Here is a 115343-nt window from a genome sequence, read left to right on the forward strand (position 1 = left end):
CAAATCATTCAGCTATATTCCCACCTGGTATTTTCAGAGCGAAGTGCCGGTAAAATACAGCGCCTATTATCTTGCCATACCCGAATATTTCCAGTTTTCTGTACAGTCAACCCTCCGGCAAAAGCTGGAAGAGCAGAAGAAGAGCTTAGGTGATCCCGGTAAATGGTACATATTGCGTAATATACCCGGCATCAAAGAAGAGCCATACAGCGCCGGCACAAAGGGTTATGTGCAGCGGGTGCAGTTTAAATTGTCGAGGATAAGTTCTCCAACCTATAACGAAGACTTTCAAACCACCTGGCCCAGGAGAACAGAGCAATTGCTGGAGGATGAGGATTCTGGCCAGGCCATCAAAAAGCCCCTGCGGGGTCCGTCTGACCTGGATGCAAAGCTTCCGCTCATTACAACGAATACGGAAAGGATCAGAACGGTTTACAATTATGTGCAAAGCAATATGCAGTGGGATGAAACCTATGGCATTTACTCATACTACGGTATAAAAGATGCCTGGGATAAAAAGAATGGTTCGGTCACCGATATCAATTTCATCCTGATACGTCTTTTGCGGGATGCCGGTATAGAGGCAAAACCTTTGCTGGTGAGTACCAGGGACAATGGCACCATCAATACGTTCTATCCTTTTTTAAGCCAGTTCAATTGTGTGATGGCCTATGTGAAGGAGGGCGAAACCGTTTACGTGATGAATGCGGCAGATAAGTATAACCCCTTTCACCGGGTGCCCTACGATGTTCTATACCGGTTTGGCCTCGTGGTGGATAAAAAGAACGGCGGCCTGGTAAAATTGGAAAGTGAAGACCGGTTTGAGAACAGCATATTCTTTTCCTGTGCGGTGGGCGAAGATGGAAAACTTGCAGGCCAGGCCACCCTCAACAGTTCGGGGTATGCACGAAATATACGCATGCACAGGCATGCGAATGCAAAACTGAAAGAAACCTTTGAAGACAACAGCGGCATAAACATTACGGTAGATTCCCTGGCGGTGAATAATGAAAAGGATGAGTCGCTGCCGCTTGAGCAAAAGATCGAATTCAGCGGCAGCATGCAATCCAGCGGGGATTATTACTTTTGCCGTATAACCTTTTTACGAACCTGGGCAAGAACCCGTTCCTGGATGAGAAGCGGGTGACGGATATTGACTTCAGCTATCCCCGGAAATATATTGTCAACGGTTCCTGGTTCCTCCCGATAATTTTACAGTGAACGAACTGCCCAGGAACACCAAATGATCCTGCCGGATACCAGCATCGTACTTACCCGGATGATGCAGCTTGAGGGAAGTATCCTTTCATTCCGGTTCACCATTGATTTCAAAGCATCGGGCTATTCTGCTGAAAGTTATCCTTATATAAAAGAGTTCTTCCGGCAGCTTTACATGATCATGGATGAACGGATCGTTTTGAAGAAAAAATAAAACCCTTGTATGAAAAGAGTATACTGTTTTTTTATTTTGAACATTTCAGTGATGGCTGCCGCCGCACAGATGAATATCTATTCTGCCCTTACCATACCCGATTCATTGAAGAAGGATGCAGACCTGGTGGTACGGGAAGAATACATCAAAGTAAATGTTAAGGATAAGAATACAGCCTGGTTTGATGTGCACCAGGTGATAACGGTTATGAACGAGCAGGCAAAAAGATTTCTTTTCTTCAGCCAGTTCTCCGATAAATTTCATGTGCTGGATGAAGCAGAGATAAAAGTATATGATGTGGCCGGCAACAAAAGAAATACCTATTCAAAAAAGGAAATGACCTCATTGAACTACGGGGATGGCCTGGTTCCGGAAGGAAAAATTACTTATTTTGATATTACAGCTCCCTCGTATCCTATAACCGTGGAATACACGTACAGCATTAAGTACAAGGGAATATTCAGTCTGCCGGGTTACGACTATCATTCGCCCTGGCAATCGGTACAGCATTCCGTGTTTGAAGTGGAATCACCTGCTGACCTGGGTGTCCGTTATAAACTGGTAAATACCGATCTTAAGCCGCAGCTTATCCGCTCCGGCAATAAAGACATGCTGCGCTGGGAGGTAAAGAACCTTGGCGCCTACAAACTGGAAAAACACAGTGGATCTTCCTATTCGTATGAACCAATGGTTTTGATAGGCCCCAATAAATTCCAACTGGATGATTACGAGGGAGACATGACCAGCTGGAAGAACTTTGGTGCCTGGATCAATAACCTGTACGCCAAAACCACCGGGCTGCCCGATGATAAGAAACAATTTTACCAGGGGCTGGTAAAGAACGCCTCCACCGACCGGGAAAAAGCGCAGATCCTTTATTCGTACATGCAAAATAACATGCGCTATGTGAGCATCCAGTTGGGGATCGGTGGATTACGTCCTTTCCCGGCCAGTTTCGTGGATGATAAAAAATACGGCGATTGCAAGGCATTGAGCAATTACCTTAAATCGGCATTGGATGCCGTGGGCATAAAATCAAATATCGTGATCATACAGGGCGGGCTTACTCCCCGAACGGTGATCGAGGATTTTCCTGCCAACTACTTTAATCATGCGATACTCTGTATCCCGCAACCAAAGGATTCCATCTGGCTGGAATGTACCAGCACCACGCTTCCCTTTGCAGAACTCGGGCCATTCACTGAAAACCGCAAAGCGATGATGGTAACCGATAATGGGGGCGTATTGGTGAATACGCCGGCAAGTAATTATAAGAATAATACAGAAGCGGTAAACACGGTAATTGAAGTGAACGCAGATGGCGGTGCCCAGGTAAATGTAACAGCCCGCTTTACAGGAGACGGCCGTGATGAACTGCTGATGCGCTTTCACGACATGAAGGATGATGAGAAGCGGAAATATTTTATCACCGAAAAAACCTGGAAGCAACCCGATGCATTGAAGATAGCCACGGCAGACAGGTCCACCAATCCCTATTGGGTGAAGGCAGCCATGGAATACGAAAAGGTATTTTCCTTCAATGCAGGATCCAAGCTTTTTTTTGAACCAAGACTGTATCCCATCTTTGACGAAGACATTCCCGAAAACAACAACCGCATGCGGGATTATCATTTCACCTGCCCCTACCAGGTCTTTGATACCACGGTGTATAAATTCCCGGCGGGGTATACACCGGAGAACCTGCCCAAAAGTAAATCGGTGACCAGGCCATTCGCCCAGTACACATGTGCCTACACCTGGGATGCCGATACACGTACACTCACTTCCGTAGCGATGCTGCAGTTAAAAGAACGTGTGATAAAAGCAGCCGATTATAAGGCATTGTATGATTTCAATAAACAGGTGATGGCAGATGTGAATGAGAAGATCGTTATGAAGCGGGAGTAGCTTCTTTCACGGAAGCACTGTGCATTTTTAATAAGAATTCATGCAGGTCTTTCATGGACCGGATGGATTCAACAACCAGGATCCCGTTCTTCCCGACCTGTTTTAATTTTCCCTTGTTGGTGCCGGTTTGTAAGAATTGCAGTATACCATTGAACAGTTCACTCTGGAAATACGGGGAGTCCGGGTTACCTACAAAGAAACACCGGAGTGTTTCATTCTTCAGCAGCATTTTCTCAAAACCAAGGTCAACGGCTAACCGGCGGCAACGCACGGTTGTAAAAAGGTCTTCCACCTGTTCGGGTACCGGGCCAAAACGGTCCGTCATCTCTCTATGGAATGCAACCAGGTCATCTTGCGTTTCGCAGTTATCAAGCCTGGAATACAAACTCAGTCTCTCGGTGATGCTTTCAACATAACTATCGGGTATCAGTATCTCCAGGTCGGTATCAATGCTGCAATCGGTCACAAAATCATCCTGCTGCCGGATCTCTGCCTTGAACAGTTCTTTGAATTCGGAGCGCTTCAACTCACGGATGGCTTCATCCAGGATCTTCTGGTACATTTCAAAACCGATCTCGGCAATGAAACCGCTTTGCTCACCGCCCAGCATATTCCCGGCGCCACGTATATCCAGGTCCCTCATGGCGATCTGGAACCCGCTGCCCAGCTCACTGTATTGCTCCAGCGTGCTTAACCGTTTGCGGCTGTCAACCGGCAGGGTACTCATCGGCGGAGCGAATAAATAACAGAATGCTTTTTTATTGCTGCGGCCAACCCTTCCTCTTAACTGGTGCAGATCACTCAGGCCGAACTGGTGTGCATTGTTCACGATGATGGTGTTCACATTCGGGATATCCACACCACTCTCCACAATATTAGTACAGACAAGCACATCGTATTTCTTATCCATGAAATCGAGGATGGTATCTTCCAGCTGGTCGCCTTCCATCTGCCCGTGTGCATACGCAATGCTCAGGTCAGGACAAAGGCCCTGTATAAGTTCTTTCATTTCGGCCAGTCCCTTCACCCGGTTGTGAATGAAGAAGACCTGCCCGCCTCTTTCGGTCTCGTAATAAATGATGTCCCGGATGGCATCTTCATTGAACTGCATCACCTCGGTTTGTATCGGCTGCCGGTTGGGTGGCGGCGTGTTGATGATGCTCAGGTCCCTCGCACCCATCAGGCTGAATTGTAATGTTCTTGGAATGGGCGTTGCGGTTAAGGTCAATGAGTCAACGGTTGTTCTCAGTTGTTTCAGTTTTTCTTTTGCTGCCACCCCGAATTTCTGTTCTTCATCAATGATCATTAACCCGAGGTCTTTGAACTTCACTTCTTTGTTGAGCAGGGCATGGGTTCCGATGATGATATCGATCTTTCCTTCGGCAACTTTCTGCAGTGTTTCTTTTTTTTGCCTGGATGATTTGAAGCGGTTAATGAAATCAACGGTCACCGGGAAATCTTTCAGGCGGTCGCCAAATGTTTTATAATGCTGGTAGGCGAGAATGGTAGTTGGCACCAGCACAGCGGCCTGCTTTCCATCGCAGCAGGTTTTAAAGGCAGCACGTATGGCAATTTCTGTCTTGCCAAATCCTACATCACCGCAAACCAGCCTGTCCATCGGCGATGGTTTTTCCATATCCCGCTTTACATCTTCGGTTGCCCTGGCCTGGTCGGGAGTGTCTTCATAGATAAAGCTGGCTTCCAGTTCTGTTTGTAAATAATTATCGGGGCTGTGGGCAAAGCCTTCCTGGGCTTTTCGTTTGGCGTATAGTTTTATCAGGTCGGTGGCAATGTCCTTTACCTGCTTCTTGGTCTTATCTTTCAGTTTGTTCCATACATCACTGCCCAGTTTGTTCATTTTGGGAACCGTGCCTTCCTTGCCGCTGTACTTGCTGATCTTGTGCAGCGAAGAAATATTTACGTACAGCAGGTCGCCGTCCTTGTATTGAATGCGGACAGCCTCCTGCAATTTTCCACTGGCTTCGATCTTTTGCAGGCCGCTGTATACACCCACGCCATGGTCAATATGTGTAACATAATCTCCCGGCTGAAGCTCCCGCAGCATTTTTAAGGTGAGCGCCTTATTCTTGCTGAAGGCCTGTTTGACCCGGTACTTATGGTAGCGTTGGAATATCTGGTGGTCGGTATAGCAAACCAGCTTCAGGTCATCGTCAATAAATCCTTCATGAATGGAAACCGGGACAGGAATGATATTCACCTCTGCCTTCAGGTCCACAAAAATGGTATGAAGCCGTTCCAGTTGCCTGGGATTTTCGGCAAAGAGGTAAATGCTGTATTTCTTTGCTTCGTATTCTTTCAGGTTCTTTATCAGCAGGTCGAACTGGCGGTTGAAGGAGGGTTGTTCTTTGGTGGAAAAATCTATTTGTGGTTTATGGTTTGTGGTTTGTGGTTCGTTTGTGAAGTAAGATTTGTTTCCAAATTCAACAATATGCCTCTGTTTGATCTGTTCTTCGATAACGGCAGCTGTTACAAAATCATCTTCACTCACTTCTTTTTTCACTGTGATATCCTCTGTTTCATCAGACTCTTTATCGACTACAAACCCCTCCCGCCCGAGGCGGGACCAAACCCTAAACTCATCTTCCTGCTGTTCTATCTTGTCTTTAATGAATTCCCAGTCTTCTGTCCACACCACGGTATTCTCGGGTAAAAATTCCCATAAGGAAACTTTCTCCCCGGTTTCAAACTGCGTTTCCACATTCGGAATAATATTCACCTGCAATAATTTCCGTTCGCTCAATTGTGTTTCGGGGTCAAAGATGCGGATGCTGTCCACTTCATTGCCGAATAATTCAACCCGGTAAGGTTTTTCATTGCCGAAGGAATAAATATCCAGGATGCCGCCGCGAACGGCAAACTGGCCGGGTTCATATACAAAGTCGGTCCGTTTGAAACCATAGCCGATAAATTTCTCATAAATGCCATTGGTATCCAGCGTATCTCCCTGCTTGATGGAAATGATATTTGACGAAAGTGTTTTTGGCAACACCACTTTTTCAAACAAGGCCTCGGGGTACGTTACAATGGCCCCAACCCTGTTTTCGCCATGCGGATTTGAAAAACGGGTAAGGCATTCGGTCCGCAGCATCACATGGCTGGGGTTCAGTAACCGGTAGTTCTTTTTGTTCTTGAAAGACGAAGGAAAATAGAACAGGTTCAATGCCCCTGAGATGTTCTCCAGCGTATTGTGAAAATAGGCGGCTTCCTCCGCATCCCGTAGAATGATGACATGGTTTAACCGGGAGGCTGCCGGGTGGTTAAAAACAGTGGAAACGATGAATGGGGTTATACTGCCATGCAGCCCGGAGAGGTGAATTTGCCCGGGCCGGGACGCAGTGATCCGGTCCACTATCGTAAAACAGCGGCTGTCATTCACGTACTCCTTCAGCAGCATTTCCAGGTTCATCAGGGCGGCAAAGATAAGCCGAATAGCCATTCTGCATAAATTATGCGTATGCCTGCAATACGGGGGGCAGCAAAACCGTTATTCCCGTTGTCTTATCATGGTTTTTGTGCATATTTTTATACATCACCTGTTTTAAGGGAAATCCAATTGTGAACCGGTTAATGAAAAAAGGCTGCTTATATTTTTTACCCGCATTTTTTTTGATTGTCCAGTTAGAGGTAACGGCACAAAATAATGACCTGCCTGTGCGTTTCCGGGCGGGCAATTTTATTACGGGCAATAACATACAGCGGCATAGCTTTCAGAAGAATGATCTGCAACCTTCTTTATTCAATAACGACTATTATGTGCTGGTTCAGTTCTCGAAACTGCCTTCCCCAGAAACAAAGCGGTCTTTGAAAGATGCCGGGCTGGAGTTATTGAACTATGTACCCGGTAATGCATATTTCGCTGTCATTAAGAAAGGGTTTGATTTTTCTGCTGCAGACAGGTATGCCATTGTTTCCATCAACAGCATCCCGGTTTTTTATAAGATCGATAAGGATGTTCTTTCTTACCCGGGAAAGCAGGATAAGGTTCTTGCGGTGAGTTATTATGCACCTGCCGGCAGGGCTGTGGTGATGCAGGAACTGCAGAAGGCCGGAGCCGGAATTGTTACCACAAAGTTTGCAAACACCGATGTTATATTCATCCGTCCATCCGGGGCAGATATCAATGCAATTGCTGCATTACCATTTGTAAGTTATATAAACCTGCAATCGCTTACCGATAAGCCGTTGAATTATAAAAGTGCGCCCATGCATGGAGTAAGCAGCCTGCTTTCTTCTTCCGGAAGGAACTTGAATGGTAAAGGCATTGCTGTTGGAATAGGAGATAACTCGGAGGTTGCCACCGCACATCTTGACTTTACCGGAAGGGTCATCAGCCGGGTACCTTTCCCGATCAGTTTTCATGGCATACATGTTACAGGCACCGTAGCCGGTGCCGGGCTGCTCAATCCCAAATACAACGGAATGGCGCCGAAGGCAACCATTGTAAGCCAGTACCTGAGTGATATCATCACCAATACACCCACCTATGTTGCGGACTACAACATGATCGCCACCAATAATTCGTACACAGCAGCTGACGACAGTTGTGCGGGAACCGGGGTGTATGATGTACTGAGTAATTATACCGACGACCAGGTGAAGACCTACGACAAAGTGTTGCATGTTGTTTCTGCCGGCAATGACGGGACGTACACCTGTTCACCATACCCAGTTTCATTTGCAACAATAAAATCAGGATACCAGTGTGCAAAGAATGTTTTAACGGTTGGCGCCATGGATTCCATTTACGCAATTGCCGGTTTCAGCAGCCGGGGCCCTGTGCAGGACGGAAGATTAAAGCCCGAGATCGTTGCCGATGGCGTTAATGTGTATTCAACCAGGCAATTCAACACGTACGGGACTAACAGCGGCACCAGCATGTCGGGCCCTGTGGTTGCCGGCGCTGTCACCATATTAAATGAACAATACCGTAAATTGAATGCCGGGACAGTTCCCAAAGCTTCTTTGGTAAAAGCATTGCTGTGCAATACAGCAGAAGACCTGGGTAACCCTGGCCCGGATTATACGTTTGGCTTTGGTATGCTCAATGCCCGTAAGGCTGTTGAAGCAATGGAAGGAACACAATACTTCATAAGCAGTACAACGCCTTCCACTAATACCATTGCAGTGCCTGCAGGAGTAAGGCGATTGAAAGTAATGCTGTACTGGGCTGACCCGGCTGCTGCGGCAAACGCTGCAAGCACGTTGATCAATGATCTTGACCTTACCGTTACTGCCCCCGGGCCGGTAACACATCTTCCCCTGATACTGGATGCAACGGCAGCGAATGTAAATGCGAATGCAGCCCCGGGTGCCGACCATGTGAATAATATTGAACAGGTGGTGATCGATAACCCGGCTGCCGGGAATTATGACCTGAATGTAAACGCTTTTGCTGTTCCGCAGGGCCCGCAGGAATATGTACTTACCTATTCGATGGAGATGAATGGCATTACAGTGGATCATCCGTTTGGCGGAGAAACACTGGTGCCGGGCGATACCGAAACCATCCGCTGGACCGCTTATGGGGATGAGTCAAATACGTTCACACTGGAATATTTTGACGGCACAACCTGGAACCTGATCAATGGTAATGTGCCTGCTACCGCAAGATCTTATTACTGGACGGTTCCGTCAACGGTAAGCAATAATTACCGCATCCGGATAAGCAGGAATTCATCTGCCTATACCGATCAAAGCGATTACGATTTTGTAGTGATCGGTCAGCCAACGGTGAATTTACCACCCACGGTTCCCTGCGAAGGCTTTGTCCAGTTAGACTGGGCTGCCGTTTCCGGCGCCACATCCTATGATATCTGGCAGCAGAAAGGTGATTCAATGGCCATCATCGGGAATACGACCGGCCTCACCTATTTAGTGCAGGGACTGAACAGCTCTACCGCATATTGGTTTGGCGTGAGTGCAAAGAACGGAACAGTGAATGGCAGGCGGTCCATTTCCAGGACTTCAACCCCTTCATCGGGTACGTGTACCTTATCCGGCTTCGACAACAACTTTAAAGCCGTTTCCATCAGTGCGCCTGTCAGCGGCAGGCAGTTGACTTCCTCTGCATTAACAGCCACAGAGCAGGTACGGTTTACCATTAAAAACCTGGATAATGCTGCGTCTTCCGGAAATTATGACCTGTATTACCAGGTAAACAGTAACGCCCCGGTGATGGAAAGCAGTTCAACGGTGGTGAATTCGCTGGCTACCCGGCTATATACATTTGCCACTACGGCCGATCTTTCTGCAACCGGTATCTATACCATTAAAGCCTGGGTAAAGAGAACCGGCGATACACAGCCGCTGGATGATACGGTTTCGGTTACGATAAAAAATCTTGTAAACCCGTTGATCACGCTCCCACAGACAGATGGATTTGAAACGGCGATCGTAAAAGAATATGTGGTCAATACGACCGGGCTCGACAGTATTGACAAAGTTGATTTTAAAACCAACTCGGTAAGAGGCAGGGCAAGGACATTTGTGAACACCGGGTTTGCGCATAACGGGAGCAGGGCGATCACCCTGGACCAGTTCCCTTACAATGCAGCAACAACAACCGACAGTATGCTGATGACCTACAACCTGAACAATTATATTTCAGGCAACCAGCTGCGTATTGATTTTTATTACAAGAACCACGGGCAGGAGAATAATGCCAATAATAAAGTGTGGATACGTGGCAGCGATACAAAAGCATGGGTGCAGGCCTATGACCTTGTTGCCAACCAGGCCGGGCTCGGACAATGGAAACATGCCGTAATAAATGTGAATGATGTGCTGGATACGGTATTGCCGGCACAGCCCATCAGCACCAGCTTTCAGATCAAATTCGGTCAGCAGGGGAATACCTCCGCCAACAACCCCAACCCGATCATTGACCAGGACGATGGTTATACTTTTGATGATGTAACGCTAAAAGAAGCGGCCAATGATATCGGCATACTGAACATCATATCTCCGTCCATAACAGGCTGCGGTACCTATGGCCCCCAGCCTGTTTCACTGCAGGTAAAGAATTACAGCGCTGCAACATTCACCAACGTACCGGTTTATTACCGGGTAAATGGCGGTGCACCCGTAATGGAAACGATCGCATCCCTGGCACCAGGTACCTATACACATACATTTGCTGTTCCGGAAAATCTTACGGTTAACACCGATTACAGTTTTGATTTCTGGGTAAATGAGCCAACCGATAACTACACTAATAATGACAGTGTGTTGAATCATGCTTTCCGTACCAGCCTGGTTATAAATACCTTTCCTTACCTGGAAGGATTTGAAAGCAATGATGGAAGCTGGTACAGCAAGGGCTCAAACAACAGCTGGCAATGGGGTACACCGGCAAAGGCCACGATCAGTAAAGCAGCCAACGGAACCAATGCCTGGGTGACATCGCTTACCGGTAACTACCAGAACAATGAACTTTCTTATTTGTACTCGCCCTGCTTCAACCTGGGCGGAATGACACAGCCAGTTTTATCCTTCAGTCACATATTTGAGATCGAAGACGGAACCCCGGCAGATTATAACTGGATCGAGTATTCAGATAATGGCGGCGTTACCTGGAACCGGCTGGGATCAAACGGGGTAGGTACCAACTGGTTCAATGATCCAACCGGCAAAAAACAATGGCGCACTTCACTTACCACCTGGCATGTGGCCAGCACCGATATTCCAACCACCGCAGGCAATGTCCGTTTCCGCTTTGTCATGTCGAGCGATATGGGCATTAACCGCGAAGGCGTGGGTATTGATGATATCCATGTGTTTGATAAAGCGCTTATTTATGATGTTCCGGCAACCGTAACAGGCTTAACACAAACGGTGAACGGGTCGAACTGGGTACATTTTACTTCGGGCGGGAAAAGGGTGGCATCCGTCAATGCCAATGGATTTGACCTGGGAAGTACCACCGTGGATGTATACCCCTACACCGGTGCAGTACGTACACAGAATAATCAATACTACCTGAACAGGAATATTGTGATACGCCCGACCAATGTACCGGGTGGGTATGTGTCTGTCCGTTTTTATTTTACCGACGCAGAAGCCAAGGGCTTGCTGGCTGCAACCGGCTGTGGCCCTTGCACCAAGCCCAACGATCCGTATGAACTGGGGGTAACCAAGTACAGCGGAACAGCCATCCAGGAGAACGGAACACTGGCTGATAATTTCGGTGGTTCCTATATGTATATATTGCCGGCAAATACGGAGATCATTCCATATGATAATGGCTATTATGCAGAATATCCTGTAAACAGTTTCAGTGAGTTCTGGCTCAACAACGGTGGGGTGAACCACAATGAACCACTTCCCGTCAGCCTGGTTTCTTTTGAAGCGCTTAAACAAAACAACAAGGTGCTGCTTCAATGGACCACCTCAAATGAAGTGAACAGCGGCCGCTTTATTGTTGAACGAAGCGGGGATGGCATCCATTACATCCCTGTTGGAGAGGTACCTGCAAAGAATACCGCAGGCAATAATTATTATGGTCTGACCGACCCGGCGCCAATGTCCGGTTTGAATTATTACCGGCTGAAAATGGTTGACCGGGATGGAGCCTTTCAATATTCGCCCGTGCGGAAGATAAATTTCAATAATGACGGGGATGATATTACGCTGTATCCAAACCCGGTTGTCAATGCAACGCTGTTCATTGCTTCATCCGGTAATTGCAATAAAGCGCTTTTATACGATGTGTCGGGTAAGCTCATTAAAACCTTTATCCTGCAGGGAAGAAATAATACGTTGAACCTGGCAGGAATTGCCAAAGGTGTTTACCAACTCAGGATTTTTACAGAAAACGCTGTGAGAACAGAGAAGATACTTATTCAATAAACGGTTGAGTCTGTACCGGGCTTTCTATGTGTCCGGTGTGGTTCAACCGGTTTTCCCTTTCACGAAAGTATTTTTATTCCATTTCTTTGTACCTTCCCGCAAACATAATTAATGGCATTACAACCGTGGCGAACCGGCCATGTTATCCGGGTAGAGAATGAAACAAAAGACACAAAAAGGTACTGGATACAGGTACCCGAATTAACCTCCTTCGATTTTGCACCCGGACAGTTTGTTACCCTCGATCTTCCCATTCATGAAAAGCCCAACCGCCGCCTGCGCAGCTATTCCATTGCTTCCTGGCCCGACGGCAGCAATATCTTTGAGCTGGTCATTGTACTCGACAGGAGGGGAACCGGGACAAATTATATTTTCGAGCATGTGGAAACAGGTTCTGTGGTTACTTTCCGGGGTCCGCAGGGCGTCTTTACGTTAAAAGAGCCACTGGATAAAGAGATATTCTTTATTTGCACCGGTACCGGCATTGCACCATTCCGCAGCATGATACATCACATACAGAACAAGGCAATACCCCACAAAGGCATTAACCTCGTATTTGGGTGCCGCACAAAAGATAACCTGCTGTATCATGATGAAATGACGGAACTGCAGGATGCCGTAGCCGGGTTCAGGTATGTGCCTGTTCTGTCAAGAGAGCAATGGGAGGGTAAGACCGGTTATGTTCATGCCGTGTACGAAGAGCTTTGTGCCCAAAGGCAACCGGCCAGTTTCTTTTTATGCGGGTGGAAGGGCATGATCGATGAAGCAAAGAAACGGATCCTGGATATGGGGTATGATAAAAAGGATATTCATGTGGAGATATATGGCTGATCTTTCAGTCATAATAAAAAATGATCAAAATCATCCGGTACAATGATAAATGCCATGCAGGGAGCTAAGTTTAGCGAAACCATTTTTTCATTAACTTGTACCACCAAAAACACTTCATTCAACAACTGAATTCTATGGGTGCATCTTCCATGATCGTTCTGATAATTGCAGCGCTGGCATTTTCTACAATTGCTGTTCTGATCGCCAAGTTTGTCACAAAATATACCAAGAACCCACAGAAAGGGGAACCTTACGAATGCGGCATACCCACTACCGGTAAAACCTGGATTCAATTGAATGTCGGGTACTATTTATTTGCCCTGGTGTTTTTGATCTTTGATGTGGAACTGATATTTATTTTCCCCTGGGCGGTAGTTGCAAAATCAGTGGGGTGGGTTGCCCTGGTTGAGATCGTTATCTTCATTTTTATATTATTTATGGGATTCTTATATGCACAGAAAAAAGGTGCACTAAAATGGATGTAATGCAAAACATAACGCCCAAAGATTTTCCAGGACAGGTGCATGAAACACCCGGTGGTGGTATTGTATTGAGTAAACTGGATGACGTGATCAACTGGGCCAGGTCCAATTCACTATGGCCGCTCACATTTGCCACCAGTTGTTGTGGTATTGAATATATGGCCGTAGCCGGCGCCAAATACGACTTTTCAAGATTTGGATTCGAAGTGGCACGTGCCTCGCCCAGGCAGGCCGATGTTATCATCATTGCAGGTACCATCGTTAATAAAATGGGTCCGGTATTAAAACGTTTGTACGACCAGATGGGTGATCCTAAATATGTAATTGCCATGGGGGCATGTGCCATCAGCGGCGGTCCCTTCTTCTATAATACCTATTCAGTGGTAAAAGGCGCCGACCATATCATACCGGTAGATGTGTATGTAGCTGGTTGCCCGCCAAGGCCCGAAGCATTGCTGCATGCCTTGATAAGTTTACAGGAGAAGATAAAGGCCGGTAAGACAAGAGAACAAATAAAGTCAGGTATATAATACAGTATGAACAACGGGGAATTGAAAACCAAAATAACCGAACTGCTTTCCGCAGCCACCTTTGATGAGAGTGGAGAATGGCTCAATGTAAATATAGAGCCTGCTGATTGGTTATCCTTTGCAGGTAAACTCCGCAATGATGATTCCTTATTCTTCGACTACCTTTTTTGCCTTACCTGTATAGACTGGAAGACCCATCTTTCCATGGTATACCACCTCAGTTCTACAAAATACCGCCACAATATAGTTATCAAATCCAAACTCGATGCAAATACACCCGCGATTGAAACCGTAAGCCATATCTGGAGAACGGCTGAATTTCATGAAAGGGAAGTGTATGAAATGTTTGGCGTTGATTTTTTAAATCACCCCGACCTGCGGTTATTGATATTGCCCGATGGATGGGAAGGTAAGAACCCGATGCGCAAGGATTTTGAAGATCCGGTGAATATGATAAAATTATAAAGAAATAATAATGAACAAGGAACAAGGAATTTCGAATAACGACCGGAATTACCAACTTCAAAATTCAATATTCCTTGTTCCTTGTTCAATATTCATATGTTTGAAGAAATAGGCACAACCACCGAAGGTGACCTGGTCATCAATGTAGGGCCCCAGCATCCTGCAACACATGGTGTATTGCACCTGGTGATCACCCTGAATGGGGAGACCATTAAAAAGGTTGAGCCGCATCTTGGTTATATACATCGTTCCATCGAAAAAATGTGCGAGAGTTTAACCTACCGGCAATTCATTTATGTGACCAGCCGCATGGATTATCTCTCTGCCCATATAAATAATCATGCCTGCGCCTTATGTGTGGAAAAGGGAATGCAGATCGAAGTTCCGGAAAGGGCACAGGTGATACGGGTGATCATGGATGAACTTACCCGGATCGCTTCGCATGAATTGTGGTGGGGCGCCATGGCCATGGACATCGGTGCATTCACACCTTTCTTTCATGCCTTCCGGGAGCGGGAAAAGATCAATGAGATCATGGAGGAAACCTGCGGCGCAAGGCTTACTATGAATTATTATGTGCCGGGTGGTTTGATGGCGGACCTGCACCCTGACTTTCAGAGGAAAGTAAAGGAATTCATTGCCCTGTTCAAAAGGAAAGTGAATGAGTATGATGAATTGGTGACCGGCAATATCATTTTTATAAACAGGATGAAAGGAATAGGCATCCTGTCAAAAGAAAATGCGGTATCATTTGGTTGCACCGGCCCTGCAGCAAGGGGCAGCGGGGTAAGCTGCGATATCCGGAAATTATATCCTTATGCAGTGTATGGTAAAGTACAGTTTGATGAAATACTGGAAACCGGGTGTGATTCACTGGCCAGGTATATGATACGGATAAGGGAAATGAAACAATCCATCCGGATTATAGAACAGTTAATTGACAATATCCCGGAAGGCGATTTCCAGGCAAAAACAAAAGCCGTGTTGAAATTACCCAAAGGAGAATTTTATACCAGGGTGGAAACAGCAAGAGGGGAGCTGGGTGTATATATTGTTAGTGAGGGAGCAACAACACCTTACCGGATCAAATTCCGTTCACCGGGATTTTCAAACCTTTCGGCCCTGGATCATATGGCGAGGGGAAGTAAGTTGGGAGATCTCGTTGCCATGATGGGAACGCTGGACCTGGTGATACCGGATATAGACAGATAAAATGAAAATAATGAACAAGGAACAAGGAATGTAGAACAAAGAAGGAATGCGGTTAACTTCAGCATTCATTATTCCGTTCCTTGTTCGAAATCTAGAGATGCGGAGCTTAACTGACATAACAAACATTATTCACGACTGGCTATACCATACATTCAGTGCAACCTGGGCATTGATATTTGAAATGGTTATTGCCGGTGTAGCTGTGATTGGATTGTTTGCTGTACTTGGACTTGTTTTGGTGATCATGGAAAGAAGGGTAGCTGCCTGGATACAGATACGCTTAGGGCCAAACCGTGTGGGACCAAAAGGAATGCTGCAATCACTGGCAGATACGTTAAAGTTATTGGTGAAAGAAGGCATGACACCCGCCGGAGCAGATAAATTCCTGTTCAACCTGGCTCCATTTATTGCCATGATGGTGGCGATGCTTTTAATGGCACCCATCGCTTTTGCAAAAGACTTTCAATTGTGGGACCTGAATATCGGTGTACTTTATATATCGGCGGTTTCATCCATCATGGTCATAAGTATTTTAATGGCCGGCTGGGCAAGCAATAATAAATACTCACTGATGGGGGCTATGCGTAGTGGGGCCCAAATAGTGAGTTATGAATTATCTGCAGGCTTATCCATACTTACCATTGTGGTGCTTACCGGAAGTTTGAATATTACAGACATCATCAACGCACAGGCTGATGGCTGGTGGATCTTTAAGGGGCATATTCCTGTACTTATTTCATTTGTTATTTTTATAATCGCAGTAACAGCAGAAACAAACCGGGCTCCGTTTGACCTGGCTGAAGCGGAATCTGAATTAACAGCCGGGTTCCATACAGAATATTCGGGAATGAAATTCGCCCTGTTCTTCCTGGCAGAATATATCAATGTATTCATTGTATGCGCTATTGGTGCAACGTTATTCCTGGGTGGATGGATGCCCTTTCATATCGGCCATTGGGAAGCATTCAACCATGTAATGGATTATGTTCCATCAAGCGTTTGGTTTTTTGGTAAAACCTTTTTCTTAATATTTGTGATCATGTGGTTCAGGTGGACATTCCCACGCCTGCGTATTGACCAGTTGCTGAACCTGGAGTGGAAATACTTATTACCGATCAGCATGTTTAATTTATTATTGGTAACGGCGATAGCCATTTTGGGGTGGCATTTTTGACACCTGTCCACTGAAGGGAAAAAGGAGAAGATTGAAACGAATACCGGCAATAAAAAAATAGAAATGAAAATTTGTTCACATAAACTAATCAAATCCCCCTTTAGGGGTTAGGGCATGTTTATAGTAAAATACATAAAAGATGTTTTTGGTGCATTAAGATCATTGGCTGTAGGCATGCGGCGTACAGGGTATTATTTTACGCATCACAAAGAGATCATCACCGAGCAGTATCCTGATAACAAAGATACCCTGGTGCTGGCTGACCGGTTTAAGGGTGAAGTGGTGATGCCGCATGATGAGAATAATGAACATCGTTGTACAGGCTGCACGGCATGCGAACTTGCCTGCCCGAACGGAACGATCAAAGTGGTGACCAAATTCGACATTACACCCGAAGGGAAAAAGAAAAAAGCGATCGATAAACTGGTATATCATTTAGAGCTCTGTACCATGTGCAACCTGTGCATCATCGCCTGCCCGTCCGATGCGATCGTGATGGCGCAGACCTTTGAGCACAGTGTTTTTGACAGGGCGGAGTTAACTAAAATGTTAAATAACCCCGGATCCAAAATAATGGAAGGGGTGGAATAGAAGTTTGTGGTTTGAGGTTTGAAGTTTGATGTTGGCAGAGAAGGATCTGCCGGTGAGACGGATATATAAAAGATGAATTAATAAAAAGAATGAGCGGAGCGACAATTATATTTTATTTACTGGCTGCACTTACTCTGGTGAGCGGGTTGCTGGCTGTTACCACCCGGATGATATTCCGTGCCGCCATCTATTTATTATTTTCCCTGATCGGCATTGCCGGTATCTATTTCTGGCTGCAGTACGAATTCATTGCTGCGGTGCAGATTGTGGTGTATGTGGGTGGTATCGTGGTGCTCATCATCTTCTCCATTTTTCTTACCCAGCAGGCAGGGGATGAATTGCCCAGACAGAAAATGGGCAGGCAATTATTTTCCGCCCTGGCCGCTTTTTGCGGACTGGCATTGGTCATGCTGCAATTGTATCAGCACAGTTTTGTTAAAACAAATAGCCCCGCCATTGAGCCAAGTGTAGCCAATATAGGTAACCAGATGCTTGGGGTGGATGATAACGGCTATGCACTGCCGTTTGAAGTAGTGAGTATTTTATTACTGGCCGCAATGATCGGCTGTATTGTGATCGCATTAAAAAGTAAACCAGATAAAATAATGAACAAGGAACAAGGAATTTCGAATAATGAAGTTCATTTCTTATTCATCAGCGCAGCACTGTTCTTTATTGGTGTGTATGGCTTCTTTACCCGAAGGAACCTGGTGACCATGCTGATGAGTGTGGAGCTGATACTGAACAGCGTGAACCTGAATTTTATTGCTTTCAATAAATATTTATGGCCCGACAGGCTGGACGGGGTTTTCTTTACCATTTTCATCATTGCCATTGCAGCAGCCGAAGCGGCCGTTGCCATTGCGATCATTATAAATCTTTACCGCAGTCACCAGTCCATCGACGTGGAGAATGCAGAAGAGTTAAAATTTTAAATGATAAATGTTGAATGATAAATGAAGGGCCAATTCAACATGTAGCATTCAACACTCAACATAATGCTTAACGCAACCTACATAGCGCTGATCCCCTTACTGCCACTGGCTGGGTTCATCATGCTGGGAATATTCGGCAGGAAATATTTTAAGAATACATCGGGCGTTATCGGAACTGCCTTATTGCTGGCATCAACCCTGCTGGCATTGTATACGGCCTATGGTTATTTCTTTGAGTATGGCAGGGTGGAGGGTGTTTACCAGAAACTGGTGCCGTTGAAGTATACCTGGCTGGAATTTTCCAGGGGCGTTTCCATTGACATGGGCATCATCCTCGATCCCATTTCTGCCATGATGCTGGTTGTGGTAACTTTTGTTTCCCTGATGGTGCATATTTACAGCCTCGCTTACATGAAGGGCGAAGAAAGGTTCCCGACCTATTATGCTTTCCTTGGACTGTTTACATTTTCCATGCTTGGACTGGTTGTTTCCTCTAATATTTTCCAGATATATATATTCTGGGAACTGGTGGGTGTCTCTTCTTTCTTACTGATCGGGTACTATTACGACAAGCCAAGTGCGGTAGCTGCCTGTAAAAAGGCATTCATTGTAACAAGGTTTGCTGATGTTGGATTCCTGATAGGCATATTGATATTATCATTCTATTCCGGTACGCTCGACTTTAATACATTGATCGCAACACTTACTTCGCCTGAATCCACTGAATATAAGAATGCGGTTACTGCTTCATTCCTCGGCGTATCTGCCTTAACATGGGGATTGGTCCTGGTGTTTGTAGGCGGTGCAGGAAAGAGTGCGATGTTCCCGCTGCATATCTGGTTACCCGATGCCATGGAAGGTCCCACACCGGTCTCCGCGTTGATACATGCTGCAACCATGGTGGTGGCGGGCGTGTTCCTGGTGGCAAGGTTGTTTCCGGTGTTTGCCATTTCTTCTCCTGCTGCCCTGGGTTTGGTTGGTTACGTGGGTGCCATTTCTGCATTGATCGCTGCGGTGATCGCATGTACACAAACAGATATCAAACGGGTGCTGGCTTATTCCACCATGTCGCAGATCGGGTATATGATGTTTGCCCTGGGTGTTTCCGGATATGGTGGTGAGGAAGGGTTGGGATATACCGCATCCATGTTCCACCTGTTCACCCATGCTATGTTCAAAGCATTGTTGTTCCTGGGAGCAGGTGCCGTGATCCATTTTATACACAGCAACGAAATGAAGGACATGGGCGGATTGAGAAAATATTTACCCATCACCCACATCACTTTCCTGATCGCCTGCCTGGCCATTGCCGGTGTGCCGCCATTTGCAGGGTTCTTCAGCAAGGAAGAGATCCTATTGGCCGCTTACCAGCACAGCCCAACTATTTACTGGATCGCATTGATCACATCGGGATTGACAGCTTTCTATATGTTCCGTCTCTATTTCAGTATTTTCTGGAACAAGGAGCACCACCCACACAGTGGACATCATGGGGAAGGCGGATTTGCCATGATGATGCCCCTGTTGTTATTGGCAGTTGGAGCCGCTGCAGCAGGCTTTATCCCATTCGGGCATTTTGTTAGCTCAGATGGTAAAGCGCTGGAAACCGGATTCCACCTGCAGTTCTCCATTGCCCCGGTGGCGCTGGCACTGGCGGGTATCTTTATCGCTATGTGGATGTACAGAAGGCAGAATGATAAACCGGAAAAGATCGCTGCATCACTCAACGGTTTGTACAAAGCAGCGTACCATAAATTCTATATTGATGAGATCTATATGTTCATCACCCGGAAGATCATTTTCAACCTCATCGGCAGACCGGCGGCATGGTTTGATAAGCATGTGGTGGATGGCCTGGTGAACCTCACCGGTGATGGAACAGAAATGATCTCGGAAGGAATAAAAAGAATTCAATCGGGTAAAGTACAGCAATACGCGGTTTACTTCCTGGCAGGTGTGATAGGGCTGGCCTTGCTTTTTATTTATGTGTGGAAATGATTTGGAAATTATGAATAAAGAATGATGAATTATCAATGTGTGAATTCATAACTCTGAAATCTAAATTAATGAGATGAATCTATTGTTATTGATATTAGTACCATTACTGACTGCAATCGTTGTATTGCTGATGCGGAATGCTGAGCAGGTAAGGTGGGTATCACTGGCGGGTGCAACCATCCAGTTTGTGTTGGCTTTTGCTTTGTTATTTGCTTTCAGGAATGAAAAGCTTGCAGGCAATACGGCACAAATGTTATTTGAGCAGCAATATAACTGGTTCCCTTCCTGGCATATCAGTTTCCATTTAGGGGTTGATGGGATCTCTGTGGCAATGATCCTGCTGACAGCTTTTGTGGTGATCGCGGGGGTACTGGTCTCCTGGAATGTTGAGAAGATGACCAGGGAATTCTATTTCCTGCTCATCCTGTTAAGCCTGGGCGCTTATGGTTTCTTCATATCACTTGATCTTTTCATCTTGTTCTTTTTCCTGGAAATAGCGGTGATACCAAAATACCTGCTGATCGGGATCTGGGGAGCGGCAAAAAAGAATACAGCGCCAATAAACTGGCGCTGATGCTGATGGGAGGCTCTGCCTTGGTACTGGTTGGCCTGCTGGGGGTTTACTTCAACTCAACCGAACGGACCTTTGACCTTATGACCCTTTCCCAAACGGTGATTTCTCCGGAAGTACAGCGGATCTGTTTTCCTTTGTTATTCGTTGGCTTTGGGGTATTCACGGCTTTATTTCCTTTTCATACCTGGGTACCCGACGGGCACTCTTCTGCTCCCACAGCGGGCTCCATGTTCCTGGCCGGTATATCCATGAAGCTGGGCGGCTATGGTTGCTTACGGGTAGCCACGTATTTGCTGCCGCAGGGAGCACAGGAATATGCAACGGTTGTCATCGTGCTTTCCGTCATCGCCATTTTATACGGTGCATTCGCCACCATGATGCAGAAGGACCTGAAATACATCAATGCGTATTCATCGGTAAGTCATTGCGGGTTTGTTTTGCTTGGTATAGGCATGCTTACCAAAACTTCCATGACCGGCGCAGTCATGCAAATGGTTTCTCACGGTTTGATGACAGCCCTTTTCTTCGCCGTCATCGGCATGATCTATGAACGTACACATACCAGGCAGGTGAGTGAGATGGGAGGTTTGCTGAAAACAATGCCGTTCATCAGCACCGTGTTGTTTCTCGTTGGCCTCTGTTCACTTGGCTTGCCGGGACTGAGTGGTTTCGTTGCCGAGATGACCGTATTCATGGGTTCATGGGAGAACCCCGATGCGTTCAGCCGGGTGGCAACAATACTTGCCTGTCTCTCCATTGTAGTAACAGCCGTGTATATTTTACGTGCAGTGGCCAAAACCGCCATGGGACCGGTAAAAGAAGAATATAAAAACCTGGCCGACGCCAACTGGAATGAAAAACTGGCGGCGCTGATATTGATAGCCGGCATCCTGGCCATTGGCCTGGCGCCTTACTGGCTGAACGACCTGGTAACGCCGGCAACGGAGATCATAAAAGCAAAATTAATGATGCTGCCACCAATCGAATAAGTATGAATGAAATGCTGACGATAATGAAAAGTGAACTGCTGGTTACTGCCATCATCTTCCTGCTCCTGTTCATCAAACTGGGCAAAGGGATGAAGAATGAATCCATGCTGCTGCTGATACAGGTATTGTTGCTGCTGAACTTTATGGCAGGTTTCTTTTTCAACAAGGCAGGCACATTATTCGACGGCATGTACCAGTCAACAGAAATGATCGTTCTGCAGAAGAATATCCTGAACCTGGGAGTGTATCTCATTTCGTTGTTATTCAGCGGTTGGTTCAAAAGATCGGAACACATGCCTGAATTCTTCATGCTGATGCTTTCAGCCTTGCTGGGTATGTTCTTTCTCATCTCCAGCGGCAACCTGCTCATGTTCTTTTTGTCGCTTGAACTGGCCACCATACCGGTTGCTGCCATGGCCAACTTTGACCTGGATAAAAAAAGGTCATCCGAAGCAGCGATGAAGATGATCTTAACATCCGCTTTCTCTTCCGGCATTTTATTGTTTGGTATCTCGCTGATCTATGGTGCGACGGGTACCATACGTTTTCCGGAATTGACGCAGTACCTGGACGGAAGTCCGCTTCAGATACTTGCCTTCGTATTTTTATTTGCCGCTTTTGCCTTTAAACTGTCCGTTGTGCCGTTCCATTTATGGACGGCAGATGTTTACGAAGGTTCGCCCATGGCTGCGACCTCGTTCTTATCGGTCATTTCAAAGGGTGCCGTTGCCTTTATATTCATAGCAACACTGTATAAGGTATTTCAACCCATGAACGGGGTCTGGTATAATATGGTGATGATACTTTCCATCGCCACCATGATCATTGGCAACCTGTTTGCATTGCGGCAGCAGAACATCAAACGCTTCCTTGCTTTTTCATCGATTGCCCAGGTTGGCTTTATCCTGGTAGGTATCAGCGGTAATTCCAAAGATGGGCTGGCTTCTGTTGTCTATTTTATACTGATATACATTTTCTCCAACCTGGCTGCATTCGGTGTGGCAGCAGCCATCTCATCACAAACGGATAAGGAGAATATTGATGATTATAAAGGGCTTTACCAAACCAACCCATTCCTGAGCTGGATACTGGCATTGGCATTATTCTCACTGGCAGGTATCCCGCCAACGGCAGGATTCTTTGGCAAGTTATTTTTGCTAACTGCAGGTGCATCCAACGGCAGTTATTTTTTCATTACCATTGCGGCGCTGAATATGATCATCTCGTTGTATTATTATCTAAGGGTGGTACGTGCAGTATTCATGGAGAAGAATGAGCAGCCGGTGGAAAAAATACAGGTCGGTCTTTCAGCAAAACTCGGGCTGATGATCTGTGCAGCCGGTATTGTGCTGGCTGGTTTACTGAGCTGGATCTATGATTACATTCAATCATTAAGTTAGCTATGGCAATAAATAAAAACCACGAATTTGAAGAACTGGATGGCGTTAAATGCGGCATTGCAGAGAAGAATGTTTCCCCGGAAAGGGTGGAGTTCCTGAAAAAGATCCTGGAGTATAATCACTTCACGGTTGTGGTTGTTCCTTCGCCTCCCCCTAAAGCTGCCCCGGCGCCGGTTGCAAAACCAGCGGAAGGCGAAGCTGTCCCCCCGCCGGTTACCGAACCCATACCCGAGGCGCCCAAAACATTTACGGTAGGTGTTACAGACTATACTTTCAATACCATCAATGCGATCTTTGGAAGACTGCTTAAAACCCCCGATGGACACGTGGTTACACTGGCATACTGGCAACAGCATGAACCCGTGAGCCTGGATGAGATACCCTACTACGAAGACGTCAATTCCTTTAAAAAATAAGCTGATTGCTGATGAATCGCTGCCTGGTTATATGGATGATGATTCAGAGCAGTATTGCGGCCATCGCACAAATTCCCAACGTAAGTTTAGGCAGTATTTGGCATTTTGAGAATTTCCCTTCCAGGTATGTGGCGGCACGCAATGTGGATGTGTGGCTCCCGGATGGATATTCAGCAACGAAAAAATATGCCGTGTTATATATGCACGACGGTAAGTCGTTGTTTGATTCATCCATTGTGTGGAATCACCAGGAATGGGGTGTTGATGAAGTGCTGGGGAAATTAATGGCCGAAAATAAGATAAAAGACTGCATTGTTGTGGGTGCCTGGAACACGGAACTTACCCGGCATAATGAATACCTTCCGCAAAAGCCGTATGAATCGTTAAGAAGGGACCAGCAGCAGGTATTGCTCAAGGCCAAACGGGTCGGTGGAAATGATGTATTCAGCGTTGATGAGATCCGGTCGGATGATTATTTACGCTTCCTGGTGCAGGAACTGAAACCTTATATCGACAGCGCCTTTTCAACCCTGCCCGATCAACAGCATACATTTATTTCAGGCTCCAGCATGGGCGGGCTGATCTCCATTTATGCCATCTGTGAATACCCCGGTGTATTTGGAGGGGCAGCCTGTCTTTCCACACACTGGACGGGTATTTTCCGGAAAGAGAATAACCCGTTTCCCGGGGCAATGATCAACTATCTTGGAAAAAACCTCCCATCCCCTGAAAACCATAAGATCTATTTTGACCATGGCACTGAAACCATCGACAGTTTGTACAGGTCCTACCAACTGAGGGTTGACAGAAAAATGAAGAGCAGGGGATTTAATAAGATGAACTGGGTCACGAAAGAATACCCCGGGGCCGATCATTCCGAAAGATCCTGGAACAAAAGGCTTGAGATCCCCATGAATTTTTTATTGAAGAAATAATTCCGGAACCCGTTTTTAAAGAACAACTATTTCCTGCCTTCCAGTATTTTAATATAGTTCCCTCTTTCATAGGCTGTGGGGTCTGAAATGTTCTGCTGGCTCATGATCCCGCGGAAGGCATCCACGCTGTCAAAGCCCATCATATACATCCAGTCATTCAGTTCCTTGTTCATGGTTTTAAGATACGGAATGCCATTCTTGTAAAGCGAAGAAGCCGTCATCACCACATCTGCACCGGCCAGCAGGTATTTTATCACTTCCACTGCGCTTTGCACACCCGTGGTGGCAGCCAGGGACAATTTCACCTTACCATATAAAAGGGCGATCCATAATAACGGTAACCGGATCTCGTTGGATTCGCTGTAATGCAGGTCGGTCTTTATCACCAGTTCATTGATGTCAAAATCCGGCTGGTAAAAGCGGTTGAACAGGACCAGCGCATCTGCCCCGGCATTTTTCATGCGCATGGCCATATTTCCTGTGGCACTGAAATACGGGTTCAGTTTTACCGCTACCGGTATCTGCACCGTCTGTTTTATTGTTTCAATGATGTTGAGGTAACGATGTTCCACTTCGGATGAAGACATGGAAATATCTCCCGGAATGAAAAAGATATTTATTTCGATGCCATCTGCACCAGCCTGCTGCATCTGTTTGGAATAATCGATCCATCCTTCATTGGTAATGCCATTGAGACTGGCAATGACCGGCATTTTCACCCTTTCTTTGGCTTTGCGGATATTCTCCAGGTATTCATTGATGCCTACTTTATAATCATCCAGTCCCGGAAAATAATCCATCGCCTCCGCAAAGGCATACGATGTTCCGGACAGAACACTATTGAACAACGCCTCTTCTTTCCGTATCTGTTCTTCGAACAGGGAGAAAAGCACCACAGCGCCGGCGCCATTATCTTCCATCTTAACGATATTATCGGTCTGCTCACTTAATGTGCAGGCAGAAACAACAAGGGGGGAGTTCAGGTCCAGGCCCATGTAGGTGGTTTGCATTTTCATAACATTGTTTTGAGTTCACGGTTCATAGTTCATAGATCATGGTAAGGTTCTATGAACCATTAACTATGAACTATTTATGCTACCGGAACAAAATCACTTGCTTTTTTGGTAGCCAGTTCTTCGTATGTTTTCCATTTCAGGTTCACCTGTTCCTGAGCATGTCTCATCAACTCTTCTGCCGCTTCAGGATTTGTCATGGTAAGTACTTTATACCTAAGCTCATTGTAGGCATAATCTTTTAATGCCATGTTCGGCCTGGGTGAATCCAGTACAAAGGGATTTTGGTTCTTCTTACGCAAGACCGGGTTGTAACGCAGCAAGGGCCAGTGACCGCTGGCAACGGCTTTGTGCTGCTGGTCCAGTCCATTCTTCAGGTCATATCCATGTGCAATGCAATGGCTGTATGCCAGGATGATGGAAGGGCCATCATAGGCTTCGGCTTCCCGCATGGCCAATAATGCCTGCTGCGGGTTGGCGCCAAAGGCAACCCTTGCCACATACACATTGCCATAGGAGATGGCCTGCATGGCCAGGTCTTTTTTACCACCTGCTTTACCGCCTGCCGCAAATTTTGCCGTTGCAGCAGTTGGGGTTGACTTAGACGATTGCCCACCGGTATTGGAATACACTTCTGTATCCAATACCAGTATGTTGATATTCCTTCCGCTTGCCAGTACATGATCCAGGCCACCATAGCCAATATCATATGCCCATCCATCACCACCCACTAACCAAACGCTTCGCCGAACGAGTTGATCAGCCATTGATAATAAATGAGCGGCTTTGGATGATTTGATCTCTTTCAGTTTTACTTTCAGTCCGTCCACCCGCTGGTGCTGCATCACCAGTTCGGATTCCAGTGTTTGCGGCGCATCCAGTATTTCTTTTACATAGGCTTCACCAAACTCATCTTTCATCTCCAGCAATAATTGCCTTGCAACAGCGAGTTGTTTATCGGCGGTGATGCGCATGCCCAGGCCAAACTCTGCATTGTCTTCAAACAGGGAGTTGCTCCATGCCGGCCCACGGCCATCTTTATTTTTTGCCCATGGGGTGGTAGGCAGGTTACCGCCATAGATGGAGGAGCAACCTGTTGCATTGGCTACCAACAGCCTGTCGCCAAATAATTGTGATAATAGTTTTAAATAGGGTGTTTCACCACAACCGGCACATGCACCAGAGAATTCAAACAGGGGTTCCAGGAACTGTGCACCATGAACGGTAGAGAAATCGATCTTTGACCGGTCATTCCATGGAATGTTCTCAAAGAAGCCGATATTTTTTTGCTCCTGTTGAAGGATCGGTTCTTTTTCATCCATATTGATCGCCTTGCGGCTGCGGTTGGCCGGGTCGGTAGCGGGGCAGACCTCCACGCATAAATTACAACCGGTGCAATCTTCCACATAGACCTGTAAGGAATATTTTGTTTCCGGGAAACCCCTTGCATTGATAGGGGCTGATTTAAAACCTTCCGGCGCTTTCCCCAGGAATTTTTCATTATAGAATTTGGCCCGTATCACACTGTGCGGGCACACGTACGCACAATTGCCGCACTGGATACATACATCCGGTTCCCACACGGGCACCAGGTCTGAGATATTTCTTTTCTCCCATTGGGTGGTGCCGCTCGGATACGTTCCATCCACCGTCATTTTACTTACAGGAATATCATCCCCATGTCCAGACATCATCATGGAGGTAACTTCTTTCACAAAAGCAGGCGCTTTATCTGAAACGGTGAGCCGGTCCACAGAAGCAGCGGAGGATTTTTTCGGATAACTCACTTCATACAGGTGCGCCAGTGTTGCATCCACGGCTACAAAGTTCTGCTCAATTACTTTCGGGCCTTTTTTGAAATAGGTCTTTTCAATGGCCTTTTTGATTTGTTTGATGGCATCGTCTTTCGGTAACACACCGGATAATGCAAAATAGCAGGTCTGCATGATGGTGTTGATACGCCCGCTCATACCGGTTTCCCTGGCAACGGTGGTTGCATCGATCACATACAGTTTTATTTTCTTGCCGATGATCTGTTTCTGTACCTGCCCGGATAATTTATCCCATACTTCTTCCTTGCTGTACGGGCTGTTCAATAAGAAGGTGGCGCCTTCGCTGGCGAATTCCAGCATCTCCACTTTTTCTGTAAAGTTGAACTGGTGGCAGGCTATGAAGTCGGCTTTTGAGATCAGGTAAGGAGCCCTGATAGGGTTAGGTCCAAAGCGCAAATGTGAAACGGTCCGGGCGCCGGATTTTTTTGAATCGTATACAAAATAACCCTGGGCATACAGGTCCGTATTCTCCCCGATGATCTTAATGGTGTTTTTGTTAGCACCTACGGTTCCATCGGCACCAAGGCCAAAGAACAGGCCCTGCCTCCATTCGCTTTCGTCTAATTTGAATTCAGGATCATATTCCAGACTGGTGAAAGTGATATCATCATTGATGCCGACCGTAAATCCATTTTTAGGTTGTTTCTTTTTCAGTTCATCATATACGGCTTTTACCATCGCCGGTGTAAATTCCTTTGAGGACAGGCCGTAACGGCCGCCTACGATATTGGGTAATTTTTTCAGTTTGCCTTGTTGCAATGCTTCTACCAGGGTAGACAGCACATCCTGGTACATCGGTTCACCTGCTGCGCCGGATTCTTTGGTACGGTCGAGTACGGCGATGGACCTGGCTGTGGCAGGCAATGCTTTTATAAAATGCGATAAGGAGAAAGGCCTGTACAAGCGAACAGCTATTACACCTGTCTTTCTTCCTTCTTTATTCAGGGCATTTACTGTTTCTTCCACCGTTTCAGCACCGGAGCCCATGATGATGATCACTTCTTCTGCATCTGCTGCGCCGGTATATTCGAACAGTTCATATTTTCTCCCGGTGAGCTTTGCAAATTCATGCATCACTTCTTCCACAATTCCGGAAGTATTGTTGTAAAATGTATTTACGGTTTCTCTTCCCTGGAAATATACATCCGGGTTCTGGGCCGTACCACGGATGAAGGGATTATCCGGATTCAGGCCTCTTTTACGGTGTGCGATCACCAGTTCATCCGGCATCATGGCCTTTATCTGTTCATCACTTAATAATTCAAGTTTATTTACTTCGTGTGAGGTACGGAAGCCGTCGAAGAAATGAACAAACGGGATCCTTGATCTCAGGGAAGCTACCTGTGCGATCAATGCAAAGTCATGTGCTTCCTGTACGCTGGCAGATCCCAGCATGGCAAAGCCGGTTGTTCTTGCTGCCATCACATCCTGGTGGTCGCCAAAAATGGAAAGGCCCTGAGCGGCCAATGAACGTGCCGCCACGTGAAATACGGCAGGGGTTAATTCGCCGGCGATCTTATACATATTGGGCAGCATCAGCATTAAACCCTGCGATGCGGTAAAGGTAGTAGTAAGTGAACCTGTCTGTAAAGCGCCATGCACGGTTCCGGCGGCACCGCCTTCACTCTGCATTTCAATTACGTCGGGTATATTGCCCCAGATGTTCTTTATTCCTTTGGAGGCCCACTCATCGGCCAGTTCGGCCATGGTGGAGGAAGGAGTGATGGGGTAAATGGCACACACTTCATTGATGCGGTACGCCACATACGCAGCGGCTTCGTTTCCATCGATGGTTGCAACGGGTTTATTTTTATTTGACATTGTTGACAGCATTAACAGGTTCAGGAATCATTTCTATGGCGTGGCAGGGGCATTGCTCGTAACATACTGCACAGCCGGTGCAGGCATCGTAATTGAATTTGTAACGATTGCCCTTGCCTAATCTAATGATCGCATCTTCGGGGCAGGCGCCAAAGCAACCATCGCATTCAAAACAATTGCCGCAACTTAAGCAGCGCTGTGCTTCAAACCGGGCTTCTTTTCAGATAAGCCATGGATCACTTCATTAAAGCTTTTACGGCTACTGCCGGTGCCAGTTTATCCTGCTCTTTTTGCGGCGCATCGGTCTTGTACCACATGTGCAGTTTTTTATAACTGGCGGTCTGGTGTTTATCGGGTTTCTGATAGGGCTTCAGCATCAAATAGCCATTGATATACCTGGCCGCTTTTTTACCATGGCCAATGGCGATCGTTGCACTCCGGTTTTCCCCGGGCAGCATATCGCCGCCGGCAAAGATCCCTTCACTGCCGGTCATGCGCTGTGCATCTATTACCACGGTGCCATCATCATTGATCTTAATGTTGGAAACGGAACGGAGAAAACCGGAATCGGTTTCCTGTTTGCTGGCGTTGATCAGCACGTCGGCTTCCACGATCTCAAATTCACCGGTGCCGACAGCTTTGCCTTTCTCCACTTTCATTATTTCGAGGATGACCTTTTTGTTCTCTACCCGGCTGATACTGCGGAGGAGTTTTACCTCCACGCCTTCAGCCAATGCATCTTCGGTCTCATAGTCGTAGGCAGGCATCATTTTTTGATCGCCGTAGAAATAAACGGATGCCTCCGAGTCAAAGCGTTTTACCATTCTTGAAATATACAGGGCCAGTTTACCGCCCCCGTAAACAACTACTTTCTTTTTTGTGTAAGGAGAAGCATCTGTTTTGGACCGTTGGAAGAAAGAAAATGCGTCGGTGATATGCACGGAGTTATCGTACTGAAATTCTTCCTGGTGGATGAGTTGTGCACCAACGGAAACATATACCGCATCAAAATGACCGGCTTGTTTTTCGGCCAGTACGTCCTGTACCTTATGGTTAAGCTTTATGGTTATTTCCAGTTTTTTGATGCGTTCGATCTCGGCATCCAGGATGTCTTTTGGCAGGCGGTAATCCGGAACACCGGTTCTTAACAAGCCTCCTGCTTCGCTGCCAGCCTCATAGACCTCTACCGTATGACCCATCCGGGCAAGATGATAAGCCGCTGAAAGTCCGGATGGCCCGGCGCCGATCACCAGCACCCGTTTGTGGGTTGTGTAAGCCACGAATTGTATGGGCCAGTTTTGTTTGATGGCTTCATCGCCGATGAATCTTTCCACCGCATGGATGTTGATGGTGGTATCAATATGGTTCCGGTTGCAGCCTGTTTCACAGGGTTTTACACAGACCCGGCCCATGATGGCCGGGAAGGGGTTGTCTTCCAGGATGGTCTGGAAGGCTTCAAAATAATTACCGGCCTGTGCATAAGCCAGCCATCCCTGGATGTTCTCTCCCGCCGGGCAGGCGCTGTTACAGGGGGGCATAAAATCCATGTAGACCGGGCGCCGGGTCCGCAGGTGTCCGGTACCTTCTGCATGCGTGAGCAGGTCAACGGGTTTGGTGATGTCATTTGAAGCCATGATACTGATTTTTAAATTGGAAAATGAACAGGCTTACTAAGGCCTGCTCAGTTCCGGAAAAATAGAATCAATACCGAAAAGAGGGGGTGACGTAATTCAAGTGAACAAATGATTCTTATCAGTTGGGCGGATGAGGGAATAGCAGGCGGTATGGGTAAAATGAACGACCCGCCGCTGAAAGCGGGGGGCCGATAACTAGAATGGGGTCATCTATGATATTGCTTTTAAAATGATGTCCTTCACATCTTTCAGGGCCACCCTTTCCTGTGTCATGGTATCCCGGTAGCGGATGGTGACGGTATTGTCTTCTTTTGTCTGGTGGTCAATGGTCACACAGAACGGCGTACCAATGGCATCCATGCGGCGGTAGCGCTTGCCGATGGTATCTTTCTCTTCGTAGAAACAATGAAAGGCTGTTTTGCATTCGTTCATCAGTTCATATGCGATCTCGGGTAAACCGTCCTTCTTGGTCAGGGGAAGAATGGCCAGCTTGGTAGGAGCGATCTTTGCCGGGATCTTCAATACCACCCGGCTGTCTTCCGTACCGTCTTCCTTGTTCCACTTCTCTTCTGTGTAGGCCAGGCTGATGATGGTCAGGAACAACCGGTCTAACCCCACCGAGGTTTCCACGACAAAGGGAACATAATTTCCGTAAGGTTTGCCGGTGGCGGGGTCAACATCGTTATCGAAATACTGTATTTTCTTCTTGCTGAATCTCTCATGGTTCTTCAGGTCAAAGTCGGTACGGCTGTGAATGCCCTCCAGTTCTTTCCAGCCAAAAGGGAATTCAAATTCAATGTCCAGTGCCGCATCGGCATAATGCGCCAGTTTCACATGATCATGAAAACGTAATTTGCCGGCAGGGATGCCCAGGCTCTCATGCCATTTCCTTCGTTCTTCTTTCCAGAAATCATACCATTCCTTTTGGGTGCCGGGGCGGACGAAGAACTGCATTTCCATCTGTTCAAATTCCCGCATGCGGAAAATGAACTGGCGGGCCACGATCTCATTGCGGAATGCCTTGCCGGTTTGTGCGATGCCGAAAGGGATCTTCATGCGGCCGGTCTTCTGCACATTCAGGAAGTTCACAAAGATGCCCTGGGCTGTTTCGGGGCGCAGGTAAACAATATTATCATCCGGGTTATCGGATGCCACGGCGCCGAATTCTGTTTTGAACATCAGGTTGAACTGGCGGACCTCGGTCCAGTTACAGGTTTTACTGACGGCACATTTAATAGTATTGTCTTCGATCAGTTTTTTTAATCCGGCATAATCGTCTTTGGCAAGCAAGGCATCCATAGAAGCCAGAACTTCATCTGCCCGTTTATCGTTGCCCGCTGTTCGTTGTTCGTCTGCGAATGTTTCGATCAAATGATCCACCCGGTATCTTTTCTTGCTGTCTTTATTGTCGATCATCGGGTCGCTGAAATTGTCCACGTGGCCGCTTGCTTTCCAGGTGGTGGGGTGCATAAAAATGGCGGCATCAATGCCCACGATGTTGTCATGCAGCTGGGTCATGCTTTTCCACCAGTAGTCCCGGATGTTCTTTTTAAGCTGGGCGCCGTTCTGGCCATAGTCATATACGGCTGCCAGGCCATCATAGATTTCGGATGACTGGAAAATATAACCGTATTCCTTGCAATGGGAGATCAGCTCCTGGAACCTGCCTGCCGGCAAGGCAGGATTGTTTGCTTCGTTTGCCATAGGGCGCAAAGATAAGCACCGCAGGCAATACTTTGAAGGGGTATAATTGTTCTATTTCAGCTTTTCATTTTGCTGATGTCTTTCCTTATCCCTCAAATTCTTCTTCTCAAAATTCTTTTGCAGGGCTTCGGTAAGGTCCACCCCGGTCTGGTTGGCCAGGCAGATCAATACCCAAAGCACATCGGCCATTTCATCGCTGAGTTCTTTTCCTTTATCGCTTTCTTTAAAAGATTGTTCACCGTATTTTCTTACCATCAGCCTGGAAAGCTCGCCTACTTCTTCCATAAGGATTCCGAGGTTTGTCAATTCACTGAAATATTTTACGCCCACTGTTTTTATCCAGTTGTCTACATCCTGTTGCGCCTGCTGTATAGTCATGAATTCAACATTTAAAATTCAACATTCAAAATAAATCATTCCCTGTTCCTGGTATCTATTATAATTGTCACCGGTCCATCATTCAGCAGAGAAACTTTCATATCAGCCCCGAATTCACCGGTATATATTTTTTTGCCCAGGTCATTTTCCAGTTGGGCGATCATCTTTTCATACATCGGTATGGCAATATCCGGTTTGCTTGCTTTGATGTATGAAGGCCGGTTGCCCTTTTTGGTGGAAGCCTGCAACGTGAACTGGCTTACCAGTAAAATATCGCCCCCCATATCTTTCACCGCGATATTGGGCACTTTATTCTCATCATCAAAAATGCGGAGGTTTACAATTTTGTTGCTGAGCCATTCAATGTCTTCCTTGCTGTCGGCATCTTCAATGCCAACCAGGACCAGGAGGCCTGTTTTGATTGCGGACCGTATGTTACCATCAATGGTCACACTGGCCTGTGTTACGCGTTGGATCACTGCTTTCATATACTAAAGATAATAAGGCGATGCTGATCTACTTCACCCTGGATGCCAGCAAAAGAAACAGGGCGCCCAGTGGCAAAGGCAGCCAGAAGTAATCATACAGTTCACTTACATGGCTGCTGTTCTTACCAACTGTATACATGGTGAGTGCGGCCACGATGCACAATAATGCAAGGAGGGTGTAGAGCTTTTTCCTGTTCATGATCGGGGTTTTGCATAAAGCTACTCTTTAACCCCAGCTTTTTCAACCGGCTGCAGAAAAAAACCCAAAAGGCAGTAAAATCAACCCATTGAAGTTTTACTGAAATTTCCAAGATTTTTTATGAAAAATTTTTCCGGAAACCGGGGAAAAATGAGCAAAAGCCCTGCCCGGTTGAGTCTTCAAAATTATCCACGATTTTTTCCACAACTGTTAATATTTAACGGTTTGTTTCTTCCCTGCTAACAGATACTTTCGTTTGCTTAACAATTACTTAACCCCCTCAAGCACGAAGATAGTATGTCAAAGAAAATCCAATCTTTAAAAGGACTGCAGTTTACCCGCCAGTTTACCAAAGACGGTGTTAGTCCTTTTGATATGTTCGAATACGATTACCGCACCTCTGTGATCAAAAATCCTACAGGCGAAATTGTTTTCCAGATGGACAACGTTGAAGTTCCGAAACAATGGAGCCAGATCGCCACGGATATCCTGGCACAGAAATATTTCCGCAAAGCAGGTGTTCCGAAAGAAGACGGAACAACCGGAAGAGAGACAACCGTTAAACAGGTTGCTCATCGCCTGGCTCATTGCTGGAGGGTGTGGGGCGAGCGCTACGATTATTTTGCCACGCCAAACGATGCACAGGTATTTTATGATGAACTGGTATATTCCATTTTGAACCAGGCCTGCGTTCCCAACAGTCCGCAGTGGTTCAACACCGGCCTGCATGAAGTATATGGCATCACCGGCAAACCACAGGGACATTATTATGTGGATGCCAAAGACGGGCTGCTGAAAAGATCAGAGAATGCATACGAACGTCCGCAACCACACGCATGCTTTATATTAAGCGTCAATGACGACCTGGTGAATGAAGGCGGCATCATGGACCTGTGGGTACGGGAAGCAAGGATATTCAAATACGGAAGCGGCGTGGGTACCAACTTCAGCAGCATACGTGGCGAAGGAGAGAAATTAAGCGGTGGTGGTACATCAAGTGGCTTAATGAGTTTCTTAAAGATAGGTGACCGGGCTGCCGGTGCCATCAAAAGCGGCGGTACAACCAGGAGGGCAGCTAAAATGGTTTGTCTCGACCTGGATCACCCCGAAATCCAAAACTTCATCAACTGGAAAGTGGAAGAAGAAGATAAAGTGGGTGCATTGATCGCTGCCGGGTATCCCAGCGATTATGAAGGAGAGGCATACCGCACCGTAAGCGGGCAGAACAGCAATAACTCCATCCGCATACCCAATGATTTTTTTGATGTACTGGATAATGACGGCGAATGGGAACTGAAAGCAAGAAGCGACGGCAGGGTGATGCGGAAAGTGAGGGCAAAGGACCTGTGGAACCAGATCAACTATGCTGCCTGGCGTTGTGCTGACCCGGGTACACAATACGATACCACCATCAACGAATGGCATACCTGCCCGGAAGGTGGTCCCATCAGGGCTTCCAATCCCTGCAGCGAATACATGTTCCTGGATAACACGGCCTGTAACTTAGCCAGTGTGAACCTCCGCCGTTTCTTTGACGAGGATACCAACAGCTTTAATGTAGAAGGATTTGAACATACCTGCCGCCTGTGGACCGTGGTGCTGGAGATATCTGTACTGATGGCGCAGTTCCCTTCCAAAGAAGTGGCACAACTTTCTTATGATTACAGGACATTAGGTCTGGGTTTTGCCAATCTTGGTTCCATGCTGATGGTAAGCGGCATTGCTTACGACAGCGAAGAGGCAAGAGGAATTGCCGGGGCCATCACCGCCATCATGACCGGGGTGTCTTATAAAACATCGGCGGAAATGGCCGGGTTCCTGGGTGCATTTGACAAATACGAAGAGAACAAAGAGCACATGCTGAGGGTAATGCGTAACCATCGTGCCGCAGCATACGATGCTACCGGTGCGTATGAAGGTCTTCGCATAAAACCACAGGGCATCAATGCAAAATATTGCCCGGATTATTTACTGAAGGCTGCCACCAAAGCATGGGATGATGCCGTTCAGCTGGGAGAAAAATACGGCTACCGCAATGCACAAACAACGGTGATTGCTCCCACCGGGACCATCGGCCTGGTAATGGACTGCGATACTACCGGCGTAGAACCGGATTTCGCTTTGGTGAAATTTAAAAAATTAAGCGGTGGTGGTTATTTCAAGATCATCAACCAGAGTGTGCCACAGGCATTGCGTAACCTGAAATACAGTGAAAAAGAAATAGAAGAGATCGTAGCGTATGCAAAAGGCCATGCTTCACTGGATAAAGCGCCTTTCATCAATACCAAAACATTGCTGGAAAAAGGCTTTACTGCCGAAGACATCGATAAACTGAATGCCGCATTAGGCGCTGCCTTTGAGATCGGGTTTGTTTTCAACGTATATACCCTGGGTGAGACCTGCCTGGAGCGGCTGGGCTTTACACCGGAGCAATATGGTGATTATAACTGGAGCCTGCTGGAAGCATTGGGATTCAGCGACGACGAAATTGAAGCGGCCAACATATATATATGTGGTACCATGACGGTGGAAGGTGCTCCTTATTTGAAAGAAGAACACCTTTCTGTTTTTGATTGTGCCAACAAATGCGGAAAGATCGGCGAACGTTACATACATGCACACGGGCACATCCGTATGATGGGTGCAGCGCAGCCATTCCTGAGCGGCGCCATCTCAAAAACCATCAACCTGCCGAATGAAGCAACCCAGGAGGAAATTGCTGATTCTTACCGCCTCAGCTGGGAGCTTGGTTTAAAAGCCTGTGCGTTATACAGGGATGGTTCTAAATTATCGCAGCCGTTAAGCAACAAGAGCGATAAGAAAAAGAAACTGGACGAACCCATCAGCGAAGAAAGCGCTGCTGCACTGGCTGCCGACATCAGCACCATGGTGGATATGGGCAAACTGACCATTGATGACCTGCTGGATGAAATGAACAAGCGTGTTCAGAGCAGCGCCGATACCACCTTGAAGCGCCAGCTGGCGATGATCGTGGAGAGAAGGGCGTTACCAGCCAAGCGTCGCGGCTTTACACAAAAAGCAAAAATAAACGGGCAGGCCCTGTTCCTGCGTACCGGCGAATACAACGACGGCACCCTTGGGGAGATATTCATTGACATGGCGAAGGAAGGCGCCACCATGCGCAGTATGCTTAACTGTTTTGCCATTGCCATCTCCATCGGCCTGCAATACGGAGTTCCCCTGGAAGAGTATGTAGAGAAATTCGTGTTCACCCGTTTCGAGCCAAGCGGCATGGTGGATCACCCGAATATCAAGAGCGCAACCTCCATCATCGATTTCATCTTCCGCTCACTGGCCTATGAATACTTAGGCAGGAACGACCTGGTTCATGTACTGGATACGCCTGAAGTGCTGAACCAGGGCAACGAACCCTGGGATGAGAATACACCCACCATTGGTGAGCGTAAACCCGAACTGAGTGAAGTGAGGGTGGTCAGCAGCACCGGTTCAGCATCCCCGGTAAAGGCGCAGCACCGCACGGCCCATAAAAAGGCAGAGAAAGGACTGGATGCGGTGAATGCAGCCGCCAAGAGCATGCAGAGCGATGCACCGGCCTGCAATACCTGCGGACATATCACCGTACGCAGCGGCACCTGCTACAAATGCCTGAATTGCGGAAACAGCATGGGCTGCAGTTAAGATGGTTTGATTAAGCACGAACATAAAACGGGCGCCACTCATTTGAGTGGCGCTTTTTTTAAATGACTATAAAACATCGTTGTTCCGGTAGTTATCGGAACTCACTTAAGCTTTATACCATTGCTGAACTTCTATTGAAGCCGCTTCCAGGCAACTTCTGCAATAACAGACTGTCCTCCCTGCGTGGTATGAGTTACCACGTATTTGATCTCATTGCCGGTATACCTGTACAGGCGTTTTTGTACGGTGCCTTCCCAGTTAGGAAAAGAAGCATGCGCTATATTGAATGTAATTGTTTTGCTGGCTTCGTCAACTGAATACGTGCCAAAATGCGAATTACTTCCCTGCACCAGGGCCTGGTATTCTTCAGCCGTGCCCTTGTTCTTATCCCCGGATGCAACTTTGGGCCTTACCGCTTTCAGGATCTGGATGGCATAATTTCCCCTGGCATCAAATACCAGCATCCCCGCAGGATCCTCCCCATACGGATGCTGCCTGCTGCTGTCGGGATAAATATTATCAACGGATACCAATGTCCATGTTCCGGTTAATTGCTCTTTTAGATCTTTATTTTGTTGAGCGTATAATACCGAAACATTTACCAGGATAAGAAATGCGGTCATTATTTTTTTCATGTCATTCATTTGTTTTAAGAGTGGATATTAATAGTTTATTTTTATAAGCTCCCCGTTGGCAGTTCCTTCAATACTCCTTTTGTAGCCCCCTGCTAAATCGTTAGCAGGTATATCTGAGATCCTGGCGGGGCTCACCACATTAACCCGGATGCCTCTTGGCATTTCCAGTGATGCAGCCAATACAAAACTATTGATGCCCCCATTGGCAATGGCCTTGCCTGCTGCATTTTTGGCTGGCTTGTCACCCATTTTCCCGGAAGTGAGCGTAAAAGAACCATTGTCGTTTAAATAATGTTGCCCAATGCATACAAGGTTGGCCTGTCCTAAGAGTTTATTTTTTATTCCCAGGTTCAGCTTTTCCTCCGTCATGGAGAACAGTTCTCCGGCATAACTGTCCCCGGCTGTACAAATACAGGCATCAACGTTGGCTGTTGTTTTAAACATATTTTCTATTGAGGCGGCTGAAGAAATATCCACCCGGATATCTCCGCTGTTTCTGCCGGCTGTTATGATCTCATGTTTTTCCGCAAGCAGGGGGGTGATGATCTTACCAATAGCCCCGCTTGCGCCAATTACAAGTACTTTCATTTTTTAAGTTTAGTAGTGTAAAATTATACAAGACAACAGGATCCATACTTGTACAATTTTGCACTTATTCTGTATCTTGCCCTTAATGATAAAAGAAAATTTGTACAAGCCCTTTGAAATTGAGTACAAAGAACTGGGCAGGTATCCGAAGACTAACCGGAGCAAAAGCTTCTTTGAACTGATTTATATTGTTGACGGAACCGGCGTACAGTACATTAACCGGAACAGTTTTAATTACCGCAAGGGCAATCTCTTTTTGATCACACCGGAGGATACACATTCTTTTGAAATAGCAACAATGTCCCGGTTCTTTTTTCTCCGCTTCAATGAGTACTATGTAAGATCAAATATTTCAAGAGACAAAGATGCGGTGCAGCGGTTGGAGTACATCCTCAAAAATGCCAGTCACCGCCCGGGATGCATATTAAAGAACAAAGCAGATAAACCGCTCATTGCATCATTGGTTGACAGTATCATACGGGAAAATACCAACCAGCAGATCTATTACAGCAAGATCATAGAGCAGATCGTGAATACTGTAATTATGGTGGTGGCAAGAAATATAGCGCTGAAGCTTCCCAAAAACCTGAAGGAGAATACCGGTGAACCCGTACTGGAGATCCTGCATTATATACAGGAGAATATCTTTGAACCTAAAATGCTCCAGGTGGAGAAGATGAGCAAAAGCCTGGGTATTTCCATTGCCTACCTGGGCCGGTATTTTAAAAAACAAACCGGTGATACACTTCAGAATTACATTCTGAATTTCAAAATGCGTTTAGTGGAGACAAGGTTGCTGCATAGTGATATGCGGATTAATGAAATTGCCTTTGAGCTTAACTTTGCAGACGAAAGTCATTTGAACAGGATGTTCAAAAAATATAAAGGATTAAGTCCTTCCGCGTTCAGAAAAAAATCCGCTGATGATGAAAAGGCCATCGCTTAACAGGAAGGGAAATCAGTTTATAAACAATACGCTTCTATTTTCTCTTCACAAAATCCCTCAAATAACTGCAACTGCTGAAGGCCTCCTGATAAAAAGCGGTGTTACCGTATTCTTTTACAAAGGGTGGGAAATATTTGTTATTTGTGAAGGCAGGCCAGTAATCTTTAAAGGCTGCATCATATTTATCCCAGTTGCCGGTATACTCATTGTACTGCGGCTGGTGAACCTGCTTTTGACTGCATTTGGCCATCATGAATAAGCAACGGGCCTTGAAATTTCTGTCATTGGCAGCCTTCATGGCTTTCTCAAAATAGTCATGTGCCTTATAGCAACCGTAATATTCCTTCTGGAAGCCGGTGGTATTTTGCGGGATATAATATCCGTCAACGCCCGAGCGTCCATATTGCACCAGTTCCCAGGTATGGCCATAGTAGGTCATGTTATACATGCCCAGCGCCATTTTATAATAGTGTTTTGCCGCATTGGCTTTGTCTGTTTCTGCTGCTTTTTGCAACCGCAGCATTTCCTGTGCAAAGGCCAGTTTGGTTGTTTTGTAATTCTTTTCACCCCGCAATTGTTCCTCCCGGTCGTACAACAGGTCCACAAAGGGATTCTTGGCGACCAGGTTTTTGTCCTGCGATTTTTTGAACCACTCCATGGCTTTGCTGTAATTGTATTCCCTTAAATAACACGTGCCGGCAAAATCAACCACTTCCTTTTTGGTCACGGAATTATGAATGAAAAGATAGTGGTCGAACCTGGTGGGTTGCTTATTGTCGAGCATGGCATACAGTTTCTCCACGTCTTTACTGATCAGTTTGTTGCGCAGGAACTCAACCCCCTCAATTCTCCGGTAATCATTTTGTTTTCCCTTCATGATCCAGTCTGCAGCGCCGATACACAGGGCTTCTTTCACCAGGTCGCCCTGCTCATGATAACGTTTTGCCAGTATCTCGCTCATCAGGTTCCGGTAAATGGTCTTCCATTGCTGTATTTCCGAATAGTTGATCTCCACCGGCTTTTCCGATCTCATTCTTTCTTCCAGCCATTGCAGGGATGGCAACAGCAGTTCTTCAAAAGCCGCATCGATCTTTTCCTTTTCATTGAGGGTGATGAGCAGGTTGGTGAGCGCCCACTGGTCTTTTAGTTTTGGGGTGAGCGGCATGGTGGCAGCCACGGCGGCATATTCCCTGGCATTGGAATAGTCTTTCATCATGTATGCAGCGTAAGCAGCCGCTGTTTCAAGCAATCCGGCATTTTTTAATTTATTATTTTGGGCGGCATTGTGCAGGAATGTTGCCAGGGCCTTTACTTCCTTCCCGGCATCGGTTACAATGCTGTCTGCATCACCATCGGTCCAGTTAAAATAAAATGCCTTGCCGCCGCTTTGTTTCTGCAGTACCGGTGAAAAATATTTTTCCTCCAGCTTGTTTATCTCCCGTACCACCAGCACTTCCAGTTCTTCACTGGCCGGGTTGAGCCGGAAGATCTCTTCCATCGTACTTAATTCATTGTTTACACTGCCCAGGGCAAACAGTGCCAGCATGGATGCCCGTTCTTCATTATTCTTACATAGGTCTACATACTCTTTTCTCTCTGTCTTTGAATCCACGCTCCATTTAAATCCCAGGTAATTGGAAACTCTTTTTACCGGGGTGGAAGCGAATACCTTACTGAAAAGATAAGCCGCCTCTTTTTGCCGGCCACTGCGGAACAGGGCCCCGGCCTTCAGTGACAGGCAAAGGGGCTTCAATATACTGTTGGTATTGGTTTGGGCCGCATACTCATCGTACCAGTTGATCACATCGGTGTACCGCCCGCTGTAATGCGCCAGCCGTAAAAACTGGTAAGCATATTTCTGTTTGAAGATATCTTTTTTGGCTGCCCCATACAATTGCTGCCCGTTCTTTATGAGCTTCGCCATTTTTAAACTATCCCTTTCCGGCACGATCCAGTCATCGGCCCCGCCGATCACATACGGCTCTGCCTGCCTGGCATACAGGATATATCCCAACGCTTCCAGGTCTTTGCTGTTGAGGAAATATTCCGTCATGCTGTTTTGCTTGACGGAATCCGGTATTTTCAGCGGCTGACCTTTTTCAATATGGTAATAGAGGTTATGGAGGTCTTTTACAGAGAATTTATTCACTAATTTTTTTGCATCCGCAGCGCTGACGGGCGCTGTACAGTAACCGGCCCATTCCTGGGCAAGTATATCCGGAGTATTCACGGGTTCGCTGGCATCGTATAAAAAATTATAACCGGTATAATAGAAAGGACGGTATGCTTTGGCGTCGGGCAGGTTCTGGTGAAAGAAGGAAGTGTAATAATCATACGGGTCTGCATCGGGGCCGCAGCCGATGATGTTTTGGGGAAAAGAAATGAGGAAGGCGCTAACGCAGGCTGTTATAAATACTTTCCAGTTCATTCGTTGTGTATTTATTTAAAATTACAGAATCAAGGTGGTAGAGCGATACCCGTAGTTGGGTATTTTTCAATCTGCTGCCTGCTTCGTTTGCTGCAGCCAGGATCTCTTTCAGGTCGCTTTGTTCATCGCGGATCAAATCGCCCTTTCTCAGTTCATATCCATTCAGCAGGGTATCTTTCAGGATCTCATAGCGGTTGCCGGATCTTTTTGTAAAAGCATCCGTGAAGCAGTTGCCGGGCAGGTTTTGAATAAGTCCGGCGTAGCTGTTGTTACGGTATAGGACCTTCCAGTCGAATAAGGGAAGGGCCAGGTCCAGCGGCAGGGGATAATTGGAAAGGTTGCTGCTGTATTTTTTCAGTTCCCGGGTCTCCAGGATGGAATTTTTGGTTGCCGGGTTCTTTAAGTTGCCCATGTTGTAGCACATGAGCAGTCCCCTGTCAACAGGCGGCACACCGGTTTTGACCAGGAATTTGATTTGATGCAGGCGGATGGTGCAGGATAGTTTGTAGCCTGCCTGTCCGTTAGGCAGGTCTGTCACTTTTTGTTTGAGGTCATTCAACAGCCGGAAATATTTTTCTTTGGTAGCTTGCGTCCAGTCGCAGTCAATTTGTATTTCTTTTATGGACTTAAAGCGGTTGCCGCTGATGATATCCTGTATCAATGTATGGATCCGGTTTGCAAGCATGGTTATTTGTGATGGATCGGTCTTCCGGATACATTCATTGCTGATAAATACAACAGGGATCACCTGTATCTTCTCCGGAAGTTTGTTGTTTGTGACTTGCAGTTTCGCCACCGGCACGGGTGACCTGCTTTCTTCATCCCAATCCACATCGAAGAATTTAATGTAGAGGGTCTTTACTTCGAGTGAATCCAGCCGCTGTTCTTCAAATCGGGTCAGGGTAAAAACAGATTTCCAATAATAGAAACTACGTTCAACCGTTCTTTCTGATCTTTTCTCATTGCAGGAAATAGAACAGGCCAGGGATATCAATAGTAATGCCGGACAACGGGTAAGGGTATTATATTTAGAGACGGCGTTTAGAGAAAACATGATGCCAAAAGTAAACCAATCAGGTAAATACCGGTTGCAGGGTATTGTACAGGTCACGCCATTGCAGATATTTGAAGAACAAAAGCAACCGTTATGAAATGGAATTTTGCATTACTGTTTTCTCTTTTCAGCCTGGTAATTAATGCACAGGATTATAAACTGGAAGGCAATGAAGTGAAGACCGCAAAGCAAGTAATATTTGAAACAGGCAGCGATAAATTGAAGCCGGAGAGTATGGCTGCCCTGGAGACCATTAAGCAGTACCTGGCGGACAAATCATATATCAGCCTGCTTCGGGTGGAATGTCATACCGATAATTCCGGCGATGCAAACGCCGGCCAGTTACTGACTGAAAAAAGGGCGCTGGCCATCTGCAAAAAATTAGTGGAGATGGGAGTGGACTGCAGGCGGCTGATCGCTGTTGGTTTTGGCAATACAAAACCCGTGGCAGATAACAGCACGCCGGAAGGCAGGGCCCAAAACCGCCGGGTAAGTTTTTTAAATGCTGCTTTACGGAACAGGCTGATCGGGGGGATGCCGGCAGACGGAGGCGGCAAAGTTGCCGGGGATGTCTGTAACTGATTAGCGGTACTTATCTTTGCCGGATGACCTCCCAGTTTTTTACCTACGACAAACGAAAAGTGATACAGGCGCTGCGCTATCATTTTATTACCCGCAAGGAGATCCGGATCATGATGATCCTGGTGAATGTATTTGCCCTGCTGTCTGCGGCCTTGTTTTTCTTTAAGAAGATATCTCCCTTCGCTTTCCTGATCAGCTCCATGTTATGGTTCATGCTGATGATCACTTTCTGGTTCTTATTGCCTTATATGGTTTACCGGAAAGCCGATACGTTCAAAGACCGTTTCCGGGCTAAATTATCCGAGGATGAATTCAGGATCGAGAATGAGCGGGGCGGCCGAAGCTGGAGATGGGGCGATTTCAGCACCTGGATCGAAAGCCCGCATTTTTTTCACCTGTATTTCAATACCCGGTCGTTCTTTATAGTGCCCAAAGATGCTTTTGAAGGGGATGAAGTACATGCTGCAAGGAATATATTCAGAGAAAAGATTGCCAGGAAATGACCTCATCAGCTAAGAGGATAAAAGATAAAAGGAGCAAAAGAGGAGATTGTTATTTCTTCTTTTGCTCTCCTGAGCATTTGTCGAAGGATGTCCCCTTAGCTAAATATCTCCTATAAGTACTTTTCCATTACATAGTGCGGGATGGTAACTTCAGTAAACTCATCGCCAACGACCCGGTAGCCTAATTTTTCATAGAAGCCCAGCGCTGTTTTCCGGGCATGCATCAGCAGTCTTTTATAGCCCTTGTCCCTGGCAATGGTTTCTGCAAAATTCATCATACTGGCGCCGATGCCTTTTCCCTGCAGGTTGTTCTGAACGGCCATTTGCCTGAGGCGCAAACTGTGATTATCGGTTTTTGTAAGCAGGCAGCAGGCGAGCATCTCATCATCATCAAAAGCGCCTATCAGGATGTCTTCTTTTTCCCTTGCCAGTTCTTCTTCATTAAAAGAAAGACCAAGGGGCTGGCGGAGAATGTCATTCCGGAGTTTCACCATTTGTTGGTATTCTTTTGAGCCGTGGTCTATTTGTTTTAAGGCCATAACAGGTTCAGTTTTGGTAAAGGGGTTAACTATTAGCAAAAGAAGAATTACCAATATACAAACTTTTTGGTATCAGCCCACCTATGGTAAAAAACTCTCATGAACTTTGGGGGCCGGGATGGGACCGCCAGCCACATAAAAATCTGCTCCTTCGGATGGTTATTTTACCGGTGCCTGAAGGACCAAAAACCGTTTATAAGGGAACAATATCTATTTCTTTGTATTTATCCCAAAATGTATATTTTTGCACCCTATACAAACTAAATTTTACAATCATGTCAGACATTGCAACAAGAGTAAAGAAAATAATTGTTGACAAATTAGGTGTAGATGAGGCGGAGGTAACCCCGGAGGCTTCTTTTACCAATGATTTAGGTGCCGATAGCTTGGACACCGTTGAACTTATTATGGAATTTGAAAAGGAATTCAATATTTCTATTCCGGATGAGCAGGCCGAGACCATTACCACAGTTGGACAGGCCAATGCGTACTTAGAAGAGCATGCTAAGTAATTAATTTAATTATCACAGGCAAATTTATGGCTTTAAAAAGAGTTGTAGTTACCGGGTTGGGAGCTCTGACGCCATTGGGCAAAACCGTTGACAGCTACTGGCAGGGTTTGACCGATGGGGTGAGTGGATGCGATAACATCAAACAATTCGACTGCAGCAAGTTTAAAACCAGGTTTGCCTGTGAGGTTAAAGATTTTGAACCTACCAGTTACCTCGACCGTAAAGAAGCCCGTAAGATCGACCGCTTTACCCAGTTTGCACTGATAGCCAGTGATGAAGCGGTAAAAGATGCGGGCATTAACCGGGAAAATGTTGATACCGACAGGGTGGGTGTCATCTTTGCCAGCGGTATCGGCGGGTTGATCACCTTCCAGGAAGAAGTGATCAACTTTGCCCTGGGCGACGGTACCCCTCGCTTTAATCCCTTCTTTATTCCCAAGATGATTCTGGATATTGCCGCCGGGCAAATTTCCATGCGGCATGGTTTCAGGGGCCCAAATTTTGCCGTGGTGAGCGCCTGTGCATCCAGCACCAATGCCATCATAGATGCCTTTGATAATATACGTTTGGGGAAGGCCGATATCATACTTACCGGTGGCAGCGAAGCGGTTATCAGCGCTGCAGGGGTTGGTGGTTTTAATGCCATGAAGGCACTGAGCGAACGCAACGACAGTCCTTCTACCGCAAGCCGCCCGTTTGATAAGGACCGGGATGGTTTTGTTATGGGCGAAGGGGCTGGTGTTCTGGTACTGGAAGATATTGATCATGCACTGGCAAGGGGTGCAAAGATATATTGTGAGATTGCAGGCGGCGGAGCCACTGCCGATGCACACCATATAACGGCTCCGCACCCCGACGGATTGGGCGCAAAAAATGTGATGGCGGCTGCATTAAAAGATGCCGGCATGAAACCCGAGGACATTGATTACATCAATGTGCATGGTACCTCAACACCCCTGGGTGACATAGCCGAAACCAAGGCCATCCTGAGTGTATTCGGGCAACATGCGTACGATCTCAACATAAGCAGTACCAAAAGCATGACCGGGCATTGCCTGGGGGCTGCCGGTGTGCTGGAAGCGCTGGCATGTATCCTGGCAGTAACAAAAGATATTGTGCCACCAACCATCAATCATTTTACAGACGACCCCGAGCTGGACCCCAGACTCAACTTTACTTTCAACAAGGCACAGCCACGCACAGTGAATGCAGCCCTGAGCAATACGTTTGGCTTTGGGGGGCACAATGCGTCGGTTATTGTAAAAAAATACATTTCGTAGTATTGCTTCTTTCTTATAAGCCGGCAAATAAAAACCCATTCCGGGCGTTTACCATTGCAAGGGGAGATAAAAAAAATCTTAATTTTATCTGTCTTAAATAAGATTAATTTCACGCAAACTATTTTCCGTTTTGCAATTCATAAAAGACTTATTTAAAAGCCAGAACAGCAACCGGGATTTCCGGAAGCAGCTTAATAATATCCTGGGATTTTCACCCGGCAATATCGCTTTATACAAAACGGCACTGAGTCATCGCAGCGTACGGGAAGGGGCCGATGAGAATAATGAACGCCTTGAGTTTTTGGGTGATGCGGTTTTAAGTTCTGTGGTGGCGCATTACCTGTTCAGAAAATATCCATACAAGGGAGAAGGCTTTTTGACCGAGATGCGCAGCAAGATGGTGAACCGCCAGAAGCTGAATGATATTGCATTGAAGATGGGTATTAAAAAGATCACTTTTTATAACAAATATGATAATGCCCTTAAGGTTTCGCAGATATTCGGTAACACGCTGGAAGCATTGATCGGGGCCGTGTACCTGGATAAAGGCTATGCCGGTACCCATAAGTGGGTGGAGAAGTACATCATCATGCCGCATATGTTCATCGACGACCTGGAAGTGATCGAGATCAACATCAAGAACAAATTATACGGCTGGGCCAATAAGAACGGCAAGGCCCTGGAATTTGAGACCCTGGATGAAAAATTTGAGAACGGCCGCCGCTTATTTACCATTGGCGCCACGGTTGACGGAGAATTGATCGCAGAGGCCAAAGGGTACAATAAAAAAGATGCCAGCCAGATCGCTGCACAGTTGGCGGTGGACAAACTGGGTTTATAAACGTTTAAGGGTTTAAAGACGTTTAAGGGTTAAAAAACGTTTTTAAACGACTTAAACCATTAAACGATTTTACGATGACATTTGGAATTTTAGGAAGCGGCAGCTGGGGTACTGCACTGGCAAAGATCTTAACGGATAGCGGAAATGTCATTTACTGGTGGAACCGCAGCGAGGCACACATTCAGCACATTCTTGCCCGCCACCATAATCCGCAATATTTATCGAGTGCCCATCTTGATGTAACCAGGCTGAAACTTTCCACCAATGCTGCAGAAGTTATTGAAAATAGCGATTGTGTGGTGATCGTTATCCCTTCAGCCTATGCCGTCAGGGCCCTGGATGGTTTGAACAGGGATATTTTTGCAGGGAAAAAAGTGATATCGGCCATCAAAGGCATACTGCCCGACCAGAACCTGCTGCTGAATGAATACCTGAAAAATGAATTTGCCGTTGAATTGAGAGATTATTTCACCGTACTGGGCCCATGCCATGCCGAGGAAATAGCCGCCGAAAAATTATCATACCTCACGTTTACGGGCATTGATGAAAAGACAGCCCATGAAATTGCTGCCTGTTTCAGAACGCCGTATCTGAATACCGTTGAGAATAATGATATCTACGGGGTTCAGTTTGCAGCAGTGCTGAAGAACATTTATGCCGTTGGGGCCGGTATTGCACATGGGCTCGATTACGGGGATAATTTCCTGAGTGTACTGATCGCAAACAGTGCCGACGAAATGGCGGGGTTTTTGAAAAGGGCCGGCATAAAAAATATAGAAGTGGGGCATACTGATGCCCGGCAACCCACAGAAGAGCATCGCTCAAATAATTATGCCGCATCCGTTTACCTGGGCGACCTGCTGGTTACCTGTTACTCCCTCCACAGCCGTAACCGGGCCTTTGGGAATATGATCGGCAAGGGATATTCTGTAAAAGCGGCCCAGTTGGAAATGAGCATGGTGGCGGAAGGTTATTATGCCAGTAAATGTATTCACACGATCAACCAGCAAATAAAAGCCGATATGCCCATTGCCGAAACCGTTCATAAAATATTATGGGAAAACCTGCCTGCCGCCGAAGGATTTAACAATATTGAATTGGCGCTGGTGTAAAAACGGGTTAACTTTATGGGAGAAAATAAGATCATGCCATTCTCCTTCTCAAATATCAGCGCTTCGGTTTTGATCTTTATGGTTGTTTGCCTGACCATTGCAGAGATCGTTAAACATCTGCGAAAGAGTTACCGGCATTCAGAAAAATAGGTCCGCCGCTATACCATCAGCAAAAAATTTTCCTTTGTTTGTCAAAATAAGACAGTTATTTTCAATCGTTAGTTTTCCGGAGTTTTTGTATTTATTACCTGCTGCTTTCAGCGTATTGCTTTTTTCTTCCCCAAATACCTTGCTCACATGCGCCAGGTCCAGCCCCTCCCTTGTTCTCAACGATGTCATTATGTATTCGTTCAGCTGTTGTATTTCAGTCAGTGTTTCTTCCTCAAAGGGGATCACCCCTTTTTCTACAGATTGAATGTACAGGGCGTTATTGGAGATATTCCACCTGCGTTTATTTCCGTCAAATGAATGTGCTGCCGGGCCAAAACCATAATAGGTTGCCCCGGACCAGTAACTGCTGTTGTGTTTGCTGCGGAAGCCCGGTTTTGCAAAATTGCTTATCTCGTAGTGTTCATATCCTGCCTGTTCCATGGCATCCAGCAGCATCCGGAAATGCCTGGCCTGTTTATCGGCATCCACCGGTTCTTTTTTTTGCAGGGCTATCATTTTATCAAGGGCTGTCCGGGGTTCAACGGTTAACGCATAGCAGGAGATATGCGGTATGTTCCTGTTGATAAGGATGTTCATGTTTTTTTTCCAGTCATCATCGCTTAACACGGGCGAGCCATAGATCAGGTCGGCAGAAAAATTACTGAAACCGGCATCCCGGATCTTATCAATGCAGGAAAGTGATTCAGCCGCATGGTGAACCCGGTTCATCCATTTCAGTTCTTCATCCTGGAAACTCTGGATGCCCACACTCAGGCGGTTTATGCCAAGCGATCGCCATTGCGCCAGTTTCCCATCGTTGATATCGTCCGGGTTTGCTTCCAGCGTAGTTTCAATATCGGGTGTAAAAACAAAACGTTCCTGCAACGCCTGGATGATCCGTTTCAGGTCATCGGCAGAAAGTATGCTGGGCGTACCGCCTCCAAAATAAAGGGTGGAAATTTTTTCTTCCCCTTGAAGGGATGGATACAGGTCCGTGCGTCGTATTTCCTTCAGCATTGCTTCCACCATATTTTCCTTTTGTGACAGCGAAGTTGAAAAATGGAAATTGCAATAGTGACATGCCTGCCTGCAAAAAGGGATATGTATGTAAATGCCCGGCAAAGATTTCTGATTTAAGTCCCGGTTAGTATCGGGATAATATTTTAGATTTGATCATTAATGACCCCTGTTAAATCAATACGTTGTAAAATTCTTTTTCCTGTATTGCTGAGCACAGGGTTGATGCTGGTTTTTTTTCATTCCTCCGCCCAGGTTACAAAAACCTCTTCCTGGCTATTACAGGTGCAACTTGTTGACAAAGATAGCTCCTTTAGCCGGCAGCCTTTAAAATTACAAACCAGCTTCGCCGGCAAACTGCTATGCAGCAATTATGTCCGTGGATTACCGGCTTTGCTGGGTTCTAAAGGATATCCCACTGCATCGGTCGACAGTATTTTTGAATTGGAGAACCATACGGTCATTCACTTGTTCTTAGGCAAAAAGTACCAGTGGATAAAATTGAAGCCTGACGGAATTGAAAAAACGGCCATGGACGAAAGCCGTTTCCGGGAAAAGGATTATGCCGGTAAACTGCTTAATATCCGGCAATTGGTATCGCTGCAGCAACGGCTGCTGGATTACTATGAAAAAAATGGCCATCCCTTCGCTGAGATATTTTTAGACAGCATCCGCCTGGATGATGATAAAATGGAGGCGCTGCTGAGAGCCAGGAAAGGACCCCAGTACCATATTGACAGCATACGGGTTTTTGGAAAAGCCAGGATCTCAAAAAATTTTCTCCGTCATTACCTGGATATTTCCAACGGAAGCCTCTACAACAAGTCAAAACTGGAGCAGGTAAGCAAAAGATTACTGGAACTGCCTTACCTGCAGGAAGTGCAATCCAATGATATAACGATGCTGGGTTCGGGTGCCATACTCAATCTTTACCTGGCCCCGAGGCGAAGCAGCCAGGCGAATTTTCTTATAGGCTTTCTGCCCAATGCCAGCCAGTCAGGCAAACTGCAGCTTACTGCCGATGTGAACCTCAACCTGAAAAATGCACTGAATGGGGGAGAAACCATCTTATTGAACTGGCAGCAACTGCAGGCAAAATCTCCCAGGCTTAACCTGGGCTACCAGCAACCTTACATCTTCAATTCCTCTTTTGGTTTCGACTTTGCCTTTGACCTGTTTAAAAAGGACTCTACTTTTCTCCAGGTGAATGCACTTCTCGGGCTTCAATATCTTTTATCGGCCAGCCAGTCGGGTAAAGTATTCTTCCAATGGCAAAACAGTTTTTTGCTGGCCAATGGGGTTGACACCAACCAGGTAAAGGCAACCAAAACACTGCCTCCCAACATTGATGTAAGTGCGGTGAACATAGGGCTGGATTACGACTGGAGTAAAACGGATTACCGGCTTAACCCGAGAAGCGGAAATGAGCTAAAACTTACGGCGGCTGTGGGTATTAAGAATGTGAAGCGTAATAACGATATACTCAGCATCAAAGACCCTTCCTTCAATTATGCAAGCCTGTATGATTCGCTGAAAGAACGGGCTTACCAGTTCAGGATAAAACTTTCGGCTGCACATTATTTCCCTGTAGGCAAGCAGGCTACGGTGAAAACGGCTTTAAATGCCGGGGTGTTTATCAGCCCCAGTACCTTCCGGAATGAGTTATTCCAGATTGGCGGGTATAAGCTGCTGCGTGGGTTCAGCGAAGAAAGCATTTATGCCACGCAATATGCTGTACTGACTGCAGAGTACCGCTACCGGCTCGCACTTAACTCTTTCCTGTTTGGGTTTGTAGACGGAGGCCTGGTTAAGAATAAATACCAGGCCATAAACCTGAAAAATAACTTTATCGGGGCCGGGCTGGGACTTGCCTTTGAAACCAGGTTCGGGTTGCTGAATATCAGTTATGCAGCAGGCAAACGCAATGATGTGAAGCTGAATCTCCGGGAAGCATCCAAAATACACTTTGGATATGTCAATTACTTTTAAGAATCTCGGCAGCAGCCTCTATTTTTGCAAATTAAATAAGGCAGTGTTGAAGTGTTTTTTTTTATTTGGTACGGGGGTGGTCATTTTATCATCATTTGCATATGCGCAGCAGGCAGACAGTTTGCATGTTGCAGATAGTACTGTCGTAAAAACCGATTCACTGCGGGCGGCTGTTGTAAATGATTCCATTGTCCCATTGGTCACGGCCAAACCGGTATTCAGATTACAGAACGGGTTTTTAAACTCCGAAGCCGACCCCGTTTCATTTGCGGTTGAGTATAAAAAGGAAAAAAATGAAGATTCTTTATTTTACCTGATCACCGGCATTGTTTTGCTGCTTGCCTTTTTTCGGTATTTCTATAACCGTTATTTTTCCAACCTGTTCCGGGTATTCTTCAATACTTCATTGCGGCAGAACCAGCTCACAGACCAGTTACTGCAGGCAAAACTGCCATCCCTGCTATTCAATTTATTTTTTATCATCAGCGGAGGTATGTATGCTTATATCCTCCTTGAATATTATCATTTGGTACACGACCGGCACAGGTGGTTGATGATAGGGGCATCCATTGCAGTAATAGGGGTAATTTACCTGCTGAAATACAGTACGCTTAAATTTACCGGGTGGATCACAGGATTGAAGGATATTACCAATATCTATGTTTTTGTCATTTTTCTTTTCAATAAGATCATCGGTATTTTCCTGGTGCCCTTCATTGTAATACTCAGTTTTTCTGACATGGCTATTGCAAAGACCAGCGTGATCGTTTCTTTGATGTGTATCGCTGTATTCCTGCTGCTTCGTTTCTTCCGGTCATATGGCCTGCTGCAAAACCAGTTAAAAATCAGCCCCTTTCATTTTATGCTTTACATAGCAGGTATTGAGATATTACCCCTTTTACTGATATACAAGGGTTTAATGTTGTATTTGTCTAAAAATTTGTAATTTTGCAATACTATTTCATAGTAAAATATGATAAAAAACGGTTCAACGCAGGCTGACAAGGCTTTCAAACCAATAAAAAGCATACTTATAACCCAACCGAGGCCCGAAGGAGAAAAATCTCCTTATTTTGATTTGGCTAAAAAGTATGGTCTTAATCTTGATTTTCATCCATTTATAGTGGTTGAGGGTATTCCGGCAAAAGACTTCCGTAAACAAAAGATTGATATCGGGAGTTATTCTGCTGTGATATTTACCAGCCGGAATGCCATTGATCATTTCTTCCGTATATGTGATGAAATGAAAGTGACCGTATCGCAGGAAACCAAATATTTCTGTATCACTGAAGCGGTGGCCCTTTATCTTCAAAAATTCATCCTGTACCGCAAGCGCAAGGTGTTTTACGGTGCCGATGGTACCAATAAAAGCCTCTTTGATGTTATCAATAAGCACAAGGACAATGAAAAGTTCCTGTATCCCTGCTCCGAATCCTTTGACAGTGAAATAACCAACTGGTTGAAAGGCAACAACTGTGAGTATGCTACCCCGGTTTTGTACCGCATCATCAGCAACGACATTACCAACGTGATGTCAAATGAATATGATGTTATCTGTTTTTTTACACCAGGTGGTGTAAAAAGTTTGCTGGAAAACTTTCCTAAGTTCAAACAAAACGGAACCAGGATCGGCGCTTTTGGGGTCAATACTTTTAAGGCTGCAGAAGACGCAGGCCTGGTTTTAGATATTAAGGCTCCCCAGCCCCAGGCCCCCAGTATGGTAAGCGCCCTGGAACTTTATCTTTCCTCCCTGAAAAAGAAATAACAATAAACATAGTTTCATCGGATCACCTCGCCGTGAGGCGGGTGATCCGTTTTGGTACTGCGGATACTGTTAATAGTTTGATATTTGTATTTTAAAATAAAATGGCAACTACCGGAAAAAAGACAAACAGGCTGATCAACGAAAGCAGTCCTTACCTGATTCAGCATGCATATAACCCGGTTGACTGGTATCCCTGGGGAGAGGAGGCTTTGCAAAAAGCTAAGACAGAAAATAAGGTAATTCTCGTCAGCATTGGTTATTCTGCATGTCACTGGTGCCATGTTATGGAAAGGGAAAGTTTTGAGGATGAAACGGTCGCTCAACTGATGAACGAACATTTCGTATGTATCAAGATCGACCGGGAGGAAAGACCCGATATTGATCACATTTATATGGACGCCGTACAGGCAATTTCCGGAAGCGGTGGATGGCCCCTGAATGTATTTCTTACGCCCGATAAGAAGCCCTTTTATGGCGGAACCTATTTTCCCCCGGTAAAAGCTTATCAGCAGTCTTCGTGGACAGATGTCCTGCATGCTGTAAAACAAGCCTGGACGGAAAGAAGGGGTGAAATGATTGATCAGGCAGAAAACTTAACAGATCATCTTCAGAGGTCCAACAGTTTTGGCGGATTTACGAATGCTGTAAAACAGCCACTAACGGATCAAAAGGCTCTAAAAGAACAACTGGATCTGATCTTTAAAAATATAATGAAGGCAGCAGACACAGCGTGGGGAGGGTTTGGTAAAGCGCCTAAATTCCCTCAAACCCAAACCATTCAGTTTTTGCTGCAATACCACCATTATACGGGAAATAAAGAAGCCCTTGGCCAGGCACTACTTTCGGTTGACAAAATGCTGCAGGGAGGGATCTATGATCACCTGGGCGGAGGTATGGCCAGGTACAGCACCGATTATGAATGGCTGGCTCCCCATTTTGAAAAAATGCTTTATGACAATGCCCTGCTGATAAATGTACTCTGCGATGCTTTCCAGGTCACAAAAGATCCTGCTTATGAAAAAGCAATAAAACAAACCATTGGTTTTATTACAAATGAATTTAGTAACGGTCAGGGTGGTTTTTTTTCAGCACTGGATGCCGATTCCGAAGGAGAAGAAGGCAAATATTATGTTTGGCATAAAACGGAGGTGGAAGAGATACTTGGCCCCGATACTGAAATTTTTTGTGATTTTTTTAACATATCAGAAACGGGAAACTGGGAGGGCAGGAACATACTGCGAATCTTAAAAAAAACCAGTGATTTTGCAGGTGAAAACGGGTTTGGGATTGATGAGTTCGATAGTAAAATTACTGCCTGTAAACAGCTTTTGTTGTTAAAGCGCAACGAAAGGGTAAAACCCCAGCTGGATGATAAGGTACTGCTGGGTTGGAATGCATTGATGATAACAGCCTTGTGTAAGGCTGGCGCAGCGTTGGGAGAAAGTCAATATATTGCTTTGGCAGAAAAATGCTTTCAGTTTTTAGCCGGTAATATGCTTAAGAATAAGGAGGGTATTGAATTTCTTCATACCTGTAAAAACGGGAAGGCAGCATACCCGGCCTTTCTTGATGACTATGCTTTTCTGATCCAGTCCTGTATTTACCTCCAGGAGACCACATCCAATAGCACCTACCTGGTTTGGGCACAAAGACTGGTTGATCATGTTACCAGCAATTTTGCTGAACCCGGGACAGGTTATTTTTTCTTTACTGGGGTGGATCAAAACGACGTAATTGTACGCAAAAAAGAAGTGTATGATGGAGCTACTCCATCCGGAAACAGCGTGATGGCTGATAATCTATTCTATTTAGCAATCATATTTGACAGGCAGGATCTGCACCAAATAGCTGTAAAAGCACTTGATGCATTGAATGATGCCATCGTAAATTACCCGACTTCCTTCGCCACTTGGGCAACATTGATAATGAGGAAGTTATATGGTATAAAGGAGATCGTAATAGCCGGAAACGAATTCGAGGGGGGCAGGGACATGCTGCTAAGGAGTTATCTGCCCAATAAAATAGTTCAGTGTGCAGCTGCCGAAAATGTACTTTTCCCATTATTAAAAGGTAAAAATTTCAATGCAGGAATTGCTGTTTACCTATGTAAGAACCACGAGTGCCTGGCACCCGTTCATTCAGTTGAAGACCTGTATGTTCAGCTTCATATTGTGGAGAATAACTAATCATATAAACACAATATTTGCAAAATTCTGCCGTTTACACTTTTCAGGATTATAATTTGTTGAAAAAAAATTACTGATTCAACCCGAAAGCGATGTTAAATCAAAATAATCATTACATTTGCTCAATACCCTCAAAGTTAAAAACAATGAAGTACAGGCTGTTCTATCTGATAGCTGTTATAGCTATCTCATCTACAACAACCAGTTGTAAAAAATCCGGTAGCAAATCAAGTGGTGGTTATGCTACTGACAAAGGCCAACTGATCGGTGTTGCCCCCTCTTCTAAATGGAGCTTACCGAAACCTCCCGGCATGGTTTATATTCCACCAGGAACATTTCATATGGGTGCAAGTGACGAGGACCTGAGTTATGCGCTTACTGCCCGTAATAAATCTGTTTCTATCAGTGGATTCTGGATGGATGCAACGGAGATAACCAATAATGAATACCGCCAGTTCACAAACTGGGTCAGGGATTCTATCGCTGCAAAGCTTATGGGTTTTGTTAAGCAGGGTTCAGATGGAAACGAATACATCGACTGGCAGAAAGCGAGGACGATCAAGTGGGGTGATAAAGCAACCATGGAAAAAATAGATGCCATTATCGTTACGCCCGATAACCGCATATTCGGTAAAAAAGAGATTGATGCAACCAAAATAGTTTATCAATCTGAGATTTTCGACTACAAAGCTGCTGCACAGAACAAAGATGCTACAGTACCGCGTTCTAAGTTCATCATTAAGAAAAACATACCTGTTTATCCGGACTCACTTTCCTGGGTCAGGGATTTTGCTTACTCGTACAATGAGCCAATGGCAAAAAAATATTTCAGCCACCCTGCATTTGGAAATTTCCCGGTTGTGGGTGTGAACTGGAAACAGGCTACTGCTTTCTGCGAATGGAGAACTCATTATCTCAATGCCTACCTTGAGTCTAAGAAAAGGGCTGCTGAAGTTGACTTCAGACTTCCTACAGAGGCCGAATGGGAGTATGCTGCAAGAGGCGGACGTTCCCAGGCCGATTATCCCTGGGGTGGTTATTACCTTCGTAACAAGAAAGGTTGCTTACTGGCAAACTTCAAGCCGGGAAGAGGTAACTATCCGGAAGATGGCGGATTTTACACCGTGCGTGCTGATGCATACTGGCCGAACGATTTCGGACTATATAACATGGCAGGAAACGTAGCGGAATGGACATCTTCTTTGTATTATGAAGGCGCTTATAGCTTCCAGCATGATATGAATCCGGACATTCGTTATAATGCCAAGGAAACAGATAAACCACGTGACAAGCGTAAAGTATTACGTGGTGGAAGCTGGAAAGATGTAGGTTATCTTTTACGGACCGGAACAAGAGCTTACGAATACCAGGATACAGCAAAATCTTACATTGGCTTTCGTTGTGTAATTGATTTGCCTCCGGCTCAGAAAAAGGGCAAAAAGTAAACAGTTTCCGAAACTAAGAACTAATGAGGGGTACCTGTAGTATTGAAAACAGGTACTCTATAACTTTTGTGTAATCAAACTTTAAATAATCCCCAGTTAAAACTTAAAATTTTTCAACCATGGCTCACAGAAAAAGAACCTTCTTAACCCTAATTGATGTATTGGTAAGTGCCGGTGCCGCAGTAATTATCTTTGCTGCCTGGGCAAAACTTACTCACCAGTCTTACGCCGATATGATGTTAACTATTGGTATGTGGACAGAAACAGCGATCTTCCTTGTTTATGCAGCCATTGAGTGGGTTAAACCAAAGCATCATGAAGAAGACGACCAGCCAGACGATGTAATTGAGAATCCTTCTTTACAGTCAATGGATAAAATGTTACAGCAGGCAGATATCACACCAACAAGTCTTAAAAAATTAGGAGAAGGCTTTCAAAAGTTACAGGGTACTGTGGGCAATATGACCGAGATCGGCGATGTGGTTAAAAACACCGGCGATTTCAGTAACAAGACAAAAGAAGCTACGGCTGCACTGGGTAATATGACCACGGCGTTTGCAAGCAGCGCCGCCACAATGGGCAGCTTCAGCAATGCTGCGGAAAGTGCCAAAGGGTTCCATGAGCAGGTACAGGTCTTAACAAAGAACCTGGGGTCGTTGAATACCATTTACGAACTGGAATTGAAAGAAAGTAATAATCACCTTAAGTCGCTGAATACATTCTACGGAAAACTGGCAGAAGCCAGCCAGACCATGATGGGCACCGTGGAAGATGCAGGCAAAGCAAAAGAGCAGATCGGTGTTCTTGCCAATAACCTGGGTAAACTGAACGCAGTTTATGGCAACATGCTCAGCGCCATGCAGGGCCGTTAATGAAGACCGGTGCTTAATCGCAGAAAACTAAACAATTTAAAACTAACAATCGTAAATCTAAAATACTATGGCTTTACCTAGAGAGCCCCGGCAAAAGATGATCAACATTATGTACTTGGTGTTGACCGCTATCCTTGCGCTGAACGTATCAAATGAAGTGATAGAGGCCTTTAAAACGGTGGATAAAAGTCTGCAAAGTTCCAATGCAAGCATATCAAGTTCCAGCAATATTTTGTATAAATCACTTTCGGAAATGCTGTCTAAGGATGAGACGAAAGTACAGGCAGCCATATGGCAACCCAAGGCTGAACAGGCAAAGGCTTATGCGGCCTCACTGGATACATATATAAATGAACTGAAAGTGGAATTAAAAAAAGGAGCAGGGTTGGTTATTAAAGAAGACGGGAAAGAAGATTTTAAAGAAGATAACCTCGACGCATCAACCCGCCTGTTTGAAACAAACGGAAAAGGTAATGAGTTAAAGGCAAAACTGGAAGATTTCAAAAAGAAGATCCTTGCACTGGATCCAAAGATCCAGGCCAAGTTTGAAAATAATTTCCCCGTTAGTACAGAAGGAGTGGAAGGAAAAGAAGGTAAAAAGGATTTTACAACAGGTTTTTTCCACATGACCCCAACAGTAGCAGCATTGACTATTTTGAGTAAGTTTCAGAACAATATCAAGAACGTAGAGAACCAGGTGGTTACTTATTGTGCCAGCCAGGTGGGGGCTGTAGAAGTTCATATGGACGAAGTAGGTGTATTGGTTGGTCAAAATTCTAATTACTTAATGCCTGGCCAGGAATTGGTTGTTACAGCAGGCGTAGGAGCTTACAGCTCTACAGTAAAGAGTAATATTTCTATTAATGGGAGCCCGGTAGCTCTTGTCGCCGGACAGGGGGAGTATAAAACAAAAGTTAGTGGATCAGGCAAGCATACCATACAGATCAGCGGGAGTTTTACAAACGAACAAGGTAAGCAGATCCCAATAAGTAAAACCGTTGAATACGTGGTTGGTGTTCCGGGCGGTGCAGCCGTAATGCTGGATAAAATGAATGTATTTTATATTGGTGTAGAAAACCCGATAACCATATCATCGGGCTCAGGCTGGGATAAAACAACCGTATCAATGGCCGGTGGAACCATAGCAGGAACCGGGTCAAACCGTGTTGTTACGGTTACAACTCCAGGGGCTGCAAGTATAACAGTGACTGCGGACGGAAAATCAAGTAAGTTTGATTTCCGGGTTAAAGTAGTTCCTGATCCTGTATTTAAAGTAGCCTCCGGCAAGCCCAGGATGCCATCCGTTGAATTCAAGAACCAGCAATACTGCCGTGCCGAACTTGAAAAATTTGATTTTGATACACGGTTCAGCATTGTAAGTGCTACTGTTTATTTTTCCGGTGCCGGTTTCCCAAGTGTGGCTACTTCTTCAATTAATGGAAACAATTTAGCGCCGATTGCTTCGTTTTTAACAAGGTGCGGTCCGGGTTCAGTAGTTACGTTTGACAATATTAAAGTGACAGGCCCCGGTGGACAGAGAACAATTGAAGGAAGATCATTCGCCCTATATTAATAAATTAATAAAGATTTGCTATGAAAATGCAATTATTTAAATACCTGGCATTGGCAATTTGCTTTAGCATGTTTGCAGGTGTTGTGGAGGCTCAACAGAAGAAAAAGACAACAAGGACAGCCACCAAGCGGACTACAACACGTAAAACAGCCAAGTCAAAAACAAAGGCTACCATCAACCCTACAGCACCCGTAACGGATACGGTAAAAGCGGTTGCCGTGGTTCCACCGCCACCACCACCCATAAATGACAGTCTGCCGGTACCGGTCATTAAAAAGTCATTGAGGCCGGATGAAGCGGTTGAGACAACCATGCTGAAGGACAGAACTCCATTGGTTTATGAAAACCTCCGTGCCGATGATGCCATTTACCGTCATAAAATATGGAGGGAAATAGATGCCAGGGAAAAAATTAACCAGACTTTCATGTATACCGCCAACGAGAACAACGGTAACCAGCGGTTCATTTCCATACTGCTGAAAGCAATTGATGACAGTGCAGTAACTGTTTTTAGCAGCATTGACGACAGGTTTACCACACCCATGACAAAGGCAGAAGTTGCTAAAGCAATTGGTGGTGATTCTGTACCGGTTCCTCAATACGATACAGCCGGTAACCTGATTGGTACCATATACAAAAGGGCTGAAGTAAATCTCGATTCATTTTACAGGTTCAGGGTTAAAGAGGAAGTGATCTTCGACAAAGAAAGTTCCCGCCTTTTCTGGAGGATATTAGGAATAGCTCCGGTTAAAGACGTTATAACATCAATGGGTGTTAACCTGGGTCCCACAGAATTATTCTGGGTTTATTACCCGGATATGCGCCCGATATTAGCCCGGTATGAGGTTTATAATGGCAAAAACTATGGGGGCCGTATGAGTTGGGAAGACCTCTTCGAAAGCCGTATGTTCTATGGTCGCATTATTAAGAGCTCCATTGATAATCCGCTGGACAGAATGATCAGGGATTATCCCGGTCTGAAAGAAAGAGGTATTTTACAGTTACTGGAAGGGGAGAATATCAAAGAGAAGATATTTAATTACGAACAGGATCTGTGGAGTTACTAATAACAATTATTAGAAATATTTTAAAAAGCCCCGGTATATCACCGGGGTTTTTTATTTGTGGTATAATCTGTCCATTATTTTAAATAATAATCATTTTTTATAAATACCCACAATAGGGTATTGGCTGCTAGTCTGTGGATGGTTATCTTTGTTTCGGTTTTTCATAGGATATTGGATTTTAAACGGGGCTGAATTTCCATTCTGGCCCCTTTTTTATTGTTTTCCCCTGAAATATTCAGTGACCAGGGTGGCTTTAGCATTCCCGATCACCTGCGCTATTTCTTCCCGGGATTTTTCTCTGATGACCTTTATTGATCTGAACTTTTTCAACAACAGGTCTGTGGTCGCTTTCCCGATACCCTTTATCTGTTCCAGTTCGTTCTTAAAAGTACCCTTGCTTCTCAGGTTTCGGTGAAACGCGATGCCGTAATTGTGTACCTCGTCCCTGATGCGCCGCACCAGTTTCAGGCTTTCACTGTCCCAGGGCAGTTTAAGTGATTGGCTGTCTCCCGGGAAGAAGATCTCCTCCTCATTTTTAGCAAGCCCGACCACAGAGGTGGTTCCTGGCAGTTTTAATTCATGGATGCTTTGCATGGCAGCACTTAACTGCCCTTTCCCGCCATCAATGATGATCAGTTGGGGAAGCGGCTTATTTTCGTCCAAAAGCCGTTTGTAGCGCCTGTATACCACTTCTTTCATGGAGGCAAAATCATTGATGCCTGTTACTGTTTTTACTTTAAACCGCCTGTATTCCGCTTTGTCTGGTTCACCATTTGTAAAACATACCATTGCCGAAACCGGGTAACTTCCCTGCAGGTTTGAGTTATCAAAGCACTCAATGTGCAAAGGAACTGCCGGAAGTGAAAGATCCTTCTGCAGCTGTTCCAAAAGCCTTGATTTTTCGCCGGTGGATCTTTCTCCCAGGTTGAGTATTTGCTTTTTCCGGAGCTCGTCCCTGAAATGATTGACATTCTTTTCTGAAAGAGCCAGTAATTTTTTTTTGTCGCCGCTCCGGGGTATGGTAACTGTGATACCTTTTTCGGGGTATTCAATGGCAAAGGGCACGATGATTTCTGTTGAGTTGCTTTCGAAATTTTCTCTTAGCCGGGCAGCAGCAAAGGCCAATACTTCTGCGGCTGTTTCATCCAGGTGTTTTTCCAGGGTGATGGTTTTGGTTCTTACAACGGAGCCTGCATGAATGGACAGGTAGTTGACATAAGCGATGTTCCCTTCTTCCAGTATTGAAAAAACGTCCACGGTTCCTATCCGGGTATTTACTACGGAAGACCTGGACCGGTAGTTTTGAAGATGTTCGAGTTTTTTTTTGAGGACGGCGGCTTTTTCAAATTCCATATTTTCAGCAAGCTGCTTCATTTCTTTTTTAAAATGCTGTATCACCGGACCGAGGTTGCCTTTTAAAATATTGATAAGCTGCTGCAGATCCTCATTATAATCCTCTGCTGTTTGCAGGCCTTCACAGGGTCCCTTGCAATTGCCCAGGTGATATTCGAGACAAACTTTAAACTTCCCTTTCCTGATATTGTTTTCTGTCAGGTTCAGTTTGCAGGTACGCAGTGAAATGGTTTGCCTGATAAAATCAAGCAGTTCCCTGGCCCGTTCAACAGAGGTATACGGCCCCAGGTATTGGGATCCATCATGTATCTTTCTTCGGGTGAAAAACACCCGGGGAAAGCGCTCATTTTTTATTACGATGAAGGGATAACTTTTGTCATCCTTGAGGTTGATATTGAATTTTGGCTGATTCTCTTTTATCAATGTATTCTCCAGCAAAAAAGCATCCTGTTCATTGTCAACGATCGTAAATTCAATGTGATGGATACGCTTTACCAGCTCGTGGGTTTTATAACTGGTAAATGTCCTGGAAAAGTAAGAACCGACCCGTTTACGGAGATTTTTTGCCTTTCCAACGTACAGCAGTTCATTGGTAACGTTGTAATACTTGTAGATTCCCGGTTCAACCGGGATGGAGGAAGCAATGTCCGTGAATTCTTTGTGAGTCATTATGATTAAAAATCCCAGGTTATTTTTTCTTCTTTTTCTACGGATGAGTTCCCGTTTTCATCGGTTAAAATACTTGTGATCTTGAAGTATTTACCACTTTGCCAGGTCAGTTGCAGTGTTTTTGATTTGCTGATCTCTTTGATCATATAAATACGCCTTACTTTACTGCTTTCTGCATCAATATACACATCCCATCGCTTCAGTTTCATGGAATCGGGCAGTTCAGAAACCGGGTCATAGGTAAAGGTGAAAGCTGCAATGGTCTGGTCCAGGAAATTCTTCTCCGTAAACAGGGAGGTCAGGTTCGTTGAATCAATTTCAGGAGACAGAAATTCCCTGACCAGCTCATCAATATCCTCAATTTTGAGCCAGGCTGAATCAGTCCGGTTGTTTATAGTGGTGTATTTAAGCGGATTGATACCGGCTGTCTTGATCTCGTATACCTGTCCTTTGATATAATTTGTTACAGGAAAAAACTGCTGCTTTTTGATAGCTTCTTTTCCTCCTTTTTAACGTCTGTACCGGATGGATCGGAGCAGGCTGCCAAAAGAAGCATGGCAGAAAAGCAAATAAGAAAATGTCTCATTTTTCAAAATTAAATGTAATGCATGGTATTGCAAAACCCTTTACCCAAAGGGCAATATGAAGAACGCAACAATCTATGCCAGATTGTTGCGTCGTATTTGAAGCATGCGAAAAATAAGTCAGGTCAAAAACCTTTTACAAGGCCGATCTTAAGACCTACAGCGTATGGTTTTTCGATCAATGCTATATCCTTGCGGTAAGTTGAATATACCTGGTAGCGGACCTGTGGGCCCACCCGGAGGCTGTAAGCACCAAACTTGTAATTCATGAATGTCTCAAATCCCAGGTTCAGGTTCCAGTTCCGGATGGAGGAAGGATCCGAAACATAATTTTTAAGATCGGAGGATATCAGGTGTGCATTGCCGCCAAATATATAAGATGGCTGAACGGTTGCTCCCGCAAACCATTCTACATTCCTGTGGCTGGATAATTTATAAGCCAGCCCAACCGGTATTGATACCTGGTACGTGCGGTTATGCAAGGTTACAGGCTGCAGCGCATTATTATCATAAGCGTTTGCGATGGTAGATGTACGGGGCGCCGGGTAAGAATAACCGGTAGCGGGATCTGTCAGTAAAATAGATGTCAGGATCGGGTGATTGGTCTGGTCGGCATTGATGTTATAACTTGTATAGTTAAACTGTATACCTGCCTTCAGCCTGAGGTTTTTTGCAAAAGCATACGATATACCTGCACCGGCTTCAATTCCCAATCCGGGTTTCTGACTGATCGATTTATTGATATCACCTGTTGTTGCAAATGGCGCCGCAGAACCTTTGGAGTCCGTGGTTAGTTTCCGGTAATTCACAGCCGGTGTGGCATAAAATTCGTAATCTAAACGGCTTTTCCATTTACTGCCCGCTGGTTTGTTCTGCAAGGCAAAATTCTCGATCCAGGATTTTTCCTGCTGCTTATCGGTATTAGTTTGCAGGCTGATGCTCTTTTCATCTGTATCAGCAACATGTTTGTCCTCTTTTTTCAGGCTGGCTGCATTTGTTCCTTCTACTGTTGTTTTTATGGAAGCAATGGCCTCCATGGTTCCGGTAATCTGTACAGCATCACGTTCATCTGTTTCTTCTTCGCCGGTTACTTTGGTTGTAGCAGGTGGGTTGATTACTTTCTGCATATCCTTGTTATCCGAAGTGGCTATGCCGGCAACCAATTGGTTTGAATTGTTGCTCTTGGCTAGTTCCTGAACAGGTTGCCTCCTGTTGTTGTTCCCCGGAACAGGGCTGGTTGCCAGAGATTTTTCAGAAGGAACGGAAATCAAGCCAGGTTCTTTCCCTGTCTCATTCTTTACCGGTGCCTGTGTAGTGAATGCACCAGGGCCGGTTAAAGTGTAATTGACGTTATTGGTATTTACCCGGTCTGAAGAATTTTTAGTGATTAAGTCCTTATTTTTTGATGCGTTGTTATCTGCGAGGGCTGATGATGATCTGCCTTTTCCGAATTTAGTATTGGCAGAATTGTCACTGGTATTCAGGTAGCCTACCAGCATCAATGAAGTGAAAAAGAGGATGCTTATAACATAAGATGGCCACCTGCGGCTGGGATGCAGGTTATTGTAGATGCTATGCCATACCCGTTTGGATGGATACATCCTGAACTGATCTGCCTTTTCCTTGATCAGTTGCTCAAATTCATCTGTGTAATAATTGCTCTCCATTTTTCAAAAACATAATAGTTATTGGTAATGTCCTTGTCAGGGACCTGTTCAACCAGTCTAACCCGGCGAAACTGCTCCAAAAAAAGTTGTTTTTTTCTGCGGCTTCTGAATGATCTTTTTCCTGATCAATATCTCCTCCAGCATGGCCTTTGCCCTTGTATACTGGCTACGGCTGGTGCTCTCCTCAATATCCAGCATGTCTGCAATTTCCTTATGCGAATAACCTTCAATGGCATACAGGTTAAGCACGGTCCGGTATCCCAACGGCAGGGTTCGTATGCATTCTACCACCTGTTTTGCCTGCATGATGGAAGGGATCATCTCTTCTTTTACATGAACACTGTTTGCATGTATAATGTCCACACTTTCGGAAAACTTCTTGTTCTTTTTAAGAATGTTGATACAGGTATGAACAATGATCCTTCTTATCCATCCTTCCAGTGCACCCTCGTTCCTGTATTGATGTATCTGCGTAAAAACCTTGATGAAACCTTCCTGCAGCATATCTTCTGCATCCTCCCGGTTTTTGGCAAAACGATAGCAAACACCCAGCATCCTGGGGCTAAAACGGTTGTACAATGCCTCCTGTGCAGTGGCATTATTCCTTATACACCCGGCCAGCATGAGCTCTTCGGTCATTGTTATGCTTAGTTTACCCTATAAATGTAGACAAAATCTATTGATAATATGCTGCTTTCCTTAAAAGATAACCAGCATTTTTAACATGTAAGACCGGCAAATGTCAATAACCAAAAATATATGCAAATAATATTATGTATTCTCCTTTATGCATCTTTACTTATCGGAACTTTATTAAAAATAAGAGCCGCAATTTATTGCGGCTCTTATTCCTTTTCGATGTTAAGTAAGGCGGTTATAACATGGCCCTTAAACCTATTATCAGATTACTGCCTGCTGCAACAATGCCAGATGAATAAGGCCTGTAACGTTGATTCGTAACATTTTCCCAACCTGCTGTAATCAGCAGGTTTTTCGTTAATTGATAGGACGTCTTAAAATTAAGCGTGTACCATGCCGGTGAGTACGGTTTACCATTGGCGTCTTTGGCATATATATCCGTTTTTGCCTGTTCAGATGGAGCAAGATCCTCATTTTTTATTTTACTGTTATAATAGGCGGAAGCTTCCACATACAGGTTTTTATGGCGGTACTTCAGTAAAGTACTTCCATAGAATGGTGGAGCATGCCGTAGTGCTACCTGCTCATTTTTTGTATCGTCCGTTTCTTTCCCCCCGATCCAGTTTGCATGGGTTTGTACCGATAATTGCCCGGTAAAGTAATATTCAGCACTGCCCTGAAAACCCCAAACAGTAGCTTTTGCAACATTTTGCAAAGCTTCGACCCTGCTTTTAACCCCATCAAAATCTATACTGTCCTGTCCGTTAAATGTTGTGGGGCGGCGTACGATAGCATCATTCAGTACCGTATAGAAAGCATTCAGCTCTAAACGGAATTTCTGAATAATGTTTTTTATTATACCTATTTCAAAATTCCACGCATATTCGGCTGTCAGGTCAGGATTAGGTACTGTTATATTGCCCGGTACACTTTCAAACAGTTTACCAATATCATCCACATTTGGCATACGATAACCGGTTGAAATATTACCATTGAGCTGCCAGGTTTCTGCAGGACGATAAACCAAGCCCATATTACCGGTAAAAGCGCCCTCTTTTATTTCTGCTTTATTATACGGGAACTTTATAAAGCTAGTATCAAAAACTGCGTTGAGGGTATTGTAGCTGTAACGCAAACCGGTCGTAAAAGTAAATTTCGGTGTGAAATTGATCTTGTAGCTGCCATAAATGCCCAAAGTGTTCCAGGTGCTTCCATCGGGATAGCGGCTTACAAACGGCGTTGTTTGATTTGTAGAAATATTAATTCTTTCACCCGTAGATCCTACTTTGTTATGAACATATTCCAGGCCATAAAACAATTCTCCTTTACCCGGTTTTTTAGCAGCATCCAGGTTAATACTTACTGCATTTACTTTTTCTGCCTGGATATTACGGTTGTTGTTTGCTCTTGTTCTGTCAATACGGCTTTCATCGTAATTCTGGTAGGCAATGGTAAGCCGGGCATCATTATAAATGGCCGTTTTCTTGCCGTGCAGCACCTGCAGGTTATGCATCCTCCAAAGCATGGGTCCGTAGTTCCATTCTGCAAATCTCAGTTTCCCGTTTCTATACTGTACTAACCTGTCATACCTTGGTGCTTCTCCTGTTCCGGCATAGGTAAAACTATATTGTAAGTCCAGGTGCTCAGTGGGTTTAAAACGTACTTTCTGTAAAAAATTAACCTGGTTGTAACCACTAAATCGCTGTACCCTTGGATCCGGATTTTTTACAATGCTGTCCACTCCATTGATCCTTTCTATGTATTCCGGGCGTAAATAGCTGTCCTGGCCACCATTTTTCCCCATTTTCAGATCATCAAATTTGCTGTAACTGAAGGAGGAAAGGAATGACCATTTTTTCAGCCCAAGATTCATATCTGCATGAAATGTATTTTCCTTATTTGCCGTGGAATAGCGGGCCAATGCACTGCCTGTAACCAATACCTTCTTCTCTTTGGCAAAACGGGCTTCCAGCGTGTGAAAATCCATGACCCCTCCGATGGCGTCGCTGCCATAAATTAAAGAGCCCGGACCAAAGATCACTTCGGCGGTTTGTGTACTTAAAGCATCTATACTGATTATGTTTTGCAGGTTACCGCTGCGGTAAATGGCATTGTTCATACGCACCCCGTCAATGACCAGCAATACACGGTTGGTGGCAAAACCACGTATCATCGGGCTTCCGCCACCCAACTGGCTTTTTTGGATAAAAACAGTTCCTGTTTGTGCAAGAAGGTCTGCTGAAGTTTGCGGATTATTCCGCAATATCTGGGTCTTTGTGATTTTTGTAATCTTATTGGGAACCTCATTTAACTTCTGTTCCCATTTGCTTGCAGAAATAACAACCTCTTCAAGATCGATTTGGTTTTTGACAGTGTCCTTGGTATTTACTTTTTCCTGTGCAGAACTGACCAACGTGATAAATAGGACCGCCAGTGATATAAATATCCTGTTCATGTAAATCGGTTTAATGTAATAAAATGATCAGCACTATGCAAACGGCATGGTGATGCGCAGGCAGCTTGCGGTGGCCTGGCGATGAAAGAAGCGTATCAAGACTTTGGAGGAGGACTAAGGGAATAGGAGCGTGCAGAAGGAATCATTTCATCAAACAGATAATACTGCTGTGAAATAAATCTCCAGGTTCCTTCGTAGGTGATTTCAGCGGGATTCATAAAGAACGGAAAAAATAGAAAGGGTATTACCAGGTTATTGAAAGGATTGCCGGATTTATTTTTGTGACGGGCAAGTTCTACTATACGTTTTACCAGTTTATCTTCTTTATGATCGAAAAAACCTGTAAGAGATGTCTTGTTGCCTGCTGTTTTAAAAGATTTGACATCAAATAATTTTCCATCAAGCAGTATTTCTTTTCCAGGTTTTACCCAATAAGTATTTTCCGTGCTAACAATAACGGTTTGCAATATCTCTTTATCAAACCTTGCATTTCTCTGCAATTGTACGATCTTTTGTTTTACAAGGATTACTACAGTAAAAACGAGGGGCAATGTAATAAGCAGTACCAATCCAAAAGTTGATATTTTTTTGAAGCCCTGGTGCATACGCGAAAAGAAACAAAGTTAGTACTATTTCTTTCGCTCTAAACTATCGATCGGGTAATGGGCTTTCATTGTATCCCTCACGGCATTCACCCAGTTGGCAAGGGTAAGCTTCTGTTGATCACTCAATTTGGCGTCTTTGTGTATCCACAAGTAGGAGTTTAGTGGCATCTCGTTCTCTTTGACCAGTTCATTTATTTCTTCGAGTTTTCTGTATTGCCGCCTTGGCCTGTACGAGGCAAATTCAGAGAAATTCAGATCCTTTTTCCCATCTTGTACATGATCATTCAGCCACCAGGCTACCGGCTGAACCTCTGCATACCAGGGATAAACCGTATTGTTGCTGTGACAATCGTAACAACTTGTTTTAAGAACAGACTGAACATCTTCCGGTACGGCATACAAGGTTGTGATGTCATTTTTGCTCATGCCTTCGGCTTTGTTTTTAGCCGGTCTGAAAAACTGGATAACGATGAATGCAAGTAGTAACACAAAGAACAGTCGTTTAAAGATCTTTTTCATTGCTTAGTTTTTATCAATTAATATTTCGCCGGTCATCACTTCCGGAACCGGCAGGTTCATCAGTTGCAAAATAGTGGGGGCAATATCTCCTAATTTGCCCGGATTGATCTTGCCCTTCCAGTTCTTATCAATGATAAAGAACGGGACCGGGTTTAAGGTATGTGCCGTATTGGGAGTGCCGTCTTCATTAATGGCATAATCTGCATTGCCGTGATCGGCCGTCAGGAAAACGGTATAGCCATTTTGCAAGGAAGCGGTAACCACTTTTTCAACACATTGGTCAACAGTTTCCACCGCTTTGATGATGGCATTCCAAACGCCTGTATGTCCCACCATATCTGCATTGGCATAATTGAGGCAGATAAAATCAGCAGACTTGTCATTTATCTCTTTCACGATCGCATCGGTTACTTCAAGGGCGCTCATTTCCGGCTGCAGGTCGTACGTGGCTACTTTCGGCGAAGGGATCATGATCCGCTTTTCCCCTTTGAACGGCACTTCCCTGCCCCCGCTGAAGAAGAAACTTACATGCGGATACTTCTCCGTTTCTGCTATGCGTATCTGGGTTTTATTGTTTTGCTCCAGTATCTCACCCAGGGTATTCCGCAGGTCATCATTTTCAAAAACCACGTGTACGTTTTTGAATGTCTGGTCATACTGGGTCATGGTGGTATAATGCAGGTTCAGTTTCTGCATACCCGATTCGGGTTTATCGGACTGGGTAAGTACCTCGGTGATCTCCCTGCAGCGATCGGTACGGAAGTTAAAGCAGATCACCACATCATCATTCCGGATCCTGGCATCTGGTATATTTTTGTTGATGACCGGTCTTATGAACTCATCCGTAACACCGTTCTCATACGACCTGTTTACGGCAGCCAGGATATCATCACTGCTTTCACCCATTCCATTCACCAATGAATCATAAGCTATCTTTACCCTTTCCCAACGCTTATCCCGGTCCATGGCATAATACCTGCCGGTTATGGTAGCAATGCTTCCGGCTGTTTTGGCCAGGTGGTCCTGCAGGTCTCTTAAAAAGCCCAGCCCGCTTTTGGGGTCGGTATCCCTTCCGTCGGTGAATGCATGCACCAATACATTACCTTGTCCTTCTTTAGCGCAGAGACCTGTCAATGCCTTTACATGATCAATATGCGAATGCACACCGCCATCACTTACCAGCCCGATCAGGTGAAGTGTTTTTCCATTTTGTTTTGCAAAGCGGATGGCATTCAATAGCGATGCATTGTTGGCGAATTCACCACTGCGTATGGCAACATTGATCCGCTGCAGTTCCTGGTACACAATTCTTCCGGCACCCAGGTTGAGATGCCCTACTTCACTGTTTCCCATCTGCCCATCTGGCAGTCCAACGGCTTCGCCACAGGTCACCAGTGTTGTATTAGGATATTTCGCATATAAGGAATTCACAAAGGGGGTATTCGCATTTTGGATGGCATCGCTGCTTTTTACCTTTCCCAGACCCCATCCGTCCATAATTATCAATATAACTTTCTTATCTTCCATTTCGTAAAACTAAAAGATTTGCAGCTAAGTACAATTGATTCTTGTCATATGGGTATAAAATGCCCGTTTTCACCGCAATTTTAACACAGGTTGGCACGTTTTTAGCCAAATTTCTGGCGACAAAAACCTTTGGAATATGAGACAATTTTTTACACTACTGGTTCTTGGCACGTTGATCAGTTCTTTCACTCTTTTTTCCAGTATTGATGAGGTGATCGGTGCAATGAAGGCAGGAAATGCTTCAGAGGTGGCTAAGTTCTTCGATAATACGGTGGAGATAAATATGCCTGAAAAAAGCAACAGTTACAGCCGCAGCCAGGCTGAACTTGTTTTAAAGGATTTCTTTGCTGTTAATTCCGTAAAAAGTTTCGACGTGCTGCATAAAGGCGAAAATTCAGGCTCGCAATATTGCATTGGAACACTGGTCACGCGGAACGGATCATTCCGTACCACCATCTTCATGAAACAAAAAGGCGATAAGCAATTGTTGCAGGAAATAACTTTTGAGAATAAATAAGCCGTTGAAAATATTTTTTACAAACCCCGGAAGTCCGGGGTTTTTCTTTTGTGTTCTTCCTTAGCTTTGTTGTTATGGATACTAACCAGCAACTGGAACAGTTGATAAAAAATGCCCTGGCAGAAGATATCGGCGATGGCGATCATTCCACCCTTGCCTCCATCGACCCCGGCACGGAGGGGAAAGCCGTTTTGAAGATCAAGGAGGATGGTGTACTTGCCGGCATGGAAGTGGCTGAAAAGATATTCAGGCACATGCAACCGGATATCGTGTTTACGCCGCATAAAAAAGACGGGGAGGGAATGATGTATGGCGAAAAGGCATTTGAGGTACATGCAAAAGTGCATACCATTTTGCAGTGCGAAAGGCTGGTGCTGAACTGTATGCAGCGCATGAGCGGCATTGCCACACTCACCCGGACCTATGTTGATAAATTAAAAGGGTATAAAACCCGTTTGCTGGATACAAGGAAGACGACGCCCAACTTCCGCCTGCTGGAAAAAGAAGCAGTGCGGATCGGGGCGGGGTGAACCACCGCTTTGGGCTGTATGACATGATCATGCTGAAGGACAACCACATTGATTATTGCGGCGGCATTGAAAAAGCCATTGACAAAGCATACGATTATATCCAGGCAAAAAAACCGGGATTAAAAATAGAAGTGGAGACAAGGAACCTGGATGATGTGCGGAAAGTAATGGCGGTGGGTAAAGTGAACCGCATCATGCTGGACAATTTTACACCCGAACAAATTACCGAAGCATTAAAAATGATCGGTGGTAAATACGAAACAGAAGCCAGCGGGGGGATCCATTTAAAAAATATAGAATGGTATGCTGCCACCGGGGTTGATTTTATTTCAAGCGGCGCCATCGTTCACCAGGCAAGGAGCCTCGACCTGAGCCTGAAAGCTGTAATCATTTAGATCATGTCAAAGAAAAAACTTACCTCATTCGGCGGATTGGTTTATTCAACTGACCCCAACTTTAAACTGCCGGAGAAGGACAGCAAGGAGCTGCAAACACCTGAGCGGGCGCAACAGCAGCTACGGATAATACTCGATACAAAACACCGGGCCGGTAAAGCCGTTACACTGGTTTACGGCTTTACCGGTACCCATGCTGACCTGGAGGAACTGGGAAAAAAATTAAAATCATTTTGCGGAACAGGCGGCACCGTAAAAGAAGGAGAAATAATCGTGCAGGGAGATCACCGGGAAAAAGTATTGCAATGGCTGCTTAAGAATGGATATAGATCTGCAAAAAGGGTATAAACGAACCGTATTTATTCTGAAGATATTTCCCCTATACTCAGCGCCCCGCTCGGGCATTTTTTCACCTGCTCCATGATCCGTTGGGTATCGGCCTGGCTCATATCGATCCATGGCCTTCTGCGGGGGTCAAATACTTCCGCAAGGCCTTTAAAACAAATGCCGGAGTGAATGCATACCTCCGGTTTCCAGATGACCGTTATTTCCCCGTTGCTGTACTGATGTGTTCTTAAAGGCATTGCAACATGTTTTAACAGTGATGTAGTATGTAATTTACAACAAAAAGCAGATTTTAGTGTTACTTTTACGGGCATCGCAAACGTACAGCATGATCTCTAAAATATCAGAAGGTATAACCATCAGTGTGGAAACATACTATCAGCCTGATTACAGCAATCCGGTGAACAGCGAGTATATGTTTGCCTACCGCATTACCATTGAAAATAATAATGCTTTCCCGGTAAAACTTTTACGCAGGCACTGGCATATTAACGACAGCAATGGCAGTACAAGGGAAGTGGAAGGGGAAGGTGTTGTAGGCGTTCAGCCACAAATAAATCCCGGGGAGTCTTATCAATACGTCAGTGGATGCAACCTTCGCTCTGAGATCGGGAAGATGAACGGAACCTACCTTATGGAAAATATAAATAATAAGAAAACATTTCATGCGGTAATTCCCGCTTTTGAAATGTGTGCACCATTCAAACTGAATTGAATTTAACCTTTTCTGTACCGTTTTTTGGCTTACCTTTAACCATCGGCCTGAGGCCAGTTTTATCACATCCCTGTGTAAGCTTTTCGTTCAGTTATTAAAGAATCACTCTAATCAACCATCAAGGTATTATGGCAAAAATCACATTTTCAAACCGCAACAATGATTTTTATCAGAGTTTGAAATCTTCCGTAGAAGAATATTTTGTTGCAAATAAGATCCAAAAGACCGGCGACTGGAGATTATTCAGTAAAACAATAATACTCGTAAGCGCTGCCATTGCCATGTATGCAATACTGATGGCAGGTTCGGTAAACCCGGGGGTGGCACTATTGATATGTATGGCGCTGGGATTTACACTGGCGTCCATCGGCTTTAGCGTAATGCACGATGCCAATCACGGCAGTTATTCCACAAAACCTTTGCTCAATGATTTACTTGGCCTGAGCCTGAATGCCATGGGAGCCAGTTCTTATTTCTGGAAACAGAAACACAATATCATCCACCATACCTACACCAACGTGGATGGCATTGATGATGACATTGCCAAAAGCCCCATCATCCGCCAGTGCGAATCTCAAAAATGGGTACCGGCACATAAGATCCAGCATTTGTACCTGCTCCCGGTATATTCTTTGTCAACCATCTTCTGGATATTCATCATGGATTTTAAAAAATATTTTTCCCATAAGATATATACAACCGATGCCTGGACAATGACTACAAAAAATCATATCATTTTCTGGGCTACAAAGATCTTATACCTCTTTTTTTATGTTGCCCTTCCAATCGCTGTCTGGGGATTTTTACCCTGGCTGGCCGGATACATGGCCCTTAATGTAGTAATGGGATTAACCCTTTCCCTGGTGTTTCAACTGGCGCACGTGGTTGAGAATACCGAGTTTGAGCATGTGCCACTGGATGAGACAAAGCACATTGAAACAGCCTGGGCAGAGCACCAGGTGAAAACCACCGCTAATTTTGCCATGGGAAATAAGCTCATTTCCTGGTTTGTTGGCGGATTGAATTTCCAGATCGAACACCATCTTTTCCCAAAGGTCAGCCATATACATTATCCCGCCATCAGCAAAATCGTGATGCAGAAATGCAGGGAGTTCAATTTACCCTATAATAAATACGATACCCTTTCGGATGCGGTGGCTTCCCATTTCCGGGTAATGAAATACCTTGGAAAAAGACCTGCCCAGGAATTTCACCAGGTAAAAGCAGCATAATTACGGTTTGTATTTTGCCTGCTGGAAAATGGTTTCAGCATCCGTTGCCATCAGTTTTTCCAGGCTGTATCCGGGGTTCTTCTTCATGAATTTTTTTACGATCTGCCATCCGGCAAAGCTGCCGATATTTCCCGGTGATGCTTCGCCGAGTTCCTGCGTTTTTGGACCTTCTCCAATATAATTTTTGATGATGTTGTTATCGATGGTCTGTAAGAAATTATTCTGAACAAACAGGTCCCAGACAGCCGCTTCATGTTCATATACCCCCCTCAACTGATCTTCTGAATACCCGATCAGTTTATATTCTTCGGTGCCTGGTAACAACCTGGTCAGTAAATAAAGCCGTTTCCCTTTCTCCACCATCTGTTGTACCAGGGGTTTGTCTTCCATCTTCTCGGGGTACAATCGGTCAACAATATTTTTCATGCAGTTCACGGCAATATGATCGGGCGTAAAGCGGCGGCTGATATAATCGGGGTAGGTTTCCTGCACCAGGGCAGACCGGTACAGGGTAAAGTCCTTTCCCAGGTGATGGTGAAGCCCGATAATGATCTCATCGTCGGAGAGGATATCGCCATAACCATCCAGCGGACCAATATAAGTGATGATCTTTTCAGGCATTTTGTATGAAGGGAAATAATATTTTACAAACTGTAATGCCTTTGCTAATTCCTTCTCATAGGGTCCAAAATCTTTAAAAACAATTTGTGCCGTATCATACACCTGTTTGTATGCCCGGATGAAACCAGCAACGTAATTTTCCGTGGTATCTGCAGACCATTTGGGGTCGCAGTTTAAAATGGTGGACAGGAAATTCTCACCGAATGAAGGATACTTTGCCTGCAACAGGTCCAGGTTGGCTGAAAAATTCACCGTATCCAGGGTAAACAGGTCCTGTTCAAAACGCTGGGTGCTTAGTTCAATTTTGGTGCCTGATACATCGGGTGTTTTGTCGCCTCTGTTACAGGCGATAACAGCCAGGGAAAGGCAAAACAGTGCAACCATTATTCTCATTTACTTAATTTAACTTTACAAATAAATACATTCATTTCTAAACACAAAGTTAAGCCCCTTCGGGGTTTGGGTTATGAAGATTTTCCTGGCACAGCAAAACTATCACATCGGCAATTTTGAAAGCAATGCGCAAAAGATCATCTGTGCCATTGACGAAGCAAAAAGGCAGGGGGCTGACCTGGTCGTATTCAGCGAGCTGAGTGTTTGTGGATATGCCCCCCGTGATTTTTTGGAGTTTGATGATTTTATCAATAAGAGCTATGCGGCTATTGATGAGATAAAACTGCATGCTGATACGATCGGGGTGCTGGTTGGGGCGCCGGACCGTAACCCGGTGAAAGAAGGAAAAGACTTATTCAATGCAGCATTCCTTTTGTATGAAAAGGAAGTAAAAGGCATTGCACATAAAACCTGTTTACCCAACTACGATGTGTTTGACGAATACCGCTATTTTGAGCCGGCCTATGAATGGAATGTGATGGAATTTAAAGGAAAGAAACTGGCCGTGACCATTTGTGAAGATATCTGGAACCTGGGGGATAACCCCATGTACCGCATTTGCCCGATGGATGAACTGATGAAACAGCAGCCGGATGTGATGATCAACTTATCCGCCTCGCCCTTTGATTATACGCATGATGAGGACCGCAAGGCAACCATTAAATCAAATGTTGCCAAGTACAAACTGCCCCTGTTTTACTGCAATGCGGTTGGCAGCCAGACCGAAATTGTTTTTGATGGGACTTCCCTGGTATTTGATAAGGATGCCAACCTCTGTGGCCAGCTTCCTTCCTTTCAGTCATCCATGCAATCTTTTGTTTTGAATGATGATGGTACCATTGGGGCTCCCGTGCTTGAACCGGCCGGCAGGCTACCGGACAAAGAACTTAACCCCGCAGCCCTGGAAGAGGACCTGAACATCGCCATGGTGCATGATGCCATTGTGATGGGCATCCGGGATTATTTTTCCAAGATGGGGTTCAGCAAGGCCATCGTCGGCAGCAGCGGCGGTATTGACAGTGCTGTTACCCTGGTGCTTGCCTGTACAGCCCTGGGTAAAGAAAATGTGAGAGCGGTTCTAATGCCTTCGCAATTTTCAACTCCTCATTCCGTGAATGATGCGGAGCAGCTAAGCCTGAACCTGGGTAATCCCTATGATATCATCCCCATCGAAAATATTTACAACAGCTTCCTGGAAGAATTGAAGCCGGTTTTTAACGCCATTCCATTCGGCATAGCCGAGGAAAATATACAAAGCCGCACCCGGGGGAACCTGCTGATGGCCATTGCCAATAAGTTCGGGTATATTTTGTTGAACACTTCCAATAAAAGTGAACTGGCTACCGGGTATGGAACGCTTTATGGTGATATGGCCGGGGGTCTTGGCGTGCTGGGCGATTGTTACAAGCAGCAGGTATATGCAATGGCAAAATATATGAACAGGGATGCAGCGGTCATTCCGGGTAATATCATCAGCAAAGCACCCAGCGCCGAATTAAGACCAGGTCAAAAAGATTCTGATTCCCTTCCTGATTACGGCATACTTGATAAGGTACTGTACCAGTACATCGAAAGAAGGCAGGGTCCGAATGAGATCAAGGCACTGGGTTTTGATGCAGCCCTGGTTGACCGGGTTTTGCGCATGGTGAACATAAATGAATACAAGCGCAACCAGTTTTGTCCCATCATCCGTATTTCGCCCAAGGCATTTGGAGTGGGAAGGAGGATGCCGATCGTAGGGAAGTACCTTGGATAAATTGATCAAAATTCCTTTTTTAATCCCTTTTCCACCACGAATTTCCTGAAGTAAAGTACGTTTTCCCGTTTGCTTTCAAACTCGATCATTTCCGTAATATCTTTTTGCGAAAACCCGGTGGGATAACATTTGATCGATTCCATTGCTTTTTGTTCATCTTCCTGTGTATAGTGGACAGCTACATTAAAGTATTGATCATCCGCATAACGTACCCAGCCATCCCCATCTGCTTCCTGCGTCTTCGTCCAGCCAAAGTAATAGAGTGGATATTTTTCAACCCAACCTTCCCTTAATAATAATTCCGTGACCAGGCTTCCCACAATAATATGTTCGGGATGGCCATATTCTCCTTCGGGTCCAAAACTGATAACCAGGTCTGGTTGCAACTGCGTGAATAGATATTTGATTTTTTCTTTAAACCGGTTGCCGGTTTCTACGGCTGCTCTTACACCATCTTTCTCCCCATATTTCCTGTCCATACTGGTGAACGAAAGAGAAACAGGGGGCATGATCCCTAATTTTTCACAGGAGCATTTTATTTCTGCCTGTTTGAATTTTTCCAGGGAATCGGGTGCAGTAGCCGAAAACCTGGAGTCGTTTTTAGCTCCTGTCGCATAAGCAATGTATACACGGTCTCCCAGCCTTGCATGTTTAGACAATACAGCACCAAAACCTGTTTCATCATCAGGGTGAGCAACAATGACCAGGATGGTCTTTTGTTTTTTTGCCTGTGAAAACCCGGGGATGCCTATCAGCACGAGAATAACGAAGGCTATATACTTTTTCATTGTTGATGATTGACCGGTATACAGTGAATGATTATATCTTTTCCACCACCACTGCCGTTCCATAAGCCAGCACTTCCGTAACGCCGTTCATTACTTCATTTGCATCATAGCGCATATTGATGATGGCATTGGCGCCCCGTTCATTGCCATGCTGGATCATCAGCTGGTAGGCTTCCTCCCTTGTTTTTTCACAGAGCTCCGAATAGATGGAGATCTTGCCTCCCACCAGGGTTTGAAAACCACCGGCAATATTGCCGAATATGCTCCTGCTGCGTACGGTGATACCCCTTACCAGCCCAAGTTGCCGGGTGATGCGGTATCCTTCCAGCATGGTTGATGTGGTTATTAGTTGTTGTTCTATCATGATAAAAAGTTTTATGGAAGTTAAGCCATTTTAACAAAGTTTTTCCCCCTTCTCTAAAACGGCAAAATATTTGTTGAGCCATAGTTCGTACTTTGCGACCTCACCCAAATCCCTCCTGAGCGGAGTCGAAGGAAGGAGAGGATAAAACCGAAGATTAAAACCGAATTATGGCTCAAACATCTGAAGACATCCGGCTGCTGAATGAAAAAATTAATCACGCTTCCGGGTTTGTTACACGTATCAATGATGAATTAAGTAAAGTGATCGTTGGCCAGCAGGGCATGATCGAACGGTTGCTGATCGGCCTCTTAAGCAATGGCCATGTGCTGCTGGAGGGCGTGCCGGGGCTGGCAAAGACCTTGTCTATCAAATCCCTTGCCCAGGCCGTTCATGCCAACTTCAGCAGGATACAGTTCACGCCCGACCTGTTGCCGGCCGACGTGGTGGGTACCATGATCTACAACCAGGCTAAGAATGAGTTCATGGTTCGTAAAGGGCCCATTTTTTCAAATTTTATCCTGGCCGATGAAATTAACAGGGCCCCGGCCAAAGTACAAAGTGCACTGCTGGAAGCCATGCAGGAAAGGCAGGTAACCATCGGTGAAACAACCTATAAGCTGCCCGAACCATTTTTGGTATTGGCCACCCAGAACCCGATCGAGCAGGAGGGTACGTATCCTTTACCGGAAGCACAGGTTGACCGGTTCATGCTGAAGGTAGTGGTTGATTATCCTACAAAATCAGAAGAGCAACTGATCATCCGTCAAAATACCTTGGGGCTAACCCTTGCAGCAATACACCCGGTAGCCTCCACCAGTGAAATTCTAACTGCAAAGGAACTGGTGCGCAAGGTTTACCTGGATGAGAAAGTGGAGAATTATATCCTGGATATTGTCTTTGCCACCCGTTTCCCGGATAAATACAACCTGCCGAAACTCAAACCATTGATCGGTTTCGGTGGTTCACCAAGGGCCAGCATCAACCTTGCCCTCGCAGCCAAGGCCTACGCTTTCCTGAACAGCCGGGCCTATGTTATTCCGGAAGATGTGCGGGGTATTTGCAAAGATGTGCTGCGTCATCGTATTGGTTTGACATACGAAGCAGAAGCAGAGAATGTGAATGTGGAACAGATAATAAATGAAATACTGAGAGTTGTGAATGTACCTTAAAAGCCCCCTAAATCCCCCAAGGGGGACTTATAAGCAGTAAAACTATTTATGAAACTTTTTAATTAATCAGGGTCTAAAAGCTACCCCTTCGGGGTTCTCTGAAAAGAGAACGAACGCAGTTCAGGAGGGCTGAACAAACATGCTGACAACAGAAGAGATACTAAAGAAGGTGCGTGAACTTGAAATAAAAAGCAAGAAGATCACCACGCATTTATTTACAGGGGAGTATCATTCTGCCTTTAAAGGAAAGGGAATGAGTTTCCGGGAGGTGAGGGAATATTATGCGGGGGATGATGTCCGTTTCATTGACTGGAATGTAAGCGCCCGGTTCAGCCATCCTTTCACAAAGTTTTTGAAGAAGAAAGGGAGTTGACCGTGATGTTACTGATCGATACCAGCGCCAGTAATTTATTTGGAACAGTGGCTAAACAGAAAAAAGACCTGATCGTGGAAATGGCCGCTGTACTTACATTCAGCGCCGTCAGCAATAATGATAAGGTAGGCTGTATCTTTTTCAGCGATAAGATGGAAAAGTATATTGCTCCCAAAAAGGGGCGCCAGCATGCGCTGTACATCGTAAGGGAATTGCTTACCGTGGAGGCAACAAAAAAAGGCACCAACCTAGATGATGCCATTAAATTTTTCAGCCGTTCGGTAAAACAACGGAGCATCGCTTTCGTGTTGAGCGATTTTATTGCAACCGGTTATGACGATGACCTGAAAGTGATCGGAAATAAGCATGATGTGATCGGCATACGGGTTTATGACAAAATGGATATGCAGTTGCCCGATGCGGGACTGCTGCAGGTGCAGGATGCGGAGACGGGCAAAACAAAATGGATCGACAGCAGCAGCGCCCTGGTGCGGTATAATTACCAGCAGCATTTCATGCAGCAAAGCGAAGCCAGCAAGAATTATTTCCGGAAGGCGGGGGCAGAACTGCTGCATGTGCGTACGGACGACGACTATGTAAAGATCCTGCAGAAATTTTTTATTAAAAGAAGCTGATACGGAAGATAATGCTGAAAAGGAAAATTTTATCTATCGGGTTAACCACTTGTTTTTCTCTTTTGGCATCTGTTTGCTTCTGCCAGCCAGTTCAGACCATCACAGATAAAAACAATATCCTTATTGGCGAACAGGTAACGCTGAAAATAAAAGCAACTCTGCCTCCAGGGTTCAGCGGACAGATCAAATGGATCCCGGTACCCGATTCCATTCCGCATTTTGAGATCATTGATGCCGGTAAAACAGACACCGTATCTTACAGGGATGATTCAAAGACCATCGAGCAAACGCTTATCTTTACAAGTTTTGATTCAGGTAAATGGGTCTTTCCTTCTTTACCATTTTCCTTATCTCAGTCACAATTACAGACTGATTCGTTTGCAATAAATGTTTCCTATTCTCCGCCAGACAGCACCAGCCAGCTTCGGGACATAAAGCCCATCATCAACGTATCTGTTACCGGTTATACCCTGTATTACATTATTGGCGGGGCCATTTTGTTATTGTTGTTCGCCTTCCTGCTTTACAGATACCTGAAGCGGAAAAGGAAGGAGAACCCGGAGATCTCTGTATCTAAACTTTCAGCGTATGACGAAGCGATGGCAGAAATGAGCAGGTTGCAAACGTTCAACCTGCTGGAAGCGCCTGGCATTAAACTGTATCATTCCGGGCTGGCAGATATTTTTAAAAGGTACCTCAGCCGTAAGCAGCAGAAAAACCTCCAGGTCAAAACCACCGGTGATCTTTTGATACGGATGACAGAAGGCGGCATGTCCGGCGAGAATGTCTCCAGCCTGGCAACCGCCCTTCGATGCACCGATGCGGTAAAGTTTGCAAAATATTTACCCGGGGTAGCAGAATCTGAAGACTGTCTGAAAAAAATAAAGTCGGCAATTGATCTGATAGAACATCAAACCACAAACCACAAACCATAAACCACCTTGCTCTTTAACTATTTTAAAAATATAAGTTTTGGCCACCCCTGGTTCTTTGCATTGCTGGTTTTGGTGCCGGTACTTATCTTTTGGTATGTCCGGAAGGGCAACGCCAGGCAGGGTTCTGTAATTATTTCCGATGCCTCAGCGCCGGGCCTGTCTTCCTGGAGAAGCAGTTTACGGCATTTGCCTTTTATGCTCAGGTTGTTGGCTGTTCTGTTCATTATTGCAGCCATGGCAAGGCCTCAAACGATGTATGAAGAACAGAATGCAGAAGGGGAAGGACTGGACATTGTTCTATGCATAGATGTAAGCGGAAGCATGACGGCACAGGACCTGACGCCTAACCGGTTGGAGGCAGCCAAGACAGTAGCCATTGATTTTGTAAATAAACGGCTCACAGACCGGATCGGGATCGTTATCTTTTCCGGAGAAAGCTTTACCCAGTGTCCCATCACCACCGATCACCGCGTGCTTATTTCTGCCATTGAAAATATCCGCAATGGTTTACTGGAAGATGGAACAGCCATCGGTTCGGGCCTGGGTACCAGTGTTGACCGCCTGCGCAGCAGCAAAACAAAGAGTAAGATCGTTATCCTGCTGACCGATGGAGAAAATAACGGTGGATTGATCGATCCGCAGACCGCCAAGGAAATAGCCAAGGCATTCCAGGTAAAAGTATATACCATTGGGGTTGGTACTGATGGGTATGCCCCCCAGCCGGTGAATACGCCCATGGGAGTGGTGATGCAACAGGGAAAGGTCTCTATTGACGAAAAACTGCTGAAAGAGATCGCAGCGGAGACGGGAGGCAAATACTTCCGGGCAAAAGATAATGAAGGTCTTGCCGGCATTTATACCGAAATAGACCAGTTGGAAAAATCAAAAGTAGAGATCAGCACCCGTACCCGGTACACGGAGAAGTTCTTTCCGTTTGTTATCGCAGCGCTTGCTTTTCTTTTTTTAGAGATGGTATTGCGTTTTACTGTTTTCAGGAAATTCCCATAGCTGGTCTGACATCCCCTGGCCATGGGTCAGGCATTTCATAGCAGCAATTCATTTTAATTGCTGAAACCTGACTGCGGCAGGCAGGTTCGTGTAATTCGTGTAATTTGTGTTCCATGAATGCCATAGTATATAAAAGCACGGGTAGCTGGTACATTGTGAAAGATGGATCCGGCAAGCAGTACACTGCCCGTATCCTGGGAAAGTTCAAAATAGAAGGGTTTACCAGCACCAATCCAATTGCCGTTGGCGATAAGGTTACAATTGAAACGGAGAATGAACTGGAAGATTCAGTGACCATTACCGAGATCGCAGACCGGAAGAACTATATCAACCGTACTTCACCGGCCAACAAACACCAGCATCACATCATCGCTTCCAATTTAGACCAGTCGCTTTTATTTGCCACGCTGAAAGACCCTAAAACATCGCAGGGATTTATTGATCGTTTCCTGGTCGCATCCGAAGCGTATCATGTGCCTGCGGTCATTGTATTCAATAAGGCCGACCTGTATAAGAAAAAAGAACTGGAAAAATTTGCTGAACTGAGGGCCACTTATGAAAAGACCGGTTATACCGTATTGCTGACGAGTGTGGAAACCGGAGAAGGGATCGAAGCGGTAAAAGCATTGCTGAAGGATAAGGTCACCCTGCTGAGCGGCCACTCCGGCGTGGGCAAATCATCTTTTATCAACAAGGTATTTCCTGAACTGAATATTAAAACACAGGATGTAAGCGGGTGGAGCGGCAAGGGCCTGCACACAACAACCTTTGCTGAGATGTTTGACCTGCCGGGAGGGGGAAAGATCATTGATACTCCGGGAATAAGAGAGCTGGGGCTGGTGGATATTTCAAGACAGGAACTTTCACATTACTTTCCGGAAATGAGGGCTTTGATCAACAACTGCCAGTTCAATAACTGCATGCACCTGAATGAGCCGGGTTGTGCGGTAAAAGCTGCCGTGGAGGAAGGGGCCATTCACATTGACCGTTATATCAGCTACTGCAATATCCTGGAAACGATCAATGAAAAACACTATTGATCAGAAGACCCGGTGCTCAAGGAAATGTGCTACTTCCATTACCACATTGTTGTTCCTGGAAAGATTCTTTTTCTGCTGCGGGTAAATGCTTACCCCGTTGAAGATATTATAATGCAACGTGAGAAACTGTCCCCGGTACTGGAAATCCCAATCCAGCGTTTCCGCATCATCAACCTGGTTCAGAAATTTAACTTTGAGGTCTTTGGCCAGTGTATTGGCAATGGCGTAGAATTTTGAAATGCCGCAGTTGTCGTCAATAACAGCTTCGGTACAGCCATTGGTGGTTTTCAGTTCGTAGCACATAGAGGTATAGGTTTTTTAAGATAAAATACTGGATTGCCGGAATACTACTACAGGTAACGAATGCTTACCTCTAGTTTGGTTGTAAACTCTTTCTCCCCTTATACTTTGCTTTCTTCTCTGCCTTGATTGATTTTTCGTCCCCTGCCAATATCTTTTCAGCACCAACATTTCTTCCGTTGGTGGGGCAGCCATATTTTTCCTTTTTGGTGAATATGCGGCTGATGAAGCAGCCATTCAGCATAAAAGAAGCGCAGATAAAAAGTAACAGTATCTTTTTCATGTTTTAAAGATAACTATTTTGTTGAATGATTTGAATAGCCCCGTTACCACTTCCTCCTCCCCAGCTGGTGGAAAGCTAGAGGGGGTCCTTGAACCACCCGCTGTATGTCACATAATTATTGGCTATCCGGTCAATTTCGCCGCTGATCAGTTCGGGGCTTATGTCTTTTACCTTTCTGGCAGGAACCCCGGCATAGATGCTTCCCGGCTCCACCCGGGTGTTTTCCAGTACCACCGCCCCGGCAGCTATGATGCTGTTGCTGCCAATCACCGCATGGTCCATCACAATAGCGCCCATACCTATGAGCACATTATCCTCTATAACGCAGCCGTGTACGATCGCATTGTGTCCGATACTCACATTATTTCCGATGAGGGTGCCGGCTTTCTGGTAGGTACAGTGTAGGATGGCCCCGTCCTGCACATTCACTTTGTTGCCCATGCGGATGATGTTCACATCACCCCGGATAACGGCATTGAACCAGGCACTGCAGTCATCCCCCATCAGCACGTCGCCAATAATGCTGGCATTGGGCGCTATAAAGCAGTTTTTACCAAAGCGGGGCAAGATCCCTTTTACCGGAAGAATTACAGGCATGATCGTTTATTTATGTATGAACCCTGCTAAAGCAGGATCTTGTTAAAAAGTAATTCCGAACAGCACATACGATTGCAGCCTCCTGCTCTGGTCGCTGTACATGGCGCTTAACTCCAGCGGACCGATGGGAGTACGGTATGCGAAAGTGAGCGCATAACCGGTAAGGCCTGAAATGCTTGATGTGCCTGTGATAAAGTCTTTGACCAAACCATTAACACGGCCTATCAGGTAAAAATTATTGACCGGGTTGTACCGCAAACCCAGTTGTAAAACCCCCACGCTGGAAGAATGGAGCGTTGCTTCCTGTAAACCGGCAAATTTTACCTGGTTACGGAAGCTGCCGTTGATACCACCGATCAGGAAATCATTGAGTTCATTGCTGTTGCTGGTGAAATTGATGCCTGCCTGCAGCCCGGTAAAGAAATTGAATTTTGAATTCAGTGCAGCAAAGATGGTCCCGTCAAAATAAAGCCGGCTGTAGTCATCAAAATTCAGGTTGCCCGGGATTGGCTGACCGTTCTCAAGCTGGGTGATCCGGGGCTTTTGGTTATATACATGTGCCAGTTCCATATTCAGTTTCATTCCCTTGGTAGGGTAGAAGATCTGGTTGAGGCTGTTGTATTTGAGGAATGCATAACTTTTAAAGTTGGTGAAATTTCCCTTAATCTCTGATGCTGAACGGATGGCAGGACCAAAGTGAATATACTCGAATGCGGTGCCAATGCCCGCCGCTACTTTATTGTTGCCGCTGTTTTGGAAATTGAGATAGGTCTGGGAATAATTCTGTTTGTATGAACCATCTGCTTTGAAGTTGGTGTACGAATTGATCTCCTGGTTGTCGAGCCGGAAACCAAGCTGGAATGCGATATTCTTTATACGGCCCAGGTACTGCAGGTGTTCAGCTTCTAATTGTATGCTCTCTCCCAATGAAAGGGAGACCATGCTTCTTGAATTGGGTATGAACAGGTCACGGGAGGTCAGGTTCAGGTTTACATTGATGCCCCGGAAACGGGTGTAATACAGGCCTGCTTTTACATGGGTGCTTGGGTTTTCTTCCACGTTGAAAATGATCGAGGCAGTGTCGGCACTGGAATGATCAAGGGTATAGTTAATATTGTTGTAATAGCGTGAGCCATATGCCCGGCGGATGCTCTTATTTATCTGTGCTGCGGTATAGGTGCGGTTATCGTCAAAATTCATCAGGTGAGCCAGGAAAATGGCGCTTGTTTTTTTCAGGCCGGTAACTTTATAACCGGTAATGAAAACGGTATGGGCATTGATCGAATCTGATCTTTCTGGTTCATTGCCAGCCAAGGCATTGATGCTGTCAGCCAGTTTTTTAAAGACCGTATAATAGGAACGGCCGGCTTCCAGCCCTTCGTCTAAAATGATGCCGCTGCTGCCAAAACTGCCCATGTTGTATTTTTCAAGCGGCATGTAGATGTAATAATTGGTCAGCGGGATCTCTTCCTTAAAATCACCTGCTTCCTTGAAAAAAGCCATCTGCAGGATAACATCGATGGGATTGGTTATTTTTTCTTTTGCCGAAAGGCCGGTACTTACGTTGCTGCCGATCACGATGTCGGCCCCCATTTCCTTTACATTCTTAACCGGGAAATTCCTTACCACGCCGCCATCCACCAGCCTTTTGTCGCCGATATTCACCGCCGAAAAAATAGAAGGGATCGCCATGGTTGCCCGAAGCGCAGTGGTGATGTTCCCGGTATCCAGCACAACCAGGTTCCCGGTTTCCAGGTCGGTGGCCATGCACTTAAAAGGTATTTTGAACTGGTTGAAGTCCCGTACATCCGAAACATGGAAAAACAGTTCGGAGAATTTCATGTTCAGTTCCTGTCCTTTAATAACACCTGTTTGCAGACTGATCCTGTTATTTACATAGGGCAGTTCAATGGCAAACCGGCTGTACTGTTCCTTTTCCTCCACCGAAAGGGTACGCAGTGATATCTGGTTGCCGAATAACTGGTCCCAGTCAATTTCACGGGCTATTTTTTCTATTTCATTGCCACTGTAACCAACTGCATACAAGGCGCCAAGGATGCCCCCCATGCTTGTGCCGGTAATGTAATCCACTTTCAGGCCGGCGCTGTCAATGGCTTTCAAGATGCCGATATGCGCCAACCCTTTTGCTCCCCCGCCGCTGAGGGTAAGCCCGATCTTAGGGCGTAGCTTTTCCTGTGCATGCATGGAGGAGGCAAAAACAATGAGACAAAGAAGGGAAAGAAGAAATTTCATCAGGTAATTTATTAAAAGGCAGGTTTTAATGGTACAAATTACGAACTAAGGGCTTTTGTATTTATGGTGAAAAGTTAATTATTTCCTTTTAAAGACTAACGGAATTTGGCGATGTTTAGTTTACCGGGTGTCGTGTTACCGGCAGAAGCCTTTATTTTGCATTAATTATCTGACCAAATGACCAACCGCCAGCTATTTTTAGATCATGTGGGGCAAACATCTGCCTCACCGCTTTGCCTGGAAATTGTGAAGGCCGAAGGCTGCAAACTGGTTGATGTGAACGGGAAGGAATACATTGACCTGATCGGCGGCATCAGCGTCTGCAATGTGGGCCACCGCCACCCCAACGTGATCAATGCCATCAAAAAACAACTGGATGATTACCTGCACATCATGGTATATGGCGAGTTGGTGCAAAGCCCGCAGGTGCAGTATGCTAAAATGCTTACCGGTCATTTGCCGGCATCGCTTAATTCCGTTTTTTTTACCGCATCCGGCAGTGAGGCAACCGAAGGCGCCATGAAACTTGCCAAACGCTTTTCCAACCGCACACAGGTCGTGTCTTTTAAAAATTCCTATCATGGCAGCACACAGGGCGCTTTGAGTGTGATGGGCAGCGAATACTGGCAGCAGGCTTTCCGGCCCTTGTTGCCGGATATTCTGCAATTGAATTATAACGCATTTGAAGACCTTGCGCATATCACGGAAAGGACTGCCTGTGTTATTGCCGAAACGATACAGGCAGAAGCCGGCGTGCTGCCTCCGGAAAATGGCTGGCTGAAAGCGCTCCGGAAAAAATGCGATGAAACGGGAACCCTGCTGGTGCTTGATGAGATACAATGTGGCTTTGGCCGTAACGGAACCCTATGGGCTTTTGAGCAATTTGACGTGGTGCCCGACATCTTATTATTGGGGAAGGCCCTGGGCGGGGGAATGCCGCTGGGCGCTTTTATAGCCGATAAAAGACTCATGGACACGCTCACACATGACCCGGTGCTGGGGCATATCAACACGTTTGGCGGGCACCCGGTCTGCTGTGCTGCCGGCTTAGCTGCTTTCAATGTGTTGCTGGAAGAAAAACTGATCAGTGCGGTTGCAGAAAAAGCGGGATTGTTTGTTTCCTTACTTCAGCACCCAAAGATAAAGGCCGTACGAAGTTGCGGTTTGATGATCGCCGTGGAGTTTGAAAGTTTTGAAATGAATAAAAAACTGATCGATGCATTAATTAGCGAAGGTGTTTTTACCGATTGGTTTTTGTTTGCATCCAACTGCCTGCGTATCGTTCCCCCGTTGGTGATCACCGGCAGTGAAATAGAGTACGCCTGTAAAAAGATTCTCAGCACGCTGAACTAATGCAAAGCGCCGGAACTGCAGTTATTTCTTAATGAACTGATAGGTTTCTGTTTGCTTTAAGTTTCCCAAACTGGAAACCCGTTTGAAACGGATCTTTTTCAGCCAGCCGCTGGAGATCGCATACGTGAACTCATTCAGGTCGCTTATCTCCATGTCTTTGACCTGTTTCCGCATTGTTTCTTCATCCCGGATGGGCGAAGGGGATAATTTTTTTAACATAGCGGCAATAATAGGCCCTGCTTTCCTTTTGTCTATTTCCTGGTTCATGATCACTTTACAATGATCATTGTCCTTGTTTATTTCTTCGGCCCTGAATGTAATGGTTGCCGGGAAAGGCTCCCCACCCAATGCATTGGGCAATTTTGTTTCGGTCACCATCCCTTGCGTGGAGTATTCCATTCCATACGGACTGTGAAAAAGCCGTACTTCCTTTATTAAAAGGTTTTCGATGTTTTCCTTACTCTGGAAAATTGCTTTTACCTGGTTCAGGGCTGCCACAAACTCTTTGTCCTGGTTTTTGTTTTTTATAGCCAATTCATAATTCCCGATCGAAAAATCCCTTATTTCCTGCCAGTTCAGTAGTTCTGAAAATGATCCCACATCATCTGTTTTGTATACGACCTTCAGCCCCTCCATCAGGGTGTTCAGGCTGCTCAACACAGTTTCAGGCTGGCCGGGCGCCGTAAAGTTCTTATATACCCACTCAACAGTGAAGCCATCAGCGGTTGAGTCGATGATCTTTATGTGCGCTTCATAGCTTGCTTCTGCCTTTGTTTTTGTTTTTCCGGATTCTGATTTTTCTTTGATATGCGTAATATGGTAAACATGGGTCTCTTTATTTTCCCAAAATGCAATGCAGGTTGCCGTTGTATCTGTGATCCTGTTTTGCGCATGACTGTTGTAAGCAGAAACCAGTAACAGTGAATAAGTAAAAAATCTTAATAGTGCCTTCATAAGAGTGGTTATTTTTTATAGTAGCAGTATTATTCCGGGTGATAGATCCGCTCTGCATTTTTATAAACGGTCGCTTTGTCGAGGGTCATCGTTTTCGTTTTTTGCTGGAGGTACATTTCCACCTGGTCGTTGAAATGTTTATTTCCCGGCTTTGCACTGGCGCCGTACATGTTGATGGTTTCGATCTTCGGCAGTTCATTTTTCGGGAAACGTACAAACATGATCAGCCCATCCCCGCCTACCGACTTTAACCTGCCGTTGTAATAGGGCTCGGTCCATTGCGGGGACAGGAGGTCGGGGAAGCCACCCAACGGCCAGTCTTTATCACCCCTGACTAGTTTCTGAATATCTCCGAGTGTAAGGTCTGTTCTTCCAAAATTGGTTTGCATGTAATTGTTTACATGGGTGAATGCTGCCACCGCTTCCTGTTTGCTGATCTTCCTGGGTGCCTGGCCCTGCAGTGCTTTTTTCAGGTATTCGTACGTGAGCAGGAAAATGGCAGCGCCCTTACTATCTGCGTCGCCCCGTTTATCCCAGTTCTTAAAAGTGGTTAGCAGGGATGCAAAAGCAGGATATTCATTTTCGTTCAGCAAGAACATGGAGTCGAGGCGATAGGGATATTGCATGACAGACGGAAGCTGTTTGTCGAATTTTATCTGTTTGAATCTTTCGTAGCTCAGTTTTTCCTGCTGGGGAAACAGTTCCAGGAACCGTACACTGCGGTTTAGGTGATACTGCTCCCATCCATCCGTTTTTGCAAAGGCAGCTGGTTTTAAATTGTCCGCAGCAGCCGTTGCCAGGAAAGGGGAGTGGTTGGTGTTGAATAAGAAACCACTTTTGGGGTTGATGTACTGCGGCAGTTCTTTTTGCGGCCTGAAACCGGTCCACAAGGTTTTGGAAGTATTACCCGGTACAGTCCGTTTCCAGTTAAAGGTGTGAGTAGTATCCCGGATCGGCATCATGGCATTGCTTATGTAGAAGGTTGTATCGTACCGGTCGGCATACATGATGTTGAACATGCTCAGTTCCTGCCGGTTCAGCGCTGCATAGAACTCAGAAAAGTTCTTCGCCTTATCCATCTGGTACCACTGGTCCAGCACGCCGATCTTCATATTGGCCCCCAGCCGTATTGAAAAGAAACCCTGCTTGTTCTTCATGGTGGCCCCATACTTACTCCAGTAAATTTTTCTTTTTACCGTAAGCGGAATGCCTTTTATTTTAAGTTTGATCGTTCTTACTTCCAGGCCAAGCCATTGCCCGTCGAATTTATATTGCAGGGGATTGACTGGATTCATCTCCAGTTGAAACTCATCCAGCCGGTCGCAGTAATTTACTGTATGCGCCCAGCCCAGGTTTTCATTCACCCCGTGTAAAATGCAGGGAGCGCCGGCCAGCAAGCCACCCAGTACGTTCAGTCCTTCCTCGCTGCAGATATGGGCTTCGTAAAAAGCCTGTGGTCCCGTGTTGGGTTGATGCGCATTGATCAAAAGAAAGGATTCGCCGGTGCTGGTCTTGTTTGCGTTGATGGCAGCGGAATTGCTTCCTTTCTTATCCAGTTCAGGCAGTTCCCATTCGCTGTTGTTGAAAATGCGGAACAGGGCCTGGTCGGCGCCATTGAAGATGGTGAGTGCAAACACGGCCGATGAAACATATTCTTTGGGGGTGACCGGGAATATCTTCTTATGCATCACTTCCCCGGGATGTTTTTTTGCATAATCATTCAATCCCTGTACATAGCCATCGATCAGTTTCAGGAAAGCGGGGGTAAGAGTATTCCATTTTTCTTCGGTTATCTCCCGGCAGCGAAAAAGCGCAAAGGCATAATCCCCGGCTGCTCCTTTCTTTCCCTGCACCCGGGCCATCAGGTTCTTTGCCGGTAATATCACTTCCTGCATGCTGGCAAAATCGTCTTCGGCCTCTGCCCAGGCAAGCCCATAAGCCACTTCTGCATCGGTTTTGGCAAAGATGTGGGGTACGCCAAATGAGTCTCTTACAATGTCAATGCCCGCCGGGTTTATGGTTTTTTGGGAAAGGCAGGTGTAAAGAAGAGAAAAAGAAAGGCTGAGCAGGGCAATTTTTTTCATGGAGTGATAACGGGCTTTGTGGGCAATGGCTTTTTAGCTGAATGCATGCTAAAGATATATTGTAAAGCCGAACGGCACAAGGATGCCGAAAAATAATTTGCATAAATCAAAACCAATGATTTACTTTGTATTTCAAAGTGCTTTTTATGAATGAGCAACAACAATCTCTCGATGACCTGCAGCACATCAAACGCATGATGGAGCGAAGCAGCCGGTTTATCAGCCTGAGCGGGCTGAGCGGGATCGCCGCCGGTGTTTGTGCACTGGTGGGTGCCTGGTTTGCCAATGATGTGATCCTGGAGAATGGCGGCCCTTCCGGTTACCGTGAACTGGTGACACGGACCCTCGAAGTAACGTCGCTGCAGGATTTCATGGGGCACCGGTTGTTCCAGATAGCCATGTATACTTTTGTTGCTGCCTTTCTTTCGGCTTTCCTGTTCACGTACCTGCGCAGCAAAAAAAGTGGTATTCCCATGTGGGGTTACTCATCCAGGCGCCTGCTCATCAATGTATCGGTGCCCATGATCGCCGGGGGCATTTATTTATTCAAACAGATGCAGTTTGGCAACTACGGACTGATTGCCCCGGGTTGCCTGATATTTTACGGACTGGCTCTGGTGAATGCCAGTAAATATACACTGGGAGAAGTAAGGTACCTGGGTTATAGCCAGGTCTTTCTTGGCATAGTCAATTGCTGGTTTGTGGGGTATGGACTTTATTTTTGGGCCGCCGGGTTTGGCGTACTGCACATCATTTACGGCAGTGTAATGTGGTATAAATATGAACGGAATAAAAAGAGCGAGGCATGAGTTTGATCGAGAACCTGAATAAACTATTCGACAGCCGTATCCGCCTGGGCATCATGAGTGCCCTGGTGGTGAATAAGGAAGTGAACTTTAATGAACTTAAGGAACTGCTGGATATTACCGATGGTAACCTGGCCAGCCATTTAAAAACCCTGGAGGAAAGTGAATTTGTAAAAGTGCAGAAAGGTTTCATCGGTAGAAAATCCAATACCACCTATACCATTACGCGGGCAGGGGAAAAGGCTTTTAAGACACATTTAACAGCACTGGAAAAAATGATCGGTTCGGTAAAATAAATTTTTTTATACTTTTACTTTGAAATGCAAAGTACTTTTAAAAATATAAAAACCGCATAATGGAAACAAAACCTCCCCTCAGTTTTTGGCAAAAAAATAAGTTGGTGATCAAATCTTTCTTCATCGGTTTCCTGGTACTGGCGCTGCTTATTCCAACCTTCCTGATCATATACCTGGTCAATGAACGAAAAGAAAGAAAGCAGGAAGTGACCAGGGAGATCAGTAACAAATGGTCTGCGGCTCAAACCATCACCGGCCCGTTTTTGATCATCCCCTACCATGAAACGGAAAATAATGTGCTGCTTAAAAAAACCTGTACATCCTGCCTGAACTGCTTGACATCAACGGCAATATTGAACCGGAAATACGGTACCGCAGTATTTATAAAGTATCCGTGTACACGGCCGGGCCCCTTACACTCAAAAGAAAATTCTCGAAGCATTCACTCAATTCTGTGAATGTAAACCCGGTATCGATCCGGTGGAATGAGGCAAAGCTTTGTATTGGCATCACCGACCTGAAGGGATTGAAGGAACAAGCCATTAAATGGAACGGGCAGTCGCTTACCATGGAAGCCGGAATGCCTGAGAGCGGTATTGTGGAGCAGGGGATCAATACCTCTGTTCCCCTTGATTCTTCATTCTTAATGCTTGAAAATGATTTCTCTGTTCAGCTTAACCTGCAGGGTTCTGAAAAATTATACTTTACGCCAATGGGCAGCAGTACCGCTGTACACCTGGCATCCAAATGGAATAACCCGGCATTTGATGGAAAGTATTTACCCGATACCGAGAAAATAGACAAGAACCATTTTGAAGCCGGCTGGAAGATATCGCAGTTCAACAGGGATTTTCCGAAAATCTTTGCCAATAACAGCAGTGTAAAAAATGCCGTGGCGGCCAGTGCTTTTGGCGTGGTGCTGCTTTCTCCCTTTGATGCCTATGCCCAAACCATGCGTTCATTGAAATATGCCATCCTGGTGATCGCCCTGACCTTTTTTGCTTACTTCTTTACGGAGATATTCCAGCGAAGACCGGTGCACCCGCTGCAATATATATTGATCGGGATGGCGCTGGTGGTCTTTTATACATTGCTGCTTTCCTTATCGGAATATATACTTTTCCCGGCCGCTTACATTACGGCTGCGGTAGCTACCATCATCCTGTTAAGCTCGTACACCTACAGCATTTTTAAAAAGGGGAGTACTGCTTTCATTTTTGCCTTGTTGCTTTCTGCATTGTACACCTTTATTTATGTATTGATACAGATGCAGGACAATGCCCTGTTGTTTGGGAGCATCGGCCTTTTTGTTTTGCTGGCATTGGCCATGTACCTGAGCCGGAAGATAGACTGGTATGGCATTGACCATAAAACTGCGGAGGCATGAGCACTTATTCATTCATAAAAAAATGCAGATCGGCCTTGCTCGTATACCTCACGCATAAGATGGCATTGCCCCTGTTGCGGCTGATACGGAACCCGGTGCTTTTCCCTTATTCGATGGCGGAGCTGCGGCAACTGCCCGAAAATACCATCGGGCATGACCTTGCGTTGTTCCTGGAAGCCAGGCAACTGGAATTGCTTCCTTATTATGCCAAGCATGATATCAAACACATACTGCTGGGGTATGATACCACCGGTGATGGTGAGGTATGCCTGCAGTGCTTCATGCTGGGCAACCGGCATATCTCTTTCCCGGTATTGGCTACGGTTGTGTATGGGTTGGTTACCATGCCGGAGTACTGGCCGCTGTTCAAAAAAGCGTTCCGGAGGGGTAGAGGATGCCCACCCATTGAAGACTGGAACTGGTTTGAGATCCTGCCGGAAAAAACGATTGACCTTAAAAATAAAATACGGTGAATACGCAAAAATATTTTTTCAGGATATGGCTTTGTAAGGTGTCCCTGGAATTTTTTATTCTTTCATTGTTAAAACGACGATCATGAAAGAGGCAGGGTTTAAAAGTACAGGATGGGTTTAGATTCCTGTTCATCCACCGGGTTTCCTGGTTACGCTGCCGGCAGGAATGCAGGTACCGTAACAGATGAAGGTTATCTGATCTTTGTATTTGCAACCTGCACCGCTTCCTGGTGTAAATGGGTGGCCGGAGAAGCAGGTAAAAATTTTTAAAAAGCAACATGGTGAAATTGTTGAAACCATTCAAATATGCCATCAGCGGGTTACTATTCTGTTTCAAAACACAACAGAATTTTAAGGTACACCTGTTGCTGGCAACCATTACCCTTGTTGCCGGGGCCTGTCTTCAAATAAGTCAATGGCAGTGGATCGTCATCAGCTTCTGTATTTCAATGGTGCTGGCCGCTGAATTATTCAATTCGGCCATTGAAAAGATCTGCGACCATGTGAACCCAGCTTACCATCCCCAGATAAAGATCATCAAGGATATGGCTGCGGGTGCAGTGCTGGTTGTTGCATTAATGAGTATTGTGACCGGGTTGTTGGTCTTTATTCCTGCTATACTTAACTATATTAATTCATGAAGGATGAAAGAATTGACCGTATTTGCGAAACTTTTATTGGCATGGTTTTTCTTTATTGCATGCCTGATCATGTGCCGGATCTATTATTCCGGGAGCCTGCTTTTCGTTTTCCTGGTCTGGAATATTTTCCTGGCATGGATACCTTTCTTCATCAGTTCGTACCTGCAACCTTTGTCTGCTGTAAGATGGAAACATTACCTGTTGCTGTTTGCCTGGTTGCTTTTTTTCCCAAACTCGTTGTATATAATCACCGATCTCATTCACCTGGATATTGAGACCGGTATCCCGAAATGGTTTGATGCGATCCTCCTCTTCTCTGCATCGGCAGCAGGCCTGATGATGGCATTTATTTCCTTATACAGGGTTGAGCAATTCCTGCATAAAATGGCGGGCCCGAAAACGGTTACCGGTTTGATGTTGCTGATCCTGTTCCTGGGCTCTTTTGGTGTTTATTTGGGCAGGTTTCTCCGTTGGAACAGTTGGGATATTATTACCAACCCGGTTCAGTTATTTGTCTCGATCGGCGGCAGAATAATATTCCCATTGGATCATTTATATACCTGGGGTGTTACGGTAATACTTACTATACTTTTTTACCTGATGTATTTCTCAGTAAAAAATTTGCCCGGTTATTTATACCGGGCAAAATCTGAATAGTTATTTGGAAGGAATTAGAAATCAAGTCCGAGTGCTACGTATAAGATAGGGCTTCCTTTAAAGAATCCCGTCATGGGCCAGCCTGCGTCAAATTTCACAAAATAACCAAGCAGGGTACTGCGGGCGCCAAATCCATAACCGCCTGCAAAGGGACCCAGGCCCCCCGCTTTTATCTTAACCTGCACGGGCGGTGCTCCATACACCATTTCCGGGCGCTTGAATTTATCATATGCCCCGTTCCAGGCTGTTCCAAAATCAAAGAATTGTATGACCTGGAAATTACGGAGGAATGAGTTGTTGATCGGCCTGCTGAACAACGTGCTGAATACCGGCAAGCGGAATTCGCTGTTGATGACCATCGCATTGTTCCCGTTGGCTACATTCTGGATATAGCCCCGCATATTCACTGCTACACTCTGGAATGCATAATCCTGGTCGGGATCAGGGGGGTTGCTGGTGTTGAAATATCTTTCTTTTACAAGAACCCCATTGGCATCGTATTTCTGGTTTTGTCCAAACATCAGCCAGCCATCCACACCCCCAGGTAGTAGATCATCTTTTGATTGCCCCAGCTGAAATCACCCGCCACTCTTCCGGCCCAGATAAAGTTGCGGAGAATGGGATAATAGTACCGCCCGTCGAAACCAAAATTAAACGTAGTAGGCCCGTCGGCAAACATTACTTTATTTACCTGGCGGTTCCAGTCTATGAAGAATTTATAACGTAAACCATTCCAGATATTCATGGTTGGGTTCAATGTGTTATCATACACATATTCCAGGTGTGTGGTGGAATAGATCCGCTTGTCATCCGCGGCGATAAGCGAAGAAGGATCCTGTGAAGCAACAACGATCTTATCGGAACGTATGCCGGTTCTCAGGCGCAGGCTTTTACTTTCGTCGAATGGATAGGAAACATTTACCTGGTACAGGTTGGTGTAAGACCGGCCGATAAAATTGCCAAACTGGTCCCCCACCTGCTGCACATTGCGGTAATACGTAAGTCCCCAGTCGATCCTTCTTTTATAATTCTGGTAGGTCATGTACCACTCGTTATCTTTGAGGTTGGTGGAAATACGGAACCCCCCGCTCACGCGTTGGTCTTCCAGCAGTTCAACCGTACCTAACCGGATCAAACCATTAAGGGGTGTACTTGAATTGAGCATGATGGGGCCGGCGCCACCACCATAGGTCTGGTAACGGTTGAGGAGAACGGCGGTGCCGCTGTTCAGGCCTACGGAGCCATAGTCAACAGAAAATTTTGGTGGTTTATACCTGTATTGCCTGATCGTTTTTAAAACATGGTAACCGCTCGCTGCAACTACCTCCGGGTTAGCCATTACACTGCTGTCTTTCTTCTCATTTGCAAATTCTGTCTGGAAAAATCGTCCTGTTTCCTGGCCGAATCCGCCGGCAGTGGTTTGATGAATTTTCTTACGGCAGCCGTATCGGATGTTTCACCCATTATTTTTTTCATGTACTCCGTAGGCTGTGCCGTCATATTCCGGCGGCGGAGGGTGTTCTCATCGATCTTTAGTTTGTACAGGATCTTCTCATCACTTTGGCGGGTAACCTCACTTACCTGGTTATTGTCGCCTGCAATTCGTGTTTCACCCAGGGTGCTTTGATAATTGGTCAGCGGAAAAGTATATGCCGAATCATCCGATACAGAAACCACGGCAACTGAATCAACATCGGTCTTCTTGTACAACCTCAATGCGCTGTCCACCTCCTTGGCAGAGGGGTTTCGCATGATCTCGCCGCTTATCAATACCAGGGTATCCAGCCCCGCTTTCTTTGTTGTAAAGAATCCTGCATAGCGGTTGCCCACACCATTCTCATCGCTCACAAACGTAAAATGGCTTTCATTGTACTGCATGGGATAACGGGCATTGCCGTATTTCAGGTGCGACAACTGGGTGATCTGGTTCAGTTCGGGTTTATCGCCAAAATCCGTGATCAGAAATATGTTGTAGCGGTGGTCGCTTGGCAGAACCGTATCACCGGTCTTTGCTGCCGGGGTGGGGCGGTTGCTGGCAAAGATGATCCCTGTTTTGTTCGGGAATGCTACAAAAGATGCATCCAGGTCATCGTACACATCATTGGTGATCTGCCTTACCTTTTCGCTCTGCAGGTCCAGCGTAAAAATATCGGTTTGCCCGTTCTTCACAGCCGTAAGTAAAAGCGTATTGCTGTTGAGCATATACTTCATATCCTGTACCTGGTCAAACTGTTTGGTAAGGTCTATCTTGTATTGTTTGATGCGGGTGATGACGTCATACACGAACAGGTTCAGTTTTCCCTGCCGGGTATATAAGACAGAGATCCGGGTTCCCTTGGGGTCCCATGCCATCATCGGGTAGTTGGGATTGATATTGTTCTTATAGCTCCGGATCCCGAATTTCAAAAGCGTTTTGTTGGTGAAATCATCGTTGTAAATAACCCGTACAATGCCTTTCTTGTATTGGGTAACCACGTACGAGTTGTTGCGTTTGTTTGGATTGACATTGAAGCGGAAATAGTCCAGGCGGCTGTTGATGTCGAATCCTTCAATATAATTTCCTTTGGGATATGGTTTTCTTTTGGCAATGTCTTTATAATATTTGTCATCCTGGTATTCCATAAAGTCAGCCAGCACTTCTTTGAACTTCTTTTTACAGACCTGCATACAGGCTTTATTCAGGTTTTTATATACCGTGGCCAGGTACAGCAGGTAGGTAACGTTCTCTTTTTTATATTTCTCTTCAATATAAAACCAGAAGGCATGCCCGGCTATCTGGGGCTTTTCAAAAGCAAACCGGGTGAATTTGCTGTAATTGCCGCTGAGCATCTCACTTTTCAGTTCATCGTCCAGTTCGGTACTCCAGTTCTGGGCCAGGTAATTGATATAGCCGTCTGTAAGCCATTTGGGCAGGTCGAGAAGGGCCTGGTTGCCGGCTACTTCACCAATATCATCGCCAAACAGGCGGTTCTCGGTCAGTACCTGGGCAATTCCTTTGCGCACCTGCAACCTTAATTTCTGGTGATCGGATTCAAAATAAACAACCATTTTATTGTTTACCAGCCGGGTGCCGCCGCCCATGTTCTGCCAGTCGATCTCCAGCCCGATATTGCTTTGCAGCATGTCGGCATACTCATTATATAAAACAATATTGGCCCTGCGTTGCAGGCTGTATTCGGCAGCTTCTTCGATCTGCGAAAGTTCTTTTTCGGCGCTTTGGGCTATGAATTTGGCAAGTTCTACCCCATTTTGATAATAATACACATTGAAATTGCGGGTCTGGTAATAATTCCACTTGAATTTTTTATACTGAACCCTGTTCTTCCCAAACTCTACGGAATTAACCTGGGCTTCAGCAAAATAGGAACCGGCAATAAGTAAAAAGGAAATTAGAGATATTCTGCGGAACTTTGCCATACGGTTATAATTGATATTGAGTATTAAAATTACTTTATTCGCCCTAATCATTAAAAAACAATTTCGCTGCCCATATGTTAAAAATAAAATCCTTTGTCTTCAGCCCCATACAGGAAAATACCTATATCCTGTACAACGAACATAAAGACTGCATTATCATCGACCCGGGCTGTTACTTTCCTGCTGAAAAAGATGAACTGGCGGCCTTTATTACACAGAGCGGCCTGACCCCCCGGATGCTGCTTAATACCCATTGCCACCTGGACCATGTTTTTGGGAACAAATTTGTGACTGACACTTATGGCCTTGCCCTTCAACTGCACGAAAAAGAACTGGCCCTGCTCAAGTATGCGCCGGCTTCGGGCCTCATGTACGATATGCCTTTTGATAATTACCAGGACGAGTACATTTTTTTAAAAGAAGGAGACAGGATCACGCTGGGAGATGACGAATTGCAGGTGATCGAAGCTCCCGGCCATTCTCCGGGCCATATCTGTTTTTACTGTGCTGCGCAAAATTTCATGATCAGCGGTGATGTGTTATTTAACCGGAGTATTGGAAGAACAGACCTGCCGGGAGGAAGTCATCAAACCCTGTTGAAAAATATCCGGGAGAAATTGTTTGTATTGCCCGATGAAACGGTTGTGTACAGCGGGCATGGCCCGGCAACAACCATTGGGGAAGAGAAGAAGGATAACCCGTTTTTGAGTTAATTTGCTAAGAGCTTAAAAGAGCAAAGGAGTGAACTTCAGTTTCCTGGCTCTTTCCCTCTTTCAACCTCTTAGCCAAGACTCTTCCTATTTATTCTCCTGGCACAGTTCTATAAGTACGCCATTGGTGCCTTTGGGGTGAAGAAAGCAGACCAGTTTATTATCCGCCCCTTTTTTGGGTTCTTCGTTCAGCAAAACAAAGCCTTCGGCCTGTAATCGCTTCATTTCCGCCTTGATATCGGCCACTTCAAAAGCGATGTGATGCAGGCCTTCTCCTTTTCTTTCAATGAATTTTGCGATCACCCCGTCCGGGCTGGTGCTTTCCAGTAATTCGATCTTGGTTTCGCCTTTTTGAAAGAAGGCCGTTCTTACCTTTTCGCTCTCCACCATTTCTGTCTTGTAGCACGGGCTATTCAGCAGTTTTTCAAACAGCGGAATGGATATTGCAAGTTCTTTAACAGCAATGCCGATGTGTTCGGTTCTTAGCATGGTTTTTTCGATTTGCAGCAGGAGTTTACGAAATCGGTAAAATGAAAGTTAAGCCTGCATTTTGGACGCTAAAATAGAACCTTTTGCAGTAAATTTGCGTTATTAAAAACAGAAACTAAACAGTTGGAATCTATGTTGAAATTGCCCATTTACCTTGACAATAATGCCACCACACCCATGGACCCGCGGGTGCTGGAAGCTATGACCCCATACTTTTTAGAACATTTTGGCAATGCCGCCAGTCGTAACCATCCTTTTGGCTGGGAAGCAGAAGAGGCGGTGGACTATGCAAGGGAGCAGGTTGCAAAACTGATCGGGGCCGATCCGAAAGAGATCATTTTCACCAGCGGCGCTACGGAAGGAGATAACCTGGCCATAAAAGGGGTGTACGAGATGTATGCTGCCAAAGGAAATCATATCATTACTGCAACAACGGAACACAAGGCCGTATTAGACACCTGCAAACACATTGAAAAACTGGGCGGGGAAGTGACTTACCTGCAGGTGAACGCCGAAGGACTGATCGACCTGAAAGAACTGGAAGCGGCCATCAGGCCAACAACCATCCTTATCGCCATCATGTATGCCAACAATGAAATTGGTACCGTGATGCCGATAAAAGAGATAAGCGCCATTGCCCGTAAGAACGGCGTGCTGTTTTTTACGGATGGTACACAGGCTGTAGGAAAGATACCGGTTGATGTAAACAAAGATGGGATAGACCTGATGGCTTTCAGTGCACATAAAATGTACGGGCCAAAGGGAGTAGGGGCCTTGTATGTGCGCCGTAAGAACCCAAGGGTAAAAGTTACTGCACAGATGGATGGCGGTGGTCATGAACGGGGCATGCGCAGCGGAACATTGAATGTGCCGGGTATTGTTGGTTTTGGCAAGGCCTGCGAACTGTGTATGCTGGATATGGAAGAGGATACAAAACGCATTTCAAAATTGCGGGATAAGCTGGAAACAGAATTATTGAAACTGGAAGAAGCCTATGTGAACGGAAGCAGGGAGCATCGCCTGCCGCATGTTACCAATATTTCTTTCAAACATGTGGAAGGAGAAGGGTTGCTGATGGGCTTTAATAAGAACATTGCCTTAAGCAGCGGAAGCGCCTGTACATCTGCCTCATTAGAACCCAGCTATGTGTTGAAGGCCCTGGGATTGGGGGATGACCTGGCACACTCTTCCCTGCGGTTTGGGTTGGGGAGATTTACTACCGAAGAGCAGATTGACTATACCATTAAGGCAATAAGCGAAACGGTTTTAAAGTTAAGAGAGATGAGCCCGCTTTGGGAAATGTATAAGGAAGGAATTGACCTGAACACGATCGAGTGGGCAGCACACTAGCCCCTATCCCCTAAAGGGGGAAATGGAGAAGATTGTTGCGAAGATGTTGTTTTATAAAAGTTCTTTATTTTTCAAAAAAATAAATCCTGTTAAGCTCCGCAGGTTCGAGTTCCCCTTTAGGGGATAGGGGCAAATAATTATGGCATACTCAGAAAAAGTAATTGATCACTACCAGAACCCAAAAAACGTGGGAACGCTGGACAAAAGCGCAAAGAATGTAGGTACCGGCCTGGTGGGAGCACCGGAATGCGGCGACGTAATGCGTCTCCAGATACAGGTGGATGATGCAACCGGGATGATCACCGATGCCAAATTCAAAACATTCGGATGCGGTTCTGCCATTGCTTCTTCTTCCCTTGCTACCGAGTGGCTGAAAGGGAAAAGCGTGGATGATGCGTTGAAGATCGACAACATGGACATCGTGGAAGAACTTAGTCTTCCTCCTGTTAAGATTCACTGCAGCGTATTGGCCGAAGACGCCATCAAAGCAGCCATCAACGACTACCGGGTAAAGAATGGCATGGAAGCGATCAAATTTGAAGAAAGTGTGGTGCACTAAAAACCAGTTATAAGTCATGAGTTATAAGTTGAACACATAGCTTAAAACCTATAACTTAAAACTTAAAACTTTTTAGAATGGTAGCAACAGATAACAGCATATTCATAAGCGATAAAGCAAAGGCCAAGGTGCAAAGCCTGATGGCTGATGCCGGTATCGGGGATGACCCGTCCTATTTTTTACGGGTAGGGGTTGTAGGAGGTGGTTGCAGCGGCCTCAGTTACAAAATGGATTTTGACAACGAGGTAAAACCAATGGACCAGGTTTTTGAGGATAAAGGAATTAAGATCGTCTGTGACCTTAAGAGTTTTTTATACCTGGTGAATACCGAACTGGAGTTCAGTGACGGGTTGAACGGCAAGGGATTTTATTTCAATAATCCCAATGCCAGCCGCAGTTGCGGATGCGGGGAAAGTTTTGCGGTATAAGTTTCCGGTAATATAATTTGAAAGCCTCCTGAACCAGGAGGCTTTTTTTATTTCTTACGCTTCATCTTTTGGCGCTTTTGGAGGGGCCGGCGGCGGCGGAGGAGGGGGCAATTTTCCATATAATTTTTCATAATATTCCTGGTTTGCAAGCCATTCACTGAGTTTTATTTTTTTGCTGAATCCTTCCTTCTTTACATGCACCCATCCTTCACTTGCTGCACCAGTAGTAGTAACAGAAATGGAATATTCCATTTTATCCCCATTCTTCTTTGATGGTGCAGGCGGCGGCGGTGGTGGTGGGGGAGGAGGAGGAGGAGGTGCTGGTACATCAGCAACTAAGGCTGGTGGCGGAGGAGGAGGTGGAGGGGGTGCATCTTTTGTTGTTTTTTGAGCCATTGCTTGTGCAGATACTACACAAACAATGAGCAGTAGCATTACTTTTTTCATAAAAATTTTTGTTTTGAGATGCAGGGAGATTCTTATTCCATAAAAAGGCCCCGCCGGTTAACCGGCGGGGCCTAAGCAGTTGGTTTTGGGTAAACAACTTTACCCTATGGTAGTATCATACGCAATGATGGGGCTATGATCACCTGTTGTCAGTTGTTTAACAACCAGCCCGGGCTTAAGACAAGCCGCTTTCAGTAAATGCTGCTTTACGGGGAAAAGTTTCTTGTTAATGCGTTGCCGATGCCTGCATATTTTTTTTAATTTAAAAAACCGTTAATCAGAACTTAAAAATCTACATATATGGCAGATCGGTATGTTTATGCCTGTACAATACCATGTTATACCTTAAATTGCAGCAATTTTAAAAGTATATGTGGAGTATTTGCAAAAAAGAACTGCAGCAGTTTTTCAGCAATCTTACGGGATATATTACCATCATTTTATTTTTGCTGGTCAACGGTATTTTCTTATTCGTACTTAACGACAGCAATATTTTTGATTTTGGTTATGCCTCACTGGACAAATTTTTTGAACTGGCTCCCTGGATCCTGCTTTTTCTGGTCCCGGCCATTACCATGCGTACCCTTGCCGATGAATTCAGGGGCGGCACTTTTGAGATACTTCAAACCCGGCCTTTAACAAGTTGGCAGATAGCGCTTGGTAAGTATTTCTCCATCCTCATCGTATTGCTGTTTGTCATTATTCCCACCCTGGTTTATGTAATTACGATCCGGTCGTTAAGCACGCAGGGGGGCATTGACAGCGGCGGGATCTTAGGCAGTTATATCGGGCTGTACCTGCTGGCTGCCGTATTTTCCGCCATTGGGCTTTGCTGCAGCGGATTTACCAATAATGCTGTGGTGGCTTTCCTGGTCAGCGCTTTTGCCTGCCTGCTTTTATATTTTGGATTCAATGCACTTAGTAAACTGACCTTTTTGGCAAACGGACCCGATTATTACGTGGAAATGCTCGGCATCGATTTTCATTACCGCAGCATCAGCCGGGGCGTGCTCGACAGCCGGGATGTGATCTATTTTATCAGCATCATCTTCCTGTTTCTTTTAATTACTGTAAAAAATATCCGTAAAAAATAAATGGGCCTATTCAATAAAATATGGAACAGCAGACTCTGGTTACCCATCACCATTATTGGTTTGGTTGTAGTAAACTGGCTGGCGTCGCTCTATCATACCCGGGTGGATCTTACAAATGAAAAACGGTTTACCCTTTCTTCTGCTACAAAAAAACTATTAAAAAAACTGGACGATGAAGTAAAGGTGGATGTTTTTATGAAAGGGGATTTTCCCAGCGGGTTTAAGAAACTTGCCAACAGTACGGGGGAGGTATTGCAGGAATTCAAAGAGCTGGCAGGGAAAAAAATACAGTACCGCTTCATCAGCCCGGAGGAAAATGTGGAGGGCACGGATGTGAAATGGGCCGATACGCTTTCTGCCATGGGTTTTTATCCCATCAACTTAACATCGCAGGTCAAATCAGGGCAGCAACAGCAGAATATCTATCCCGTTGCATTTGTTCATTATAAAGAACAGGTTTCGCCGGTAATATTGTACCAGGGACGTACAAAGGCAATTACGTATCCTGAAATAAACAGCGCCGAGGCACTTATGGAATTTAATTTTGCCAACGCAATAGACCGTTTGACAAGAACGGAAAAGGCCATGATCGTTTATTCCGCAGGGAACGGGGAACCGGTGGATGCCAGAACCTATGACCTGTCGGAAAATGTTTTAAAGGCAGACTATAAATTTCAGCCGGTAGACATGAATGCAATACCCGGCATACCCGCTTCGGTTCAACTGTTGATGATCGTAAAGCCGGCGAAGCCTTTTTCTGATGAAACAAAACTGAAAATTGACCAGTTTGTGATGCGGGGTGGCAAACTGCTGCTCTTTGTTGATAAACTGGAAGCCGAACTGGACAGCCTACAAAGCAAAAAGGGCGAAGTGGTAGCGTATGACCGGGGGCTTGAACTGAATGACATGCTCTTTAAATACGGGGTACGGATAAACTCCGACCTGGTGATGGACCTGCAATGCGATTTTCTTCCTTTTGATGTAAATGGCAATGGCCAGTTTGAATTACTGCCCTGGAACTATTTCCCGGTCTTTGAAAGCCGGTCCAATCACATCATCAATAAGAACCTGGGTTTTGTCAGCGGCCGGTTTGTTAATTCAGTGGATACGGTGGAGGCGGAGGGGATCAGAAAAACAGTTTTGCTGAGTTCATCGGCAAACGCAAGGTCCATTGCAACCCCGGCGCTGATAAGTGTTAAAGAGAACAGCGATGCGCCCGAAAATGAACGTTTCAAAAGATCCAACATACCGGTAGCCATGCTGCTGGAAGGGAAATTCCGGTCTTTGTTCAGTAACCGGCTTTCGCAGGCAATGCGTGACAGCCTGCAGAAATACGGCGGGACCTTCATGCCCCAGTGTATTGCCGATAATAAGATAATCGTGGTGGCTGACGGCGATATTGTTTTGAACTCGGTAATTAAGGGAAACCAACCCATCCCCATGGGTATGAACCCATACACGTTCGGGTCGCAAAGGGAATTTGCTTTTGCCAACAGGGATTTTTTACAGAACTGCCTCGATTACCTGGTAAACCCTTCGGGCCTGTCGGAAGCAAAGGCAAAGGATTACACCTTGCGGTTGCTGGATAAGAAAAAAACCGATGCCGGGAAAATGAACTGGCAGTTGATAAATATTGCCGCACCGGTTTTGCTGGTGATCCTGTTTGCCGTACTTTACCAGTTCCTGCGCAAAAGAAAATATACACCTGACCGATAATGGACAAAACACAATTGATATACCTGGTTTTCAGTGTGGTGATCGTGGTTGCACTGATATTTGACCTGGGATTACTGAGTAAGAAAAACCAGGTCATCAGCCTGAAAGCTGCTTTAATACAAACGATTTTCTGGGTACTCCTGTCCTTTATCTTCTGTGGGTTCATCTGGTACGAAAATGACGGCGGCAACGGGAAGGAAGATGCCATCTCCTATATCTCGGCCTATTTGCTGGAATGGTCGCTCTCCATTGACAACATCTTTGTATTCATCATCATCTTCTCATTCTTTAAAGTAAAGCCGGAGAATTACTCCCGGGTCTTACTGCTGGGTATATTAATGGCCATCATATTCCGCATCATTTTTATAGCACTGGGCAGCGAACTGGTTGCCCGCTTTGAATGGGTGATGTATATTTTCGGCGCTTTCATTTTATATACCGGGTTTAAGATGTTCGTGAGTAAGGAAGAGGAGGAATTTGACCCGAAGAATAACTGGGCATACCGGCTCATGCAGAAATTCATGCGGATCACGCATGAAGAACCGCATGGCAGGTTCATTATCGTTCGTCATAAAAAAGCATATTTCACCACGCTTTCCATGGTGGTAGTGATGCTTGGCCTGATCGATATTATGTTCGCCCTTGATTCCATACCGGCTGTTTTCTCCATCATCCCCGATCCCGGTAAAAAACTGCTCATCTATTCTTCCAATATTTTTGCTGTACTGGGGCTTCGCAGCCTTTTCTTCCTGTTAAGGGGCGCTGCCAGCAAATTCGATTACCTGCAGCAGGGCATTGCCATTGTACTGGTTTTCATCGGCGTAAAAATGCTGATCGCAGACTGGTTCCATATTCCTGTTTGGGTCTCGCTGCTGGTAATTGTATTTTGTATATCCGGCTCGGTATTTTATTCCATATATCACCAGCGCAAGGGAGTGCCAAAAGATGTTAAAGAAGATTGATTAAACTTTCTTTCTATTGTATAAAGCTTCGCAAATAGCGTCCATCATCAAGGCAAAAACAACTGCCCCAAAAACAGATGTCCTCGTTGAACATCTTTTACTTGACAGCCGTAAATTATTATTCCCGGCCACTTCCATCTTTTTTGCGCTGGATGGTCCCCGGAGGGCAGGCAGCCTGTTCATACCAGAGCTGTACGACAAGGGGGTACGTTGTTTTGTGGTGGCTGCGGATTTTTCGGAAACAGAGATCAAAAGATACAAGGGCGCCTTTTTTTTCCAGGTGCAGGATGTGCTGCAGGCGCTGCAATCATTAACTGCCCACCATCGCCTTCAATTCAGGCTGCCCGTCATTGGTATTACAGGCAGCAATGGCAAAACCATTGTAAAGGAATGGCTATACCAGCTCCTTCAGCCGGATCAAAATATTGTACGCAGCCCCAAAAGTTTCAATTCGCAGATCGGGGTGCCGCTGAGCGTATGGCAGATCCATGAAGAAAATACACTGGGTATCTTTGAAGCCGGTATCTCGCAACCCGGCGAAATGCAGCACCTGGCCAGGATCATTGCACCTTCTGTAGGCGTTATTACTTCCATCGGTGAAGCACATGGCGAAGGATTCCTGAATATCCGGCAAAAGATAAATGAAAAACTGCGCTTGTTTGTTAAAAGTGATGTGCTCATCTATTGTGCCGATAACCCCGACCTGAACGATGCAGTGAACACGTTTAAGAACAATGTACGGGGCAATGAAGACTTTAAATTGTTTTCGTGGAGTAAAAAGGAATCGGCAACCCTGCAGGTGATGGCGGTGGAAAAGGGAAATGCACAGACAAATATCTCTGCCAGGTTCAACGAGGAAGAGATAAACTTCACTATTCCTTTTACCGACGAGGCCTCGGTTGAAAATGCCATAACCTGTTGTTGTGTGCTGCTGCATCTGGGAGTTACGGCGGAGAACATTGCCCACCGTATGCCCCAGCTTCGTTATGTGGAAATGCGGCTGGAACTGAAACAGGGCATCAATAACTGCTCGGTGATCAACGACAGCTATAACTCCGACATCAATTCGCTGGTGATCGCCCTCGATTTTTTACAACAGCAGCAGCAACATGCCAGGCGCACGATAATCCTCAGCGATATCATGCAGTCGGGCAAAAGCAGCGGCGAACTGTATGCAGACGTAGCTGCTATCCTGGAGCAGAAGAACATCAACCGGTTCATCGGGATCGGGCCCGAGCTGACAAAGCAGAAGAATGCCTTTAAGAATATTTCCCAATCCGCTTTTTATGGTTCTACGGCCGATTTCATCCACCAGTTTCATGCCCAGCATTTTCATGACGAGACGGTTTTGCTGAAAGGGGCAAGGCTTTTTGAGTTTGAACTGATCAGCCACTTGCTGGAGCAGAAAATTCACCAGACCGTCCTGGAGATAAACCTGAACGCCATAACGCATAATTTAAAGACCTACCAGCAACTGCTGAATAAGGATGTAAAGCTGATGGCCATGGTAAAGGCATTCAGTTATGGCAGCGGCAGTTTTGAGATCGCCAACCTGCTGCAGTTCCATAAAGTGGATTACCTGGCGGTGGCGTATGCCGACGAAGGCGTAGAGCTTCGAAAGGCCGGTATCAGCCTGCCCATCATGGTCATGAATGCCGAGGAAATAACCTTTGATGTGATGATGCAGTATAACCTGGAGCCTGAATTATTTTCCTTCGGTATTTTTGATGCTTTTGAGAACTACATAAAACGATCCGGCATTACTAATTACCCGGTGCATATAAAACTGGATACCGGTATGCGGCGCCTTGGGTTTGAAGAAGCAGATATGAAAGAGTTATGCCAGCGGTTGCGATCAACCACCATATTCAAGGTACAGTCTGTTTTTTCTCACCTGGCTGCCAGCGATTCTGCTGCCCATGACGCATTTACGGAAAACCAGGCCCTGGTATTTTCAAGAGCATGTAAAGAGATACAGAAGGCAACGGGTTATAAATTTCTCCGGCACATTGCCAATACATCGGCCATCCACCGCCATAAAGAACTGCAGTTCGATATGGTTCGCCTGGGGATCGGCTTATATGGTGTTGATTCCAATGAGACCATACAGCAACAGTTAAGGAATGTGACCACGTTAAGATCTACGGTATCGCAGATAAAAAAAGTAAGTGCAGGGGAAAGTGTGGGGTACAGCCGCAAGGGAGTGGCAACAAAAGATTCGGTGATCGCAACCGTACGTATTGGTTATGCCGACGGGTACCACCGGCTCATGAGCAATGGGACAGGAAAAATGTGGGTGAATGGAAAGCGGGTGCCGGTGATCGGGAATGTTTGCATGGACATGACCATGCTGGATATAACCGGTGTGAACGTGAAGGAAGGGGATGAAGTGATCGTTTTTGGCGAAAACCTGCCGGTTGCTGAAGTGGCCGGCTGGGCACAAACAATACCCTATGAAATACTGACCGGCATTTCACAACGGGTAAAGAGGGTTTATTATGAGGAATAAAAACCATTGCCGGTTCACCTGGCCCAAAACCCCAAACTCCAAAACCCAAACTCTCTTATCTTTGCGCACATTATGAAAAGAAGACACGTAGCATTCATCATCTTACTGATCGTACTGGCAGACCAGGTGCTTAAGCTTTGGATAAAAACACATTTTCACCTGAACGAGTCACAGAAAGTGCTGGGCAGTGGTTTTCAACTCTACTTTGTTGAAAACCCTGGGATGGCTTATGGCTGGAAATTCGGGGGCAACTGGGGCAAAATGGCGCTTACTGTTTTCAGGATGGGAGCTGTGATCTTCGGTACCTGGTACCTGGGCAAGATCATCCGGGAGAAATACCACAAAGGATTCATTGCCTGTGCCGCCCTGGTTTATGCAGGCGCCCTTGGTAACTTGATCGATTCTTCTTTTTACGGGATGATATTTGATAAGGGAATGACGGTTGACCCCCTGCTAAAGGATTATGTAGGTTACAACGGACTGGCCACTTTTTCTTCAAAAGGCTATGCCTCTTTTTTACATGGCAACGTGGTGGATATGCTCTACTTTCCCGTTATAAGAGGCCATTTCCCTTCCTGGGTACCCGGTTGGGGTGGAGAGGATTTTGAGTTCTTCCGGCCCATTTTCAATATTGCCGATGCCTCAATTACCACCGGTGTCATCAGCATCCTGGTATTCCAAAAAAGGTTCTTCAAGCAGCAAAAGAGCAAAGATCTGCATCCTACTGTGGAGACCAACGCCCTCGTAAATGATGAGTCGCAGGTTTCATAAAAAACCTATCTTTAGATATAAAAATTACCTGGTTTTATGAAGTATACCAGATTTGCGGTAGCCGTACTTTTCTTTTCAACAGTTTTTACATCCTGCCAGAAAGAACTTGATTTTGGAACAGACGGGATATCGGCCGGGAAACTGCTTAAAGACCTTTCCAATAACTGTCTGCCAGTGACTGTAAACGGCCTGTATAAAGTTGACAGTGTTCTCACCAATGATAATTTTGTGGATGTCCAGGTAGAAGTTTCTGTTAAAGGCAGTTTTGATATAAGATCCGATACCGTTAACGGCTATTCTTTCAGCAGGTCGGGCAGTGTGGTAAAAGGAGTGAATACCATACGGCTGTATGCCGCCGGCAAACCCCTGGTACCGGGAATAAATAACTTTACTGTAAAATACGGCACCAGTGCCTGTACGTTCAGCATCACCGTTCCTGCCAACCCGGCGGTATATACCCTGGGCGGATCACCGGGAACATGTACAGGAGCTGTTTTAGCCGGAACATATAACACGGGTGTGGTTTTAACGGCAGCCAATACCGTAACCGTAAATGTGAATGTGACCTCAACCGGCGCTTACAGCATAAGCACCACCACCGTTAACGGGTTTGCCTTTTCAGCCACAGGCGTCTTCACTGCAACGGGTGCCCAAACCGTTGTTTTAACGGCCACCGGGACACCGGGTGCAGCGGGCAGTTTTAATTTTCCTGCCAGCGGCGGCGGCAACAGCTGCAGCTTTTCGGTGAACTGCAGCACCATTCCCACCACCAACCTGGATTATATTCCCCAAACCAGTTTCAGTAACTGGTCGAGCAGGCAGGTAGGTGGCACGGCTTCGGATACAACCTATGTGCAGGTAAGCCCCAATAACATTGTCAAGAACGGGGTCACGTACCGCATATTTGAAGTAAAGGATATGGGAACCCCCACCGATTCGGTCTTTAACCGGAAGAACGGGGGTTTGTATTACCAGTTATATGAAGGTGATTTCGGCATATTTGATAATCCATTCAATGTAGATGGTTTGATACTGGATTCTTCACTGGCTACGAATGCCACCTGGACGATCACCCTGGGAACCAATACAGTGGGCGGATTCCCGGTGAATGTAAAGATCAACTGCCAGATCCTTGCCAGGAATGCATCCGCCACCATTGCCGGCAATAGTTATACAAACATCATTAAGGTAAAATACAGCTATATAGGTAACCTGGGGCTGGGCGATATAGTATATGCGGAAGAGCAAAGATGGTATGCCAGGGGCTTTGGCCTGGTTTATGATAAGATAAACGACGTACCCGTTACCACTACCACAGAGCTGGAGACTACCCGGATCCAGATCTTTTAAAAGGATGGTTTTTAATGCCGGGAACCGGTGATAAAATATATAACCTGAGAAATATGACAACAATGAAAAAATGTTTTTTTGTTTTACCGGTTGCAGCGCTGTTGGTCTTTGCTTCCTGTTCCAAAGAGTATAGCCAGGAAGCCAGCTCCGATGGTTCCGGCAACGGCCAGATCATTGGGGTGGATTGCCGCATCAGCAAGATCGCCTACCACGATACAGCCACCGGTACCGGTTTGGGGGCCATCATAGCCAGCATCAACAGCGCCGATAATGTAACCAACATCACAAAATTCGACAGCCTTTCTTTTACCATTGATTTTATTGCCACCCCGTTTTATGCAAGCGACACGGTATTTATCAATGCGGATGAATATTTCCTGGTTGATATTGCTACCCGGCGCATCAGGCAACTGCATGCACTTGTAGATCCTACCGATCCCTTCTCCCTGCAGTATGAAGTAAGTTATTTCTATGATGGCAGTGGCTACCTGGCCCAGAAGTTCTATGCATTGACCAGTAATCCCGGGGTACCTTTCTACCTGGTTGCATATACGTATTCCGGTGGTAAGATGACACACATGACAGGTACCGACCTGTTTACCGGTGACCTGGTGGTAGATGCGGACATCAATTACTACAACAATGTTTTGCCCAAGCGGTTCCTGTACCTTTTCCCGGATGAAGAAAGTTATCCTCATTTCAGCCAGTTCTATAATTTCGGGGCAAGGCCAACAAACGGCCCGCAGAAAATAACAGTAAGAAACTATGACCCGGGAAATGTATTACGGGATTCCATAGTTTCCACCTTTGGCAGTTATGTGATGAGCAGGGATAATTATGTATTGAGTGTGATCATGACAGGAGATGACCAGCCCAGCATTCCTGCTACTGCCGGAAAACTAAGCTTCACCTATAAGTGTAAATAGATCTGTTTTAATAAAAACATAGCCCCCTGAAGAATCAGGGGGCTTTTTTTTGTAATCAAACTCAAAAGGGACAAAAAAATTTTGACCTGTTTTTAAGTAGTCTTTTCGGGGCTGATCCGGAGGCTTATCATGTTGACAACGGAACAGGAGAATTTATTATTTCACCAAAAAAGGACTTTGTTCGTTACTGTGAACAAATACCCGGCCCTTGGTTATTTTCATAGAATAAATACGTGAGCGATGCCTTTTTTTATTGGTAACGGATAGTAAAAAGCACAGGGCAGATGGTTTTTTTTACAGGTATTTTGAGCAGAATCATCCTGTACCGGGTAATTACCCGATGGGCTGCCGGCAAATAAAAAAGGCTGCCGGAACGGCAGCCTTTTTTATTAAGAAAAGAAGATCAGATCTTGCCTACCATTTTTTCGGGCACCACCCATTCATCAAATTCTTTTTCAGTCAAGTATCCCAGCTTAACGGCCATTGCTTTTAAGGTGGTATGTTCTTTATGCGCTTTTTGAGCAATTTCTGCCGCTTTGTAATACCCGATCTTTGTGTTCAGGGCCGTAACCAGCATCAGCGAATTGTCAACATGTTTTTTAATATTTTCTTTGATCGGTTCTATGCCTGCCGCACATTTGTCATTGAAGGAAACACAGCCATCACCGATCAGCCGGGCGCTGTGCAGGAAATTATAGATCATCACCGGCTTGAAAACATTCAGTTCAAAATGGCCGGTAGCGCCACCGATATTGATGGCCACATCATTTCCCATCACCTGTGCAGCGATCATTGTCAATGCCTCACATTGTGTGGGATTAACTTTCCCGGGCATGATGGAAGAACCCGGTTCATTGTCCGGTATGAAGATCTCACCAATGCCGCTTCTTGGTCCGCTTGACAGCATGCGGATGTCGTTTGCGATCTTCATTAAACTCACGGCAACGGTTTTCAGGGCGCCGTGGGCCTCCACAATGGCATCATGGGCGGCCAGGGCTTCAAATTTATTCTCTGCTGTTCTGAAAGGCAGGCCGGTGAGTTTCGCAATATGCCTGGCCACGTTCAAATCATAGTTGGGAGGGGTGTTGATGCCTGTTCCAACAGCTGTACCGCCCAACGCCAGTTCACCCAGGTGGTCCAGCGTGTTTTTGATCGCCTTCAGTCCATGATCCAGCTGAGAAACATAACCGCTGAATTCCTGCCCCAGGGTAAGCGGGGTTGCATCCATAAAATGGGTGCGTCCTATCTTAACCACTTTCTTAAATGCCTTTGCTTTTTTATCAAGGGTATCTCTCAGTTTTTTTATTCCGGGAATAGTGGTCTCAACCAGGATCTTATACGCTGCAATGTGCATGGCAGTAGGGAACGTGTCATTGCTGCTCTGGCTTTTGTTCACATCATCGTTTGGATGCAGGTATTTTTCTTTGTCAGACAGTTTGCCGCCATTCAGCACATGTCCCCGGTAAGCGATCACTTCATTTACATTCATATTGCTTTGGGTGCCGCTGCCCGTTTGCCAGACAACCAATGGGAAATAGTCATTCAGTTTTCCATCGAGGATCTCTTTACTTACTTTGCCGATCAGGTCCGCTTTCTTTTTTGTCAACACGCCGGCATCATAATTGGTTAATGCAGCGGCATGTTTTAAATAGGCAAATGCCCGGATGATCTCTTTCGGCATCCGGTTAATGTCCTGTGCTATTTTAAAGTTGTCAATGCTGCGTTGGGTCTGTGCACCATAATACGCATCCAGGGGTACTTTTACTTCACCCATCGTGTCTTTTTCTATCCTGTATTCCATATAGTCTGTTGGTTTTAAATGAACGGGACAAAGGTACGCCACGCCGGCAAAAAGTAATGCCTGGTCTTTGTATTCATTTCAAATGAGGAATTGCCTTGTATGAATGTGGTCGGTGAGGACACCGACCACGGCGATCCGCCCGGATAAATAGCAATGCTTATATTTTCTTTTTATATTGCAGTAAACAAGGTTATGGCAAAATATAAGCAGGTTTGTTTCCTTTTTTTCTTTCTCATTATTTCAACCGCTATCACCGCACAGGGTAAATTTGATTATAAGGTACCGGATGACCCACAGGTAAGGCAAAAGCTGAAAGAATGGGGCGATATGAAATTTGGCCTTATGATCACCTGGGGACCGTACAGCCAGTGGGGTGTGGTGGAAAGCTGGAGCCTTTGCCCGGAGGACGAAGGCTGGTGCGAACGGAAAGGGCCCTATTCAAGGGACTGGTACGAATACAAAAAAGCCTATGAGAACCTTCAGACTACTTTCAACCCGGTAAGGTTCAATCCCGAAAAATGGGCGGCTGCAGCTAAAGATGCCGGGATGCGGTATGTGCTTGCCATGGCAAAGCACCACGATGGTTTCTGCATGTTTGATACAAGGACAACGGACTATAAAATAACCGATGCAAAAACACCCTTCTCGAAAGATCCGAGAAGCAATGTCACCCAAGAAATATTAAATGCATTCCGGAAAGAAGGCATGATGCCCGGTATTTATTTTTCCAAGCCCGATTGGCATGCTCCCGATTACTGGTGGAGTTATTTCCCGCCCAAGGACCGGAACCCGACCTACGATACAAAAAAATACCCGGAGATATGGAAGCGCTTTAAAGATTTTACCTACACCCAGTTTGAGGAATTGATGAGCAACTACGGGAAGGTTGACCTGTTATGGCTGGATGGAGGCTGGGTACGCCCCTTCAGCAGCATCGACAGTTCGGTAAGCTGGCAAAAAAGCATTCCCTACGACCAGGATATTGATATGCCCCGGATCGCTGCCATGGCAAGAGGTAAACAGCCGGGCATGCTGATCGTGGACAGGACCGTAGCGGGTGAATATGAGAATTATCTTACGCCGGAAGCAATGATACCCAGCGAGACCAATCCCATTCCCTGGGAAAGCTGTATGCCCATGTCCACTTCCTGGTCTTATATTCCCAATGCAAAGAATAAACCGGCCAATACATTGATCCATATGCTGTGCAGTGCAGTGAGTAAAGGCGGGAATTTTTTATTGAATGTAGCCCCCGGACCCGATGGAGAGTGGGATGATTCTTCCTACTACCGGTTGAAAGAGATCGGTGCCTGGATGAAGGTGAACTCAGAAGCCATTTACGG

Annotated in this window: 99 protein-coding genes and 4 pseudogenes (2 of these 103 only partly in view); 65 read left to right on the forward strand and 38 right to left on the reverse strand. The window is 45.6% G+C overall.

What is annotated here, in order from left to right:
* The 3 genes from IPJ02_11665 to IPJ02_11675 form a co-directional block, all read left to right on the forward strand.
* Positions 1–1147 carry the 3' portion of a DUF3857 domain-containing protein gene (locus IPJ02_11665; GenBank protein MBK7376185.1) on the forward strand. It extends 482 nt beyond the left edge of the window, so 1147 of the gene's 1629 nt are visible here — the last part of the coding sequence; its start codon lies off the left edge, out of view; its stop codon occupies positions 1145–1147.
* Between the two features lie 96 nt (positions 1148–1243).
* Positions 1244–1432 (forward strand): hypothetical protein, encoded by a 189-nt coding sequence (locus tag IPJ02_11670; GenBank protein ID MBK7376186.1) that lies wholly within the window; start codon positions 1244–1246, stop codon positions 1430–1432.
* Between the two features lie 9 nt (positions 1433–1441).
* On the forward strand, positions 1442–3340 hold the full coding sequence (locus tag IPJ02_11675) for a DUF3857 domain-containing protein (GenBank protein MBK7376187.1): 1899 nt from the start codon (positions 1442–1444) through the stop codon (positions 3338–3340).
* Here IPJ02_11675 and mfd read toward each other — a convergent pair.
* The gene (gene mfd, locus IPJ02_11680; GenBank protein ID MBK7376188.1) at positions 3324–6767 is read right to left on the reverse strand and encodes a transcription-repair coupling factor; all 3444 of its coding nucleotides are present in this window, start codon (positions 6765–6767) and stop codon (positions 3324–3326) included. The genes IPJ02_11675 and mfd overlap by 17 nt on opposite strands.
* A gap of 200 nt (positions 6768–6967) precedes the next feature.
* Between mfd and IPJ02_11685 the strand changes: the two genes are divergently transcribed.
* The 14 genes and pseudogenes from IPJ02_11685 to IPJ02_11750 all read left to right on the forward strand — a co-directional run bounded on the left by IPJ02_11685 (position 6968) and on the right by IPJ02_11750 (position 24740).
* On the forward strand, positions 6968–12208 hold the full coding sequence (locus IPJ02_11685) for a S8 family serine peptidase (protein ID MBK7376189.1): 5241 nt from the start codon (positions 6968–6970) through the stop codon (positions 12206–12208).
* Between the two features lie 111 nt (positions 12209–12319).
* Positions 12320–13039 carry an FAD-dependent oxidoreductase gene (locus IPJ02_11690; protein ID MBK7376190.1) on the forward strand — a complete coding sequence of 240 codons (720 nt, stop codon included), beginning with the start codon at positions 12320–12322 and terminating at the stop codon, positions 13037–13039.
* Positions 13040–13173: 134 nt separating this feature from the next.
* Positions 13174–13524 carry an NADH-quinone oxidoreductase subunit A gene (locus IPJ02_11695; protein ID MBK7376191.1) on the forward strand — a complete coding sequence of 117 codons (351 nt, stop codon included), beginning with the start codon at positions 13174–13176 and terminating at the stop codon, positions 13522–13524.
* The gene (locus IPJ02_11700; GenBank protein ID MBK7376192.1) at positions 13515–14051 is read left to right on the forward strand and encodes an NADH-quinone oxidoreductase subunit B; all 537 of its coding nucleotides are present in this window, start codon (positions 13515–13517) and stop codon (positions 14049–14051) included. The genes IPJ02_11695 and IPJ02_11700 overlap by 10 nt, the downstream gene beginning before the upstream one ends.
* Before the next feature lie 21 nt (positions 14052–14072).
* Entirely contained in the window at positions 14073–14516 is a 444-nt protein-coding gene (locus tag IPJ02_11705; GenBank protein ID MBK7376193.1) for an NADH-quinone oxidoreductase subunit C, read from the forward strand.
* 96 nt (positions 14517–14612) lie between these two features.
* On the forward strand, positions 14613–15728 hold the full coding sequence (locus tag IPJ02_11710) for an NADH-quinone oxidoreductase subunit D (GenBank protein MBK7376194.1): 1116 nt from the start codon (positions 14613–14615) through the stop codon (positions 15726–15728).
* 97 nt (positions 15729–15825) lie between these two features.
* Positions 15826–16902 carry an NADH-quinone oxidoreductase subunit NuoH gene (nuoH, locus tag IPJ02_11715; GenBank protein MBK7376195.1) on the forward strand — a complete coding sequence of 359 codons (1077 nt, stop codon included), beginning with the start codon at positions 15826–15828 and terminating at the stop codon, positions 16900–16902.
* Positions 16903–17016: 114 nt separating this feature from the next.
* On the forward strand, positions 17017–17493 hold the full coding sequence (locus IPJ02_11720) for a 4Fe-4S binding protein (protein MBK7376196.1): 477 nt from the start codon (positions 17017–17019) through the stop codon (positions 17491–17493).
* Positions 17494–17582: 89 nt separating this feature from the next.
* Positions 17583–18428, forward strand: a complete 846-nt coding sequence (gene nuoK, locus IPJ02_11725) for an NADH-quinone oxidoreductase subunit NuoK (protein ID MBK7376197.1) — start codon at positions 17583–17585, stop codon at positions 18426–18428.
* A 63-nt stretch (positions 18429–18491) separates the two neighbouring features.
* Entirely contained in the window at positions 18492–20426 is a 1935-nt protein-coding gene (gene nuoL / locus IPJ02_11730) for an NADH-quinone oxidoreductase subunit L (protein ID MBK7376198.1), read from the forward strand.
* A gap of 73 nt (positions 20427–20499) precedes the next feature.
* Positions 20500–21989: pseudogene (locus IPJ02_11735) on the forward strand (NADH-quinone oxidoreductase subunit M).
* Positions 21990–22012: 23 nt separating this feature from the next.
* Entirely contained in the window at positions 22013–23389 is a 1377-nt protein-coding gene (locus tag IPJ02_11740) for an NADH-quinone oxidoreductase subunit N (GenBank protein ID MBK7376199.1), read from the forward strand.
* A gap of 2 nt (positions 23390–23391) precedes the next feature.
* The gene (locus IPJ02_11745) at positions 23392–23805 is read left to right on the forward strand and encodes a hypothetical protein (GenBank protein MBK7376200.1); all 414 of its coding nucleotides are present in this window, start codon (positions 23392–23394) and stop codon (positions 23803–23805) included.
* Between the two features lie 11 nt (positions 23806–23816).
* A complete protein-coding gene (locus tag IPJ02_11750; protein ID MBK7376201.1) occupies positions 23817–24740 on the forward strand; it encodes an alpha/beta hydrolase in 924 nt (307 codons plus the stop codon).
* Between the two features lie 26 nt (positions 24741–24766).
* Here the strand turns inward: IPJ02_11750 and IPJ02_11755 are convergent, their stop codons facing one another.
* The 7 genes and pseudogenes from IPJ02_11755 to IPJ02_11785 form a co-directional block, all read right to left on the reverse strand.
* Entirely contained in the window at positions 24767–25756 is a 990-nt protein-coding gene (locus IPJ02_11755; GenBank protein ID MBK7376202.1) for a dihydroorotate dehydrogenase-like protein, read from the reverse strand.
* A gap of 74 nt (positions 25757–25830) precedes the next feature.
* Positions 25831–29406, reverse strand: coding sequence for a pyruvate:ferredoxin (flavodoxin) oxidoreductase (nifJ, locus tag IPJ02_11760; protein MBK7376203.1), 3576 nt, complete (start codon positions 29404–29406; stop codon positions 25831–25833).
* Positions 29396–31040 (reverse strand): annotated as a pseudogene (locus IPJ02_11765) (NAD(P)-binding protein). Before IPJ02_11765 ends, nifJ begins: the two are co-directional and overlap by 11 nt.
* Before the next feature lie 210 nt (positions 31041–31250).
* The gene (locus tag IPJ02_11770) at positions 31251–32744 is read right to left on the reverse strand and encodes a glycine--tRNA ligase (GenBank protein ID MBK7376204.1); all 1494 of its coding nucleotides are present in this window, start codon (positions 32742–32744) and stop codon (positions 31251–31253) included.
* 51 nt (positions 32745–32795) lie between these two features.
* Positions 32796–33122, reverse strand: coding sequence for a nucleotide pyrophosphohydrolase (locus IPJ02_11775; protein MBK7376205.1), 327 nt, complete (start codon positions 33120–33122; stop codon positions 32796–32798).
* Positions 33123–33157: 35 nt separating this feature from the next.
* On the reverse strand, positions 33158–33610 hold the full coding sequence (locus tag IPJ02_11780; GenBank protein MBK7376206.1) for a D-tyrosyl-tRNA(Tyr) deacylase: 453 nt from the start codon (positions 33608–33610) through the stop codon (positions 33158–33160).
* 28 nt (positions 33611–33638) lie between these two features.
* On the reverse strand, positions 33639–33809 hold the full coding sequence (locus tag IPJ02_11785) for a hypothetical protein (protein MBK7376207.1): 171 nt from the start codon (positions 33807–33809) through the stop codon (positions 33639–33641).
* A 297-nt stretch (positions 33810–34106) separates the two neighbouring features.
* Between IPJ02_11785 and IPJ02_11790 the strand changes: the two genes are divergently transcribed.
* Positions 34107–37469 (forward strand): vitamin B12-dependent ribonucleotide reductase, encoded by a 3363-nt coding sequence (locus IPJ02_11790; protein MBK7376208.1) that lies wholly within the window; start codon positions 34107–34109, stop codon positions 37467–37469.
* A 131-nt stretch (positions 37470–37600) separates the two neighbouring features.
* Here the strand turns inward: IPJ02_11790 and IPJ02_11795 are convergent, their stop codons facing one another.
* Entirely contained in the window at positions 37601–38104 is a 504-nt protein-coding gene (locus tag IPJ02_11795) for a lipocalin-like domain-containing protein (GenBank protein ID MBK7376209.1), read from the reverse strand.
* 27 nt (positions 38105–38131) lie between these two features.
* Positions 38132–38692 carry a short chain dehydrogenase gene (locus IPJ02_11800; GenBank protein MBK7376210.1) on the reverse strand — a complete coding sequence of 187 codons (561 nt, stop codon included), beginning with the start codon at positions 38690–38692 and terminating at the stop codon, positions 38132–38134.
* A gap of 85 nt (positions 38693–38777) precedes the next feature.
* On the opposite strand from IPJ02_11800, the gene IPJ02_11805 reads away from it, so the two are divergent.
* Positions 38778–39638, forward strand: a complete 861-nt coding sequence (locus tag IPJ02_11805; protein MBK7376211.1) for a helix-turn-helix domain-containing protein — start codon at positions 38778–38780, stop codon at positions 39636–39638.
* Positions 39639–39672: 34 nt separating this feature from the next.
* On the opposite strand, the gene IPJ02_11810 is transcribed toward IPJ02_11805, so the two are convergent.
* Together IPJ02_11810 and IPJ02_11815 are read right to left on the reverse strand one after the other, a co-directional pair.
* The gene (locus IPJ02_11810) at positions 39673–42066 is read right to left on the reverse strand and encodes a hypothetical protein (GenBank protein MBK7376212.1); all 2394 of its coding nucleotides are present in this window, start codon (positions 42064–42066) and stop codon (positions 39673–39675) included.
* Positions 42032–43120: a hypothetical protein gene (locus IPJ02_11815; protein ID MBK7376213.1), complete on the reverse strand. Its 1089-nt coding sequence runs from the start codon at positions 43118–43120 to the stop codon at positions 42032–42034. Before IPJ02_11815 ends, IPJ02_11810 begins: the two co-directional genes overlap by 35 nt.
* A 93-nt stretch (positions 43121–43213) precedes the next feature.
* Between IPJ02_11815 and IPJ02_11820 the strand changes: the two genes are divergently transcribed.
* Complete coding sequence (locus IPJ02_11820; protein MBK7376214.1) at positions 43214–43702, forward strand: OmpA family protein; 489 nt, start codon at positions 43214–43216, stop codon at positions 43700–43702.
* Between the two features lie 23 nt (positions 43703–43725).
* Entirely contained in the window at positions 43726–44205 is a 480-nt protein-coding gene (locus IPJ02_11825) for a YcxB family protein (GenBank protein ID MBK7376215.1), read from the forward strand.
* A gap of 110 nt (positions 44206–44315) precedes the next feature.
* Here IPJ02_11825 and IPJ02_11830 read toward each other — a convergent pair whose 3' ends face one another.
* A complete protein-coding gene (locus IPJ02_11830) occupies positions 44316–44744 on the reverse strand; it encodes a GNAT family N-acetyltransferase (GenBank protein MBK7376216.1) in 429 nt (142 codons plus the stop codon).
* A gap of 275 nt (positions 44745–45019) precedes the next feature.
* Here IPJ02_11830 and IPJ02_11835 point away from each other — a divergent pair, with 275 nt between their 5' ends.
* The 4 genes from IPJ02_11835 (at position 45020) to IPJ02_11850 (ending at position 48489) form a co-directional block, all read left to right on the forward strand.
* Positions 45020–45256: an acyl carrier protein gene (locus IPJ02_11835; protein MBK7376217.1), complete on the forward strand. Its 237-nt coding sequence runs from the start codon at positions 45020–45022 to the stop codon at positions 45254–45256.
* Between the two features lie 26 nt (positions 45257–45282).
* On the forward strand, positions 45283–46536 hold the full coding sequence (fabF, locus tag IPJ02_11840; GenBank protein MBK7376218.1) for a beta-ketoacyl-ACP synthase II: 1254 nt from the start codon (positions 45283–45285) through the stop codon (positions 46534–46536).
* Positions 46537–46666: 130 nt separating this feature from the next.
* A complete protein-coding gene (gene rnc, locus IPJ02_11845) occupies positions 46667–47377 on the forward strand; it encodes a ribonuclease III (protein ID MBK7376219.1) in 711 nt (236 codons plus the stop codon).
* Positions 47378–47451: 74 nt separating this feature from the next.
* Positions 47452–48489, forward strand: coding sequence for an NAD(P)-binding domain-containing protein (locus IPJ02_11850; GenBank protein ID MBK7376220.1), 1038 nt, complete (start codon positions 47452–47454; stop codon positions 48487–48489).
* A gap of 138 nt (positions 48490–48627) precedes the next feature.
* On the opposite strand, the gene hemW is transcribed toward IPJ02_11850, so the two are convergent.
* The gene (gene hemW / locus IPJ02_11855; GenBank protein MBK7376221.1) at positions 48628–49761 is read right to left on the reverse strand and encodes a radical SAM family heme chaperone HemW; all 1134 of its coding nucleotides are present in this window, start codon (positions 49759–49761) and stop codon (positions 48628–48630) included.
* A gap of 102 nt (positions 49762–49863) precedes the next feature.
* Between hemW and IPJ02_11860 the strand changes: the two genes are divergently transcribed.
* The 8 genes from IPJ02_11860 to gldN all read left to right on the forward strand — a co-directional run bounded on the left by IPJ02_11860 (position 49864) and on the right by gldN (position 60553).
* Positions 49864–51645, forward strand: coding sequence for a BamA/TamA family outer membrane protein (locus tag IPJ02_11860; GenBank protein MBK7376222.1), 1782 nt, complete (start codon positions 49864–49866; stop codon positions 51643–51645).
* 46 nt (positions 51646–51691) lie between these two features.
* Positions 51692–52591 (forward strand): DUF4271 domain-containing protein, encoded by a 900-nt coding sequence (locus tag IPJ02_11865; protein MBK7376223.1) that lies wholly within the window; start codon positions 51692–51694, stop codon positions 52589–52591.
* Positions 52592–52618: 27 nt separating this feature from the next.
* Positions 52619–53410: a uroporphyrinogen-III synthase gene (locus tag IPJ02_11870; GenBank protein MBK7376224.1), complete on the forward strand. Its 792-nt coding sequence runs from the start codon at positions 52619–52621 to the stop codon at positions 53408–53410.
* A 101-nt stretch (positions 53411–53511) separates the two neighbouring features.
* Positions 53512–55596, forward strand: coding sequence for a thioredoxin domain-containing protein (locus tag IPJ02_11875; GenBank protein ID MBK7376225.1), 2085 nt, complete (start codon positions 53512–53514; stop codon positions 55594–55596).
* Positions 55597–55742: 146 nt separating this feature from the next.
* Positions 55743–57041: an SUMF1/EgtB/PvdO family nonheme iron enzyme gene (locus IPJ02_11880; GenBank protein MBK7376226.1), complete on the forward strand. Its 1299-nt coding sequence runs from the start codon at positions 55743–55745 to the stop codon at positions 57039–57041.
* Positions 57042–57160: 119 nt separating this feature from the next.
* On the forward strand, positions 57161–57913 hold the full coding sequence (gldL, locus tag IPJ02_11885; protein ID MBK7376227.1) for a gliding motility protein GldL: 753 nt from the start codon (positions 57161–57163) through the stop codon (positions 57911–57913).
* Between the two features lie 67 nt (positions 57914–57980).
* The gene (gene gldM, locus IPJ02_11890) at positions 57981–59486 is read left to right on the forward strand and encodes a gliding motility protein GldM (protein ID MBK7376228.1); all 1506 of its coding nucleotides are present in this window, start codon (positions 57981–57983) and stop codon (positions 59484–59486) included.
* Positions 59487–59506: 20 nt separating this feature from the next.
* A complete protein-coding gene (gene gldN / locus IPJ02_11895) occupies positions 59507–60553 on the forward strand; it encodes a gliding motility protein GldN (protein ID MBK7376229.1) in 1047 nt (348 codons plus the stop codon).
* 213 nt (positions 60554–60766) lie between these two features.
* Here gldN and IPJ02_11900 read toward each other — a convergent pair whose 3' ends face one another.
* The 8 genes from IPJ02_11900 to IPJ02_11935 form a co-directional block, all read right to left on the reverse strand.
* Complete coding sequence (locus IPJ02_11900) at positions 60767–62575, reverse strand: excinuclease ABC subunit C (protein ID MBK7376230.1); 1809 nt, start codon at positions 62573–62575, stop codon at positions 60767–60769.
* Positions 62576–62580: 5 nt separating this feature from the next.
* Positions 62581–62784 carry a hypothetical protein gene (locus IPJ02_11905; GenBank protein MBK7376231.1) on the reverse strand — a complete coding sequence of 68 codons (204 nt, stop codon included), beginning with the start codon at positions 62782–62784 and terminating at the stop codon, positions 62581–62583.
* A gap of 500 nt (positions 62785–63284) precedes the next feature.
* Entirely contained in the window at positions 63285–64826 is a 1542-nt protein-coding gene (locus tag IPJ02_11910; protein MBK7376232.1) for an outer membrane beta-barrel protein, read from the reverse strand.
* 57 nt (positions 64827–64883) lie between these two features.
* Positions 64884–65465 carry a sigma-70 family RNA polymerase sigma factor gene (locus IPJ02_11915; protein MBK7376233.1) on the reverse strand — a complete coding sequence of 194 codons (582 nt, stop codon included), beginning with the start codon at positions 65463–65465 and terminating at the stop codon, positions 64884–64886.
* A 235-nt stretch (positions 65466–65700) separates the two neighbouring features.
* A complete protein-coding gene (locus IPJ02_11920) occupies positions 65701–67920 on the reverse strand; it encodes a TonB-dependent receptor (GenBank protein ID MBK7376234.1) in 2220 nt (739 codons plus the stop codon).
* A 95-nt stretch (positions 67921–68015) separates the two neighbouring features.
* Positions 68016–68420: a hypothetical protein gene (locus IPJ02_11925; protein MBK7376235.1), complete on the reverse strand. Its 405-nt coding sequence runs from the start codon at positions 68418–68420 to the stop codon at positions 68016–68018.
* Between the two features lie 129 nt (positions 68421–68549).
* A complete protein-coding gene (locus IPJ02_11930) occupies positions 68550–69035 on the reverse strand; it encodes a heme-binding domain-containing protein (GenBank protein MBK7376236.1) in 486 nt (161 codons plus the stop codon).
* Positions 69036–69047: 12 nt separating this feature from the next.
* Complete coding sequence (locus tag IPJ02_11935) at positions 69048–70571, reverse strand: 2,3-bisphosphoglycerate-independent phosphoglycerate mutase (protein MBK7376237.1); 1524 nt, start codon at positions 70569–70571, stop codon at positions 69048–69050.
* A 136-nt stretch (positions 70572–70707) separates the two neighbouring features.
* Between IPJ02_11935 and IPJ02_11940 the strand changes: the two genes are divergently transcribed.
* From IPJ02_11940 to IPJ02_11950, 3 genes and pseudogenes are all read left to right on the forward strand, one after another.
* Positions 70708–71088, forward strand: a complete 381-nt coding sequence (locus IPJ02_11940; GenBank protein ID MBK7376238.1) for a DUF4783 domain-containing protein — start codon at positions 70708–70710, stop codon at positions 71086–71088.
* Positions 71089–71162: 74 nt separating this feature from the next.
* Positions 71163–72013: pseudogene (gene nadC, locus IPJ02_11945) on the forward strand (carboxylating nicotinate-nucleotide diphosphorylase).
* 3 nt (positions 72014–72016) lie between these two features.
* The gene (locus tag IPJ02_11950; protein MBK7376239.1) at positions 72017–72361 is read left to right on the forward strand and encodes a translation initiation factor; all 345 of its coding nucleotides are present in this window, start codon (positions 72017–72019) and stop codon (positions 72359–72361) included.
* Between the two features lie 11 nt (positions 72362–72372).
* On the opposite strand, the gene IPJ02_11955 is transcribed toward IPJ02_11950, so the two are convergent.
* Complete coding sequence (locus tag IPJ02_11955; protein MBK7376240.1) at positions 72373–72597, reverse strand: (4Fe-4S)-binding protein; 225 nt, start codon at positions 72595–72597, stop codon at positions 72373–72375.
* A gap of 89 nt (positions 72598–72686) precedes the next feature.
* On the opposite strand from IPJ02_11955, the gene apaG reads away from it, so the two are divergent.
* Positions 72687–73073: a Co2+/Mg2+ efflux protein ApaG gene (gene apaG, locus IPJ02_11960; GenBank protein MBK7376241.1), complete on the forward strand. Its 387-nt coding sequence runs from the start codon at positions 72687–72689 to the stop codon at positions 73071–73073.
* 128 nt (positions 73074–73201) lie between these two features.
* On the forward strand, positions 73202–74305 hold the full coding sequence (locus IPJ02_11965; protein ID MBK7376242.1) for an acyl-CoA desaturase: 1104 nt from the start codon (positions 73202–73204) through the stop codon (positions 74303–74305).
* Here IPJ02_11965 and IPJ02_11970 read toward each other — a convergent pair whose 3' ends face one another.
* Positions 74306–75319, reverse strand: coding sequence for a hypothetical protein (locus tag IPJ02_11970; protein MBK7376243.1), 1014 nt, complete (start codon positions 75317–75319; stop codon positions 74306–74308). It lies immediately after the preceding gene.
* 73 nt (positions 75320–75392) lie between these two features.
* Between IPJ02_11970 and IPJ02_11975 the strand changes: the two genes are divergently transcribed.
* Positions 75393–77075, forward strand: a complete 1683-nt coding sequence (locus IPJ02_11975; protein ID MBK7376244.1) for an NAD+ synthase — start codon at positions 75393–75395, stop codon at positions 77073–77075.
* Between the two features lie 5 nt (positions 77076–77080).
* Here IPJ02_11975 and IPJ02_11980 read toward each other — a convergent pair whose 3' ends face one another.
* On the reverse strand, positions 77081–77863 hold the full coding sequence (locus tag IPJ02_11980) for a PIG-L family deacetylase (protein MBK7376245.1): 783 nt from the start codon (positions 77861–77863) through the stop codon (positions 77081–77083).
* A 31-nt stretch (positions 77864–77894) separates the two neighbouring features.
* A complete protein-coding gene (locus tag IPJ02_11985; GenBank protein MBK7376246.1) occupies positions 77895–78227 on the reverse strand; it encodes a YbjQ family protein in 333 nt (110 codons plus the stop codon).
* Between the two features lie 167 nt (positions 78228–78394).
* Between IPJ02_11985 and IPJ02_11990 the strand changes: the two genes are divergently transcribed.
* The 5 genes and pseudogenes from IPJ02_11990 (at position 78395) to rsgA (ending at position 83387) form a co-directional block, all read left to right on the forward strand.
* Positions 78395–79396 (forward strand): MoxR family ATPase, encoded by a 1002-nt coding sequence (locus tag IPJ02_11990; GenBank protein ID MBK7376247.1) that lies wholly within the window; start codon positions 78395–78397, stop codon positions 79394–79396.
* A 142-nt stretch (positions 79397–79538) separates the two neighbouring features.
* Positions 79539–80404, forward strand: a pseudogene (locus IPJ02_11995) (DUF58 domain-containing protein).
* Between the two features lie 62 nt (positions 80405–80466).
* Complete coding sequence (locus IPJ02_12000) at positions 80467–81339, forward strand: hypothetical protein (protein MBK7376248.1); 873 nt, start codon at positions 80467–80469, stop codon at positions 81337–81339.
* 6 nt (positions 81340–81345) lie between these two features.
* Positions 81346–82347, forward strand: a complete 1002-nt coding sequence (locus IPJ02_12005) for a VWA domain-containing protein (protein ID MBK7376249.1) — start codon at positions 81346–81348, stop codon at positions 82345–82347.
* 113 nt (positions 82348–82460) lie between these two features.
* On the forward strand, positions 82461–83387 hold the full coding sequence (rsgA, locus tag IPJ02_12010; GenBank protein MBK7376250.1) for a ribosome small subunit-dependent GTPase A: 927 nt from the start codon (positions 82461–82463) through the stop codon (positions 83385–83387).
* On the opposite strand, the gene IPJ02_12015 is transcribed toward rsgA, so the two are convergent.
* The 4 genes from IPJ02_12015 to IPJ02_12030 form a co-directional block, all read right to left on the reverse strand.
* A complete protein-coding gene (locus IPJ02_12015; protein MBK7376251.1) occupies positions 83388–83690 on the reverse strand; it encodes a hypothetical protein in 303 nt (100 codons plus the stop codon).
* 70 nt (positions 83691–83760) lie between these two features.
* On the reverse strand, positions 83761–83970 hold the full coding sequence (locus IPJ02_12020) for a hypothetical protein (GenBank protein MBK7376252.1): 210 nt from the start codon (positions 83968–83970) through the stop codon (positions 83761–83763).
* Between the two features lie 75 nt (positions 83971–84045).
* A complete protein-coding gene (locus tag IPJ02_12025; GenBank protein MBK7376253.1) occupies positions 84046–84567 on the reverse strand; it encodes a gamma carbonic anhydrase family protein in 522 nt (173 codons plus the stop codon).
* Between the two features lie 42 nt (positions 84568–84609).
* The gene (locus tag IPJ02_12030) at positions 84610–86820 is read right to left on the reverse strand and encodes a patatin-like phospholipase family protein (GenBank protein ID MBK7376254.1); all 2211 of its coding nucleotides are present in this window, start codon (positions 86818–86820) and stop codon (positions 84610–84612) included.
* A gap of 177 nt (positions 86821–86997) precedes the next feature.
* Here IPJ02_12030 and IPJ02_12035 point away from each other — a divergent pair, with 177 nt between their 5' ends.
* Positions 86998–88173 (forward strand): aspartate aminotransferase family protein, encoded by a 1176-nt coding sequence (locus IPJ02_12035; protein ID MBK7376255.1) that lies wholly within the window; start codon positions 86998–87000, stop codon positions 88171–88173.
* A gap of 21 nt (positions 88174–88194) precedes the next feature.
* Here the strand turns inward: IPJ02_12035 and IPJ02_12040 are convergent, their stop codons facing one another.
* On the reverse strand, positions 88195–89127 hold the full coding sequence (locus IPJ02_12040; GenBank protein ID MBK7376256.1) for a hypothetical protein: 933 nt from the start codon (positions 89125–89127) through the stop codon (positions 88195–88197).
* Positions 89128–89156: 29 nt separating this feature from the next.
* On the reverse strand, positions 89157–91211 hold the full coding sequence (locus tag IPJ02_12045; GenBank protein ID MBK7376257.1) for a penicillin acylase family protein: 2055 nt from the start codon (positions 91209–91211) through the stop codon (positions 89157–89159).
* Between the two features lie 146 nt (positions 91212–91357).
* Here IPJ02_12045 and IPJ02_12050 point away from each other — a divergent pair, with 146 nt between their 5' ends.
* From IPJ02_12050 to IPJ02_12085, 8 genes are all read left to right on the forward strand, one after another.
* Positions 91358–92020 carry a hypothetical protein gene (locus IPJ02_12050; protein ID MBK7376258.1) on the forward strand — a complete coding sequence of 221 codons (663 nt, stop codon included), beginning with the start codon at positions 91358–91360 and terminating at the stop codon, positions 92018–92020.
* Positions 92017–92313: a transcriptional regulator gene (locus tag IPJ02_12055; protein MBK7376259.1), complete on the forward strand. Its 297-nt coding sequence runs from the start codon at positions 92017–92019 to the stop codon at positions 92311–92313. Before IPJ02_12050 ends, IPJ02_12055 begins: the two co-directional genes overlap by 4 nt.
* A 104-nt stretch (positions 92314–92417) precedes the next feature.
* Positions 92418–92771, forward strand: a complete 354-nt coding sequence (locus IPJ02_12060; GenBank protein ID MBK7376260.1) for an inner membrane CreD family protein — start codon at positions 92418–92420, stop codon at positions 92769–92771.
* Entirely contained in the window at positions 92708–93700 is a 993-nt protein-coding gene (locus IPJ02_12065; protein MBK7376261.1) for a cell envelope integrity protein CreD, read from the forward strand. The genes IPJ02_12060 and IPJ02_12065 overlap by 64 nt, the downstream gene beginning before the upstream one ends.
* Complete coding sequence (locus tag IPJ02_12070) at positions 93697–94173, forward strand: hypothetical protein (GenBank protein ID MBK7376262.1); 477 nt, start codon at positions 93697–93699, stop codon at positions 94171–94173. The genes IPJ02_12065 and IPJ02_12070 overlap by 4 nt, the downstream gene beginning before the upstream one ends.
* Before the next feature lie 111 nt (positions 94174–94284).
* A complete protein-coding gene (locus tag IPJ02_12075; protein ID MBK7376263.1) occupies positions 94285–94443 on the forward strand; it encodes a hypothetical protein in 159 nt (52 codons plus the stop codon).
* 8 nt (positions 94444–94451) lie between these two features.
* On the forward strand, positions 94452–94814 hold the full coding sequence (locus IPJ02_12080) for a diacylglycerol kinase family protein (protein ID MBK7376264.1): 363 nt from the start codon (positions 94452–94454) through the stop codon (positions 94812–94814).
* Positions 94815–94817: 3 nt separating this feature from the next.
* Positions 94818–95471: a DUF1361 domain-containing protein gene (locus IPJ02_12085; GenBank protein MBK7376265.1), complete on the forward strand. Its 654-nt coding sequence runs from the start codon at positions 94818–94820 to the stop codon at positions 95469–95471.
* A gap of 14 nt (positions 95472–95485) precedes the next feature.
* Here the strand turns inward: IPJ02_12085 and IPJ02_12090 are convergent, their stop codons facing one another.
* The 3 genes from IPJ02_12090 to IPJ02_12100 are packed head-to-tail and all read right to left on the reverse strand — an operon-like array spanning position 95486 to position 98888.
* Positions 95486–96007, reverse strand: coding sequence for a hypothetical protein (locus IPJ02_12090; GenBank protein ID MBK7376266.1), 522 nt, complete (start codon positions 96005–96007; stop codon positions 95486–95488).
* Complete coding sequence (locus tag IPJ02_12095; GenBank protein ID MBK7376267.1) at positions 95992–96810, reverse strand: hypothetical protein; 819 nt, start codon at positions 96808–96810, stop codon at positions 95992–95994. The genes IPJ02_12090 and IPJ02_12095 overlap by 16 nt, the downstream gene beginning before the upstream one ends.
* A complete protein-coding gene (locus IPJ02_12100) occupies positions 96810–98888 on the reverse strand; it encodes a hypothetical protein (protein ID MBK7376268.1) in 2079 nt (692 codons plus the stop codon). The genes IPJ02_12095 and IPJ02_12100 overlap by 1 nt, the downstream gene beginning before the upstream one ends.
* 74 nt (positions 98889–98962) lie before the next feature.
* On the opposite strand from IPJ02_12100, the gene IPJ02_12105 reads away from it, so the two are divergent.
* Positions 98963–99601, forward strand: coding sequence for an MBL fold metallo-hydrolase (locus tag IPJ02_12105; GenBank protein ID MBK7376269.1), 639 nt, complete (start codon positions 98963–98965; stop codon positions 99599–99601).
* Positions 99602–99685: 84 nt separating this feature from the next.
* Here IPJ02_12105 and mce read toward each other — a convergent pair whose 3' ends face one another.
* Positions 99686–100087, reverse strand: coding sequence for a methylmalonyl-CoA epimerase (gene mce, locus IPJ02_12110; GenBank protein MBK7376270.1), 402 nt, complete (start codon positions 100085–100087; stop codon positions 99686–99688).
* A gap of 135 nt (positions 100088–100222) precedes the next feature.
* Here mce and IPJ02_12115 point away from each other — a divergent pair, with 135 nt between their 5' ends.
* The 3 genes from IPJ02_12115 (at position 100223) to IPJ02_12125 (ending at position 102424) form a co-directional block, all read left to right on the forward strand.
* Positions 100223–101437, forward strand: coding sequence for an IscS subfamily cysteine desulfurase (locus tag IPJ02_12115; GenBank protein MBK7376271.1), 1215 nt, complete (start codon positions 100223–100225; stop codon positions 101435–101437).
* A gap of 139 nt (positions 101438–101576) precedes the next feature.
* Positions 101577–101996 (forward strand): Fe-S cluster assembly scaffold IscU, encoded by a 420-nt coding sequence (gene iscU / locus IPJ02_12120; protein MBK7376272.1) that lies wholly within the window; start codon positions 101577–101579, stop codon positions 101994–101996.
* A 77-nt stretch (positions 101997–102073) separates the two neighbouring features.
* Positions 102074–102424: an iron-sulfur cluster assembly accessory protein gene (locus tag IPJ02_12125; GenBank protein ID MBK7376273.1), complete on the forward strand. Its 351-nt coding sequence runs from the start codon at positions 102074–102076 to the stop codon at positions 102422–102424.
* A gap of 54 nt (positions 102425–102478) precedes the next feature.
* Here the strand turns inward: IPJ02_12125 and IPJ02_12130 are convergent, their stop codons facing one another.
* Positions 102479–102871: a hypothetical protein gene (locus IPJ02_12130; protein MBK7376274.1), complete on the reverse strand. Its 393-nt coding sequence runs from the start codon at positions 102869–102871 to the stop codon at positions 102479–102481.
* A 371-nt stretch (positions 102872–103242) separates the two neighbouring features.
* Here IPJ02_12130 and gldF point away from each other — a divergent pair, with 371 nt between their 5' ends.
* The 7 genes from gldF to IPJ02_12165 all read left to right on the forward strand — a co-directional run bounded on the left by gldF (position 103243) and on the right by IPJ02_12165 (position 112199).
* On the forward strand, positions 103243–103965 hold the full coding sequence (gene gldF / locus IPJ02_12135; GenBank protein MBK7376275.1) for a gliding motility-associated ABC transporter permease subunit GldF: 723 nt from the start codon (positions 103243–103245) through the stop codon (positions 103963–103965).
* A complete protein-coding gene (gene gldG, locus IPJ02_12140; GenBank protein MBK7376276.1) occupies positions 103966–105681 on the forward strand; it encodes a gliding motility-associated ABC transporter substrate-binding protein GldG in 1716 nt (571 codons plus the stop codon).
* Positions 105681–106643 carry a TerC/Alx family metal homeostasis membrane protein gene (locus IPJ02_12145; protein MBK7376277.1) on the forward strand — a complete coding sequence of 321 codons (963 nt, stop codon included), beginning with the start codon at positions 105681–105683 and terminating at the stop codon, positions 106641–106643. The genes gldG and IPJ02_12145 overlap by 1 nt, the downstream gene beginning before the upstream one ends.
* A 16-nt stretch (positions 106644–106659) precedes the next feature.
* Entirely contained in the window at positions 106660–109152 is a 2493-nt protein-coding gene (locus IPJ02_12150; protein ID MBK7376278.1) for a bifunctional UDP-N-acetylmuramoyl-tripeptide:D-alanyl-D-alanine ligase/alanine racemase, read from the forward strand.
* A gap of 72 nt (positions 109153–109224) precedes the next feature.
* Positions 109225–109923, forward strand: a complete 699-nt coding sequence (locus IPJ02_12155; protein ID MBK7376279.1) for a lipoprotein signal peptidase — start codon at positions 109225–109227, stop codon at positions 109921–109923.
* Between the two features lie 36 nt (positions 109924–109959).
* A complete protein-coding gene (locus IPJ02_12160; GenBank protein ID MBK7376280.1) occupies positions 109960–111273 on the forward strand; it encodes a hypothetical protein in 1314 nt (437 codons plus the stop codon).
* 62 nt (positions 111274–111335) lie between these two features.
* Entirely contained in the window at positions 111336–112199 is an 864-nt protein-coding gene (locus tag IPJ02_12165) for a hypothetical protein (GenBank protein ID MBK7376281.1), read from the forward strand.
* A 403-nt stretch (positions 112200–112602) separates the two neighbouring features.
* Here IPJ02_12165 and fumC read toward each other — a convergent pair whose 3' ends face one another.
* A complete protein-coding gene (gene fumC, locus IPJ02_12170) occupies positions 112603–114000 on the reverse strand; it encodes a class II fumarate hydratase (GenBank protein MBK7376282.1) in 1398 nt (465 codons plus the stop codon).
* A 192-nt stretch (positions 114001–114192) separates the two neighbouring features.
* Between fumC and IPJ02_12175 the strand changes: the two genes are divergently transcribed.
* Positions 114193–115343, forward strand: the 5' portion of a protein-coding gene (locus IPJ02_12175; protein ID MBK7376283.1) for an alpha-L-fucosidase. 286 nt of this gene lie beyond the right edge of the window; the window shows 1151 of its 1437 coding nt (coding positions 1–1151); the start codon lies at positions 114193–114195; the stop codon falls past the right edge of the window.

It is taken from the genome of Chitinophagaceae bacterium, assembly GCA_016710165.1.
Lineage (GTDB): Bacteria > Bacteroidota > Bacteroidia > Chitinophagales > Chitinophagaceae > Ferruginibacter.

What these genes read in the sequence shown, in the direction of transcription:
- IPJ02_11740 (MBK7376199.1), top strand. Translation starts at nt 22,013, where the DNA reads ATGAAAAGTGAACTGCTGGTTACTGCCATCATCTTCCTGCTCCTGTTC.
- IPJ02_11720 (MBK7376196.1), top strand. Translation starts at nt 17,017, where the DNA reads ATGTTTATAGTAAAATACATAAAAGATGTTTTTGGTGCATTAAGATCA.
- nuoL (MBK7376198.1), top strand. Translation starts at nt 18,492, where the DNA reads ATGCTTAACGCAACCTACATAGCGCTGATCCCCTTACTGCCACTGGCT.
- IPJ02_12045 (MBK7376257.1), bottom strand. Translation starts at nt 91,211, where the DNA reads ATGAAAAAAATTGCCCTGCTCAGCCTTTCTTTTTCTCTTCTTTACACC.
- IPJ02_11835 (MBK7376217.1), top strand. Translation starts at nt 45,020, where the DNA reads ATGTCAGACATTGCAACAAGAGTAAAGAAAATAATTGTTGACAAATTA.
- IPJ02_12145 (MBK7376277.1), top strand. Translation starts at nt 105,681, where the DNA reads ATGGACAAAACACAATTGATATACCTGGTTTTCAGTGTGGTGATCGTG.
- gldG (MBK7376276.1), top strand. Translation starts at nt 103,966, where the DNA reads ATGGGCCTATTCAATAAAATATGGAACAGCAGACTCTGGTTACCCATC.
- IPJ02_11980 (MBK7376245.1), bottom strand. Translation starts at nt 77,863, where the DNA reads ATGAAAAAGTATATAGCCTTCGTTATTCTCGTGCTGATAGGCATCCCC.
- IPJ02_11915 (MBK7376233.1), bottom strand. Translation starts at nt 65,465, where the DNA reads ATGACCGAAGAGCTCATGCTGGCCGGGTGTATAAGGAATAATGCCACT.
- IPJ02_11690 (MBK7376190.1), top strand. Translation starts at nt 12,320, where the DNA reads ATGGCATTACAACCGTGGCGAACCGGCCATGTTATCCGGGTAGAGAAT.
- IPJ02_11910 (MBK7376232.1), bottom strand. Translation starts at nt 64,826, where the DNA reads ATGGAGAGCAATTATTACACAGATGAATTTGAGCAACTGATCAAGGAA.
- IPJ02_11710 (MBK7376194.1), top strand. Translation starts at nt 14,613, where the DNA reads ATGTTTGAAGAAATAGGCACAACCACCGAAGGTGACCTGGTCATCAAT.
- IPJ02_11955 (MBK7376240.1), bottom strand. Translation starts at nt 72,597, where the DNA reads ATGCCTTTAAGAACACATCAGTACAGCAACGGGGAAATAACGGTCATC.
- IPJ02_12095 (MBK7376267.1), bottom strand. Translation starts at nt 96,810, where the DNA reads ATGGCTAACCCGGAGGTAGTTGCAGCGAGCGGTTACCATGTTTTAAAA.
- IPJ02_12025 (MBK7376253.1), bottom strand. Translation starts at nt 84,567, where the DNA reads ATGCCTGTAATTCTTCCGGTAAAAGGGATCTTGCCCCGCTTTGGTAAA.
- IPJ02_11975 (MBK7376244.1), top strand. Translation starts at nt 75,393, where the DNA reads ATGAAGATTTTCCTGGCACAGCAAAACTATCACATCGGCAATTTTGAA.
- IPJ02_12080 (MBK7376264.1), top strand. Translation starts at nt 94,452, where the DNA reads ATGGTGAAATTGTTGAAACCATTCAAATATGCCATCAGCGGGTTACTA.
- IPJ02_11795 (MBK7376209.1), bottom strand. Translation starts at nt 38,104, where the DNA reads ATGAAAAAAATAATGACCGCATTTCTTATCCTGGTAAATGTTTCGGTA.
- IPJ02_12105 (MBK7376269.1), top strand. Translation starts at nt 98,963, where the DNA reads ATGTTAAAAATAAAATCCTTTGTCTTCAGCCCCATACAGGAAAATACC.
- IPJ02_12125 (MBK7376273.1), top strand. Translation starts at nt 102,074, where the DNA reads ATGGTAGCAACAGATAACAGCATATTCATAAGCGATAAAGCAAAGGCC.
- IPJ02_11820 (MBK7376214.1), top strand. Translation starts at nt 43,214, where the DNA reads ATGAAATGGAATTTTGCATTACTGTTTTCTCTTTTCAGCCTGGTAATT.
- IPJ02_12015 (MBK7376251.1), bottom strand. Translation starts at nt 83,690, where the DNA reads ATGTGCTACGAACTGAAAACCACCAATGGCTGTACCGAAGCTGTTATT.
- IPJ02_12100 (MBK7376268.1), bottom strand. Translation starts at nt 98,888, where the DNA reads ATGGCAAAGTTCCGCAGAATATCTCTAATTTCCTTTTTACTTATTGCC.
- IPJ02_12040 (MBK7376256.1), bottom strand. Translation starts at nt 89,127, where the DNA reads ATGAAGGCACTATTAAGATTTTTTACTTATTCACTGTTACTGGTTTCT.
- fabF (MBK7376218.1), top strand. Translation starts at nt 45,283, where the DNA reads ATGGCTTTAAAAAGAGTTGTAGTTACCGGGTTGGGAGCTCTGACGCCA.
- IPJ02_12050 (MBK7376258.1), top strand. Translation starts at nt 91,358, where the DNA reads ATGAATGAGCAACAACAATCTCTCGATGACCTGCAGCACATCAAACGC.
- IPJ02_12035 (MBK7376255.1), top strand. Translation starts at nt 86,998, where the DNA reads ATGACCAACCGCCAGCTATTTTTAGATCATGTGGGGCAAACATCTGCC.
- IPJ02_11870 (MBK7376224.1), top strand. Translation starts at nt 52,619, where the DNA reads ATGATAAAAAACGGTTCAACGCAGGCTGACAAGGCTTTCAAACCAATA.
- gldF (MBK7376275.1), top strand. Translation starts at nt 103,243, where the DNA reads ATGTGGAGTATTTGCAAAAAAGAACTGCAGCAGTTTTTCAGCAATCTT.
- gldN (MBK7376229.1), top strand. Translation starts at nt 59,507, where the DNA reads ATGAAAATGCAATTATTTAAATACCTGGCATTGGCAATTTGCTTTAGC.
- IPJ02_11935 (MBK7376237.1), bottom strand. Translation starts at nt 70,571, where the DNA reads ATGGAAGATAAGAAAGTTATATTGATAATTATGGACGGATGGGGTCTG.
- nuoK (MBK7376197.1), top strand. Translation starts at nt 17,583, where the DNA reads ATGAGCGGAGCGACAATTATATTTTATTTACTGGCTGCACTTACTCTG.
- IPJ02_11745 (MBK7376200.1), top strand. Translation starts at nt 23,392, where the DNA reads ATGGCAATAAATAAAAACCACGAATTTGAAGAACTGGATGGCGTTAAA.
- mfd (MBK7376188.1), bottom strand. Translation starts at nt 6,767, where the DNA reads ATGAACCTGGAAATGCTGCTGAAGGAGTACGTGAATGACAGCCGCTGT.
- IPJ02_11780 (MBK7376206.1), bottom strand. Translation starts at nt 33,610, where the DNA reads ATGAAAGCAGTGATCCAACGCGTAACACAGGCCAGTGTGACCATTGAT.
- IPJ02_12075 (MBK7376263.1), top strand. Translation starts at nt 94,285, where the DNA reads ATGGGTTTAGATTCCTGTTCATCCACCGGGTTTCCTGGTTACGCTGCC.
- IPJ02_11775 (MBK7376205.1), bottom strand. Translation starts at nt 33,122, where the DNA reads ATGACTATACAGCAGGCGCAACAGGATGTAGACAACTGGATAAAAACA.
- IPJ02_11785 (MBK7376207.1), bottom strand. Translation starts at nt 33,809, where the DNA reads ATGAACAGGAAAAAGCTCTACACCCTCCTTGCATTATTGTGCATCGTG.
- mce (MBK7376270.1), bottom strand. Translation starts at nt 100,087, where the DNA reads ATGCTAAGAACCGAACACATCGGCATTGCTGTTAAAGAACTTGCAATA.
- nifJ (MBK7376203.1), bottom strand. Translation starts at nt 29,406, where the DNA reads ATGTCAAATAAAAATAAACCCGTTGCAACCATCGATGGAAACGAAGCC.
- IPJ02_11990 (MBK7376247.1), top strand. Translation starts at nt 78,395, where the DNA reads ATGGCTCAAACATCTGAAGACATCCGGCTGCTGAATGAAAAAATTAAT.
- IPJ02_11970 (MBK7376243.1), bottom strand. Translation starts at nt 75,319, where the DNA reads ATGAGAATAATGGTTGCACTGTTTTGCCTTTCCCTGGCTGTTATCGCC.
- IPJ02_11880 (MBK7376226.1), top strand. Translation starts at nt 55,743, where the DNA reads ATGAAGTACAGGCTGTTCTATCTGATAGCTGTTATAGCTATCTCATCT.
- apaG (MBK7376241.1), top strand. Translation starts at nt 72,687, where the DNA reads ATGATCTCTAAAATATCAGAAGGTATAACCATCAGTGTGGAAACATAC.
- IPJ02_11810 (MBK7376212.1), bottom strand. Translation starts at nt 42,066, where the DNA reads ATGAACTGGAAAGTATTTATAACAGCCTGCGTTAGCGCCTTCCTCATT.
- IPJ02_11770 (MBK7376204.1), bottom strand. Translation starts at nt 32,744, where the DNA reads ATGGCAAACGAAGCAAACAATCCTGCCTTGCCGGCAGGCAGGTTCCAG.
- IPJ02_12020 (MBK7376252.1), bottom strand. Translation starts at nt 83,970, where the DNA reads ATGAAAAAGATACTGTTACTTTTTATCTGCGCTTCTTTTATGCTGAAT.
- IPJ02_11700 (MBK7376192.1), top strand. Translation starts at nt 13,515, where the DNA reads ATGGATGTAATGCAAAACATAACGCCCAAAGATTTTCCAGGACAGGTG.
- IPJ02_11755 (MBK7376202.1), bottom strand. Translation starts at nt 25,756, where the DNA reads ATGAAAATGCAAACCACCTACATGGGCCTGGACCTGAACTCCCCCCTT.
- IPJ02_11830 (MBK7376216.1), bottom strand. Translation starts at nt 44,744, where the DNA reads ATGGCCTTAAAACAAATAGACCACGGCTCAAAAGAATACCAACAAATG.
- IPJ02_11875 (MBK7376225.1), top strand. Translation starts at nt 53,512, where the DNA reads ATGGCAACTACCGGAAAAAAGACAAACAGGCTGATCAACGAAAGCAGT.
- fumC (MBK7376282.1), bottom strand. Translation starts at nt 114,000, where the DNA reads ATGGAATACAGGATAGAAAAAGACACGATGGGTGAAGTAAAAGTACCC.
- IPJ02_12030 (MBK7376254.1), bottom strand. Translation starts at nt 86,820, where the DNA reads ATGAAATTTCTTCTTTCCCTTCTTTGTCTCATTGTTTTTGCCTCCTCC.
- IPJ02_11850 (MBK7376220.1), top strand. Translation starts at nt 47,452, where the DNA reads ATGACATTTGGAATTTTAGGAAGCGGCAGCTGGGGTACTGCACTGGCA.
- IPJ02_11790 (MBK7376208.1), top strand. Translation starts at nt 34,107, where the DNA reads ATGTCAAAGAAAATCCAATCTTTAAAAGGACTGCAGTTTACCCGCCAG.
- IPJ02_11950 (MBK7376239.1), top strand. Translation starts at nt 72,017, where the DNA reads ATGTCAAAGAAAAAACTTACCTCATTCGGCGGATTGGTTTATTCAACT.
- IPJ02_11940 (MBK7376238.1), top strand. Translation starts at nt 70,708, where the DNA reads ATGAGACAATTTTTTACACTACTGGTTCTTGGCACGTTGATCAGTTCT.
- IPJ02_12155 (MBK7376279.1), top strand. Translation starts at nt 109,225, where the DNA reads ATGAAAAGAAGACACGTAGCATTCATCATCTTACTGATCGTACTGGCA.
- iscU (MBK7376272.1), top strand. Translation starts at nt 101,577, where the DNA reads ATGGCATACTCAGAAAAAGTAATTGATCACTACCAGAACCCAAAAAAC.
- IPJ02_12055 (MBK7376259.1), top strand. Translation starts at nt 92,017, where the DNA reads ATGAGTTTGATCGAGAACCTGAATAAACTATTCGACAGCCGTATCCGC.
- IPJ02_11750 (MBK7376201.1), top strand. Translation starts at nt 23,817, where the DNA reads ATGAATCGCTGCCTGGTTATATGGATGATGATTCAGAGCAGTATTGCG.
- IPJ02_11825 (MBK7376215.1), top strand. Translation starts at nt 43,726, where the DNA reads ATGACCTCCCAGTTTTTTACCTACGACAAACGAAAAGTGATACAGGCG.
- nuoH (MBK7376195.1), top strand. Translation starts at nt 15,826, where the DNA reads ATGCGGAGCTTAACTGACATAACAAACATTATTCACGACTGGCTATAC.
- IPJ02_11670 (MBK7376186.1), top strand. Translation starts at nt 1,244, where the DNA reads ATGATCCTGCCGGATACCAGCATCGTACTTACCCGGATGATGCAGCTT.
- gldM (MBK7376228.1), top strand. Translation starts at nt 57,981, where the DNA reads ATGGCTTTACCTAGAGAGCCCCGGCAAAAGATGATCAACATTATGTAC.
- gldL (MBK7376227.1), top strand. Translation starts at nt 57,161, where the DNA reads ATGGCTCACAGAAAAAGAACCTTCTTAACCCTAATTGATGTATTGGTA.
- IPJ02_11815 (MBK7376213.1), bottom strand. Translation starts at nt 43,120, where the DNA reads ATGTTTTCTCTAAACGCCGTCTCTAAATATAATACCCTTACCCGTTGT.
- IPJ02_12160 (MBK7376280.1), top strand. Translation starts at nt 109,960, where the DNA reads ATGAAGTATACCAGATTTGCGGTAGCCGTACTTTTCTTTTCAACAGTT.
- IPJ02_11985 (MBK7376246.1), bottom strand. Translation starts at nt 78,227, where the DNA reads ATGATAGAACAACAACTAATAACCACATCAACCATGCTGGAAGGATAC.
- IPJ02_12085 (MBK7376265.1), top strand. Translation starts at nt 94,818, where the DNA reads ATGAAAGAATTGACCGTATTTGCGAAACTTTTATTGGCATGGTTTTTC.
- IPJ02_11800 (MBK7376210.1), bottom strand. Translation starts at nt 38,692, where the DNA reads ATGAAAGTACTTGTAATTGGCGCAAGCGGGGCTATTGGTAAGATCATC.
- IPJ02_12165 (MBK7376281.1), top strand. Translation starts at nt 111,336, where the DNA reads ATGAAAAAATGTTTTTTTGTTTTACCGGTTGCAGCGCTGTTGGTCTTT.
- IPJ02_11905 (MBK7376231.1), bottom strand. Translation starts at nt 62,784, where the DNA reads ATGAAACTGAAGCGATGGGATGTGTATATTGATGCAGAAAGCAGTAAA.
- IPJ02_12070 (MBK7376262.1), top strand. Translation starts at nt 93,697, where the DNA reads ATGAGCACTTATTCATTCATAAAAAAATGCAGATCGGCCTTGCTCGTA.
- IPJ02_11900 (MBK7376230.1), bottom strand. Translation starts at nt 62,575, where the DNA reads ATGACTCACAAAGAATTCACGGACATTGCTTCCTCCATCCCGGTTGAA.
- IPJ02_11965 (MBK7376242.1), top strand. Translation starts at nt 73,202, where the DNA reads ATGGCAAAAATCACATTTTCAAACCGCAACAATGATTTTTATCAGAGT.
- IPJ02_11695 (MBK7376191.1), top strand. Translation starts at nt 13,174, where the DNA reads ATGGGTGCATCTTCCATGATCGTTCTGATAATTGCAGCGCTGGCATTT.
- rsgA (MBK7376250.1), top strand. Translation starts at nt 82,461, where the DNA reads ATGAATGCCATAGTATATAAAAGCACGGGTAGCTGGTACATTGTGAAA.
- IPJ02_11675 (MBK7376187.1), top strand. Translation starts at nt 1,442, where the DNA reads ATGAAAAGAGTATACTGTTTTTTTATTTTGAACATTTCAGTGATGGCT.
- IPJ02_11805 (MBK7376211.1), top strand. Translation starts at nt 38,778, where the DNA reads ATGATAAAAGAAAATTTGTACAAGCCCTTTGAAATTGAGTACAAAGAA.
- IPJ02_11920 (MBK7376234.1), bottom strand. Translation starts at nt 67,920, where the DNA reads ATGAACAGGATATTTATATCACTGGCGGTCCTATTTATCACGTTGGTC.
- IPJ02_12130 (MBK7376274.1), bottom strand. Translation starts at nt 102,871, where the DNA reads ATGAAAAAAGTAATGCTACTGCTCATTGTTTGTGTAGTATCTGCACAA.